The organism is Mucilaginibacter sp. Mucisp73 (assembly GCF_059491465.1).
Genome location: NZ_CP168507.1, coordinates 5420980 through 5536322, shown reverse-complemented (window position 1 = coordinate 5536322; position 115343 = coordinate 5420980). Strand labels below are relative to the sequence as shown.

Here is a 115343-nt window from a genome sequence, read left to right as displayed (position 1 = left end):
AAGTAAGCGCATTTTTGCCAGAAACATGCTTTACAGATCGGGAGAGATGGTTAGCGGTGACAGAGAGCAGATCTGCGTATTCCTGCACGGTGCGCTTATGGATGTAGTGGTTATCAATCAACTGAATAAATTTACGCAACAGTACTTGCTGCGCTGTAGCCCGGGGAATATCCTTTTTGTTTTCTAACGCAAAGTCTTCCAGGTAATAGAGCAGGCCAAGTAACTTTATCTTTGCTTCAATATGTTGTTCCCTGGCCGATCTTTCATAAGAAGTAAATACAGCTTCAAAATGTGGTGCGAGGTGGTCAAATACAGCGTGGTCAAACTTGAACAGGTTAGTATGCAGCGGGTCGAATAAAGAGAACTGCTGATGGAAGTCCGGTTTGAAGAATGAGAAACACTCCTGCGTAAAATAGATTATATACCCCTTCAAGGCATTGTTATGAGCAAAACTATATACGAGGTTGGGAGAATGAAAAACGAGATAGGAATCCGGGTTATGAACCGTCTGATCGCCATAGTTAACCTCAACCTTGCCGGAATTGGATAGCAGTGCGAAAAAGTAAAATGAACGTTTAAAAGGCGGGCGGTATACCTGCAGATCCTGATCGAGGGGTTTTAGCCTCAAACAGTAAAAGTCTGGATCGGTTGTTCGTGCGGGCCATGGAATAGAAGCCAGAAAATCGTTGATTTCTGTGTAATAAGAAAGGGCATTTTTTATTTTCGCCATAACATGCACTACAATAAGCGCTGCTCCTAAAGTAGGAAAAGAAAATGTTTTTCATTTACCGGTGTAACATAAAGCTCACCGACTGCAACCGCTAATATTAAATGATTTTCACGTCTATATGTGCTGTTGTCAAAGTGTTTTGAAATGGGCGAAGAGATTTAGAACATATCCGGATTTTTTGTCGAGGTTATAAAACACCAAAGCCCAGCTATTGCCGGGCCTTAATTGGTTAAGCGGAGAGGGAGGGAACAATAACTTGTCCAACGTCAGCTGTAAATCAATGCTTTGTATTTTTATTCAATTTGAGGTAACCTAATAGATCACCCAGAAAAAATCAAATCGCTTGTGCTTAGTAAATAAAGATAACTATTTTAAAATATAAAAAACTGCAAAACTAAAACAAAGGAATTCAAAGATGCGCTGGTCGCTAACGCGCATCGGAAATCGTGTCGGTTCGACTCCGGTTTAGGGTACAATTTTAGGCAAGTTGTCAACAAAGTTGACAACTTTTTTTATGAAACGTTCTATTGATATATAAATCGGATCAAGCAGAAAAATTGTGGGGGAATAAAAAAAGTGTTTGCTTTGTCGAAATAAAACTCAACAGGCATCCACTTGTCATCAGCATACGAAACCCTCGTCCGTTTAATCCTACCAGAAGGCCTTTTAGACTATTTTGAACTTACAGATGTCCATTCCTCCGAGAACGGTCAATTGAATATCTATCTTGAAGAAAAGAACTTGGTGCCATCAGGTTATGATAAATCACAATTAGAGTCGAAAGGCTTCTTGCCGGAGACGGCAATTCAGGATTTTCCTATTCGTGGCCATAAGTAGCCTTGTGTATAAAAAGACGCAGATGGGAAGTAAAGACGAGCGGGGATATCATCTCAAGAGATTGGGATTTGGTAAAAAAAGGGGCGCGAATGACAACGGAATTCGGCATTTTTTTAAAAGGAATATTTGGATAATCACCCGATCAGCAGCCATTTATTAGGCCGGTTATACCAGGTAGACGGCAAGCAGCTCGGGCAGCAATACAAAGACCACCTAAGTGATTTTCACAGCTGAGATCAAAAAGAGCATGCAGAGCACTGCATGCTGTTTGCAGATAACATAGGCCCTTATCTGAGTATAGATGAAACCGCGTTAAGCAACGGGAGCTCTATACCATCGTGGCTAACAAACAGGCCAAAGGGAATAAAAAAGCCATAGTGGCGATGATCAAAGGCACCGGACCTGAGCGGATCATAGCTGCGCTGGAGAAAATACCCTTAAGGTCAAGGAATAAGATAAAGGAAGTAACGATGGACATGGCGGCTAATATGATCAAAGCTATCCGCAGGTGTTTTAATTATGCTGTGCGTGTGGTAGATAGGTTCCATGTACGGAAGCTGGCTTATGATGCTGTACAGGAAGCAAGAATAAAGTATCGCTGGGAAGCTCTTGATGCGGAAAGTGAGCTGATTGAACAGGCCCGGAAAAACAAACAACCCGATCAGCCCGAAGTATTTAGTAATGGCGATACTTTAAAACAATTACTGGCCCGAAGCAGCTACTTATTGTTCAAACACCGGTCGAAATGGACACTATCTCAAAAAGAGCGGGCTGATCTGCTTTTTACCAGATATCCGGAATTACTTAAAGCTTATGATCTTGCCATCGGTTTAGGTAAGATATTTACAACCTGTAAAACCAAAGTGATAGCCTTTAAAAAACTGGCTATCTGGTATAATGATGTGGAAACGGCAAATATTGACGCTTTTAAAACTGTAGCCAGATCTGTTCATCAACATTGTGAATCTATTTTAAACTTCTTCGACAACAGAAGTACAAACGCATCTGCAGAATCTTCCAATGCGAGGGTGAAAGCTTTCAGGCAACTTTAAGAGGAGTCAGAGACACTTCCTTTTTTCTATTCAGACTTGCTAAAATCTATCCATGACTTTTATCCCCCCCAACTTTTCGGTCTGATCCTATAAATCAATATAACTTAAAAAAGCCTATCATTACAAGGGTGCTTTAAGATTAAGGAATAGAATCTCATCAATCGATAAATGTAAATTTGGGAAGTAATTAAGCAAAGATTCGCTTGAATCTGTATACATTCCATATCAATCTTTATGACCTCGCTTCAAGCGGAACCATATTTATCTGGTTGAATTTTTCGCTGCTTTTATGGTTTGGCAAAGGGATCCACAGGGTGGGTAACCGCTTCCCTGCTCTGGCCATGATAACCATTGTTTTGTGGATGGTTTGGGTGTGTAATGTTATTGAGTTGACGACATATTTTCCGCGATGGAATTGGTTACCGCTGCAATTTTCATTGGCTTTTGGACCTTTGATTTATTTCTATGTTTTAAAGATGGTACCACCAGATCGGATATTGGGACGGAAGTAACTGTTTCATTTTGGCCCCGTGAGACATATGATCAACTGTTATAGAAAGATAAACTTAAATAGATACATGGCATTCCGTGGCTTTCGTCGGGCAGTAGGCATGATAATATTTATTACTTAGCGCGGCCCAAGGATTAATGCTATCTCACTTGGTATTATTATTACATAGCTGGGGTTGGATGAGATCAATGGTCCGCGATGGGATTTCTATAAGAACATGTTCGCTAAAAAACTGCAGGTGTTGCCGTTTAGTTACTTGGGTATCTATAACTTTTTGATAAAATACTTATGACATTTCTGAATGTAAGTTTAAGGAATGAAATGACGCATATTGAAGCTCACAAAGAATGTGCTCAAAAAGGAAATTCATAAACTGTTTAAGCCGATCAAAGATCGGGAAGTGTTTTTGGATTCCTGGCATTTGGAGAATTACAATAACTTGTACCCACCCAAATGACGATGTCGGAATGCAGCACAAGGGAGTTCATCTTAAATAATAGGTTGATATTAAATATTAGCGTGGGTGACTTTTAAGTTTGAAGGCAGCAAAACGGAATTTTATAGAATTATCGCATTATTCGAAGACATTAAGGTTACTAAATTTTCTGGAGACGGTAACCTAACAATTCCTATCTAATGACAGTAACATTACCACTATAAGTTTTTTGCCCGTTCCCCGGATTTACAATATAATAATAAGTACCTGCTGGAACGTCCTTGCCGTTATACTGCCCATTCCAGGGCTGTGAATAACCGATGCTCCCGTATAGTTTTATGCCATAACGGTTAAAAATTGCAACAGTTGCTGTTGGGTAATCTTTAAGGTTAGGAATCTCCCAAAGATCATTGACACCATCGCCATTAGGAGTAAAGGTATTATAGATAACCGGGGGCAGCAGCACTTTAACGTTGATTTGAGCATATGCAGCGCATACACCGTTCGATACCTCAACCTGGTAAGTGGTGCTGCTTACCGGGGCAACTCTTGGGGTAGCTATTGTGTAGTCATCAATGCTGATGGCCGGGTTCCATTTATAACTGAGGTTTTGACCGCGGTATGTAGGTTTTAAGATAAGGTCATTCCCTTTAAGGATATAAACCTCGGATGGTAAAGCAGCATCGGGAGGTTCAAGCACATTTATTTGCCTGCTAATGGAATCCGCGCACCCGGACGCTGTGACAAAATGATAGGTTAAGGTATGTAATCCTACTCCTGCATGGTCAGGGAAAAAAACACCATTTGCTAAAGTTCCTGACCCGGTAAAGAGGGTATTTCCCCCAGTAAGCCCGGTAATTTCTTTAGCTCCGGTAATTTGTACCGGGCCGGCATCTGAACAAATATCATTTAATTGATCAAATTGAAGCTTAGGCATGGCAAACACGCTAATATTTTCCGAATATTCATCATAACATTTATCACCGGAATAGGCAACCAATTTAATTCGCTGTTGCATGGAAGGAACAGGGCCGTAAAACTGAGCGTAAATGTGGCTGTAAATTTGCCCTGCCTGGGGATGTATGATCTCAAGTTTATCGGTGAGGTCTTCTTCCGCATTGAAATACCAAACAAGTCGGGATATTGAACCGACATCTGTCACCGATGATAAATCTTTCAGAAATAGCTGTTGCCCGCTGCAAACAGATTGTGGGTTAAGTATTTTGAAACCGGCTTTCGGCGAGCTGTTTACGGTGAGTGTTTTGGTAATTGTTGAGTCGCACCCCCCGGATGATGTAACAGTTAGTGAAATTGTATAGGCTTTTGCTGCTGTAAACAGGTGTTTCGGGTTAGTAAGGATCGATCCATTGGGGTTTCCTGTAGTGGCATTATCGTCATTGAAATGCCAGCTATAGGTAAGCCCGGTTGTTTCTCCGTTTCCGGGTTTACTTTTATTAATGAAAGTGGCCGTCCCATCGGTAACACAAATGTCGGGTAAATCAAATTCAGGTATTGGTTTAGAGCTTATCCTGATGGTTTGTTCTGCTGTTTCGCTGACGCAGTTTTGCGTACTTTTTAATATTAGCCTAACCTTGTAGGTGCCTGCTGCTTTGTAACGGTGTGTGATTGTTGCCGATAAAGAACTGGTTGACTCGCCATCTCCAAAATCCCAACTGCGGCTCATTATCTCAAAGTTGGGAGTATTTTGGCTTTTATCGGTGAACAAGACTAGTTCGCCCTCGCAGTTATTGGGCACCTCCTCCAAAACTGGCATGAACCGGCTTTTTATAGTTAACTGCTTTTTTAAAACCGCGTTGCATCCGTTATTAGCGTTAACGGTAAGTGTTACAGTATAAGTGCCCGTTTTGCTAAAAGTATGTTGTGGCGCATCATCGGTTGCGGTGTTGGTTACGGGGTTTAGTTCATCGCCAAAATTCCATAAAAGTGAAAGGGGGGCATCAGGTTTGTTGCCGGTATTTTTAAAGTTAACGTCAAAATTGCAGTCATTAGGAAACATATCAAATGAGGCCGAGGGCAACCCGATTACTTTGAAACTACCATTTATCACCTGTTTTCCATTGCCGCAATCTATTGTAGAGGCAGGGTAGTCTGCAATGACCTGGTATTCGTGAACCCCTGTTGAAGAGTAAGCAGGCGTTTTCGGGAGTTTATAGGTATAGGCTTTACGGCCTTTAATATCAATCAGCGTCGCAGCAGGATTAATCTGTATAACAGGCGCTTCGGAATTATCCATTTTCCATGATATTTTAGGTGAAATATAAGGAAGCGTTAGTCTGAAAAAGAAGTCGTCATTTAAACAGGCAGAGTCAATCGGTAAATCTGTAGATGCTTTAATTCCGGAGAGCGAATGCTTGGATGCGAGATTCGTACCTGCTGAATATGCATATGATTCAACATCGCCAAAGCCATAGGCAATTGCATTGAAGCCAGCATCTGCTGCAAGATGGAAATTGGAAGTGTTGAACTTTTTCAGATCCAACTGCAGGTAACTATACTGTGGCAGTAGTGGCATTGCCGAAAAGCCTTCCTGCAGCTGCCCGTTAACATGGAAGCTTGTTGCGGCGGCCGATGGGATCAGAATATTCAAATATTGTTCACTAATGTTTTCGCGGGTTGATGAATAAACCGTAATATCTTCGATGCTGTAATTGATTGGGTTCAGAAACACCATGTCGGGGTCGCTAAAACCATAATTATTGCCGTTTATATTACTGCACGATTGGGATAGTGCAAACTGGGCAACCATCACCTGTTCTGAAGCGGATATGATAGCTGGTCCGGGAAGAGGATCGGGCGATGTGTAAAAAGTTCCGGGCGGAAGCATCGCTACGTGTTGTCCGTTAATCTTTACATCGGCAGGTTTATCGCCTGCGAGTATCCTGATATACTGGCCTGCTGTTCGTACAGGGTTTGGAAAATTAGAGCTTTTCATACTGAAAGGGATGTAACCATATTGTTTTCCCCAGTTTTCGACAGAGTAGCATTGCTGAAAAAGCGGATCGAGTGATTTTGCAGTACAAGCGGCGGGGGAGATATAGACCCCGGAACTACCGCTGAACATTGCGAAATGTTTACATTGAGAGGAGGTTTCATCAATACTCACACTTACACCGGTGAGGTCGTCGTTACTTAAGTATTCGTATGTGTCATTTACATTATTTAGTGTAATGCCACCTGGTACCAGTTCGGTGGCGCCCCGTTTAATGTGTAGGGTAGTTTGCGGTTCAGTAGCTATTATGGCAATGTAGTTTTGTCCTTCGGTGTCATGTTCCTTGTAATTCATGCTATAGTAGTGGTTGCCCAAACTTTCGGCAGGAAGTATCAGTGACGCTGCAGATCGCTGGCCTGCAAAAATGTGTGCATATACCACCACTTTGGGTTTTCCGGCATCTACGGTTATGTGTATTGCCCGGTTGGGTAGTACTTTGCCGCTTTCGGTATTATTAATGTAAGCAACATTGCGCGGTACCTGAACTTCTGTGACTTTATTAGCACTAACTGTAAATGAGCCCGAAAAACTACCGCAGGTAACTTTGCCTGATGACGCCTGGCCACTTGTGATAAAAATGCTGATTTGGGCCGGGAGAACATTAAATTGTTTATCAAAATCCGGTACGTGTGTTGGAAATGGCACCCAAAATTCGGTACCCTGATTGGATACCACCTGCGAAAAGGCTGAAGAATTGCAAAAGAATAATGCTATCAAACAACTTGCAAAAAAAAAGAATTTTAAGGTATAGGTTTGCACAAAAAAGCTCTGAATAGTTGGTGTTTGTTATCTACAGAAAAGCATTTGTTGATTTATTATTATTAATCATGCTTTCAAGTTATCAATAATTTAATACTGTTTTATTTGAAACTGGTTTTTAGTTTATAGAATTAGTGATTTTATCTCTGCGATAAAGATAAGTAGATAATAAATGAAAAATTAATGTTAATTTTTACATTTATCTTGATAATACAATTCCTATTACATATTTTCACGCTCATTAAAAAATTAAATATGGCATAATTTTACGCTCTGTTTTTTTCCGCATATTCGGATTCTATTCTCTTAAAGAATTAGCATTTTATAAGAAAATGTTATTCACATACTTGTCATGTGAATGGCTGATAGTCATTGTGCATCATTTAATAGCGTAACCGGTTTTGATTTTATAATTTCAGCCTAAATGGATATCCTTTTGTTAGGATATTATTGAAGCAAACCTAAATATATTTAATTATACCCTTATCACGGGGCTTATTTATGAAACATAAACCGCCTGTTTTATGGCTGCTGGCTCTTTTTATGAGTTTTCCGGCCGTTTTGTACGCTCAAAACAACATTGCCGTTTCCGATACCGGCAAAACCAAGCACATTGCCGATTCTGTTTTTAAATCAATGGGTTTTTTAAAAACGGCAAATGGAGGGTTGCAAAGTATCAAGGGCACTCCCTCTGCTTCACTATCCAGAGGCTCAGAAAAGGTAACTCAGTTAAAAAATAGTTTTAATAAAGGATTGGGGGTACGCGGCTCTAAATCCGTAATGTTTAATTTAGTTGCCGGAAGTGATAGCAGATTGAACCCATTTCCTGCTTTTGCAGGGTTGGGCAATAACTCAAAATTTCAAAACATATTTAGTTTACAAGGTAACGTCCTTGCGTTTGGCATCCCATTTAATCTTGACTTATCTACAGATCATTCACCCGTTGCCCAGCAATTTAATCATAGTTCGTTATTTAAGTTCAATTTTGATTCAAAGCAGTATAATAATCTTTTCAGGAGCGATCTTGAAAATTACTATAATTTGAGACGAAACACTTTTAACGGCCTTGATCTTACATCTTATACACACAGCTTACTTATCGAGCAATTAGCCGCCTCAAAAAAACTGGCCCCGCAAAATGCAAAAAACAGTGCGCTTACAAATTACATCAATGATCCGGATAAACTAAATGAGCTTTTAACACTTAATAAACAACAGATCACCGGGAAATTACGGTCAGAGTTGGGTACTCAAAGCCTGCCTGTTTCAAAGCCGGATGCACTTATACATGAAATGGATTTCAATACCGCTGCCGGTGTTGAAGCAAAACTGAAAGGAGCAGCATTATCAGACCTCAGTAAAAATCAGGATTTAAGCCGTTATTTAAACGATCCCGGAAATATAAACCAGCTGAAAAATCTAAATGAGCAACAGTTGGCATCAAAACTTAATGATCATCAAAAAGATGAAGGCCAACCGGTTAATTTTTTCCTTGATGGTACCGGCTACCAGGCCTGGTACGGAAAAGAACTTAGCTCTTTTTTAAACCAGATTTCAGATCAGCAATTACAGGCTAAACAGGATATCACAAAAAAAACAGCGCATGACCTGTTCATCTCACTCAGGCAAACAAATTCATCACAATTTTCATCCATTATAAATGATCAGCAAAAAGCACTTGCCGGGCTTAAAACTAATAATATCATGGCTGGTGCCGATTCAGCAAAGGCAATCTCTAATGTCAAAATAGATACAGCACTTTCGGCCGGGATTGATAGTGTTGCCTCATCAATTACTTCGGTTACTGCGGCCCTTCAAAAGCGTGGATATGATGTGCGCAAAATGCTTCAGATGCAGCGATTGCTTAATGACAACAATTTTGATGCTTCGTCGTCTGAGTTTATCAATGGTGTTTTGACAAAGCGGCCGGGTAATGGCTTTCAATCATTGTTTTCAAATATCGGAGCGTTAAAAGCAGGTTCATATGGCAATGTCATGCCGGCATCAACACAAAACCAGGAACTTTTTGTAAGCGGTACGCACCTTACTGTAAATGCCGACAGAGTGCCTTTAACCTTTGGCTACGGAAGTGTGAGTGATATCAATTCGGCAAAAGATGCGGGTTTCCAAAGCTCTGTTTACAATCAGCCACGTAACATTACTTATATCGGTGCGCAATTAAGTAAAACCTTCAAAGTTTCGGCCATAAGTTCATTTAATCACCAGGTCCGGACCGATCTGTATACCATCCCAACCATATCAACTAATAATGTTGCATTTACTTTGTCAAAGGCGTTAAGTGTAGGGGCGGCCGGCAATTTTGGATTGGATATTTCAAAATCCACAACGTTATACAACAGCCGGTTCCAGGTGGGGAACGAAGCCGTTTTAGAGAAGCTTGGCGGCCTCAATTATAATGACATGTTTGCTACGCTTTCGGTAGGTGTTAATCATCATCTTGATATCAAGGAGCTTGATGCTTCTGATAATGTATACTTCAACTATGCCGGCATGGGCTATCAAAACCCGGGTAATAACGGCTTTGGCGGCGGGCGTATGAAATACGGAGGAAGCATCCGGAAATCATTTATGCAACATAAGCTTACGGTTAGCCTGCGATCTGATCTTACTGCTATGCCTATCAGCTATACTTCTAATGACCGGTGGAAAACTTACCAGGTACAATTGGATACACGTTATACCATCAGCAGAAAATTCAATGTAAGCTTTAAGTATACAGATAATGGTACTGATAAGCGCATTGATAATATTTCATCTCCTGTTTATATCATGCGAAAACTTCAGCTTGATGGCAATGCGAGTTATAAAATAGGGAAATATTTTTCAGCAAGTCATTTTACGATAGGCCAGCAGGACTTTTCAAATCCATCAAGCGTTGTCCGCGGCGATGGTAGCTTAATGATGATCAATTATACCCAGAGTGTTGTAATGAAAAGCACTTCGCTAACTGCTTCTGTTTTTTATAACAAAGAAATGTCCACATACCGGCTTATTGGCGATATGCTTAACTCGGATGTTACATACCAGTACATGTTGTTTGGAAAACTTAGCCTTGCATCGGCTATTACTTATCTTAATAATGATAAGCTGGCCAACCAGGTCGGTGTGCGGCAGGGAATCCAACTTTTTAGCCTGTCAAATTTTGAAGTAGACTCTTATGTCGATGTCAGGAAAAATCTGATCAAGCCCGTTTACCCGGATCTATACGCATCTTACCGGGCCGAACTGAGTTTAAAATACCATCTAAAGAACTAAGCCCATGCGATCAATTTATATAACCGTTATACTATTATTTTTTGTTTTACCTGGTTTTGCCCAGATAAATTTTGAGTTTTTCCCGGAGCTTTACGGGCGCAATATCGATGGGCTTTTTAAATGCCGGCTCATAAACCTATCGAAATCCGGGGTTTCGGCAACGCTCAACATTTCGGTAACCGAACGTAAGGGGGGCACAGTGTGTGTAATTCAAACTCCCGAATTTACCATTATGCCAGGGGCCAACCCTATACCTGTTAATGCGGCGCGTAGTGCTGCCATTAAGTTTGCTGCCGGAAAGCTTAGCCAATTTACCGGCTTCAATAAGTCTTTACCAGAGGGCGACTATGATTATTGTTTTTCCCTTAGTTTTACGCATAGCGATAACCCGCCGGCCGAACAGTGTTTTTCATATACGCTTGCTCCCTTTGCCGACCTTAACCTTATCGACCCGTACAATAAAGATCACATTTGCGATAAACGGCCGCTTTTATCGTGGCAGCCACTTATTCCGGCGGTGCCCGGATCTTATTACCAGCTTGTGTTAACTGAAATTAAAACCGGGCAAAGCGCGCTTGAAGCATTAAACTACAACTTACCGGTTATTAACCAGCGAAACATAGTTTCGCCTATACTGCCTTACCCGGCCATAGCTCCCGAACTAAAAAATCAAAAAAGATATGCCTGGCAGGTAACCGCATATAAGGATCAAACCATACTGAACAGGTCGGAGGTTTGGGAATTCATGATAGAATGCCAGGACAGTATAAAAAAGGTGATTGATAATATAGGCTACCGCGATATTAATGATTTGCAGCGTGGCAACTTTTATCTGGCTGCAGGGTACCTGCGGTTTTCATTATTAAATGCTAATGAGGAGCAGCGTTTGAAATACGAAATAACACCAATAAATGATGTTGATAAGAAAATAAAGGGTCTGCCGCGGATAACCTTGGTTAACGGGCTCAACAAGATCACTATCGATTTGAGCGATAATGGAAAATTTGTTAACGGACACTATTATATCATGAAAATATGGCTGACAGACGGCAGCAGCAGGAGCTTAAGGTTTTTATATCAGGAGGCCGGAAATGAATAAGCAATTATTAGTATTTGGGGCGCTGGTGGCCATTATGTTTGGCTGTAGTAAAAAGCCTGCTCATTATGAATGCAAAGATGAGGATATCACTATAAAAGCCATGAAAATGGATAACACGGCTGATACAGGCGAAACGGTTTTTACAGCCCGTGTAATACCGGGTAAAATGGCCTCCCGGATTAGTGATAGTTTAAAAACGAAAATGATTTATAACATGGATAGCTGTTTTTACCTGCAGGCAGGCGGTAAAAAGAACTATCCTACAATTATACAACCAATAGCCAATGGCCTTTCGGGTATTTTTGAGTATATGGTAAGTTTTGATAATGGTGCGACGACTGCACCTGATATTGAGATTATATACCAGGATAAACACCTGAATCATCGCAAATACATTTTAACCCCGGTTAAAGATTAAATAAAATACTAACTCCCTGGTTGTTATCATATGACATACTTGTTTAATAAAAGAAAAAGGAAAATTGCTGTTGCACTGTTGTTTATCTGGTGCTTTAACGCTTTTGCGCCCAGTTTATCTTATGCCCTTACATCGGGCCCGGTACAGCCGGAAGTGCAGGGTTTTCAGCAAGCCGGTATTGCAGATATGGTTGACCTTCAAAACGGCGACCTTAAATATAATATACCCTTGCTTGATATTGACGGCTACCCGGTCAACCTAAGCTATCAGTCGGGAACGGGAATAGATGACGAAGCAAGCTGGGTTGGCCTTGGCTGGAGCTTAAACCAGGGCGCCATCAACAGGCAGGTAAGGGGACTACCTGATGATTTTTCAGGTGATGAACTTATTACAGATCATTCGGTGAAGCCAAAGGTAACTGTTGGGGGGCGCTTAACAGGAAAATTTGAGTTTCGGGGAGGTGCACATGCTGTAGGAGGGGCAAGTTTTGGAATATTCAGCGATAACTATACTGGCATAGGCGCCGAAATGGGAGTAAACGCAGGGATCTCTTTTTCAATGGCCAATGATAACTATCTTACAGCAGGCTTAGGGGTTGGTGTGTTATCCAATACACAGTCAGGTGCCGATATTTCGGTTTCGCCTTATGTGTCGATGTCCATAAAGGCCAAAACCGACCTTAACCTCACAGTTAATTCGGGCCTTTCGGGATCTTTTGGATATAATTCACGTTCGGGGCTTAAGGCTTTAACACTTGGTCAAAGCTTTGGGGCAAGCAGATCCGAGAGTACCCTGGTAACGCGCGATGCTAAACCTGCTCAAAGTTCCGGTGCAAACGACTCTCAGGGGGCTGCGGCAACAGGTGATATAGTAACAAAAACGGCATCGTCAAGCTATAGCGTTTTGGGTTCAACCATAACCTATAATACTGAGCCGTTTATGCCTTCGATTCAAATTCCATACGTTTCTGAGTACTCTTCATTTAGTTTTGATGTTGGTCTTGCCGCAGGCCCTGGGTTTACCAGTGTGGGCGGTACAGGTTATCAGAATAAAAGATATGTTAAAACCCCTCATATGGTTAAGAGCGGCTATGGCTTTTTATATGCCGAAAACGGTAAAAATAATAAAGATGCCGTGATGGATTTTATCAGGGAAAAGGATAACCCCGTAATCCCTGAGTTGCCTAACCTTGCATTGCCTGTTGCTACACCCGATATCTGGTCGTACACAAGCCAGGCGGGGAGCGGTCAGTTCAGGTTATATCGTGGTGGTACAGGTGCTTTTTTTGATAACCAGGCCGAAGATGAGTCACATATGGATTCTAAAGGTGGTGACCTTGGTGTAGGTGCCTGGATGCACGGCGGTATAACCGAGTTCAGGCAAACCACACATAACATAACCCGTAAGTGGACTAATAATAATAATTATCTGCCTTTTGGTGACTTTCAGTCGCCCGACTATGTAACCCCAACCAACCAGCATGTTTATTTCAGGCAGGTTGGTGAAAAAGGCTCGGAGGATTGGCAGGTAAATAATCTGCTTGCGGGTAACCAGCCTTTATCAGTAGGTATTAGCGGTGCAACGGCTAACGCCAATTTCAGGGTCAAAGGCAATAATTTTGGTACGCCTGCATTAAATATCGGGGCTCCTATACGAAAAATTATACCAAGGCTTAATCGTACCGCTATATCTTACCTTACAGCTGATGAGGCGGTTAATGCTGCGCTTGATAAAAAAATAATAACATACCCTTTTCAGGATGTTTCGGGCTACACGGTTACGTCAGAACCGGTTAAGGATGCAGATCTGGCCCTGAGCCCGAAAAGAAATGAGGGTAACGCGAAGCCGCACCACATCTCTGAAATAACCGTTACGGATGATGGTGGAAAAAGAACTGTGTACGGTATTCCTGTTTACAATACTACCCAGGATGAATACACATTTGCTATAGGTAAAACTTCAAGAAACGCGAAAGGTTTGATTGATGTAACTTCAGATATGCCATCACCAACCTCAAATCAATATGGTGTAGATCATTATTACCATAAAGAAAGTAAAGGGCCATATGCTACCAGCTTCCTGATGAGTGCTATTCTTTCGCCGGATTATGTTGACAGAACAGGTGATGGTGTAACTGATGACGACCTGGGAACTGCTATTAAATTTAATTACTCAAAGCTGGCTAAACCTTATAAATGGCGTACACCTTATGAAGGTGCCACTCCAAACAAGTGTCTCAATGCCGACCCTGATGATGATAAAGCCAGTATTGTTTACGGCAAAAAGGAAGTTTATTACACGCAATCCATCGAATCAAAAACAAAGATAGCGTATTTTATAACCGAGAACCGTACAGATGCACTTGGTGTAAGTGACCCGATTAGTGGCGGCCAGGATACCGGAAACCCACTCAAAAGGCTTCGCGAGATCAGGCTGTATTCAAAAGCCGATATGACCCGGCCGATAAAAGTGGTCAAGTTTCAATACACCTATGATCTTTGTCAGCAAACGCCAAACAGCGCCGGCAATGCAGGCAAGCTCACGCTTGCGAAAGTATGGTTTGAGTATGGAAATTCGGATAAGGGAAAATACCATGCTTACAGCTTTGATTATAAAAAGAATACTGCTAAATACACAACCAACCCGGTATATGGTTACATGACAACAGACCGTTGGGGGAATTATAAACCGGCCGCGGAAAATGGAAACGGGCTCGACAATGAGCAATACCCTTATACCAACCAGGATGCCGCTTATACCAACGAAAATGTAGCACTCTGGCACCTCAATAAAATAACATTACCCACAGGGGGGATCATTAAGATCGCTTACGAAGCCAAGGATTACGCTTATGTGCAAAACAAAAAGGCGATGGTGATGACAAAGATGCTGTCGCTGATAAAAAGTGCTACTGATACGGCCGACAATCTTAACCTTCCGCTTAACGAGGCGCGTGGACTTAAGATCAATATAGGTAATAATCTTAATGATGTACCACCACCGGGTGTCGATCAAACATCATGGTTTAAAAATACATTCCTCAACGGATCAAAGTATCTGTACACCAAAACGTATGTGCAGCTCTCTACGCCAAACTACGATCCGTCAAATAACAAGACGCCATATTATGATATGGTGCCCACTTATTGTGAAATAAGTAATGTATTTATAAAGCAGGGAGTAGCTTATATCATGTTTGTTCCCATAACGGAAAGCGGGGTTACCACTAATCCAATTAGTATTTCGGCATGGCAGCGCTTAAAAAATGAGTACCCTATGTATGCCTATCCTGGGTTCAAGAACAAGATAGATGGCGCAAATAACAGTTTTATGGCCGCTGTTTCGGCTATAGTTAGCGCTGCCAAAAACTTAAGTGAGCTTTCAGAAAATTTTTACGAGAAAGCTAACCGGAAACCATATGCCACTAACGTTGACGAAGGTAAAAGCTTTGTGCGGATAGTTAAAACCAATGGTTTTAAACTGGGTGGCGGGGCGCGTGTGAAACAAATAGCTATGGATGATGAATGGAATGCCTTATCGGGCCCAGGCTCTCATGCTGAAACAGCCAATTACGGGCAGGCTTATGACTATACCACCGTTGAAAACGGAAAAACAATCAGCAGCGGGGTAGCTACTTATGAGCCTGCTGTAGGGAATGATGAAAATCCGCTGAAACAGCCTGTACCGTATATTGAACATATTAAGGGTGCTATTAATAACTATTTTGACCTCGAAGAGCCCTTTGGCGAGTCGTTGTATCCGTCACCTGCTATTGGCTATGGTAAGGTAACTGTCAGGGATTTGGACAGGAGCGGCGCACCCACCCAAAAAACAGGTTATGTAGTCAACGAATTTTATACCGCCAAAGATTTCCCGGTAAAGGTTACCGTATTGCCGATAAGCAGCCCCAATACGGCACCTAATGTAAGTTATTATTCCCTCACACGCTCAACCAGCGATCAGCAGCTTTGTCTATCGCAAGGATATAGCATTGAGCTAAATGATATGCATGGTAAGCCTAAGGCCAATCATGTATTTAATGAAGCCGGTGCCGAATTATCGTCGACAACCTATTATTATGCTTCGCAGGATAACGGCGGTGTAATGTCGTTAAATAATACCTTGCCGGTTATAAATAGCTACAGTACAGCTATAACCCAGCGAACACTGGGGCGCGATATCGACTTTTTTACCGATATGCGTGAACAGGAGAGCACTAACAGTGGGCAGGCAGTAAACTTAGGTGTAGATGTATTCCCGATACCACCATGGTTGCCGTGGTTTGCCCTGCCGCATAAACCGGTTGATGATAACAACGATCATAAACTGTTCAGATCGGTATGCGCGGTTAAAGTAATTCAAACCTATGGCATCATTACCAAAGTGGTAAAAATGCAAAACGGATCCACAGTTACTACCGAGAACCTGGCTTATGATGAGTTAACCGGCGAGGCTCTGGTTACCCGCACCCAAAACGAGTTTAATAAAAACATATACTCGGTTAATATCCCGGCATACTGGGCCTACAGCGGGATGGGAGGTGCTTACAGAAACCTGGGGATGGTCATGAGCGGCTTCGGTACAAATGCAAACGGCGAAATAGGGGCGCTTGCCTCAAATACCAAAGCGGGTGATGAGCTCATTGATGTAAGCTCGGGCAGCAAATATTGGGTTATCGAAAACACGGCGGCTTCGGGCAGTGGCACAAGCAAAAAACTAATTGACCGTGCCGGGAATATACAGGCTAATTACGCGGCCGCCGGTTTGGTGAAAATAGTGCGCTCGGGCTACCGCAATATGCTTGGGGCCAGTGCAACAAGCATTGTATCGCTCGTTAACCCTATAGGAACCGATAATAACCTGAAATTACTTAACAATGCCGATTTAAGCAGTTTGCGGGTAATTAATGCCTCGGCAAGTACTTATGATGAGAATTGGGCGGTGGTGAATAATCAATGTATAACAAAAACCTATACCCCTTCTACGTCAACATTTGATCCTTCAGATCTAATAGAAAATACGAGTAGGGACTTTTCACTTTCATCTACTTCTCCTTTTGACCAAGGGGGGCTTTTTTATATTGATAGCGGTGATACTCTGCATACTTATACTTATCAAACAGTTAAAAGTTCTTATTGGGGGTTAGCAAATGGAACCCCGGGAAGACGGAAAATCATAGGTTTTTGGCCGACAATGGCCCAGACGAGACCAAGTACGGCTCCTAATTATTGGGGATTTGATGTATTGGTTAATTTCCCTGAGACAAAAGACTATTGGTTTGCTGTTTCTGGTTATGATCAGTTTGGGTTTACTATCGATTGTAATTACGTAGCAGGATGGCTTTGGGGGGATTACGATTCACAAGTTATACATTTGACAAAAGTTCCTATCACAACTGGCCAACATGTTGTTCATTTTATGTTCAGACTCGGTTCTTTTGACGTAAAAAAAAGTGCGGGGTTAGAAATCTACAATAATACAGGGGATGAATTGATTAATGCAGATGCAGCTGGGACGGGTTTGAATCTTCTTTTTTCAACAAAAAATTTCGTTGGAAATAATAATGTATATAGCTACATTTATAATCCCGCTTATGATCCTGCTTCGGACCCTGCTTATGCTCCAGACAGTAAAATTTTTCATTTTACAAAACCTGGCGGAAACCCTCCTTATTATCAATTTTCCAGTTGTACCGGACCGGTTCCGGTAACTGTTTCTGTCGTAATCAACCCTTACATCTCTGGCTATCTCGGCAACTGGCGCCCATATCAAACCCAGGTATTCCAGCAAAATCGTAATTACTCATTCGGTACCAACTTAACCAAAGTGGGTATCGATGTTAAAAGTGCGGGTTATTTTGGTGCCTTCAATAGTTATTGGTGCTTTAATAGCAGCACGGGAACATGGCAGCCAACCACCAATTTAAGCAAATGGGTAACAGCCAATACGGTAACGCTATATGATAAGTACGGCCAGCAATTGGAAAACAAGGACGCTTTAGGCCGGTACAGCGCTGCAAAATTTGATTTTAATGGTGAGCTGCCATCCGCGGTAGCATCAAACTCTCGGAACAGGGAAATTTACAATGCAACGTTAGAGGATAACCGTTTTACACCAGGTGGTACCACAAGCTCACCTGATACCTGCAACCGTAGGGAGTTTGTAACCTCAAGTGGCAGTAAACTCTCAACCACAGCTGTAAGCACTATTGCCCATACCGGTAACTTTAGCGCCCAGCTGTCATTGAGCGGTATTACCCTTTCAACTATAGTGCACGATGTTGAGCAAAAATCTACCCCTTATTATTTGCTTGATAACCTTAAACAATTTACAGCGGTAGCAACTACCGGGGTGTATCCCAATGGTTTTGAGCCCTATCCTGGCAAAAGATACATTTTTGATATGTGGGTTAATGACGGGTTACCGAATGATAAATCAGTTAATGCTTCGCTTACTTTGAACAATGTTGATGTGCCGCTTAACTGTAAAGCTGTTGTAGAAGGCTGGAAACTACTGGAAGGGGTGTTAGACCTAACTACTTATGCTGCGGGATCGGCTCTTAATATATCAGTTAAAGCCAAATCAACAGGTACTAATGTTTACGTTGATGACATCCGCATTCACCCTTTCGATGCCCATATGAAAACATACGCTTATGATGATAAAACTATGCGCCTGATGGCTGAGCTCGATGAAAACGCTTTTGCAACCTTTTATGAATATGATGATGAGGGCTTGCTCATCAGGGTTAAAAAAGAAACAGAGCGGGGGATTAAAACTTTGAAGGAAAGCCGCTCAGGATACAGGAAAAACTAAATTATAAGGAAAAGGAACATAAACTGAAATGAAAGCAACGGTTATTTTATCCATATTGTGCATTTTGTTGTATATGAAGCCGGTGGCAGCTGCCACCGGGCTGCATCCTGTTTTTGCGGATACCGCCGGTAAAGGGCCTGATGTTGATGCTGCCCTCGTGAATAAATTTAAGCAGGTGTGTAAGGGCTTCGGAAGCATTAAAAATGATTATACGCTGGCCGGGGTTATCAATATTAAAGATCCTGCCGTTAAACCGGAGAGCGTAAAGTTTACCTTCTGCAAACAGCGCGACGAGTTTTATTATTTGCTGGGCAAAACCATCACCCTAAACGGCAAAGGGAGTTATGTTGTTATTGATAACCAGGCGCACAGCATCCTGCTATCGGCACAAAAGGAAATTGAGTACGGTGCGGATAACCTGAAACAGTTAACAGCAATGGCCGATAATATCCGTTCGGAAAATTACCAGGTGACAAGTAAAATAAAGGGGCTGGAGCAAACCATCTCACTGGTTAATGAGCATCATATCAGTTGCAAGCAATACACGGTAACTTTTAACAGGGTAACCTTAAAGGTAAGCCATTTGTATATGCGGCTTTCTGACTTCAGCGCCCCTCTGAAAAAAGAAAAGGACAAAGTTGTGGATGTTGCCATAACACAGTGGACACAGACAGCCGACCTGCAAAAATATTTAACGCTTAACCAGGTAGTAGTGAATAAAAACGGTACCTGGAAAGGCCTCAATCAATACAAAAATTATAGAATAACCATACTGTAAAGCTTATTTACAAATGCCTAAACTTATCAAAAAACTCCTGTTCCTGGTATTATGCAACGCATTTGTGCTACTTGCGCACAAGAGCTTTGCGCAAATGGAGCCCTATCAAAATACAATGTCAGGGCCGTTTACAATCAACCAAAGAGATACCCTTACTGATCCTAAATTTGCTGCCGGCACGGCCTGGAATAATACCATCAATAAATCGGTTAAAAGCTCGGTATCGCTTAACGTGCTTGATAACGTGCTGATCAAAGATCCTTTTAAATATACCGTTTTGGTTAAAATTGATTATTATACAGATCCTTCGGTAAGTACACCTACAACTGTTAATACATCCTTAACTGTTGATTACACCCCCGGGCAAGGCGCTCCCTATAAGGGGATGGACGTGTATAATATACCGGGCGGCGCTTATAAAATAATCGTTACCGTTACCGGTGTAAACCTCAATGGTTTCCTTGTCCCTCCGGCCAATTCGGTACAACTGGCAAGCCGGATACTGGTTGACCGTACCTCGGTATTTCAACCTTCGGCAGCACTTGCCACAACTTTTGCCAATGCCACCGGCAAATATTTAACAGCTACATGGAACGCCCAGGCAGGTGCCCAGGAGTATGATGTTGAATGGACAACTATAAATTCGGGAAACCCCAATTATACTGTTATTACAGCTAATGCCACACACACCTCAAATCCCGATTATCCTACTTTGAGCACCGCACTGGCTAATGCATTTGTAAATAATGCCAGCAGGATAACTACCGATTCAAACTCATATACCATATCATTAAACAGTACTGATTCCTATCTTTTATTCAGGATCAGGCAGGTTCAGTATGATGTAACTACAGGGGTACGTAAAGCCGGGGTTTGGGATTATACCGACTATACAACATCTGCGGCCCCTAAGTATGCTATTTTTCCGCTTACTTGGACCGATAACACCATGAACTGGCAATACTCGGCTGCTTTTGCCGAAGACGGGCGAAAAAAGGAGGTGATCAGTTATTTTGACGGCTCATTAAGGAGCAGGCAAACGGTTACTATAAATAATAGTGATAATGTTGCACTGGCACAGGAAAACGTTTTCGACGATTTTGGTCGGCCGGTAGTGAGCATATTGCCGGGAACATTTAAGGAGAACGGTAATGCGTATTTACATTATATTCCCAATTTTAATTTGGTATCGGCAGACACGTCGTATAAGTATGCAAATATTGCAGGCAACCCGGCACAGGCTTGTGAATTTAACCCGAGGCCGATGAGTACTTCATCCGGTGCTTCCAGGTATTACTCGGCCCAGAATGATTATTTAAATACCATTCCATCTAACAAGTTTTTACCCGATGCGGAAGGTTATCCTTTTTCTGTAACTCAATATACCAATGACAACACCGGGCGCATCAAATCGCAGGGAGGTGTAGGGCTTGCTTTTCAGCCCGGTAAAAATGGCGGAGCGCAACTTAGCAAAACAACCCGGTATTATTACGGCAAGCCCGAACAATGGGAACTCGACCGCATGTTTGGGAACGATGCGGGCTATGCCGAGCATTACCTTAAAAACATGGTGGTTGACCCTAACGGGCAGGTAAGCGTTAGTTATTTAAATGCCAGTGGCAAAACGGTGGCCACAGCCCTGGCTGGTCCTAATCCTGCTTCGCTCGATCCGCTAACGTCTTATGGCGGGTCAGCAACTACGCAAAATATCCACGTCCTTAAACCCGAACAGTTTACCTATAACAGTTCGGCTATGGCACTATCGGCCAGTACTACCTACCTGGCAACTATGCCTGGCGCGGACACCCTGAAATATGATATCGAAAAGCTGATAGATTATTATCCGGGTGGTTCGTTCCAGATCTGTAGTAACTGTTATTACCTCATGACGGTTAAAGTTACCGACGATTGCAGTAACGTTGTGGCTACAACAAGTACGCCTGTGCAAATAGGTTCGCTTGTTTCAAATTGCAGCGATGTTATAAAATATAGCGGCAGTATCCCGGTAAACATAGCCCTGCCCGGCGAATACAACATCAGCATAACTTTTGCATTTGATAATAATGTTATACAAAGCTATACCGATAACTTCATTTCAGAAGGGCTTAAAAATGGTTATATCGAGCAGCAATTTAACTACATCAAAACCCACTACCTGGATAACCTTGATGTAAGCGGCTGTTATAGTGATTGCCATACCTGCAGTACGCTGTTAGGCAGCCAGGCTGATTTTGTGCAGATGCTTAAGGATAAGATGCTGGCGCTGGATATTGATGTGCAGAGTGTGGCCGGATCATTATTTAACGATTGGGCTGTTGCTCAATACACCACCTTAAAAGCTAAGTGTACCAGTATGCAGGCCAGTTGCCCATACGATCCTTGCGCAACAACCGAAAAAATGATGCTTGCGGATGTATCTCCGGGAGGCCAGTACGCACTTTTTAATAATATTGGTACTGCACTTGAGCCCGAAATAAATGTGATTACCCAGGTTGGTGCAGGGCAAACCCAGCCTAACTGGCGCATAGCTTTCCCTGTATTGGCGGCCAGCAATTCAGAATACCAGGCCAACGCTATTATTTTACCCGATAATACTTATATCTACCCTAATTCGGCATCCTTTACACCACAGCTTTTGGTGCAATACTGGAAACCTGAATGGGCGCAAAGGTTCCTGAGCTATCACCCCGAAAAATGTAAACTTGATTTCTGCGCCGCGTATTCAAATTACGAAAGCTGGGATATGTTTTTGCAGGAGCAGGTTAATACCGCAGCCAATGTGGCATCCATCCCAACAGGTGGGGCCGCGTTAACATATAACTCAACAAATGCATACGACTGGTTGTTAAATGTTGACCCGTTTTTTAAAAGCGGCGCTCCCGGCAGCGAGTTCTTAGGCCAGGCACAAACGGATATTCAGCAATTTTCGAACACTGTAGCGCAGATCCCGCTCAGAACTGAAACTCCTGTTCCTGCAGATCATCCGGTAAAAAGCCTCTCTGCTTTTGTTGATTATATGCTTTATTGCTATGATCCGAATGATAAGAATACTGATAAATGGGCAAGCTGCAACATTGATCCAAATTCAACCTGCCGTGTGCGTGACAGGGAATGGACATCTTACCGGGATTATTACATGCAGCTAAAAGCTAAATATTACGATATCCTGCGTACCCGTATGTGCGGTAGTGGTGCGTGCGCTATAGGTAAGCCAACAACTATTCAATTGCCAAGTGGTTGCGCAACCCCAGGTGAGTTCAGCATCGGCGAATCAAATACAACAGCACCAATTAATGGTAATAAAACCTTAGTTATTTCGCATGGTATGGGTTCGTTAAGTCAATCAACTACGGTAGTATTGCATTATCCTTCGGCGGTGGACAATACTTCGTTCCCGCATACGGTAACGTTTAACAGTGGCGATTCGCAGCAAACCATTACTGTTCCGGAAGATATGCCGGCAAGTGGTGTAACAGTCACTTCGGTTTATTGTGGTGCACCGCCACAAACAGGCACAGGTAATGATCCAACCTATATAGTAAAAGTAGTTGACCAGGTTAATCCCGACGCCAACAACGACTGTAATAACACAACCTTTGAAGGTTATCGTACAACGGTAACCCTTGTAAATAGCAGCGGAACCCCGGTTAACGCGGTAAATGATATAAAATTAACCCTTGGTTACTATCAAACCGCTTGCACTACCGGTACCCAGACTTATTTAACCCGTGATTTTTATATTACAGCAGGCACAAGTTCGACAACATATCCCTATGTTCATAACGTAAGCAGTTATGATGTGGTTTGCCACTATGGCTATTGCACTATGGCTTTAAGCTGCGCGGTAAGCCTTACCGGGGCCAGTACCTTGCAAGGGGTATCAACCTGCTCGGGCTATACGGTTTCAAATCCGCAACCCCCTGTTGATCCATGTCCGGCAGCTTATGCAGGTAAAACATCGCGGTTTCCGGATATGGCCAGTACAGCCCATATGCTTGATGGGATATCGGATCCGTCACAAATAACACAGCCTACCGAGGATGCCATCAAAGCACAGGCAAAAGATATTTGTACCGCAAATGCTGTTAACTGGATAAAAGCTTTAACACCGGGCATTGAAGCGGCCGGAAAACAATCAAGTGTCCCTGCATTAACCCAGGCCTTGATTAATGTTTGCGCAGCAGGCGCAGATAGAGACCATCCGATGGGTGCGAGTTCTGTTATTCCAAATAGTGGCGCGGGGCCGTATGCTGATTTTGGCGCAGCTATAAAGAGTATATTGTTATCGGGAGGGCAATATACCTCAACTATTAACCCTTTCCTGATAGAATCGCCAGGGCCTTATGAGGTGAAGCAACAGGCAGTGCCGCTAACTGTAGGGGTATCAAATAGTACCATATGTAGCAAACTGGCTACGTTAACCGCCGAAGCCGGTGGCACCGACCTGTATAGCTATCTCGTTACCAAGTACGGTGATGCCATGACGCTGACAGCGGCTGAAGTTACCGACCTGAAAAACTCATGCAATAATGGCTGTAATTATATTTTAGCCCATGATATTACCCTGCCTGTTTTTCTCGATCCGCGGAATGCCGGTTCTGTAACAGCCGCCGATTATCAGGCTAAACGGGGCGTATTGCTTGGTCTTTTCAATAACCTGACGACTGCCGATGAGAATTACGGTACCATCCTAAGTAATTACATGAATCAGCAGCTGGGTTTTTCACTCACGTATGATGACTATGTTGCGTTTGAAGCCCTTATAGCACAGGGTGGATCGCCTGTTTTGTACAATAAAATGCCGTACAAAACAATTCCGGTTGATCCGTACGACTGTATTAAAAATGCCGTAGCAAAAATGGTAATCACTGCTAAAGCCGATTATGATGATTATATTGATGATCTCAGGCAATCATTCCAGGCCAGTTATATCAATACCTGTAAGCTTGCCCAGGCCAATGCCAATTTGAAAACTACCGAGCAGCTTTATCATTACACACTTTATTATTATGACCAGGCCGACAACCTGGTGCGCACCATCCCGCCCGAAGGTGTAAGCCTGATCGATCCGAAATATTTTTATGCTGTTGATAAAGCCCGCGATAATGATCTCCTGCCGGTTCAATATGACGGGCCTACCGTGAATGCGGATAAAACTACCGCGCTTACAACGCTTTCAGCCACACTTTCGGCCGCGCATGGTGCTGTTGAAATGTGGATGTATAATAACGGCAAGCCCGATATCAACTTACATTTTGTAGAAGTTACCCCCGATAAAAAGTATCTTTTTCAACTGGGAGTAACAGCCAGCAAGTTAAACGTTGATATTTATCCATTAAGCCAGACAGAGGCTACCGGTATTAACTTTTTAGCGCCATCCGGGCATTATAGGGCCGATATAAGCAGCCTGCCTGCGCTTACGCAGTTTACGCATGTTGTATTGCAGGGGCCTTCATTAGGTACCGCAACCGATACCCCGCCACAAATTTATGTAAACGGTGTAAAGGTCACTACATTGGTCACTGCAAGTCCGCCGGCAGCAACAGGTTTTTCGGTTACAGCTACAGCAACAAGCGTTACGTTCCCTGATGATATCGCAACGCTTAAGCATATGAGGCTGTATACGCAGAACCTGTTATCAGCCGCAGACATAGCTACCAACGCCGCCAACCCTTTTTTCAATACGGTTGATAATACATATATGGCCTGGTACAGGTTCAATATGCCGGCAGCGGGTGGCCCTACCACTGTTGATCCAACCTCCACTATCGAAACTTCAACCCCGGATATATTTGCAAGCCATACATTGCCAACCACATATGCCTATAACAGTACCAACCAGGTAACAACCCAAAACTCGCCCGATGGCGGTACCAATAGTTTTTGGTACGATATGTTGAGCCGCCTGGTGATATCACAAAATGATAAGCAGAAAAATGCCTCGCCCGCTGCTGTAAGCTATACCAAATATGATACTTTGGGGCGTATTGTAGAGGTTGGCCAGAAAGAAGGGAATGGCATTACGCTTGGGTCGGTAGGGTATCTTGCCGATGCTACGTTAACCAGTTTTAACAATACAACGAATGGCACCAACAAACAGATTACCCATACCTGGTATGATGCGCCGGTACCAACAGTAAGCGGTAATACCGATGGTATTGCCACTCTTACCAGGCAAAGCAACCTGCGCAAACGTGTAGCCGCAAGTACATTTAGAGAAACACAAACCGACCCGGTACTAAGGGCAACCTACTATGATTATGACCTTGACGGTAATGTAAAAACGTTATGGCAGCAAATTGACGGACTATACCAAAATAGCACCAATACAGGTTTGAAGCGGATTGATTATGAGTACGACCTCATTAGCGGCAAAACAAACTTTGTCCGTTACCAGGACGGCCAGCCAGATGCGTTTTATTACCGGTACCGCTATGATGCCGAAAACCGTTTAACATCAGCCTGGACAGGTACTGAGGCTTTGGTTGACCCAACCATAGGCAGCGCACTACTGCCTGCTACGGCTAAACAGGATGCCGTTTATTATTACTACCAGCACGGCCCATTACGCAGGGTTGAACTTGGGGGCGAACTTAACCGCGTGCAGGGTCTTGATTATGCGTACACATTGCAAGGTTGGCTAAAAGGTGTTAACAGCACATCGGCGGCGGCGGGTGACGATATCAATGGCGATGGTACAGGACCGACCAGGCTGGTGCCACGTGATGCTTTTGGTTATCATTTGGATTATTACGGCAGTGCCACCCAGCTTGATTATAAGCCGGTAAGCACCGCTGTGCATCCTTTTACAACAACTATGCAAACCAACGGCTTGCTTACTTCGCTGTATAACGGTAACATAGCCTCGGGCAGCATGAGTATACCGCAACTCTCTGCCGACTGGCTGGAACATATTTATAAGTATGACCAGCTTAACCGCATCAAATCTGCCGGAACTTATCACGTTGCCGGAGCCGGGCAGCAGCCTACATTTAATTCAGATTATAATGAGTTGTTTACTTACGATGGCAATGGCAACATCCTTACCGCCAACCGTACAGGATCGGGCACAGGTTCGGCTACAGATAACCTGATATACACCTATAACAAGGATGCCAACGGTAAACTGACTAATAACCGTTTGAATTACCTGAACGGCCATGCCGGGGTGGGCAATATGGGCACCGACCAAACACTTAACAATTACACGTACGACCAGATAGGCAATTTAACCGCCGATAACCAGGCAGCGACAAGTAATATCAACTGGTCGGTTTATGGGAAGATCCTTGGCTTTACACAGGGTACTGTTGGTAATGTAACCTATAAATATGACGCCGCTGGCAACCGCGTAAGCAAAACCATAGGTGGTTTGTCAACCTACTATGTGCGCGATGCGCAGGGCAATACTATGGCAGTATATGATAATAAGGACAATGCTATCAACTGGCGCGAGCAACACTTGTACGGTTCATCACGCCTGGGCATTTGGACGCCCGATGTCGCGGCTATTAATAGTGCTACTACCAATACCGCATGGTATACTACCGGTAAAAAGGAATACGAGCTCGATAACCATTTGGGCAACGTAATGGCATCTGTTACCGATAAGCGCTTACAACATCAAAACGGCACATCCGTTGATTACTTTTTAGCCGATGTGGCAACGGCCCAGGATTATTACGCCTTTGGAAGCCAGATGCCCGACCGGACCTATACTAATTCTCCTAACAGTTACTATCGCTATGGCTTTAATGGTAAAGAAAATGATAATGACATAGGCAAGGGAACAGGAAACCAGCAGGATTATGGGATGAGGATCTATGATCCAAGGATAGCGAAGTTTTTGAGTGTGGATCCAATAAATAGTCATTATCCACAACTTACGCCTTATCAATTCGCATCAAATAGCCCGATTTCGGGTACAGACCAAGACGGTTTGGAATATTACTACTCCATGAATGGAAATAGAGGGGTTAAGCTTGGACAAATAGGTTCAAATACTGAAGTTAGATTAATTGATAAATCCATACCTTTTGCAAAAGCACAGGAGATGTTTACAACTGTTCATTCCGGAGCTAATGATGCTAATACACTAAATAATGTAAGTAAAGCAGTGGGAATATCTTTTGAAGCCCTAAATACAAAAGCCATGATGATGACGGTAAGATTCACTGAATATGGCGACGATGGTATATTGCCATACAATGGACTACACGGCTTCTATACCGCAAGTCAGGAGAAGAAGGGTTTTAGAGGCGTTCACACTTTTAGTGACTATACTAAATTTCCTTATAAATGGACAAATCCTGCAACGGGCATTACCGGTAATAGTGTCGCTGTTGGGGCATATCAAATTCAAGGTGCAACATATGATTATTTGAAATCGCCCGGTCAACAAGATATATTTCCTAAAACTCAAGACTTAATGTTTTTGAAATTAGTAAATGGAAAGAATGCCTTGTCTCTACTTCAGGGGGGCGATATCAATGGATTTGCGTTAAAACTCAAAGGAGTTTGGACTTCTTTGCCTGGAGGAAAGCAGGAAGGTTCAATATTGAAACATAATCCAGGCTTATATCAAGGCACGTTTGAAAAATTTATTGGTCAAGAGTTAAATAACACGAGTAAAATAGGCTCAACTAATGCCGAAATAGATGCCGCTTTAAAATCACTGAATAGACCTAAATAGATGGAAAAAAAATCAGACATACATGTGGTTAGTACTATCCTTTTTTTAATATTAGGTTACATTAGTAATATACATAACGTATATGCATTTTCAGCAAAAAGTGCTAATGGAACGTTATGTGACACAACTCTCAAAAAAAATGGGGAAGTTTTTACCTATAGTACTATTGTTAAAAATAGTAAGAATAGAAGCTATTCGTTGGAAATTAAAACAATCTACATTTATGATAAGGATTACTTAGAAAATTTGTTTGTTGCGGATTCAAATATGATTGTTATTCGTCAGGAATTAATTTTTAAGCATCATAACACTATTGTAGCAACTAAGAATCATAGTGTTAGGAAAAATATAGTGATTAAAAATGGCAAAAAAACAAAATTGCTAGAGAATGTAATTGTTGAGGTAGGTATTGAGTATGGAAAAAAGGGAGCATTTTATGCTATTGAAGGTAGCGGATTGTGTAATTCTTGCTCTGTATATTCGGCTTTTTTTTCTATGACAGGTCATGAATTATATAAAGAGTACTCTTCTCGTGACAATACTAATATCCTTCGAAAAGGTAATTTTAATAATATTATGAATACTTACGGGGTAAGGAAAAGTAAATGGCTGCATCGATTCACTACGACGTGGGTATTCCCCCCAAAACGATCCGGTGAGAACATAAATTAATTTCTTATCTGATGTACAGTACAGGTGTGTGTCAATTATTGAATTGTGCCAAGAAGTAGATGTTTAAGACCTTACCTAAACTAAAAAATAAAAAGCTTGCAACAGCAGGAAGCAAAGGCCATTTTGATTTTACAACATCATATCACCATCATTTAAACCTAAACATCCATGAAAAAACTATTACTTTTTATAATTCTGTCTTTAGCCTTTTCCCCGTTGTTACAAGCTCAGTGGTCAACAGATGCATCCGGCAATATGGCGAATACCAACTCCGGAAATGTTGGCGTAAATTTATTAAGCGCCACCTCAAAATTTGTAATTACCCAAAATACTTATTTAGGTACTACAGCACAGAACAATTTGCTGGCCAGCAGTTTTAAAGCATTCATAAAATGAAAAGTAACAACCTTATCACCATTTTAATCTTGTTGCTGTTTTGCTGCAACAAGCTTTCTGCACAAATCAAAGCTTCAGATTTCAGGGCTAAGGCAGATGTTACAACGCTAAAGTATCCTACAGGCGTAAACATTGCCGATATTGACGGCGATGGAAAAAAAGATGTTATTGTTGCCAACGAGGGCACTGCATTTGTTTCAGTTTATCGCAACACAGTAGCGGCAAACGGTGATGTTTCACCAGGTACATTTGCTTCTCCTATCCATGTTTCAACCGGAGGGAGCGCCATAGAAACAGTGATAGTTGCTGACATGAACCAGGATGGTCTGCCCGATATTTTGGCCTGTAGTTATAATAATAACCTTTTATGCCTTCTTCGCAATACTACAACATCCGGTAATATTTCCTTTATACGTAGCAATATAACCATGGGCTATTATATGCATAATATAGCCATTGGCGATGTTAATGGCGATAGCAAGCCCGACATTGCCGCAGTAAACTCTGATGCCGGAACGGTTACCTTATACCGTAATACATCTACTTCAACAACGGTGAGTTTTGCTACAGGATACAATATACCGGTTGGCGGCAAACCCACATCAGTAACCCTTACCGATCTTGATAACGATAATAAGATAGATATGGCAGTAGTGCTTCATGACAGGGCGCTCGTTTCTGTTTATCGTAACATTTCTGCGGCAGGTGCCGCAACAATTGATTCTACAACCTTTGCTACCCGCCAGGATCTTGCAACCGAAGCAGGCGCATATGCCATGGCTGCTGCCGATATTAATAATGACGGTAAGACCGACCTGGCAATTACCAATATCAATGATCAAAATACGGTTTCGGTTTTTCGCAATACCTCGGTAAGCGGTACAGTAAGTTTTTTTGTACCTCAAACTAATTTTGCAACGGGCATACACCCTTTATCGATAAGACTTGCCGATATTAATGGAGATGGTAAGCCCGATATCATAACCGGCAATTGGGCAAGTGCCGGCACCATTTCGGTATTGCAAAATAATACAGCCTCTGCAGGCACTACCTTATTGTTTTATCCACAGGTTAGCTTAACAGCAGGAGGTACACCGCAAGGGGTGGCTGTGGCTGATATGAACGCCGATGCCAAACCTGATATCGTATCAGCAAATAGTTACAGTGGTACTTTTTCTGTTTTGGAATATAAACCATAGCCTCCCAAAAAACTGTATAATAACAGGTAGTTAACCTTATGGTATGATCATAATTATTCCAAAGCCATTTCACTATAATTCATAAACTTTATGAAACTAATTATCTTAACCTCGTTTTTTATTTTTTTAGGTGTTACACAGTTATATGCACAGTTTGATGCCAATGGGGGATATACAACAACGATGACCCGGGTTGGAATTGGAACATTAACACCACAAAAAACATTGCAGGTTATCGGTACAGGCATTCGTATTAATGCAACTGGTAATACAACTTCTTTTTTTGATATGCAGGACATTGGTAATAACCAGGTTGTCATTACGAAAACAGCCGCCGCCGGCCTGTCAACAATTGACATAACACCAAATTCGGCCGATGGGCTTAGTAATGCTACCGTAAGGCTTTTCAGGAGTACGCTCAGTACAGGAATAGTTGCATTTCAAATTCATTCGGGAGATGGATCAAGCAATATCAATACTCTATTGGGTGGAAATACCGGTACCAGTTATATTAATTCATTGGCCGGAAATTTGGCTATTGGCACAAAAGATCCCAGGGGCTATAAACTTGCTGTGAACGGGAAGGTGATAGCCACATCATTAACTGTCTTGGATTATGTCAACTGGCCCGACTATGTTTTTAGTAAGGAATATCTCCTTCCTTCGCTTGCAACTGTTCAAAATTATATTTATAAAAATCATCGTTTGCCTGAAATGCCTTCGGCAATGGATGTAGAAAAAAATGGGATAAACGTGGGTGAAATCATCAGGCTTCAAACAAAGAAAATAGAAGAACTAACACTGTATCTTATTGATAAGGAAAAGCAACTAACCGAGCAGGCAGCAGCGCTTCAACAACAGGATGAGCGGTTAAAGAAATTGGAAAAAATGATGATTGCAAAATGATAACCTGGATTATATTAATTTTTAGATAGAACATAGAGTGCATTTTTTACAAAGTGCAGGTACATTCCGATATTATGAAAATCAACAAACTCCGAAAAATATTAGAATTTTAAATAATGAATAAATTAACATTAACCGGTATTTTTATTATCGGAACCTTGAACACTGTATTTGCCCAGCAATGGACTACAAACGGCGACCATATCAGTAACACCAATGCTGGTAGTGTTGTTATTGGCGGCACGGCACCGGCTATCATAAATAGTTCGGCCGCACTTTTTCCGGGGGCAACGCCCAAATTTAATATAGTAACCGGACAAGGGGGCGCTTCTTTTACCGAACCGGTAACCCTGTACCATCCTGGCGTAACCTTGGACGCCGTTCAGCGCCAGATGGGTTTTTTGATGAAGCTTTCCAGTGAATCTACAGGCGTAGAAACGAGCAAAATGGGGGGGATGATCCTTGAAAGCAGTAACGCTTACGCCAACAATCCGTCATTTAGTTTGGTGACTGCCAACACCCGCAGGCTCACCATAGATTATTTCGGTAACATCGGCATAGGTACCACAACTCCAACGTCTTCTCTTGAGGTTAACGGAACCGGGCGTTTTACCGGTAGTAATCCGAATGCGGCAACCGGGGCGGGAATTGAAGTGTTTTATAATACCACCAACGGCGGGTATTTTCAGGCTTATGATCGCGCCGCGGCTGCTTTTCTTCCGGTCAACATCCAGGGTAGTAGTATCAATTTTAGTAATATAGGTGTCTCAAATACCAATCCTTCTTTAATAATAAAAGGAGGTAACGTAGGTATAGGTACGCCAGCTCCTGTTTCTACATTTCAAGCAGGGAATTCCTTTCAAAAATTCAGCGCTGGGAGTGCCGGAGGCGCTAACCTTGCCTATGGTACCTCATATCTGGGATTCAATGCCGCACGCAGCGGGAGCGGTTCAACTGCGAGTTGGACAATTGACGGAGACAACGTCCATAACGGCGGAGGAGTAATTTATGGGGATGTTTCCGGCAATATTTACTTTGCCCCTTTACCTTCTGCCGGTACCTCACAAAGAACGCTCACTGACCTTGATATCAAAAATAGTATTACGTTTAAAATTGCTAATAACGGAGGTGTCTATGCCAAATCAATGTCTGTTCAAATAGCAGTAGCGCCCGATTATGTATTTAAAAAAGATTATAAACTGCCCAGGTTGAATGATGTGAAACGGTATATCACCCAAAATCAGCACCTGCCCGAAATACCTTCTGCCCGGCAAATGGAGAAAGATGGGATGAATGTTGGCGAAATGAACAAGTTGTTGCTGAAGAAAGTAGAAGAGTTGACACTGTATATGATAGAAAAAGACAAACAAATTAATGAGCTGCAAAAAAGGGTATCTTCACTGGAAAAGCGTCGGAAAAAATGAATATGAAAAAGGTAATATTTATTACACCCCAAGCTTTATCTGTCGGTAAAAGAATTAACCTTGATATTTGTTCTGCTTATCAGCGTCCCCGGTTGTTTATTTGCTCAATCCAGCCAAAATTCTACGACCCTATATGAGTAGAATGTAGCCAATACCGGTAGCCTGCCTGGCGAAGGGATTGTGGCTACTATTAATTCGGGAACAATAGGAACTTATACCGGAACCGCCATAGCAAAGGCAAATATTGACTGTAACGGTAAATGGGGATATACCCTGCCTATTGTTGCCAATTTTAAACTATTCGTAAATTTCATAATTTCGGTGTACTCCCTGCAGCAGGATGTGATAATACCGGGCGTTATACTGGAGCTCAAATCCCTATCGGCTAACGAAGGCGGCTATGATTGCTAACTGCCCTGTTTCAAACAGACAACTGCGGGTCTTTTTACGGTATATGAACGGTACAAATCCAGCATTGACTATGAGGAGCCCCGCGATTAGCACTGCAGACGGAACAATGCTGATAGCACAACCTATTTATAATACTATTGGACAGGAAGGCTCGCAATAAATGTACCGACAGTACAAAAATGATGCCTTATGCCTTGCTCGTTGGAGGTAATGTGTAGCAGAAGGGGCATTAAACTTAATAATACGTGGCCCGATTATGTGTTCAAAGAAGGTTATTCACTCCCCGATTTAAATACAGTAAAAACATATATCGATCAAAATCAGCATCTGCCGGAAATACCTTCAGCAGAAGAGATAATAAAAGATAGACAGATCCTTGGTGCGATGAACAGGCTTTTACTTAAAAAATAGCAGAGTTGACGTTTTATTAATAGAAAAAGATAAAAAATAACTGGACTAACCAGCCGGTTGCTTGATCAGCAACAATAGATAAATGCAATCAAAATATAAATCAACGGAAAATGAATATTTTGATATCAGGCGTGATGAGTGTAAAAGGAGGCGAAACCATGCTCGATAACGATTACAAGTTGTTGTCACTAACCAAAATTGAAGAATAATATCAAAGAAAACCATCATCTACCAGACATAGCTCCAGCCAAACAAACGCAGGCTGAAGGATTAAATGTAAGTGAAAACCAGACCGAATCATAGCAGATGCAGCCAATCCTGAAATTAGACCCCGTTGCTTTCGTCAAAGATGCTATATAGATCACATGTCATAAGCCCCGATCGCTAACGGGTAGGAACTTTATTGATATCAAAAGTCGTAGTCATAATCGTCCTCGATTACGCTCAGTCCGTGTATGTTAATATACTTAAAATTTCAAAAAGAAAAAATAACCGAAACTTTTTTCTATCATAAATATGATTTTAAACGATTAACAAATTTAAAGCTAAGGCCTTTGCAAAACAAGATGTCCATATTGTAAACATGCTGTTAAACGGGCCAATGCTAATGATTTAGTTGAAAAATAGTTTCTGACATTTAAAATGATAACTGACGGATTATCAATATCAATTGGTTTTTGACGAAAGTATTTCCAATTTTAACTTAAGTAATTCATTTGCAATCATTTAAGTCTTTAAAGCGTCTTTTTTGAGATAAAAAAGACGCTACGAATGACGCAATGCGATTGTGAAGATTTTTTGATTTTTAAAAGGGCTAAAAAAGCAAAAACCCCCTAATTAGCGAAATTAGAGGGTTTTTCAACTATAAAAGATTCAAGGTTCGAATCCCTCTCTCTTTTAAGTTTTTACTTGTAAATGATTGGCTTTCAGTCAATTATAAACTATTTTTACTTTCAGCGGAGAGGGAGGGATTCGAACCCTCGATACCCTTTTGGAGTATACACACTTTCCAGGCGTGCTCTTTCGACCACTCAGACACCTCTCCGTGTAAATGCGGATTGCAAAGGTAAAATATTTGCCCTTACTATCAATAAAAAAGCGAAGCCCGTTTTAACCGGCTTCGCTTTCACAAAAACTTAACTCTACTTATAAAAATTGCACTCGCACAAGTTTGACAGTTATGGCGTGCTTTGGTTTAATTTGAGTAAAAAATATTAGGCTGCAATGCAGATACATAATTTTAGCTTATGTTTGCTCCGCACTGTCACATGGCGGTGGTTAACATAAAATACTGTTTTGGTTGCAATGCTGAGCATCAACGACATTAAAAAACCTATTGCTGCTGATATTGATGCGTTTGAGGAGAAATTCAGGAACTCAATGAAAAGTTCCGTTCCGCTGCTTGACCGCATCACACATTACATTGTAAAGCGTAAAGGCAAGCAGATCCGCCCAATGTTCGTGTTCTTTTCGGCCAGCATTTGCGGGGGCATCAATGAGGCAACGCACCGCGGGGCGGCATTGGTTGAGCTGTTGCATACGGCATCACTTGTGCATGACGATGTGGTTGATAACTCCTACCAACGCCGCGGCTTTTTCTCTATCAATGCTTTATGGAAAAATAAGATAGCTGTTTTGGTGGGTGATTACCTGCTTTCAAAAGGCTTGCTGCTTTCTATCGATAACAACGACTTCCAATTATTGCGCATCGTATCTGACGCGGTTAAGCAAATGAGTGAGGGGGAATTGATGCAAATTGAAAAGGTACGCCGTATGGATATTGGCGAGCCTGTTTATTACGAGGTGATCAGGCAGAAAACCGCTTCGCTTATTGCATCCTGCTGTGCCTGCGGTGCTGCGTCGGCAGGGGCCAGTGACGAGGTGATTGAAAAAATGCGCCTCTTCGGCGAGAAAATAGGCATCGCGTTCCAGATCAAGGATGATATGTTTGATTTCGGAACTGATGATGTGGGTAAGCCGTTAGGTATCGATATCAAAGAAAAAAAAGTTACCCTGCCGCTTATTTACGCCCTGGCCAATTGCAGCAGTTCAGAAAAAAAGAGGGTGATCAACCTGGTGAAGAACCATAATGAAGACCCTAAAAAGATTGCTGAGATCATCAAATTTGTGAAAGATACCGGGGGCTTACAATACGCCGAAACCCAGATGAAAAAGTACCAGGAGGAGGCTTTCGAAATCCTGAACACTTTTCCCGACAGTGATTCGCACCGCGGGCTGGAGCAACTGGTTAGGTTTACTACCGAACGGGACAAATAATCAATTTTATTGCTGCGTATAAATAACTGGTTTTTTAAAGATGCACTCCCTATCTTTATCACAACCGGTTTTTACACTTATGACAGCTACAATCCCTACATTGTTTGAATGGGCGGGTGGTACACCTGCTTTTGAACTGCTTTTCAACAAGTTTTATGATAAGGTTTTGGCTGATGAGCTGCTGGAACCCGTATTTAAGCATATGTCGCCCCAGCACCGGATTCATGTGGCGCATTTTGTAAGTGAAGTTTTTGGCGGCCCAAAAACCTATAGCGAAACTGAAGGCAGCCATTATGCCATGATTAATAAACATTTGCAAAAGCATTTAACCGAAACGCACCGCAAGCGCTGGATTGAACTGTTGCTGCAAACTGCTGATGAACTGTCACTGCCCGATGATCCGGAATTTCGCTCAGCTTTTATGGCTTACCTTGAGTGGGGTACGCGGATAGCAGTGCTGAACTCCCAAACAGATAATACTACAGAAAGCCCGGATACGCCTATGCCAAAATGGGACTGGGGTGTGCCGGGAGGGCCGTATATCCCCTGAAGTAACAACATAGATATGTAAAATGACCGTTGTACCCGGTTGGCTTATCATATTTAGCATCCATCCGGCGTTTATGTTCGGGTAAACTTATTAACTTCGTAAATGCAGTCAATACAATCCCTCTTCCCTAAAATAGGTTTCTTTTCTATTCTTGATGTATTGCTGGTGGCTTTGATCATTTACCAGTTGTATAATCTTATCAGGGGAACCATTGCAGCTAATATCTTTATTGGGTTTGCAGTGATCTTTGCCCTCAATTTTGTGGTGAAGGCTTTGGATATGAAGCTGCTTACCATTATTCTGGGCAAATTTGTTGATGTGGGGATCATTGCCATTATCGTGGTGTTTCAGCAGGAGGTTAGGCGATTTTTATTATTGGTAGGTAAAAATGCTTCACTCCAACGCAATAAAGCCTGGTGGCAATATTTCTTCGGAAAATCGGAAGTTGAGAAAAATAATTACGCCAGGATCAAGCCAATAATTGATGCCTGCAAAAGCCTGAAGCAAACCCGCACGGGGGCGCTCATTGTTTTCGCCAAGTATTATGACGAACAGTTTTATCAAAACAGTTGCGAGGTGGTGGAGGCCAAAATTTCAAAGCGATTGTTGGAAAGTATTTTTCAGAAAACCAGTCCGCTGCATGATGGTGCGGTGGTGATTTCGGAGAATAAGATTAAATCGGCAAGTTGTATTTTGCCGCTTACCGAAAAAACTGATCTGCCGGCGCAGTTCGGCCTGCGCCACAGGGCAGGTATTGGTGTTACAGAGGCAAATGAGGCCACGGCGATCATTGTATCTGAAGAAACCGGTGAGATCTCGTATGCCAAACAAGGCCGGATTAAAATGAATATCAGCTTCGCAGAGCTGGAAAAAGTTTTAAATAAGGATTTTTAATCGGATAAAAATAAGACAGGATGCGCCTTTAACTGGTGCAAGTATTGTGTGGTTGCAAGAGCGGGGCGTACTTGTGCCCTCTAAGCTAAGAAGGATTGCTATATTGTGAATCAAAATAATCAGCGTTAAATTAACAATGCCACTGCAACCCTCCATCTATAAAATAACAGAAATCTCCCGGGTCCTGCTTTCGATAGCAGGGCGTTACCTGATATTTGCCGGGGCATTATACTTGTTTTTTTACGTGTGGAGAAGACGCACATATTGGTATTCAAAAATTCAGCAACGCTATCCCGAAAGCAAGTATATCCTTCGCGAAATCGTTTATTCATTTTTTACTATACTGATATTTGGTGCGGTGATCCTGTTGGTGATCTACGCCGGTAAGCAGCATTTAACAAGGATCTATCCAAACATCAGCGATAAAGGATATCCTTATTATTTTTTGAGTATAGGGCTGATGATCCTGATGCACGACACCTACTTTTACTGGACACACAGGGTTATGCACTGGAAGCCTTTGTTTAAGCTGATGCATAAAACGCATCATTTGTCAACCAATCCGACACCATTTGCCGCTTATGCTTTCCATCCGCTGGAGGCCGTAGTGGAGATTGGGATTGTACCGCTCATCGCCTTTACTATTCCATATCACGGTACAGCACTCACTATATTTTCTTTGTATTCGTTGCTATTAAACGTGACCGGTCATCTGGGCTATGAGCTTTTTCCCCAGGGGTTTACTACGCATAAACTGTTTAAATGGCACAATACTTCAACGCATCATAATATACACCACCGATTAGTTAAATGCAATTATGGTTTATATTTCAATATATGGGACAGGCTGATGGGCACTAATCACCCCGATTATGAAAAGAGCTTTGAACAGGTGGTTGAAAAGCGCGAAAAAGTGAAGTGTAAAGGAGACCAGGGACTATTGTCAGACGAACTGGCTACGGAGTAACTTTTTCCTTTTTTACCCCGGTGGTATCCGGATTAACAACATCTATTCTTTTAATGAGCATATGGTATTTTATCCCGGGTTCGTCAGTTTTAACAACGGGCATATTGTCGTTTGGGTAAGTTTTAACAATCGGCATCCGGCTGTAAACGGGCTCATCTGCAATAAGTTCGTGGGTGTTCAGTAGTGTATTGTTATGATTAAAAAAAACCTTTGGGGGAAGCGTTGGGATAAGTTTAGACAGATTAGTATCAGCTTTTAATGGTTTCAAATTAAAAAGTTTATCGACAGCGTCATTGTTTTTAGGTGTCTTATTGAGGTTTTGTGCTTTAAGCTGGCCTGCACAGGCTATGATAGCAGCAAGGATTAAGGTTTTTTTCATGGCGATACTATTTTATACTAATATACCTATCAATTAATAATATTTAAATGTTAAATAATGTTATTAAATGTTAAATGCTTTTGAATTGAACCCAAATACCAAAGCCATAAACTGATAGATTTTATTACTTTTGTGGAAAATTTAAAAACCGATGAGCGAACTCATTAAAAAACAAGTGAACGATGCAAAGGCCTTGATGGAAAAGGCCATTGACCATGCAGATAGCGAATTAAATAAAATACGTGCAGGTAAGGCAAGCCCTTCATTACTTGACGATATCAGGGTTGATTACTATGGCACCCCAACACCATTAAGCCAGATAGGTAGTGTTAACACCCCTGATGCCCGTACCATTGTTGTTCAGCCCTGGGAAAAATCATTGTTAAACCCTATTGAAAAAGCTATTAAAGAAGCTAATTTAGGTGTTAACCCTCAAAACGACGGTATCATCATCCGTATCAATGTACCTCCGCTTACCGAAGAGCGCCGTCGTGATTTGGTTAAAAAAGCTAAAGCCGAGGCTGAGACCGGTAAGGTGGCTGTTCGTAACATCCGTAAAGATGCCAACGAAAAGATCAAAAAATTAAAATCAGAAGGTGTTTCTGAAGACGAAATAAAGACAGGCGAAGCTGAAGTTCAAAAACTTACTGATGCTTACATTGCTAAAGTTGATCAGCTTTCAGAAGCTAAAGAAAAAGATATCATGACGGTTTAATATTAACCTTGTGTCAAATTAAAAGGGAATGAGCTACTTAGCCATTCCCTTTTTTTATGTTTGCTGTCGAAACATGAATGTATTAATCTCTTACTTAAAAAAACACCGCTGGATAGTTGTATTTGCACTTTTCCTGGCGGCAATGAATATAGGCTTCTCACTGCTCGACCCATGGATAACCGGGCGTATTGTTGACCGTGTTATTGAACAACGCAGTAAGCTACAATATGACGCATACCTTAACCAGGTGCTGATGCTGGTTGGCGCTGCTATTGGTGTTGCCATGGTATCGCGTATAGCTAAAAACTTCCAGGATTATTTTACCAATATCATTACTCAAAAAGTTGGGGCCGAAATGTATGCCGATGGTTTAAAGCACTCGCTTGAGTTGCCCTACCAGGTATTTGAAGACCAGCGGAGCGGCGAAACTTTAGGCATATTGCAAAAGGTACGTTTAGACTGCGAAAAGTTTATTACCTCCTTTATCGGGATTCTTTTTGTTTCGCTCATCGGGATGGTATTTGTTATCGTTTACTCAGTGAGCGTGAGCTATAAGGTTACCCTGGTATATTTCGCCGCGATACCCATCATCACTTTTGTGAGTATGGCCATGAGCCGGAGAATTAAAAAAATCCAAAAGACAATCGTAGCCGAAACAACGGCGCTTGCAGGTTCAACAACCGAGTCGTTAAGGAATATAGAGCTTGTAAAAAGCTTGGGCCTGGCAAAACAGGAAATAGCAAGATTGAATAATACTACCTACAAAATTCTCGACCTGGAACTGAAAAAAGTAAAGTATGTACGCAGCATGAGCTTTGTACAGGGGACTACCGTAAACTTTGTACGAAGCGTAATGGTTGTAGTACTGTTAATGCTTATCTTCAAAGAGACTATCTCTCCGGGCCAATATTTCAGTTTTTTATTTTACTCATTCTTTTTATTTAACCCATTGCAGGAGTTAGGCAATGTAATCCTTTCCTGGCGTGAGGCTGAGGTTTCCCTTGGTAACTTTAACCGGATATTGAGTATTCCTATTGATAAAAAGCCCGAAAAACCTGTATTGCTTGAAAAAGTGAATACCTTAACATTTAATGACGTTAGCTTTAAACACTTAACCGCAAATCGTAACGCGCTTAACCATATCAGCTTTGAAACCAATTCGGGCGAAACGATCGCTTTTGTTGGTCCTTCCGGTTCGGGTAAAACTACGCTCGTTAAATTATTGGTTGGTTTATATCAGCCCTTGCAAGGTGATATTTTATACAACGGCACATTAAGTAAAGAAATCGACCTTGATCAGCTACGCGAAAAAATAGGCTTCGTAACCCAGGATACACAACTGTTTTCGGGTACCATCCGTGAAAACCTGCAGTTTGTACGCCCGGATGCTACCGATGAGGAATGTATGAATGTGCTGCAGCGTGCCGCATGCCAAACCCTGCTGGCCCGGGCTGATAAAGGTTTAAGCACTGTAATTGGCGAAGGTGGTGTAAAAGTATCTGGCGGTGAAAAACAACGCCTGTCAATAGCCCGTGCTTTATTACGCCGGCCGGATATCCTGGTATTTGACGAAGCTACGTCATCCCTTGATTCTATCACTGAGGAGGAGATCACCGAAACTATCCGTAACGTATCTGAAAAAGAGAACCATATTACTATCCTCATCGCTCACCGCTTATCAACCATTATGCATGCTGATAGTATTTACGTATTGGAGAAAGGCCGTATTATTGAATCAGGTAAGCATGCCGATCTCATTTCCCAGAAAGGGTTATATTATGCTATGTGGAGGCAACAGATAGGGGAAAAGGATACGGTAGACGCACTGGATTAAAAGCACAAAAAGCAGATTGATATTAGGAAATCCAGACTTACGAAGTTTTTGAAACTTCGTAAGTCTTCCACGTTTTTGCTATTTGCCCGTAACAGCTTCTATATACTAATGTCATTTTTCCTTCAATATTTATTGAGTTTAAAACTGCATTAGCAATCCCAAGTACCCAAGTTTAAATATTCTTATTCTCGATCATTCTGAAAAACTCATCACGATAGGTGTCGCCTACAGGGATGATCTTGTCGCCTATCTGGATGCGGCTCCGTTCAATACTATCTATTTTGTTGAGGGCTACGATGTATGATTTGTGTACCCGTACAAAATGTTTCTCGGGCAGCGCATCTTCCATCTTTTTCATGCCCTGCAGGGTAATAATGCGCTCGGCAGAAGTGAAGATGCTGATATAATCCTTCAAGCCCTCAATAAACATAATATCATGCAGATAAACCTTCTGGATCTTATGCTCGGTTTTTACAAAAATAAAATCGGTCGAAAAATCATCCTGCTGCACGGGTTCGGCCTGCATCACTACCTGTGGTTTGGCTGCAACCGGCTGGATAATGCTTTGTGCTTTTTGTACCGATTTAAAAAAGCGATCAAATGCGATAGGCTTTAACAGGTAATCAACTACATCAAGCTCATAGCCTTCAAGCGCGTACTGCGGGTAGGCTGTAGTTAAAATAACCTTGGCTTTGCCGTTAGCGATCTTCAAAAATTGAATGCCGGTAAGCTCGGGCATCTGCACGTCTAAAAATACCAGGTCAACTTCTGCAGCCTGTACCATGGTAAGCGCCTCGATGGGGTTGGTTGTAGCTTTAACCAATTGCAAAAAAGGCATCTTGGAAATATAATCTTCCAAAATATGCAGCGCCAAAGGCTCATCGTCAACTACCAAACATCTGATCATAGCGTAAAAATAATGTAATAATGGTTATTCTAAATTTTTTAATGTGCTGTTTTGTTATAACGGCGTCAATTCAACAGATTTATACCAGATTTCGGCGCCTTCCGATTGTAACAGGATGCGACCGTGCGATAATGAGGCTACTCCCCAGTTTACTAAATGCCCGTTAACATAATGTTCAATCTGGTTGCCATTGCAAATGATTTCGATGGTGTTCCACTCGCCGCGCGGATTTTCAAAATTGGCGGTGCGGTAAACACGCTGCTGGTCCCACTCAATGGCCGATTTATTGGGCGTAACCACATTAGTATGTTGTACGCACCAAATATCGCCGCAATCACCTTCCTGGATCTGGCATTCTATCGATCTTGGCCATACGATATCTTTATCCCCCTCTCCAAAATGATATAAAACACCTGCATCGCGTACGCCCTTTTCGCGTGGGTGATATTGCTTGCTCCCCCATTTGAATACTACTTTCAGGTAATAATTATCGTACGATTTTTTGGTGGCCATATAACCAAAATACTTGCCCATTACATGCACCATGCCATTTTCAATGGCAAAGTTGTTATGTACATCATTATCCTTGCCTAAAGTATCCAGGTAGGTATACCAACCCTTTTTATCCTTGCCGTTTAACAATTTTTGAACCCCAGTCTCCCTGATCCAGATATTGCGGAATGATACCGGAAACTCATGTTCTTGCAGCAACAAGGGTAAGGCGAAGGCGTGTTTTTGATATTTGGGCTGACCAACATGCGCCACTGTTCCTTTTATAGCTACATGGTTTTGTATCAGTATGCCATTGTGTAATACGGTAATGTAAGCCGGTGATTTAACCGAGCTATCGATATTAAAGCGTGGAGCGGTATAAATGATATCATACTTTTGCCACTGGCCTGGTTTAAGCGAGGCATTTACCTGCGGCAGGTATTGTTTATAAACAGAACCGGCCTGTCCGTTTGAGTAAGTGCGGTTTTTATAACTATCCAGGATCTGCAGTTCGTAGCGGCTTTGCATAATTACACCGCTGTTGCCACGCTCCTGTCCTTCGCCTTTAACAACAGCTGGTGTGCGCCATTCTATATGCAGCTGGCAATCGGCAAAGTTTTGTTTGGTGATGATAGAGCCGCTGCCCGGCTTAACGGTTACAATACCATCCTTTACTATCCAGCCCGGTTTGTTACCTTTCTGATCTGTCCATTTGTCCAAATTTTTGCCATCAAACAAAATAATAGCATCAGATGGCGGCTTGTTGCCGGCGCCCGGTAAAACTACTTCAGGCTCAGGGTCCCAAACTTCGGTTGCTTTAGGATCGGTTTGTGCAGATGCGGTAATGGCCGATGCTGCAAGAAACAGGGCTGGGAGCAATTTTTTCAAACAGGTCATGGTTATAATGGGTTATAACTATAAATCTATTGATAATTCGCAGGTGTAAGTATATTCTTCATCCCTTATTTTTAAAGAGTACCTGTTGGGGTAAAGCAGGTTGAGCCGGCGCTGCACATTTATCAAGCCAATTCCACCTACAGCATCACGGTTATTGTTATGTTTTTTATTTTGGATGTAGAAATGCAGTTTACCATCCGCCACGTTAATAAGTAGCTTTATAGGTGAGTTGATATCATTTGCAACGCCATGCTTAAAAGCGTTTTCGATAAAAGCGATCAGTAGCAAAGGTTCTATTTTTTGATCGGTGATATTGCCATCTACCTTAAAATCAATAAAGGCCTTACTGCCAAAGCGGATCTTTTGCAGGTCGATATAGTTTTGAAGGTATTGAAGTTCTTTGCTCAGATCAACCTTGTTATCGTTACATTCATACAGCATATAACGCATAATTTCCGAAAGCTTTAAAATAGCCTCGGGGGTAGTTTCTGAGCGTTGATAGGCCAGTGAATAAATACTGTTTAAGGAGTTAAATAAAAAATGCGGGTTGATCTGCGATTTCAGAAAAGCCAGCTCGGCAATAAGGCGCTGATTTTCCAGGTCGCGCTGGATGCGTTCATTCAGGAACCAGTCTGTACTGAATTTTAGTGCAGTGCTCAAAAATACAAATATGAGGCTGGTAAAAATACTGCTGTAGAAATAAGTAGCAAAACTGGTGACATGACCTTTTTGATGCACCAGTACAATATCTTTAAATAAAAGCCCCACGCCGTATTTGGCTACGCCGTAAACTATGATGCTTGTAAGCACAAAGGTGGCGTATTGCCAGTAGCGTTTTTTGTTTAGAAATTTAGGTATAAAAACCAGGTAGTTAAGGTAAAATAAGCTGATATTAATAGTAGGATAAAGCAAAAAAATCACCAGCAACTCCTTGGTACTAAGCATGGCATCATTAAGCCGGGCCAAAAAAACAAAAAAGGATATAATGGCCGCCCAGAAAAACAGGTGCCAAAAAATTATCCAGGCGGTTTTTATTCCAGTTCTGGATTTAGGTAATGGTAATGAAGCCTCCATTCGCTGTTTTTAAATCCCTTTTATGTTTAGGGGTGTGGCATCTAATTTAATATTTTGATAATGATATCGGCCTGTTATTTATATATAGCGGCCCATTTTTTCGATGAACTGGCTTTTATTATCGATGAACCGGTTAAAAGATGCAGAAAAGCGTTCATCTATAAACAAAGTGTGTTGGTCTAAATGATTTTAGCAGGTTATTTTTTTAATATTCCTTTGTTGTATAAAATCACCACTCACAATGAAAACGCTTATCAAAAATTCAAATCCTTTTATCATGTTATTGATCCCGGTAATGTTTGCCCTTATTTTGGGTGTAAGCTACCAGTTCGAGCAAAAAAAGGAAACAGCAATAATTGGCCGCACAGCAGTACATGCTACCTCATTGTTTCACAAAGGTTTTGTAATGGTTAAAACTGTTTGCTCAATAGCAAAAAACAATAACATATGGTAATTACTACCGAAGGCCTTTCCTTCACCTTTGGTAAGCAGCAGGTAGTTAATTCACTGGCGCTGCAAGTTCCGGAAGGAAGTATATATGGTTTTCTCGGTCCCAACGGCGCCGGGAAAACCACTACCATCAAACTCCTGCTTAACCTGTTAAAACCCGATGCAGGTAACATCCACATTTTTGAGCAGGATATCAAAACAAACCGCATCAGCATACTTTCGCAAATAGGTTCGCTTATCGAGCAGCCGGCTTTATACCAACACTTAACCGGGAGGGAAAATTTATTGAACAGGGCCTTATTATTGCAGGTGCCTGCCCAGCGCGTTGAAGATATGCTTGACCTGGTACAGCTAACCGCCGCCGCCAATAAAAAGGCCGGGCAATATTCATTAGGGATGAAGCAGCGCCTCGGTATTGCGCTGGCCCTGCTGGCCGATGCTAAATTGTTGATTTTGGATGAGCCCACCAACGGCCTCGACCCAAACGGTATCATCGAGATCCGCGAGCTTTTGAAAAAGCTTGTTGCCCAACATGGCAAAACTGTTTTTATATCAAGCCATTTGCTTGGCGAGATTGAACGGATGGCCACGCATGTGGGAATTATAAATAATGGCGTAATGCTTTTTCAGGGCAGTATTGCCGACCTGCAGTCTATTAGTAAACCGCTGGTGCGCGTTGATGCCGAAAATACCGTTGACGCCGCCAACCTGTTAACCCGCCACCATATTAATGTTACCGAAGTAACCGACGAGCATTTACTGGTACCCTACATCTCCAAACAGCAAATGGGCGAGATCAACGCACTGCTCAATAAAAACGGGCAAACGGTTTACAGCATCAGTAAACAACAAAAGGACCTGGAAAAACTATTTTTAGATATCACCCAAAGCGCCTAAGCCATGAAAGGATTTATACTGTCATTCCGTTCGGAGTTTTACAAAAGCCGTAAAACGCTTGGTTTCTGGGCCTCTGTAATGCTTCCTTTATTTATAGGGGTTTTGCTGTTCGTGGGATTTTATACCAAAAGTGAAAAGTTGGTGTCAATGCCGCCGATGATGCTTTGGCTACAGTTTGCTGGTGCTATTTTGGGTATCATGGGCTCATTGGTGCTGCCAATGTATATCATATTTATAGCATACTCCGTAAACAGTATCGAACACCGGGCCGATACCTGGAAAACCTTGTTTAATCTGCCAATCCCCCGCTGGTCGGTTTATGCGGCTAAATTTTTTTATGCGGTTTTCCTTGTATTTCTTTGTCTTGCATTGTTTGTGCTGTTTACCATTGGTTTCGGCAATTTGTTAAGCATAGTGAAGCCAGAGTTACGGTTCGATAATTTCCACATGGAGAAAGAACTGGCACAGATCTATTTTAAATTGTTTTTATCATCATTAGGGATCCTCTCCATTCAGTTTTTACTCAGTTTATTTTGGGCCGATTTTTTAAAGCCGATGGGGATTGGTTTTATATGTACTATAGCCGGCGTTGTAGCTGCTTCAAAAGGCTGGGAATATAGCTACCTGTTTCCATATGCACACCCCATGGCCGCCATCAGCAGCATGCTGAAAAATAATCATGGTGATCCTGCTAACCAGTTACAGATAGATGTTTTCACTAAAGATGTATTTGTAAGTATGGCTATAGCAGTTGTAGTATTTGTGGCAGGATATTTTATTGTGCAGCGTAAGAGCGTGAAGTAGATGTTAGTGATTAGAGGCTGGAGGTTAGTTAATCCTCGATATTAATAATTTTTACGGCTTTAAAATCGGAGTGTAAAGGGTTGAGCAGGTAGTTAAAATCGCCGGTAACAGTGGCGGATGGTACCTGGAGTGCTAAATATTTGTTGGCTTTTACAAAGCCGTCACCAATTTGCTGTGTTGCTTTGATCAGGGGGTACTATTCCACTTTTCGGGCAACTGATCAGTGTGAGGCTTAAAAATCTCTGCATTATCAGGCAGCTCAATCGTCGCCATAAAATAATCAGCAGGCATAAATCCAAGCGGTGTATGCAGCAACTTCAAGTACTGCCAATGCGCGTGACGAAGAGGTATAAACTACAGCAGTTCCTTTACTGTTCCAGCGCCCGCTGTTTTAGTTCAGCCCCCCTGCTGCTCAAGTCATGAATGTAAGCCTGCTTACTTAAGCAATAAACGATCATGCAAGTATGCCATGTTCAATACGGCCCAATTCATCGCGGATCATATTGATCCCAAAGGCTGTATCCAAAAGTTCTTTAGGCTTTACTCCGCCCAGGGGGATGCTTTTATAATCCATCCAGGCGTAAAAATTATTTTCATCGCCAAAAACCTCAATACCCCTTTTACAGAGTAATTCAATCATGATTATCTTTTCAGAATATATGGGATCAAAGGTTTTGTTTTCCTTTTTATAACGTTGAATAGTTCGCTCGGAAAGATGAAGGTACGAAGCCCAGTCATCAATATTAAAATGGATATGATTTGATAATTCGGTAAGATAAGGAAATGATATGCCCTCCCTTACCATGAAGGTTAAATTAACCTCATCATCATCAAGAAATTTATAGGGTTTTGGAGTACTCATGGCCTTTATTGTAAATTGACCATAGATTTACGACAATTGTCGTCGAAAAGCAAATCTTATTTTTTAGCAAAAATAGCCCTTACTGCCGCCTTCAGTTTATCAACCCACATTCCATACATTTTACCGGATGGATGCAAACCATCATCAGCCAATAAGGTAAGATCATTGGCGGCCAGTTTGGAGATCCCTGTTATTTCAACATAATTAACCTTTGCATTAGCACTTATTTTACGGTTAATATCATTGAACTGATCTATCTCAGGGCCGATAACGGCATCCTGCCCTTGAGCAAAAGGTGTAACACCATAGTCGGGGATAGACAGCACAAACACATGCTCGCTGATACCCTCAGCAAATTTAATGGCCGTATTTAAAACCTGCTCAAACTTAACGCGGTAATTTTCCTGGCTTAAGCCATCATATTGATCATTTACACCTATCAGCAGTGTGACTACATCATAAGTATTGCTTTTGATGCTGCTTTGATCAATAGCTTCAATGAGTTGATCGGTTGTCCAGCCGGTGCGGGCTATGATAGTCGGCGTATTTACTTTGAGGCCTTGTAACTGGTTAGCCAGTTGATTAGGAAATGCCTGTTCAGGGGGCACAGACTGGCCTATGGTATATGAATCGCCGAGGGCAAGGTATGTTAGGGTATCCTGTATCACGGTAACTGGTTTTGACGGGGGATTATAACTAACCGGCGCCGGCGTGTTTTTGCCTGCACAGGCCGATAATGTAATTGCTGTGAGTAAACTTAAAATTATTCCCTTCATTTATAATATCTCCATACCAAAAAGTACGGAAATATGGTGTTTAAGGATTTTTTTTACTTCATTAATATCAACCTCATACCCAAGTTCCTGCTGCATGGAGGTAACAGCCTTATCGTCAATACCGCAGGGCACTATGTTTTTAAAATAGCTCAGATCGGTATTTACATTAAGCGCGAGGCCGTGCATAGTAACCCAGCGACTGCAGCGTACGCCCATGGCACATATTTTACGGGCTTTGTCATTATCGGCATCAAACCATACGCCGGTATAACCCTCATAGCGACCGGCGTGCAGGCCAAAATCGGCGAGGGTAAGGATCACTGCTTCTTCCAGCGTACGCAGGTACAGGTGTATATCAGTAAAAAAATTATCAAGGTCCAGTATCGGGTATGATACAATTTGCCCCGGCCCATGATAGGTAATATCACCGCCCCTGTTTATCGGGTAATAAACAGCCTGCTTTTCTTTCAAGCCTGCCTCATCTAACAATAGATGCTCGGGCTTGCCGCTTTTACCCAGGGTATACACGTGCGGGTGCTCGCAAAATACCAGATAGTTAAAAGTTTCGTCGGCTTCGATAGTATCGTAGGCCACAGCAGTTCCGGCATTTTTTGCAGCTGCTTCATAAGCCGTTTCGCGATTACGGTTGTCTATTTTAGTTTTAACAGTTTCGCTAAAAAGGGTTTCCTGTTTATCCCAGGCCTGCTGATAATCAACCAGGCCCCAATCCTGAAAAAATACTTTCTTGTTTTTCATCATTCGCCCTTTACGTACCCTATCATATAATCTTCATATTGCAGATAGCCTACGGTATAATCAATGGTGGTATCTTTTTTATTCAATTGCGCATTCACCACACCATGGTGCTCAAACTGGAAAGGTTCCAAAAAAATGTTATCGGCAAACGAAACCTCTTTTTGCCCGTTGCACTTATAAACAGCTTCTTTGGCGCACCAGCATACATATAATTGCTCAATTTTTTGCGGGCCATTTATAAATTTCAACTCTTCCTTACGCATAAACTTGTTGGCAATGCGCTCAACTTTTTGCTTAATCTGCTCAATATCAATCCCAACCTTATATGTTTTGCTGATCATCACAGCGGCATAATCAAACGAATGGCTTAAGGAGATGTGGTAAGGGAGGTTTACCAGGTAAGGCTTGCCATGCTCATCAACTTTACAATCAATATACTCATCGGTACGGAGCATTTTACGCAACAGCACGCGGGTGCCCAACCAGTGCAGGTGACGCTTGCCATTGCTCAGGCTTTCTACAAAATCCTTTTCCTGCTGGTCAAGCTGTAACTGGCTGTACAGGTCCGTAGCCTCCTCCTCGATACGCCAGAGTGCAAACTCGGTGTCATCATCAATACGCTGCCTGTATGCTATCGCCATAAAAGTAAAATTGCAAAATAGGTTGCAAACATATGTCAAAAAAAATTAAATAATATCAGCGCAGCTACATATTCGTAATCGGCTGAACCATATCAGGTTTAGGAATTGTTTCTGCGCTATCTGAACGCATTTCGCCGGCCAATATTGTTTATAAAAGCCGGTGCCGATTAGGCTAATTTTCATAATTTAGCGCCAGCAATAACCTGCCTGTATGATACTATCTGATAAGCGCATCCTCGAAGAAATTGAACAAGGCCACATTATTATTGAACCATTTAACCGCGAATACCTGGGCACTAACTCGTACGATGTTCATTTGGGTAAATATTTAGCCACTTATCGTAACAGAGTGCTTGATGCTAAAGTCCATAATGAGATAGATGGTTTTGAAATTCCGAAAGATGGCTTTGTGCTTCAGCCCAATACCCTTTACCTGGGCGTAACGATGGAGTACACCGAAACACACCGGCATGTTCCGTTTTTAGAGGGCAAATCAAGCACCGGGCGTTTAGGGATCGATATCCATGCAACAGCCGGCAAAGGTGATGTTGGCTTCTGCAATACCTGGACACTTGAAATTTCATGTGCCCAACCGGTGCGCATTTACGCCGGCATGCCCATTGGCCAACTTATTTATTTTGTAGTTGAGGGCGAGATTGAAACACTGTACAACAGTAAGGCCAACGCCAAATACAACAACCCTACTACACGCCCTGTTGAAAGCATGATGTGGAAGAATAAGTGGTAGGTTTAAGCCACAAGTCTTAAGTCGGTAGTCTTAAGTACCAAGTAGAAAATATAAGTCAAACTTTCGAAGACTTCGAACTTCAGACTTAATACGACTTGGTACTTTTTTTGCGTATCTTGGTAGTTCAAGATTTATCTTTCTATGAACCTAAAACGCCTATCGGTTGGAATCCTGATCACCTTTATTGCCGGTGCTACCTTAGCTTTTGTAAAACCTGATGATGAGTTGGTAACAAAAATCATTGCACAGCTTGAAAAATGGCGCACCGATCATCCGCAGGAAAAAGTTTACCTGCACTTTGACAAACCCTATTATGCCATTGGCGAGGATATCTGGTTTAAAGCCTATGTTACTATAGGCAGTGAGCATAAGCTTTCGGCTTATAGCCAAACCCTGAATATCGACCTTATTGATGATAACGATTCGGTAAAACGCAGCCTTAAACTGCCGTTAACAGCCGGCCTGGCCGCGGGCGATTTTGCTTTGGCCGATAGCATGACTGAAGGAAATTACCGCATTCGCGCTTATACCAACTGGATGCGAAACGAAGGAGAGGCCTATTTCTTCAATAAAACCATCACTGTGGTAAACGGCATCAGCAACAAGGTTTTCACCAAAACAGCCTATAGCTACAGTACCTTAAATGGTAAACAAAAGGTAACTGCCGTAATTACCTATACCGACCTTAATGGTGTAGCCTATGTTAATAAGCCCGTAAATTACGAGGTTGAAATAAATGGAAAATCCATCACAAGGGGTAAAGGCATAACCGACGATAAAGGCAACCTAACAGCCGGTTTTACTACTAATCAGGCCGTTGCAATAACATCCGGCCATATTAATACCGAAGTGAAGCTTGATGAAAAACATACTGTTGCGAAAGCCGTGCCCATAAAGACGCTATCAAGCAAGGTCGATGTTCAGTTTTTCCCGGAGAGCGGAAGTTTAATTAATGGTGTTTTTGAAAAGGTAGCTTTTAAAGCCGTTGGAGCCGATGGAGTAGGGGTTGATATTAAAGGCTTTATTGCCGACGATCAAAACAACCAGGTTGCGCCATTGGGCGATAGTCATTTTGGCATGGGTACTATAACTTTTGAGCCTGAAAGTGGTAAAACCTATAAAGCGCACATTACTTATGCCGATGGCTCTGAAGGTGTTTTTGATTTGCCCAAAGCAGTTGATAATGGCTATGTATTAAGCGTTAACAGCATGCGCGACGACAAGGTATTTGTATCCATCATCCCTGGTAAAAACACCGGTAACGGTACAGCCTCATTATCGGGTTTAACGCTGATAGCGCAATCTGGCGGTGAGCTTTGTTATGCAGGCAAAAGTAAGGATGGGGCAACCTCTTTTTCGGCTGCCATCCCTAAAAATAAATTTCCATCGGGTATTGTACAGTTCACCCTGTTTTCGGCAATCGGCGAACCTCTGAATGAGCGCCTCATCTTTGTTCAAAACCCAGATCAGCTTAAGCTTGCCGTTACTTCCGAAAAACAGAGTTATAAACCCCGCGAAAAAGTTACTATTAATCTCAACGCTAAAAACAGTGAGAATAAACCCGTTGTGGGTAGTTTTTCAGCATCGGTTATTGATGAATCAAAAGTTAACACTGATGAAGCAAATGAAAGTTCTATATTTTCAACACTGCTGCTCACCTCCGATCTGAAAGGGTATATTGAAAAACCGAACTATTACTTTACTAATGTAAGTAACGAAACCAAGGACAACCTTGATGCACTGATGCTTACCCAGGGCTACCATCGCTTTGAATGGAAACAACTGCTTGCTGATAAATTTACCCCAATAGTCTTCAAGCCCGAAAAATCATTGGAGGTAACAGGCCATCTTAAAACTTTTGGGGGCAAACCGGTACCAAACGGCAAAGTCACCCTTTTTTCAACATCGGGAGGTACTTTTATTATGGATACCGTGGCTGATGCCGAAGGTAAGTTTACTTTTAAAGATCTTGTTTTTAGAGACAGTATCAAATTTGTGATCCAGGCACGTACTGCTAAAGACCGCAAAAATCTCGATATCACGCTTGACAACGTAACCCCGCAACCCGTTGGGCCTAATAAAAACGCACCCGATATCCAGGTCAACATCAACGATGGCGCATCGGCCTACCTTTTAAACAGTAAGAAGCTTTATGACGAACAGGTAAAATACGGTATTGGCAACCACACTATCGTATTAAAGGAAGTAGTGATCCGCGAGAAACGGGAAAACCCTTTTAAAAATTCGGCCAACCTTAACGGGCCGGGCAATGCCGACCAAACACTTACCAGTAAAGACCTGATGTATGGCGGAGGCCAGCTTTCTCAAATCTTACAAGGCCGGCTAACAGGTGTAATATTCCGCGGTGGTATCCCCTATTCAACCCGCAGTCCGGGTAACCCGATGCAAATTGTACTTGATGGAACCTATGTGGGAAGCGATTTCCTGGATAACTTAAATGTAAACGATATTGCCACTATTGAATCTTTACGTAGCATTGGCAATACCGCGATTTACGGATCAAGGGGAGCGGGCGGCCTTTTGGTCATCACAACCAAGCGCGGCGGCGAAAGCGTTTACAATAGATATGCACCGGGTATAGTTACTTACGCGCCTAAAGGATTTTATAAAGCACGCGAATTTTATTCGCCTAAGTATGATGATCCTAAAACCAATGCCCAAATGCAGGACCTTCGCAGCACCATTTACTGGGCACCAGGCTTATTAACTGATAAGGATGGCAATACATCCATGAGCTTTTTTAACGCCGATGCTAAAGGTACATATCGTGTAATAATTGAAGGTATTGATGCCGACGGTAATTTAGGCAGGCAGGTTTATAGGTATAAGGTGGAGTAATATTAAGCCCGCAGTCGGCAAGTCCGAAAGATTTAAGCAATGCTAATGTTTATCTCTTTCGGACTTTATTTTTGGCGAGCAAACTTATTTACTGCTCAAATAATACTTCTCCCAAAAGTCAACAGATTTTGACATTTCGCCTGCACCGCCCGCCGCACCACGGCCTGCGCCGCCTCCCATGCCACCGCGACCGCCTCTTCCACCACGGCCGCCACCCATGCCGCCTCCGCCCATTCCACCTCGTCCGCCGCGACCACCGCCGCCGCCAAAGCTGCCACCGTCTTGCTCGCCCCCACCTGTGCCTGCCGGTCGCTGGAAACCGTTGATCTTAAAATTAAAAGCCCACTCATTTTTAAAAGCATCGTTACCGGCGTGGAAAAAGCTTAAGGGTATGGCCGCTTCATAAACCAAATCGCCATTGGCATCGTAATTTATGGCTGTTTTAATGCCGTAGGTGTTTGATGTGGTGATCATATCGCCATCAATATCCTTAAACCCAACAACCTTAATATATCGCAGCTTAGTTATCCGTTCGCGCATCAGCTCGTCACGGTCGGCCTGGGTAATTTCGCCGTTATCATCTTTTGGCCTGGCAAACTCCGGCTTTTCATCCGGGGCTGCCAACGGAAAAGTAAGCATAAAACTATCTTTCTTTTTCCCTTTAGGATCAATGCTCAGTGTAATCCCTGCATTTAGCACTTTCATCTTATCAAGCCTGTCGCTGATGCGGATAGCTGTATACAGGTAATCCTTATCATTGGCCAGCACGTAGTTCAGCTTCTTCTCTTCATTATAGTAACGCAGGCTGTCGCCCCAGTCTTTCAGGCTGCCATCAATGTTAATATTAGCGGGCGGGCCCTGTAAGCTGTTTTTAGTACTTTGGGCCGCTGAATGGTGAGCTGTTAAAAGTTGTGCAGTTAATGCTAAAACAAAAGCCGGGGATGCTTTTTTCATGTGAAGTTTTTTAGGGGTTTTATGTAACATGATTTTTAAGACCATGGAACACGATTTTAACTTTTTTATTATTGTTTTTGAGTAAATTTGTAGTTACGTATGCCAACTGAAGTACAGGAAGAAACATTTACCCTCGAAGAGTTACTTGCAGGACTTAAAGAGATGCATCGTTTAATACTCTGGAACGATGATTTTAACACTTTTGACCACGTAATCCACTGCATGATGAAATACCTGGATTACTCTGAACCTCAAGCCGAAAAGATAGCATGGAAAGTACATAACGAAGGCAAATGCGCCGTACTGGAAGGCTCCTTTACCGAAATGGAGATCTACCGGAAGATCCTTCAGCAGGAGGGCTTGACAGTTTCAGTAGAATAACACGCTAAAAAATAACCGACATGCTAAAAAGATCATTTTTATTTTTTTTAATAGTCGGTTGGGCAAGCCTGACCGCCTGCGGACAGGGAAAAAACCTGAAACTGGTAATTATCCGTCATGCCGAAAAGCCGGATGTTGGGGATAACCTTTCATGCGCCGGGTTTAACCGTTCGCTCAAACTGCCCGAAGTTTTAAAAGCCAAATTCGGCTTGCCCGATCATATTTATGTGCCGGCAATGCACCAGGGTAAATCAACCGCGAGGGTGCGCATGTTCCAAACCATCTCGCCGTTTGCTGTAAAATATAATCTCTCTATCAATAGTAATTTTGAAGAAGAGGATGATAACGGCGTTGCTAAAGAGCTTATCTCAAAAAAAGGCACCATCCTTATTGTATGGGAACATAATCAAATTAAACCTTTACTGAAAGCTTTAGGTATGAAAGTTAAAGACCTGGAATGGCCCGATAGTGATTTCGACAGCATCTGGATAGTGACTTTCAAAAAAGGCAAACCGTCGTTAACGATGGATAAAGAAGGGATTACACCGGCTTCGGGGTGTAGTTTTTAAATTAATCCACCTCATCGTTTACGCCGCCGCTCGGCTCCAGCCGAGTGGCAACTATTAAGCGGCCTCCCGACCGCCGGATAACGCAGGCCGGAGGCCTTGGAATAATAACCACTCGGCTTGAGCCGAGCGGCGGCAAAGTATAACATAAAACACAAAACGCCCCGGATTTTCCGGGGCGTTTTGTGTTTTATGTTAACTGATAATTATTCGCTAACCAGGTAATTCCAGTTACGCGTATCCGGAACATTACCATATTTAATGGCATCCAGTGTATCAAATACTTTGTTCGAAAACTCACGTGTTTTCGGATCGCTCAGGAAATACTCCTGGCCTTCGTAGCTGATTGAAGCTACAGGAGCTATAGTTGCGGCAGTACCGGCACCAAAGGCATCGGTAAGTTTGCCATTTTTAGCACCTTCCACAATCTCGGCTACAGAAACTTTGCGTTCCTCAACAGTGATACCCCACTCTTTGGCTAAAGCTATAACGGTATCGCGGGTTACACCATCTAATATCGTGTCTTTTGCTTCGGCCGTGATCAGTTTACCATCTAACAGGAACATTGCGTTAGCAGCGCCCATTTCTTCAATAAACTTATGCTCTTTGGCATCAGTCCAAATTAGTTGATCAAAACCTTCTTCGGTTGCTTTACGGGCCGGCAGCATGGAGCTTCCGTAGTTACCGGCAGCTTTGGCATAACCCATACCGCCTTCGGCAGCGCGGGTATAGTGTGTTTCAATTTTAACACGCAATGGTTTTGAAAAGTACGGGCCAACGGGGCCAATCAATACCATGTATTTATAAGTTGAAGATGGTGTTACCCCCAGGTAAGGATCGGTAGCGAACATGAACGGGCGGATATACAAAGCATGGTTTGGCTTTGAAGGTACCCAATCGCGGTCAAGGTCAACCAGAGTAGCTATACTTTGCAAAAAGATTTCTTCGGGCAGGGTTGGCATGCAAAGGCGTTCGGCCGATTTGTTGAAACGGATAGCATTTTTGTCCGGGCGGAAAACGGTGATTTTTCCATCCGCGTGTTTATAGGCTTTCAGTCCTTCAAAAAACGCTTGTCCGTAATGAAGTGCTGAAATTGCAGGGCTTAGACCAATTTCGCCGTAGGGAATGACCGAGAGATTTTTCCATTCACCGTCCGCGTAATCGGCCACAAACATGTGGTCAGAAAAAGTTTTTCCAAAAGGTAAGTTGTCAAAGTCCGTTTGCTGCAAACGGGAAGCAGTTGTCCTGCTGATCTTGATGTCCAATGTCTCGGTCATGGCATTAAAAATTAATAAATTATAGAAAATGGCAAGTTAGGCATTTTTATGGCCTACACCAAAAAATTGCATGGTTAAATGGTGATTATCACATATAAAACATCATTTTGACAATATGATTGCCAGGCTTAATTACTACTCAGCACATCATCAACCCAGGCCTTACCCCAGTTCTCTTTTTCCTCTTCGCTCCATACCCAGGGATAAAAGATCCGCTTTTGAAAACGCGGCGGCAGGTACTTTTGCCAGTTAGTGCCGCCTGTTGCCTTAATATCCTCCGGCTCACGGTTCAGGTAACGCACCGCAGATTTATAATGTGAAAGCGGCCAGTTTACGTTGACATTGATATCCAGCTGGCGCAATTCGTTACGCAATTCAGGAGTCAGTTCTGATGATGATTCAAACTTTTTGGCCAGCGTATTAAAGTTGTGCTTAACAGCGGCCTTGCCCAGTTCAATAAATGTTTTTGAATATTTTTTTTCGAACTGTTTCAGCGTCAAAGTCTTTTTACCGGTGGAAAGTTCGGTAGCGCCAAACTTCCAGTACAGGTATTCAAATTGCGCTTCAATAGTTGCATGCTGCAGTTCCTCACGTTTATCTTTAGCAACCAGGTTTATAAAATCCGTAGCGTAGATCTCGATCATCCGGTACTGGCCCGACTGAAAACCGCTTGCCGGCAGCAACGACATCCTGAATTTCAGAAACTGCTCTTTCTCCATGCCATCAACCATGATCTCAAACGAGTGGGTTAAGGCACCAAAATATCTGTTGATCCTTTTTAACCGCGCTGTAAAAAAATCGGCCGTGAGCGGATTGGCCTCGGCAATTTGTTTGCACTCATGCAGGGCAAGCTTAAAATACAATTCAGTTATCTGGTGATAAATGATAAAGATCTCCTCGTCGGGAAACGGGGTTTTAGGGTTTTGTAAACTAAGCAGGGTATCCAGGTGGATATAATCCCAATAGGTTAAAAAATCTGCATAAAGCAGGCCATCAAGGTATGAGTTCATATCCTGGCCCATAGCTTCGTACTTTTCCTGCAGGCGGTTTAACCGGTCTTCAATTTCGGGAGAGAAATGCATATTTCAAAGGTAATAAAATAGTATACTGCTAAAACATATCCGTATTAGGTTGTTATTAAGGTACAAGCCTTATAAATATTATTATGAAGATCAGGAAGATACTCATCGGTATTGATGAAAGCGAATTTTCACGTTATGCAGCGGCCTACGCTTTTGATATAGCCCATACCTATAGTGCCGAGGTTGGTTTGGTACACATCGTTGAACCCATCATTGTTCCCACTGATACCCAGGACGGTTTATTAGGAGGGATGCCATTTGATCCTAATATAAATCTGCCCGGCACAGAATTAGAAACATTGCAAACCGAGCGCTCTGCCGCATTGTTGGATCAGACGGCAAAAGAATGGGGCGAGGGACTGGAAATAGCTCACTTCACCCAATACGGATCTACAGCTGAAGGTATTATTGAATGCAGTAAGGAGTTTAATGCCGACCTGATAGTTTTAGGCACTCACCGCCGTACCGGTATCGATAAATTCTTTTTAGGCAACGTTGCCGAGCAGGTGGTCAACAAATCATTGATCCCTGTATTGGTTGTGCCTTATATTGAAGAGAAAAATTAATATAAAAGCCTGAACTTAATCGTATGCTCAATCGCTTTTAACTCGTTCAATACTTCAGTATCATAGCCTGTATTAACATCGGTAATTACATAACCTATTTGCGGGTTGGTAACCAGGAATTCACCCACAATGTTAATATTATGGCGGGCAAATACATCGTTAATTTTAGCCAGTATCCCCGGTACGTTTTTATGGATGTGAATTAAACGGTGGGCATTGTTAACGCGCGGTGGCTGCAGATCGGGAAAGTTACAGCTGGTATGCGTTTTACCCTCGTTCATGAATGCCATTACCCTTTTCGGAAGAAAATCATTACTGTGGGGGTTATGCCTTGGGTCGTCAAATATAATGATCCCGTTTTCGGCAGCAGCATCGGCCAGCTTGCGGTTACATTTGCCAAAAATGCCAATCACTTTTAGCCGCCCTGCATTTTGAACTTGTTCGGCGCTTGGCTGATGTTCTTCGTCGCAAAACAATACACCGGCTTCTTCAAGATATTTTTCTTCAACATCATCGCGGTGGCGCATGTTGTAACCCTCTTTTTTAAGCTGGTCTAAGGCATCCTCATCCACGTTGCCCACAACCAAACATTTAATACGGTTTTTAGGGTAGGAGATGGCACGCGGCAGTTTATTCAGATAGAGGAACTCGTCAAAGCTTGGGGTAATATGGTCGGCCTTTTCAGCTACTGATTTACGTTCGATGTTTTCGGTAAAAGCGAAGAATTTTTTGATCATACCCGATTCCTTTAACTGAAAATCAGAATAACCATCACCGATGCCATAGATATCGCCCGGTAACTGAAGCTCTTTCAGCAGCTTTACCTTGCCACCTTCCTGCGAAAGCGGGTTTTCGCGGTCGTAACCTATAATATTGCCTTCCTCGTCAAACACAAAAGTGTTGGCGTAGATATTTTCTTTTTTAATGTGATATTCAGTTACTACCGGCGTAATGAACTCTTTGAACCCACCGGATACGATCAACACCTCGTCCTGGTGATTTTTAAAGAAGATAGTATTTCGCGAAAAAGAAGTAGAAACCTTCTTTTTAAGATGGCTGATCAGTTGCTTTAAATGATCGCGATTGGCGTTGAGCAATTTTACCCTGCGCTCTAAACTTTCGGTAAACGACAGCTTACCTTCCATCGAGGCATTGGTCAAATCTTCTATCTGTTTGTAGATATCTTCGCGGTCGGGGCGATTTTTTAGAGAGATCCGGGCCAGTTCATCAAGGGCCTCAACCTGTGTAAAGGTGCTATCGAAATCAATAATAAAGTACTGTTCCATCTTGGCTGCAAAGGTGCGAAAAAATTTGCTGAGGAAGTATAGAGAGTTTGTAGTTTAAATAAAATAACCTTTTTTTGGTAATATGGTTTCTTTAAGATATATTTGACATTATTAACAATTCAGTTAATACTCAAAACCTCTCAAATGAAATCTCCTAAATCATTTATATTTAAACAACCATAGCAATGGAAGTAATAATTGAAGATCACTTTCTGGGTGAAGTGGCCAATTACAATAAAGTGACCGGAAAATCGCCTTTTCCGGACGAAGTGATCAAAGCTTTTAGAAAACGATTGTATCAGATCAAACAGGCAAAAAGCACTGCTGATTTGAGAATGATTAAAAGCTTACACTTTGAAAAGTTAAAAGGAAAGAAATATGAGGGAAAGTATTCAATACGATTGAATATATCTTACCGTTTAATATTTCGGATTGAAAACAACGAGATCAGCAGGTTAGAGATTATTTGCATTGAAGAGATCAACAATCACTACTCATAAAACTCGGGCCAGGAGCCCTTTATACTTACTATGAATAATCAGGTATTAGATCATAATGGTAAGGAAATTGAAATAGAAGCATTTCATCCGGGCGAATTTTTGCAGGAAGAAATTGAAGAAAGGGCTATCCTCAAAAAGGATGTAGCTAAAGCCCTCCATATTTTACCGCACCATTTAAGCGAAATATTTGCAGGAAAAAGGAATATTTCTGCAAAGCTGGCCGTAAGGCTTGAAAAGTTTTTAGGGATCAGTTCCCATTACTGGTTAGGATTGCAAATGGAATATGATTTATTTATTGCCAGAGCAGAAGAGTTATCGGTTTAACCTCTTATTATTTTAACGCCTCACAAATTTCCCCTATCGTCTTACTGATGGGCTTAAACTCAAACCCAATAGCCTTTTTAATTTTTGAGTTTTCAAACTCGCGGGTTAATGAAGCTGTTTGTGCCGATGTTTTATCTATAGCCGGAACACCACCGGTTATAGCCGAAACAAAAGCGGACCCGCGCCAGGCCAGCTCCATCATCCAGGGTTTAGCAAAAATAGCGGGCGGCTTGATGCCGAAACCTTTTGCTATCTCGGTAACCATACCTTTGTAGTCCCGGTTTTCGGCGCTGATGATATAACGCTCGGCCGTAATATTGCTGTTCATTAAACCTACCATGCATTTGGCAACATCTTCTACATCAACAAAACCTATAGTGCCCGAAGTATAAAATTTAAGCCCCTTACGTACCGTGTTGAATAAGGCGCCGCTGCCCTGGGTACCGGCGCTCGCGCCAATTATAAGCGATGGGTTAACGATAACAGCGTCCAAACCTTCGGCTATTCCGCGCCAAACCTCCATTTCACTCTCTAATTTTGATATAGCATAGCCATCATTTTCTGTCGATTGCTCCAGGTGATGGTTCTCTGTAATTAACTCCCCTGGTTTTGCGGCGCCAATGGCAGCAATTGAGCTTACATGTACCATTCTTATACCGCGCTCGTTGCAAAGGTTAACCAAATTGGCAGTCCCCATAACATTGGTGCTGATCATCGGCTTTTTATCTGCCTGCTTTAATGATACCCAGGCGGCGCAATGGTAAATTTGTGTAATACCTTCGAGCGCATCGGTCAATGCAAAAATATCCATCATATCGGCGTCAACCCAGTCGATGTTTTCCTGATATGGCAACAGTAACCTTGGGATAACTGAACTTACCCTTTTGGTGCAGCGGATTCGCTGGCCGGTGGTAGTTACTAAAAGTTTTGCCAATTCGGCCCCAAGAAAACCAGTTGCGCCTGTTATTAAGATCATGATGCAAATGTGATTATTTTTTAGCTCAAAGCAGAAAGCCTAAGGCCTAAAGCTTTCTTTTTTAAACTTAAGCAACATGGTAAGAAAAGCTTTCTGCTTTTAGCCTTAAGCTTTAGGCTAAAAAATCTGCACATTTGCACATCTGAAATCTGCACATTAAATAATTATGTCATTAGCTGATTTTTTTACGCCGATTGATCTTAAAAAGATAGCTCCTAAAAAAGGCTATTATACCAGCCAGCTTGGCGATAAAATTGTGCATTACTCTGTCGATTTCCCTGATCTGGAGGAGAAAACGGATATTGCCATTATCGGTGTTATGGATGATCGTAACGCGGTTGGCAACTCCGGTTGCTCGCTTGCGCCCGATTATATTCGCGAAAAACTTTACCAGCTAAATGAAGGCGGTTACTCTGTAAAAATCGCTGATCTCGGAAACATTCGTGCCGGCGAAAAGGTAACAGACACCTACTTTGCCGTTAAAACTGTAGTGAGCGAACTGATCAAAAAAGACATCATCCCCGTTATTTTAGGCGGGGGACAGGATCTTACTTACGCCCAGTACCTGGGTTATGAGGAGCTTGAACAGAAAGTTGACCTGGTGGTAATCGATTCGCATTTTGATTTGGATGAAGATAATCACGGCGAAAGCATTGAAACTACTTCTGCTTCCTATCTCAACAAAATATTCCTGCATGATCCCAATTACCTGTTCAACTTCAGCAACCTTGGCTACCAAACCTATTTTGTAAGCCAGGACAGCCTGAGGGTAATGGACAAGCTCTATTTTGATGTACACCGCTTGGGCGAACTAAGCGGCAATATTGCTGTTACCGAACCTGCCATCCGCAATGCCAGCATGGTAAGTTTCGATATCGGCGCAATTCGCGCTGCCGATGCCATGGGGAATGCCAATGCCACACCAAATGGTTTTTATGGCGAGGAAGCCTGCCAGCTCTGTCGTTACGCGGGCTTTAATGATAAACTTACCTCGATAGGTTTTTATGAATTTAACCCGGCTTATGACAGTAACGGGCAAACCGCCTGGCAACTGGCGCAAATGATCTGGTATTTTATTGACGGTTTTTATAACCGTAAGCGCGATTTTCCGCTTAACCCTAAATCACAATACCTTATTTATAAAACCAGCTTAACCCACGACGACCAGGAAGTAATATTTGTAAAAAGTAAAAAATCCGACCGCTGGTGGATGCAGGTGCCTTACCCTTCGGCAGGCTCGCCTAATGAGCGTTTTCATTTGGTACCCTGCAGCTATGCCGACTATAAAACTGCAACCTCGGGCGAATTGCCGGACCTTTGGTGGCGCACATATCAAAAATTAAACTGATATTCACAATTTTAACACTTGCTTAAACGTTAGCAGCGTAGAGTTTTATATATTTTAATGAAGAAATTATTTTTTTACATAGCCGCCATGCTGCCGGTACCGGCGCTTGCACAGGCTACAGACACCTTTGTTATTAATGGTAAATTAGGCAATGTCACCACACCCGCCAAAGTATATTTATCGTACCAACTGGGTGCTAATAATGTTACCGATTCGGCCAATGTGGTTAACGGTGCATTTTCATTTACCGGCACGATATTTAACCCCGTTAATGCCACATTAGCCGTTAACTACAAGGGTTTACCCCTCGAAAAATTTATCGACGGCAACTATAAATATGCCGATAACGGCAGCCTGATTTCAAAGACGGCCGACGACATAGATTTTTTCCTGGAAAAAGGTACTATCACCATCACCAGTAAAGATTCGATAGATAAAGCGGAGATCACAGGTTCGCAACTTAATACAGATAATGTAAAACTTCAGGCTCAGTTAAAAGCCATCAATCAAAAAGGAGAAAAACTGATGGCTGAGGCCAAGGCAGCTACGCCGGAGCAGCAAAAATCGGCAGCTTTTAGGAGTGCCATGCAGACAAGATATAAAGCCCTGCAAACAGAGCAAAAAACAACCTTGAAAAGCTTTATTGCAGCCAACCCTGATAGTTATTTAAGTTTACTTGCACTAACCTCGGTGAGCGGACCGGCCCCAGACCTTAGCGAAGTTGAGCCATTATACAATTCGTTATCTCAAAAAATCAAAGATACCGAAGCCGGTAAAATGATGAAGGTGCAGCTCGACGCCCTAAAAGTTACGGCTATTGGCTCCGAAGCTCCTGATTTTATACAAAACGACGTTAACGGAACTCCTGTAAAGCTATCGTCGTTCAGGGGCAAGTATGTGTTACTTGATTTTTGGGCATCATGGTGCGGTCCCTGCCGCCAGGAAAACCCGAACGTGGTACGTAACTATGCAAGGTTCAAAAACAAAAACTTTACGGTAGTTGGGGTTTCGTTGGATAAGCCCGACGGCAAATCGGCATGGCTTGCTGCCATTAAAAGCGACGGATTGGAATGGACGCAATTATCCGATCTTAAATTCTGGAACAACCAGGCAGCGGCGTTATATTCAGTAACATCTATCCCTCAAAACTTCCTGATCGATCCGCAGGGTAAGATCATTGCAAAAAACCTGCGCGGCGAAGATCTTGATGCCAAACTGGAACAGTTATTTGGAAAATATAATTAATTGATACTAAGGCCCTGCCCGGGCAATATTAATTTATATGTCATATTCACCGTTGAATTAGCCGGATATTTAATACCCGGCTAATTTTATTATATTGCGATATGAACTTGACCTCAATTAAAAAAATAGCTTTAACAGCAATTGCAAGCGTCCCTGCTTTAGCTTTTGCCCAGGATACCCAATATACTGTGCAAGGTAAAATTGGCGCCTATAACGCACCGGCGAAAGTCTATGTGCAATATCGTAAAGATGGAAAAACGGTTGTCGATTCGGCGGTATTGAACGGAGGAGCCTTTAAATTTACCGGTAAAACAAGCACAACAACACCTGTAAGCGGTTATATTTTGTTTAACCCCAAAGGTACCGGTCTGCATAGCTCAGAAGATTATCGTTCCATTTACCTTGAACCAGGTACCATCAACGTAAGCGCAACTGATAAAATTGCTGATGCCAAAATAGAAGGTACCAAAACCAATAACGATAACGAAAAATATAACCTGGCCGAAAAACCGATTAATGATGCCTATGAGGCGCTTTCGGCAAAACGTAAAACCGCCACGCCGGAGCAAATGGCCGAACTAAATGCCGAAGAAAAAAAGATCGACGACCAGGATGCGCAGGTAAATAAAAAGTTTATCCAGGAAAACCCCGATTCATATGTAAGCCTTAACGCGCTTGAATCATATGCCTACAGTGCCGATTACGTGGATATTGCCCCATTGTTCAACAACTTCAGTCCTGCTATTAAAGCAACCGAAGCAGGCAAGAAATTTGCCGAACGCCTGCCAAAATTAAAAGCCGTAGCTTTAGGTGCAATCGCCCCTGAATTTGCTGAAGCTGATACTGCCGGTAAAATGGTTAGCCTTTCATCATTTCGTGGTAAATATGTGTTGATAGATTTCTGGGCTTCATGGTGCGGCCCTTGCCGTCGTGAAAACCCTAATGTGGTAAAGGCTTACAACGCTTATAAAGGCAAAAACTTTACCATACTTGGCGTCTCGCTCGACAGGCCGAATGCGAAAGATAAATGGCTGGCAGCTATCCACAAAGATGGCCTTACCTGGAACCATGTATCCGATCTTAAATTTTGGGACAGTAAAGCAGCCGATCTGTATGCGGTACGTGGAATCCCTCAAAACTTTTTGTTAGATCCTAACGGAAAGATCATTGGCAAAAATCTAAGAGGCGAAGACCTGGAGAATAAGCTCGCGGAGATTTTTGGAAAGATTTAATAATATCATTTTAGGTCAATAACCGTAAAAGCCTTAGCAAATTAATTTGTTAAGGCTTTTATGTTTGTTTCTCACCCCTGAGATTTAGGGAGCAAAAGGAAAAGGGCGGTATTGACCCAAGCCCAAACTTACGAAGTTTTCAAAACTTCGTAAGTTTCAGCGCCGCCCATTCATAACATCAAGATATTTACAAATCTGTAATATGCTTTTACAAGTATAAACAGCTATTTTTGAGGGCCACCCCTGATTGTCAATCTATGCTAAAACGCTTTACTCTTATATCTTTTATACTTGCTGTTGTTATTACAGCCAATGCTCAAAATAAAATCCGCCTCAAAAAAGACACCACCGAACTTAAACCGGTAATAATCAAAGGTTACCTGAGTGACCAGCCTGTGATAAGCGTACCGGCATCGGTAAGTGTGCTTAATGCAGCCCAGCTCAGGATCCAGCCGGATAACTCATTTGTTAATGCGCTAAATACGGTTCCGGGGGTACGTACCGAGGAGCGTTCGCCAGGCAGCTATCGTTTATCCATCAGGGGGAGTTTATTACGTTCGCCTTTTGGCGTGAGGGACGTAAAGATCTATTTTGATGATATCCCCCTTACAGATGCCGGGGGTAACAGTTATTTAAATGCTATTGATATTGCTTCGATACAAAAGGTTGAAATATTAAAGGGCCCCGATGGCAGCTTATTTGGGGCAAATTCAGGCGGGGTAGTCATTCTTAGCCCGCTTAACCGGTATAACGATAGTACCTATATTTCGGCGGGGGTAAATGGCGGTTCATACGGGTTGTTTCATGAAAAAGCAGCAGTACAATTAAAAACCGCCAATTACCTGCTCAACATTAACCAAAGTTTTCAAACCTATCATGGCTACCGGCAAAACAGCGATACCCATCGCAACTACCTGCAACTGGCCGATAGCTGGAACTACAGCGGTAAAAACACATTAAAAGCACTGGGCATTTATTCCGATTTGGTCTATCAAACACCGGGAGGCTTAAACCTGGCCCAGTACATTGCTAATCCGCGATTAGCCCGCCAGCCTACGGCAACTTTGCCGGGGGCTATTCAGCAACGCATAGGTATTACTACCAAAATGTATTTAGGCGGCTTAACCAACGAATATCATTTTAACGACCACATCCGCAACGTGCTGGCCGTGTTTGGGAACCACGTTGATTTTGCCAATCCGTTCATTACTAATTATGAGCAACGCAGTGAAAATACCTATGGTTTCCGTACTTATTTTGAACTAACCGGCGATAAGAAACCCAATTTAGACTGGAAAGTTGATCTCGGTTTTGAATGGCAGCAAACCAACTCGCACATTGCCAACTATGGCAATAAGAAGGGGGTAAAAGATACTACCCAAACCGTTGATGATATCCACACCAACCAGCATTTTGTATTTGCCCGTTATGCTGCCGATGTGTATAAACGCCTGCATATTGAAGCCGCGGTAAGCTTAAACGATTATGGATATGATTTTAAAAACCTGTATCCGCTTAATCAAAACAATTTCACTAACCGCAACTTTAGCGTGCAATTGATGCCGAGGCTGGCTTTATCATACCAGTTCATTAACGCATTGGCGTGGCGGGCAAGTATAAGTCGCGGTTATTCAAGTCCTACAACTGCCGAGGTACGGCCAACTGATAATATTGTAAACACAAGCCTGCAGGCCCAATACGGCTGGAATTATGAAACAGGTTTCCGCCTGCGCAATAGGGATGAAACTTTTATGCTGGATGCATCGGTTTATTATTATCGTTTAAACAATGCCGTAGTACGTCGCCTTAATGCCAATGAAACCGAACATTACATCAATGCGGGTGGTACTAACCAGCTTGGTACCGAAGCTTCGCTGTACTATTGGATTATCCGGCCGGGTAAATATGGTTTTATCCGTGGATTACAATTCAATGAATCTTTCACCTATAGCCACTTCAGGTTTAGGGATTATATGGTTACCAATGCCAATTATTCGGGTAACAGGCTAACGGGCGTACCTAAAAACGTATTTGTGAGCAGCCTGCAGATCAGGTTCCCTGAAAGTATTGCATTATTTGTTCAGCATACCTTTACTTCAAAAATTCCGCTGAACGATGCAAGCACCGTATATGCGCCAAAATATAACCTGTTGCAGTCCCGCGTTAGCTATCAGCCAACCATTAGCCGTAAAATCCGTTTTGAAATATTTGCTGCCGCGGATAATTTACTGAATCAGAAATATAGCCTTGGTAATGATTTGAATGCTGTAGGTAACCGATATTATAATGCAGCTCCGCTGAGGAATTACTCGGTTGGGATGAATTTTATGTATTAGATGGTTAATAGTTGATGGTTCATAGATCATAGTAATCGCCGACTACGCTCGCCTTAATCAATAAAAACCCGGAAGGTAAAACCATGTCATTGCGAGGGACGAAGCAATCGCACGGAAGCAGAGCGGCTCTGTAATGTATGCGATTGCTTCGTCGTTCCTCCTCGCAATGACATGATTTTAATATGAACACGGCCTTTTTAAAGCTTGCAAACTGCAAACTGAATTACGGATTCAAATTGTTATTACCTCCTTCAGCTATATTACCACCCCTGCCTTTTGGATCAAAAGCGCGGAATTTGATAACGCCACCATTGTAATTAACCGGGCCAGTGTAAACCTTACTACCTGCGTCGGGATCTTTACCATTGGTTGTATACCGGATAGTTAAGCCCGGAAACTCTACGTTACTAAAATATTTACCATCCTGCAGGCTGATCCCTGGCTTAGGCACACGGTAATCATAGCCGCCGTTATAATAAGAGAGGCGGGGCAACTCCCGTTTACCTAACACATTCAGGAAATTTGACCAGGCGGCCTGGTACGCTTCTTTACTTTTTGCGGGATCTTTTTCGGTGGCCCATGCCGGGTCTTGCGCCCAGGCACGTTCAGCCAGGCCAAGCAGCTTCGGGAAAATCATGTAATCCATTCTTTCGGGGCCTTTCACTGTTTCGGCCCATAAGGCACCTTGCAAGCCTACTATATTGCTTTTACCATAATCGGTAAGGCGTTGCTTGCCGATGAAGATATTCCTGTTTATCGGGTTGCCTTGTTTATCAACGTCGGCATTTTTAAAGTAATCGTAGGGGATAAACGAAAAGAATTTATCTATACCCAAAAATGCGCCCCAGTAATAGCCCGGCTCGTCAAATGATTTGTAATTGGCCATATCAAAATACAGGTTGGTAACACACGTTAGTACCACTTTGTAACCGCTATTAGCCAAACGGTAAGCCAAATCTTCCTGCCCTCCGCCTAATACGTTGTTCCAAACATCAACCTGTAAGTGTTCTTTTGTAAAATCCGGATTAGGTACGTAAGCAGGCTGACCGTCGAGGGTTGTTTTACGCAACGCCATTTCTTCCCAACCCGAAAGGCGGATACCTTTTGCTTTTAAGATCTCATTAACACGACCGTAGAAATAATACCAAAGATCATTGGTGCTTTGTATTTCGGGATGTGCAGCTTTAAGCGCCGCATAAGCCGGTGATTTTTCCCATACATTGGCAGGCACTTCATCACCACCGAAGTGGATGGTGGGCAGTGGCGCTTCGGCTTCTTTATAAGTGCTGATGAGGTCATTTACAACAGTCTCCACAAAGTTATAGGTTGAAGGGAGCGATACATCAATCACATTATCGTTCCAGTATTGTACCGAGCGATACTCAGATTTATCATTAAGATCATATAGCAAATATTTTTCAGCTTCGGCCTTTTTTCCTTCGGCCATTAGTCGGTCATAACGGGCATTCATCGCTTTAATAGCTCCACGGGCATGACCGGGAGTTTCGATCTCGGGTACTACTGTGATATGACGACCGTTGGCATATTTCAGGATCTCGATATAATCTGCTTTCGTATAATAGCCGGTGCCAAAAGGATTGTTAACCTCCGGGCCCGAACCATGCGATGGTGGCAGATGATGTTTGCTATCCAGTGTATGGCCACGTTTTGAGGCAACCGAAGTAAGCTCAGGTAACGCAGGGATCTCTATTCTCCAGCCTTCATCATCTGTTAAATGCAGGTGCAATACATTAAGCTTGTACAGGCTCATCGCTTCGAGCAGTTTCAATACCTGCTGTTTTGACTGGAAGTTACGGGCTATATCAAGCATCACAGCCCGATAAGAAAAACGTGGCGCGTCTGCAACCTCTACACAGGGGATCTGCACCGATGGCGGAGTTTTTGCCAGGGCAGCAGCTGGGATCAGGCTTTTGAATGACTGGATGCCATAAAACATGCCGGTAGTTGTTGACGCGCGGATGGTAACGGCCGCCTGCTTTACGCTTATTTCATAGGCCTCATTGCCCAAACCTGGTTTGTATTGTAAGGAGATAGCGTTTTCAGAGTATCTGTTAGCACCTTTTTTACCAAGCAACGCTAAAATGTAATTATCCAACAATGCGGCTTCCTTACTAAAACGGGAATCTAATGCAGTGATATGTATATTAGAAGCAAAAGTAAATGTGCCATTGCCCAGCACATAGCTTACCGGCGTAGGAAAAACTTTTACTAACTGATCGGCAGGAATATCGGCAACTGTTTTATTCCTATCGAAAACAATCTCGGGTGTTATCAACCCCTGGTAAGTTGGTTTGTACGGCGTAATGTCATACGAGCCGAAAGAATAGCCTTTTTCAGGGGCGTTATCCCAAACAAGGTATGGCCCTTCAGGCGCATCGGTAATATTTACCACAGGGTCATCGCACACAAATTCAATGCGGGCGGTTTCACCGGGTTTCAGATCTTTGAAGCCGGATGTAGGGGTTATGCTATATAAATCTCCGTTAACCTGTTCAATTAGAGCGTTATTGCTGACGGCTGTTTTGGTAAAACCACGCCCCGAATTAAAGTAGATCTTCCATCCCCCCGCAGGCAAAACCTCATGACTTTTATTGGTTATCACCAGTGCGGTGAGCGCTTCATTTTTATTTTGATAGTTATTATCCATTACCTGCCAGGTGAGGTGCAGGTTGGTTATGTTCGGTTTTTTATCGTCATTAATTTTAAAACCGCTGCATACAAAAACCGCGGCGATAACCACCAGCGTAAAAATTTTGTTCATAATTGATCCTGTGCCTGGGAGATAGCAGACAGGTAAATATATTACTTTTTAAATTATTTTAATAAGTGTTTTTTGTAGAGACGCATCAAATGCGTCTTTTCACGGAAGACCTATCTATCGCGGGTTTAGCGGTAGCGTACCCCGTGACAGGCATGATTGAAGCTTCCAGCTTCACTTATTTTACTTAAGCTGGAAGCTTCAGTAATGGTTCACCACAGGTTACGCTATCGCTAAACCTGCGGCAGTATTTTACAACGAAAACTTAATCCATCCTTCACCTTCATAACCAAATATGAACTGTTTGGGGCGGATGATTTCGGCCAGGATCTCGATGGAATCAACGATGCGGGGCCCGGGACGATTGAAATATTGGTTGCCATCGGCAATATAAAACCTGTCGTTTTTTACGGCTTTGAGTGATGCAAAACCCGGGCGGTCCAAAAGGAGGTTGATCTCACGCATGGTGCGTTCAATACTGAAGCCGCAAGGCATCACCACAATAATTTCCGGGTCCTGCTGCAGGATCTCATCCCACTCAATATAGGGCGAGTGCTTCCCTTCCTGTGCTAAAACGGGCGTTCCCCCTGCTATGTTTACCAGGCCTGGTACCCAGTTGCCGGATATCATTATTGGCTCCAGCCATTCAATACAGGCAACGGTGGGTTTGCTATCTATAAACTTAAGTTTATGCTTAATAATGTCAACCCGTTCCTGCAGGTTTTCAAGCAGTTCGGCACCGGCCGCGGATACGTTCAGCGCATTAGCAACGGTAACAATGTCGTTAAAAATATCATCGAGCCTGTTAGGCTGCAGCGATATAATTTGTGCCTGTTTATCCAGGTAGTTTTCAAGCGCTTCTTCAACATCTTTTAACGATACGGCGCAAACCTCGCACTGGGCTTGTGTTATCAATACATCAGGCGAAAGTGCTTTAATTTGTTCGCGTTTTACGGTATAAACCGATAGTGCATCGGCCAGGATCTCTTTCACTTTTATATCAATATCGGCGCTGCTTAAACCATCCGGAAAATTAGCTTCAGTACATATGGGTAATTCTTTAACAGATGCCGGAAAATCGCATTCGTGCGAACGCCCCACCAGGTTTTTCTCTAATCCTAAAGCACAAATTATTTCGGTAGCGGCCGGTAGTAACGAAACTATTTTTTTTGTTGGCATGTTAACAAGTTAAAGTTTGCAAATGTAAGGAAGATTCTGAACCGGGATTAAACGGATTTGTCAGATTATTGGATTCCAATGCAGACTCCGGGTAATCCCCCAATCCTATAAATCGCGGTTCAGACAATAATTTGCCAACTCAAATTAACAACCTATCTTTGCTACGATGATATTTCTAACATTTTTCATCGGGATCATAGCCAACTTTATAGGCTATATTCCCCCCGGCAACATAAACCTAACTTTAGTACAGATCACTATAAACCGTGGCATTAAGGAAGCTGTACGCTTTATAACCGCTTTTTCGGCTGTTGAATTTTTCTTTACTTATTTCATCATGCATGCTGCCCGCTGGCTTTCTGGGCAATTGCAACTTAATACAGTTATCGACTGGATAATGGTAGTGCTGTTCGGCGTTATGGGATACATCACCTGGATCCATCGTAACAAGCCGCCTAAAGCCAATTACTCCGAACATGCCAGTATCAAATATGGTATTTTATTAGGCTTTTTAAACCCCATGCAGGTGCCCTTCTGGATGGTAACCGGCACATACCTTATTACGCATGAATGGATCCTTGACGGCAGGGTAGCCCTTGTTATTTTTAGCCTGGGCTCGGCAGCAGGTGCTTTTTTATGCCTGTTTATCTATGCCAAATTCGCTAAATACATACAGGAAAGATTTGCGTTAAGCACCAGGCTTATCAATACCAGTATAGCTATATTATTTTTCGCTTTCGCGATGTATCATATTGTGAAACAGGTTTACTTGTCATTTTTCAAGCATTAAAACCTTGATTTTCTTGATTTAGGGATTGCCTGATGCGGTGCGTAAGCTGCCAATCCATATTGAATTCAAGGTAATCCTTAAATCAAGCAAATCATGGTTCAATTCATGACTTTCAGCACATCTACCTTATCCTGGGCCAACTGAACTTTCAACTCATCAAGCGATGAAAACTTAACATCCCCCCGTATGTAGTGGTGAAACTCCATCCGGATAGTCTGATTATAGATCTCTTCGCCAAAGTCAAAGATATTTACCTCGATGTTGCGTGTAAGGCCATTAACCGTTGGGCGGCTACCGATGTAGGCCATCCCTTTATATTTCTGATCAGCTATAATTACTGTTACCGCAAAAATACCATCGCATGGAATAAGCTTATATTTTTCTTCAACCACGATATTGGCTGTCGGATAACCAAGCTGACGGCCGATCTGATCGCCGCGGACAACCTTTCCGGTAATAAAGAAAGGATAGCCTAAAAAGGCGTTAGCCAAATGAATATCGCCGCTTAACAGGGTGTTACGGATGCGGGTTGAGCTGATGGCCACCTCGTTGATGTCCTGTTCGGGAATTTCTACCACATCAAAACCATACACAGGGCTAAGGCGCTGCAGGTCTTCAAAGCCGCCCTGCCTGTCTTTACCGAAGCGATGGTCATAGCCTATTACTATTTTTTTTGTACCAATTTTATTAACCAGCACATCACGGATATAGCTTTCGGCGGATTGATTGGAGAAATCTCTTGAAAAAGGGGTTATAATGAGATGGTCAACCCCGATGCGTTCCAGTAGTTCGGCCTTTTCGGCAATGGTGGTTATCAGTTTCAGGCTTTCATCTTCCGGGTGCAGGATCATGCGCGGGTGCGGAAAAAAAGTAAGGATCACCGTTTCGCCTCCTGTGCTTTCGGCCAGCTCCTTAATGCCTGATATAATTTTACGGTGCCCTAAGTGTACCCCATCAAATGTACCGATGGTGACTACTGCATTGTTTACCGCTGTAAATTCGTCGATATTATTGTAAACCCTCATTTATGAGTAAAATACAAAGTTAATTTTTAGTTGATGGGATTAAAAACCGGAGTGTTTGAGCTTTGTAAATTTCCTTTACCGCGCTGTATGTACATCTGATACTTTTAATTCCCTTACAGTATTTACCAGTTCCATCACTTCCCAGGCATCCTCAATTCTGAAGTTACCGCTCCGTGTGCGTCTTAGTTTTGAAAGGTAAGCCCCGTTGCCTAAAGCTGCGCCAAAATCATTCACCAACGAACGGATGTAAGTGCCCTTACTGCACACCACCCTGAAATCCACCTCGGGCAGCTCAATACGGGTTAGTTCAAACTCAGTTATAGTGACGTTACGGAGCTTCAGTTCCACATCCTCGCCCCGGCGTGCCTTTTCATATAAACGCTCGCCATCAACTTTTATGGCCGAGTGCGCCGGCGGATATTGCTGGATATCGCCAATGAACTGTCTGCAGTTGTTACGCAGCATTTCTTCGGTGAGTTGGCTGATGTCGAAACTTTTGTCTGGCTCCGTTTCCATATCGTACGAGGGTGTAGTAGCACCCAATACCATGGTCCCGGTATATTCCTTTTCTTCGGCCTGGAAAGTATCAATCTGCTTGGTCATTTTACCGGTGCAAATGATCAACAGGCCTGTAGCCAGCGGATCAAGCGTGCCTGCATGGCCAACCTTTAGTTTAAGCGGCTTAAATGAATTGCGGAGCTTGCCAACCACATCAAAGCTTGTCCATTGGTACGGTTTATTAACCAGAAGTAGCTGACCCTCAGCAAATTCCTCTATTTTAGTGTACGTGTTCTTCAAATCTTTTATTTACACCGGATCAATTTATCCGATTTTTCGCAAAGGTACGATTTTCGGCCCTATTGCCTGACAAGCTATAAATTACTACGCCGGATCAATCTCTTTTGATATGAGAATGATCCGGCGCGGCAAAATTAATATGATATACTTAAATGCTTAAATCGTTTGTAATTGGTGCCCGCTCAAAATTAATCCTATAATAACAGCTCCAACCACGATACGGTACCAGCCGAAAATCTGGAAGCCACGGCGCTCAAGAAAAGTAATAAATGTTTTAATAGCCAGCATGGCAACAATAAAAGCAATGATATTACCTATGGCCAGCAGTTTAATTTCTTCGCCGGTAAATATGTGGCCTTCTTTATGGAAGTCGTATAGTTTTTTTGCAGTCGCGGCAAACATAGTAGGTACCGCCAGGAAGAATGAAAACTCGGCAGCTGCAGTACGGCTCAGTTTCTGTGCCATACCACCAACAATGGTAGCGGCCGAACGTGATGTTCCCGGGATCATAGCCAAACACTGAAAAAAGCCTATTTTAAGTGCCGTTAAATTGCTGATATCCTTTTCTTCTTTAATCACCGGCTTGTTGAACCATTTATCAACAAACAATAAAATAATGCCGCCAACAAACAGGGTAATACCAACCGTAAGCGCGCTCTCCAATAAAGCATCTATCTTTTTGCTAAACAATACGCCAAATACTGCGGCAGGTATAAAAGCGATAAACAGTTTTAAATAAAAATTAACCGATTGCAGGAACCTTCTCCAGTACAGGAACACTACCGATAAGATGGCACCCAGTTGTATGGCAATAGTAAAAAGCTTTACAAAAGGATCGGCTGCTATGCCCATTACTGATGAAGCAATGATCATGTGCCCGGTTGATGATACAGGCAAAAATTCAGTTATCCCTTCAATAATTGCAAGGATAATAACATGGATTAAATTCATTGGGGTTTTAAGGGGTTGAGGTAGAGGTATATGTTATTACAGTAGATATCTTTCACTAAAACATATCTACTGTAAAATTCAGCATGGTTACTGTATTAATTAGCCGAAGGCTTTTTAAGGATAGCGAAGAAACCCAAAGCAAAACCGCCCAAAACTACTATTGGGGCGATAACTATTTTGGTAGTGCTGTAAATGTCAGTTGTGCCCGACATCAGTACAAAACCGAAGGCAACAACCGCCACGCTGATGATTAGCACACGGTAATTGCTTTTATCAAATATAAATTGTACCGGTTGTGCAGGCGCAGTAGCTTTTGCAGCACCGGTAGCTGCCGGCGATGTTGCAGCAGTTGTTTTTACAGGGCCGGCTGGTTTAAATTTTTGTGCCATATATCTTTTTAATAAGTGAATTATTGATTTAGTGAATTAGTGATGGAAAGTTCAGATCAAGCATTTCAGCTTTAACCTTTGGCCTTTAACCTCTATCTGTACAGATCGTATATTTTTAAACGTAAAAACTTGTTAACTGCTAAAAAGGTACTGAAGCCTGATATAAAAATACCCAGCCCAACTACAACTAAAAACACGATGCCAAACTCGGTGTAGTTTTGTAAAAACACCAGGTCGGGTACGTTGTCATAAGCAACATATAAAGTACCTATCAGCAGGATAATAGCAATTAACCCGCCTAATAAACCATGCCAGATCCCGTACAGTAAAAAAGGCTTGCGGATAAACCCTTTTGTAGCCCCAACCAGTTGCATCGATTTGATCAGGAAACGCTGCGAATAAATGGCCAGCCTGATGGTATTGTTAATCAACGCTACCGAAAGCACCACAAAAATACCGGCAAAGGTAAGGATGATCAAACTGATGGTCGTTACATTCTGGTTCATTTGGTCAACCAGCGATTGCTGATATTTAACCTCCTTTACTAATGGGTTCTTAAGCAATTCGGCTTTAAACTTTTCAATATCCTTGTTATTGGCATACTCCGCTTTCAGGTAAACATCAACTGACTGCGATAGCGGATTGTAACCTAAAAACTTTACAAAATCTTCGCCAAGATCTTTTTGCAGGTTGCGGGCGGCAAGCTCTTTACTTACGTATTGGGTTTGTTTTACCATTACGTTGCCATCCAACTGTTTTTGAAGTTGCAATACATCGCTTTCGTGGGCGGCATCATCAACAAAAATATTAAGCACGATGTTTTCTTTAACATAGCTCGAAATATTTTTAGCGTATACCAGTATTAAACCCAGCAGCCCTACCATTAACAGCACCATGGCAATACCAAATACAGTTGAAATGTAGATGGTTTTTGTCTTTTTAGAGGATGCGCTTGCTTCAAATTCTTCCATTTACTCTTGTTAGATGTGAGATATTAGACATGAGATTTGAGATGACTATCCCCCTCAAGTTAATATCATATTTCTGCGAAAATAAGAAACCCTCCCTAAAGGTAAAAGTTTATTGCTTATAAATATGTTTAATAACGCTTTAGCTTAACAGATTTAACATTTATTAACAACAGAACCGGGATTTGGGGGGATTTTTAGGATTACACAGATTTCGACAAATTCCGATCAAACAAACATCCGAAAAAAACAGAAAAATCCCCCCAAATCCCGGTTCAGACAAATTAAACATCAATTCTGATCTAAACTTGGAGTTAAACAAAGCACGGTTGCTGTTGTTATTCAATCATGACAAAGCCAGCAAACGAAAAAGATAAACCTTCACCATCAGATACCCCGACCCACAGGCCAAATGACAACGGGCATAAAAGCAAGGTGCGTAAAGAAGATAAACAATATCGTGCCGATAACCCGCATGGAGGCGATATTGTCAAAAAGCACGAGAAAGAAGAACAGCCGGTTCATTCGGTGAAGAGTGTACCGAAGAAGTGAGTTCTCTCAAAGCGTCATTGCGAGGGTACGAAGCAATCCCAAACTTTACAGATCGACTTGCATAGCCGCTCTAATTCTCGGGGATTGCTTCGTACCCTCGCAATGACGCCTTTTTTATTAAGAATAAGCCTTTCTAATTCAAGACTTAACAATCCCTGCCGAATTAAACTGCAAATCATACAATTTGCGGTAATGCCCGTTCTCAATTTTAAGCAATTCCTGGTGGCTGCCCATTTCCATGATCTCGCCGTGATCAAGTACAATGATCCTGTCGGCATTTTGAATGGTGGAAAGCCTGTGGGCTATCACTATGGCCGTACGGCCTTCCATTAATTTATTGATGGCATTCTGGATCAGGATCTCGGTTTCTGTATCAACAGATGACGTAGCTTCGTCCAAGACCAGGATTGCGGGATTATAAACCAGTGCCCTGATAAACGAGATTAGTTGCGATTGCCCGGCCGAAAGTGTTGAGCCGCGTTCCATCACATTATAATCGTAGCCGCCGGGCAGGCGTTCGATAAAATCATGCGCGCCAACATCTTTGGCCGCAGCTATGATCTGCTCGCGGGTGATATTGGGATTATTGAGGCTGACATTATTGGCAATGGTATCGCTGAACAAAAACACATCCTGTATCACAGTTGCTATCTGCGAACGCAGGTAGTTTACATCATAATCATGGATATCATGTCCATCAACCTTTACACAACCTTTGCCAATTTCATAAAAACGGTTCAGGATATTAATGGTTGATGATTTGCCTGCGCCGGTTGCCCCTACCAAAGCCAGGGTTTCGCCGGGCTTGATATGGAAGCTGATGTTTTTCAGTACCCAGTTTTCATCATTATAGGCAAACCATACTTTATCAAAGCTGATATCGCCCTGCAGCCTGCCTGTTGTAAGTGTGCCTTTATTTTCGGCCACCTCGTCGGTATCCAATACTTTAAAAATCCTGTCGGCACCTACCATACCCATTTGCAGGGTGTTAAATTTATCGGCCAGCTGGCGGATAGGCCTGAACAACATATTCAGCAATACAATAAAGCTGGTGATCAATCCAGGAGTAATTCCCTTGCCTGATGCGGAAATAGTTAGCATTTGACTATCTGACAGCATTCGTTTACATCCGTACCAAACCAGTAAGCCCATACATATGGCAAACAGGATTTCTACCACCGGAAAAAATATCGAGTAATACCAGTTTGAGCGGATATTGGCATCGCGGTACTTTTCATTCACGGCTTTAAATTTGCGCATCTCCTGGTCTTCACGGGCAAAGATCTGGATCACGCTGATCCCCGAAATATGTTCGGCCAAGAAAGTATTGAGCCGTGCCACCTGCGTACGCACCTCCTGGAATGAGGACTTAATAGCCTCCTTAAACACATAGGTTGAAGCAAACAGGAAGGGCATCGGAATGAGCGTAATCAGGGCCAGTTTCCAGTCCTGCCAAAGCATGTAGCCAATCACGGCGATTACCAGCAGCATATCGCCCATGATAGAGATCAACCCTTCCGAAAAAATATCGGCAATAGTTTCCAGGTCGGACACCGTACGGGTAATAAGCATACCGATAGGCGTACGGTCGAAGTATTTTAATCTTAAACTGGTAATGTGGTTAAAAATATCGATCCTCAAATCGCGGATCACATATTGGCCCAGCGCATTGGTTAAATAAGTTTGGTAGTACTGCGCAATAGTTTGAATAATCAATTGAGCTATCATGAGCTCAACCATAAAAACCAGGCCGTTATAATCGTCGTTCAAAATGTTGACATCCAGCGTACGCTGGATCAGGATTGGCTGCAGCAAAGCATTGGCAGCTATAAAAATAGTCAGGAAAGTAGCTATAACAAAGGTTTTGTTATACGGCTTAACGTAATGCATTACCCGGGCGAGCAGCTTCCAGTCAAGGGCCTTTCCGGTTACGCCCCCCCCGCCCCCTGAAGGGGGTGCTGCCTGTTTAGTTGCTTCCCCATTTGTTGCTGCGGAAGCTTCCTTCTTATTATCTTGTTTATCTTTAGCCACTATCTCAAAGTTAAAGTATAATTATATATCACCAAATCCATCTACTATTCTTCACCATAGTTCCCCCTTCAGGGGGTTAGGGGGAAAGGATATTTCACCTCCGTCAAATACAAGCCGCAGGCGGGTACGCTGGTGCCGGCATTTGAGCGGTTCTTGCTTTCAATAATTTCGCGAATGCTCTCAGGGGATATTTCTTCCCGGCCAATCATCATCAATGTACCCACAATGGCGCGTACCATGTTACGCAAAAACCTGTCGGCAGTGATATGGAAAACGATGCCATTGTCGGTCTTTACCCATTCGGCACGGGTAATTTTGCAGTTATTGGTTTTAACCTGGGTGTTTGATTTGCTGAAACAGCTAAAATCAATATACTCCATCATAATAGCCGCGGCTTGGTTCATCAGATCGATATTGGGCACATCGCGCAGCTGCCATGAATATCCCTGCAAAAAAGGGTCTTTATTAAAATGAATATGGTATTGATATGAGCGCGATGTGGCATCAAAACGGGCATGCGCATCGGCATGTACCGGGACAATATTTTTTATGGCGATATCAGGTGGAAGCAGGGCGTTTAACCCCCTGGTTACTTGTTCATGGTTGATAGTTGATGGTTCATGGCCGTCAGCTTTGCCATGATCTATGAACGATGAACTATTACCCTCAATATCGAAATGCGCAAAGAACTCCTTGGCGTGCACACCTGTATCTGTGCGGCCGCAGCCGGTTGTTTCTATGGGCTGCCGTAAAATTGTGCTTAGTGCCTTGTTCAGCAATTCCTGTACACTTACGGCATTTTGCTGTATTTGCCAGCCGTGATAGGCGGTGCCGTTGTAGGCCAGTTCAATAAAATAACGCTGGTTGTTGCTCACGACGGCAAAGTTAATAATCTGCCGCCTATGCCGGGTTCATAATTTGGTCATAGTATTATGCGGGTTCGGTTATATAGGCCTTATAGATAGCCTCAAACGCCAGTTTATTTTTAACAGCCAGATTAAAAGGCTTATTGATAAAGGAATTGCTATAGCCAATGGTTTTTGCCAGGTTACGCAAAACATCAAAATAGGTTATTTCAATCCCTTCGATGATCTGCACATAAAATACAATGAACACATCACGCTCCATGGCAGTTTTCCCGGTTTTAATTGCCGATATATAAGCTTCAAGCGTCATGGCTTTTATGCCAAGTACCGTCGTTTTTGATGGCGTTTCATTAATGGCGCTGTAAATAGAATCGAGATGGGTAAGCTGCTTTTGGGTAGCTTCATAACATTCCTGTACGGCCTCCTTTAAATAAGCTAGGGATGCAAGCTCTTTTATCTCTTCAAAAAAATCAATCAGATGTTTTTTACCAAAATAAATACTGTTCAGGTGCTCAAGGAAAATCCTTTTTAAATGGACGTTCTCAAATTTAACATCTTCGGGATTTTGTTCACTAATGCGGGACATTTGACAATTGTTTAAATACAAATAAATATACATTAAATAATTATCATTCAAAGCAAGCGATATCGCTATTAAATTAGTGCTTCTCCAATAAGCAAAACATTTATATTTGCCTTTATAATTTTTAATATCATGCTGCAACGCATCCAAAGCATTTACCTTTTGTTCGCCAGCCTTGTGCTGTTCGCCCTTTTCTTTTTTCCGCTTGCCCACAACGTCTATGTTAATGATAAACCATCCAGCATTATGGTTACCGGTATTTACCAGGATGTGAACGGCGTACAGCAACATACCCAAACATTTGTGGCACTCACCGCTATAACAGCTATTGTTGCCCTCATTCCCCTGGTTATCATTTTTCTATATAAAAACCGAAAACAGCAAATAGCCTTCTGCTACAGTGCTATACTGGTACTTATTGGCTACAGTTTCTGGATGGCACAAACTGTTAAAGGCGCAGCAGGCAGCATTACCCTTGACACACGCACGATGGGTATTGGCCTGTTCCTTACTTCATTAAGCATCATACTGGTCATCTTCGCACAAAAAAGCATAAAAAAAGATGAGAAGCTGGTAAAATCGGCCGACAGGTTGAGGTAAACCCGGGTTAGCGTTAAGTCCACAGTACTAAGTCGGAAGCTATAAGTCTGTTTTTCCTTTTTTATAACTGGAGCTTATGGCTACAGTTATAAGTTCTTTTTTTGCAATCCTGGTGTAAAAACCAGGTAATAGATTTATGATTTCATGTTCATTACAATGTTCATCGTCTATAAATCGGGCTTTAAAAACCGGAGAAAAAGATAATTCTTGTTATGAAATTATTAATTAACTGGTTTTTTTTCAGTCAATTAGTAGCGAATTCTCAATAATACTACTAAATTTCATTTTATCTCAACCTACCTATTGGAATTTTAAAACATTAACGCTATCTTTGCGCCCGATTTGACGATGTTGTCAAATTCGTTATTTTAATTCATGAACAACCCATTTATTGAACTGGGAATCCGTCATGATATTGTTAATGCCATCTCTGAGTTAGGATTTGAGAATCCTACACCAATCCAGGAGCAGTCAATCCCGGTATTGTTAACAGGCAGCAACGATTTTGTCGGATTAGCCCAAACCGGGACCGGAAAAACTGCTGCCTTTGGCCTACCATTGTTGGAACTGCTTGATTTCGAAGAAAATCATCCACAGGCACTTGTGTTATGCCCAACACGCGAACTTTGTTTACAAATCGCGAACGACATTAAGAACTACTCCAAAAAAATGAGCAACGTACACGTTGTTGCTGTTTATGGCGGAGCAAGCATTATGGATCAGTTACGCCAGATCAAACGCGGCGTACAGATCGTAGTTGCTACACCAGGGCGTATGCTTGATATCATTAACCGTAAGGCTATTGATTTTTCGGCTGTGAAGTATGTAGTATTGGATGAGGCTGATGAAATGCTCAATATGGGCTTTCAGGAAGACATTGATAGTATCTTATCTACCACACCCGAAGAGAAAAAAACCTGGCTATTCTCGGCCACCATGCCTGCTGAAGTTAGGCGGATCGCGAAAAAATACATGACCGATCCTTTCGAGCTTACCATGGGCGCAAAAAACACCGGCAATGCCAACATCGAGCATGAGTACTATATAGTACGTGCACGTGACAAGTATGCCGCGTTTAAACGTATTGTTGACTTTAATCCTGATATTTTTGGTATCGTATTTTGCCGTACCAAAATTGAAACCCAGGAAATTGCTGAATCGCTGATCAAAGACGGCTACAATGCCGATTCATTGCACGGTGACCTTTCACAGCAACAACGCGATAAAGTGATGAAACGCTACCGTGAGCGCAGTCTGCAATTATTAATTGCTACTGACGTTGCCGCACGTGGTATCGACGTTAACGACGTAACTCACGTTATTAACTATTCATTACCCGACGAGATTGAAAACTACACTCACCGTAGCGGCCGTACAGCCCGTGCAGGTAAAACCGGTGTATCAATCTCTATCGTTAACGCCAAAGAATTAGGCAAAATTCGCCAGATTGAGCGTGTTATTGGTAAAAAATTCGTGAAAGCTGAGATCCCTACAGGTTTTGATGTTTGCGAAAAACAATTATTCTCTATCGTTCACAAAGTACATAACGTAACTGTTAACGAAGAGCAGATTGAGCAATACCTGCCGCGCATTTATGACGAGTTTAAAGATTTCACCAAAGAAGATTTCATTAAACGCTTTGCTTCAATTGAGTTTAACCGTTTCCTTGATTATTACAAAAACGCTCCTGACCTGAATGCCAGCATTGAAGAAGGCCGTAACAGGTTTGAAGATCGCGGCGAACGCGGCAATGGTGTACGTGGCAACTTTACCCGTTTATTTATAAACTTAGGTTCGGTTGATGAATTTAACCGCGGCGATTTGTTAGGTTACATCTGTAACACTACCAAAATAAGCGGCCGTACCGTTGGTAAGATCGACGTTAAGGGTGTTTATTCATTCTTTGAAGTGCAGAATGAAGATGTTGATAAAGTGATGGCCAGCTTTAAAGAAGCCGAATACAAAGGTCGTCCGGTAAGGATCGAGATTTCAGGCGAAGGCACCAGCGAACGTCGTGAAGGCGGATACCGCGGTGGTGACCGCAGAGAAGGCGGATACCGTGGCGGAGATCGCCGTGAAGGTGGCTACCGTGGTGGTGACCGTCGTGAAGGCGGATATCGTGGCAACGAACGCCGCGAACACAGTGGTGGCTTCCGTGATTTTTCAGGCAAGCCCCGTGAAGATCGTCCTGAGCGCAGAAGGAGATTTTAATCATCCATCATAAAAAAACCACCATGTGCAAAGCATGTGGTGGTTTTCATGAGCTTCCTTTAGTAAGAAGCATTAGTTTTAGTTTAGTTTTGTTAACAAAGCCTTTTTACCGCTGCATACGGGAACAAAGGCTTTTGTTTTATATATAAGCCCGCCTTTTCTGGTCATAAGCAAACTTCAACCCATCCATTAAACTTATGAGCTTTCGGTTTTAGGCATTCAGCTTTCAGCCTACATTAACGGCTAAATTCAACGATATCCGAATCAGGATAACAAAGCGTTAGCTTACTGTCGGTAAGTTCCTTAATAAAAAACTTGGTATAAGGCCTGCTCCCCTGGTATGAGGTGTAAATCGTATCATTTTTTACAAAATAATCCTCTTTGCTGGCCTGTCCGTCGTCCATAATAAAATCTTTATCCGTTATCGAAAGCTTGGTAGCACCATCTTTTGATTTCCAGTTACCTTCCAGCTTTTTATTGGCGGCCGGCGGCTGAGAACAAGCGTATATCAATAACATGCCTGCAACTGCAGCAAATATGGGAGCAAACTTTTTCATGACGGATCAGGATTTTTTAGAACGGCTTACGCCTTTGTTGAATTTAATTATTGTGTAGGTTTATCAATCAGTTCAGATTTTTTCAGATAAACCCGGTGACCTTTTTTATTCACATAAAAATAATGCGAATATTTATCAATGTAAATGGTTTCGCCATTAGGGCCAGCCTTGCCGGCATATTTCTTATCAGCTACCGTAGCTGCGCCTTTAGCCGCAATTTCGGATGTTTTATGGCCTATTTTTTTTGTGGTTTTGCTGATCTTCCCACCGAGGGTTGAATCCTTATGCGTTTGGGCAAAGCCTGGGCTAACCATAAATGTACCGGCAGCAAACAGGGCTATTTTAAACAGATTTTTCATATTGACAGTAATTAAGTTTCTTTAATAAAATCAACTCAATTTCTCGGCCAAATTTCTCATTTCTACTACAGGTGAGCGTTTTTGATATAAAATTGCATAAACAGCTTCGCAAATAGGGATGCTCACGCCGTATTGCTTATTAACCTCGTGTAGGCAATTTACTGCATAGTACCCCTCGGCAATCATGTTCATTTCCAGTTGGGCCGATGTTACTGTATATCCCTTGCCTATCATGTTGCCGAAGGTGCGGTTACGACTAAATTGCGAGTAGGCCGTAACAAGCAAATCGCCCAGGTAAGCCGACTCTTTAATATCCCTGTCGATAGGATGTACAGCGGCGACAAAACGCTCTAATTCGCGAATGGCGTTTGATATCAGCACCGCCTGGAAATTATCTCCATAGCCCACACCATGGCAAATACCACTGGCAATGGCGTATACATTCTTCAAAACAGCCCCGTATTCTGTACCATAGATATCATCAGAAATGTTTGTTTTGATATACCGGGTATTGATCATTCCCGCAAACTGTGAGGCAAGTTTTGTATCTCCGGAAGCTATAGTTAAATATGATAATTTTTCGAGCGCCACTTCCTCGGCGTGGCACGGCCCGCTGATTACCATAAAATCATCAAACGATATATCGTATTTTTGATGAAGAAACTCGGCAATTATCAGGTTTTCATCGGGCACGATACCTTTTATAGCCGATACTATCTTTTTCCCTTTCAGATCGGCAGCAGTTATATCTTTTAGCGCATCTTTCAAAAAAGCAGCCGGTACATTAAGCAACACAATGTCCGCAGCCGCTATGAGTGGTTTCAGATCGGTAGATATATTTTGTTCGGGAAGTTTGATCTCCACCGAACTCAGGTAATGCGGGTTACGCGCAAACTTTTGCAGATGTTCCACAGCTTCGGCGTTACGCATCCACCAAAAAATTTCTTTTGGGGTGGTGTTGTCGATAAGCATTTTGATATTGGCCGTAGCCCAGCTCCCCCCGCCAACAACTGTGATCTTGTTTAATTTTTTATCCATCAATAAATAATAGAAATATCGCTGCCTGGTTTTAATCGGCTAAGCAAATTAATGAAATATTATGCAGATTGGCGAATGAGAGAAAAAGTGAGCCTAACTACTTTTCTGAGCCTTTTGCAAGATAATAACCTGGCTCCGGGCCGATGCTTCCGTTTTTCTTTTCTAAGAAGCTGTTTAAGAAAGGAGAATATTAATTGCCGTTGGTTTTAACCAACGGATTAAGAGCCGAAAACTCCTGGCTTTAGCCTAATTATGCAAGCGGATTTGGGCTGAAGCCCTCTTGTTGTGAATGCTTTATTCCGTTGGTTAAAACCAACGGCAATGAAGTTTTATTTACCTGTACGACATTCGTCAAATTTAAACAGTTTCTTAGGTAAGGCATTTAATAGCTTGTATGCTCCAGGGTTCCTTTTTGTCCAGATGGTATGTTAAAGAATCACAGATGGGCGCAAATTGTTTGGCCTCAATTCAAAAACACCTCATCCAAAAACACCCAGCCCGGTTTGCCTTTGGCCGGATGCCATGCCGGCACGCTTTTAAGCGATTGGGCAACCAGTTTGATGCAGGATATCTTTTGTTCGGATTTTAACTTACATTCCAATGGAATCAAAGCAAACGGATCAGACTTTTTTGGTACCCCTGTTTTAAGTGTGCTCAACAGCTTGAGATGGTTTTGATCAGAGCCTCCCCAAACCTCAACCCCGGCGGGTAAAAAGATCTGGGAACCTGTATTACGCATTACATTGAGACTAACCGAATGCAGATCAATCGGTTTATTAAACCACATGATCACCGCCAGATCCTTTTGCGATGCAACCCATTTTCCGTTGCCAAAATTGTCGCCGCCTAATTCTTTATCGATAATTGTTTTAGCGCCATCGCCTTTGTATTTGTCGTCGGGATATTTGATAAAGCTGATACTATCGGGCGTGTAGGCACATTTATAAACATTGAATTGTACGGTATCGCTGCCAATCCATCCGGCTTTAAACGCCCTTGTCCTGATCACCGTACTTTGTGTAAATACGATGCCTGGTTTGTAAGATGCAGCCTTGATGCTATCGGGCGCCGAACCATCAATAGTGTACCGGATATCCGCACCTTTTATAGGGTTGCTAAGTTGCAAAACATAATTCTGCTTAAATATAACTGCCGTATTTTTTAACTGCGGACTGGTGAGCTTAAGCGCCTTACCATCATCCTTAAAGCCGGTTAACAGGCTAAGTTTGGGGTTTTGTTTTTGAAGCAATTGCAGGTCGGCCGGGTTCAGGCCGCTGTCCCATATCGCCAGTTCATTAAGGCTTTTTATAGCGACGAGCTGTTTTACGTCGGCTATATTAAGTTTAACACCTGTTAATGAAATACTTTTGAGATATTTTAAACCTGCTAATTCCTTTAAACCCTTGCCCGTAACATCGCTGAAGTTCAGGTTTATCTTGCGAAGGTTTTCAAATTTGGCGATGGCTTTCAGGTCAGCATCCTTTACGGGCATCTTGTTCAGATCGAGCGATACCACCTGTTTTTTTATAGAACTTAACTCTTCCAGCACTTTTACATTATAGGTGCTTTTATTGTAAATATTAACCGCGAGCGCCGGCGACTCGCTGGCCAGCGGGTAAACCACCCGGTAGTTGTTGTTCAGCTTTTGAATTTCTTTTTCATTGGCTGCCGAAAAGTCATAAACCTCTTCTTCGCTTTCGGCGGGCTTTAAACGGGTGGCGGCTATCAGCCGTAACGAATCGTTAGCTGGCAGTTCGATCACTTTTTTGCCGAAGCGTGCTTTGCTTTTTACCCACAGGTAAAGGAGCATTTTTTCATCATCAGTAAGTTGTGTCTTGCCGGTTGGCGGCATGTGTTTTTTTTCGGTTTCGGGCAGGTGCACACGTTGCAGCAGCAGGCTCATGGCCGGGTCGCCGGCTATGAATAGTTTGCCGGTTTTGCCGCCTTTCATTATCGCTGCCGAATCGGTAAGCATTAGGCCACCTTTCTTTTTATCGATATTATGGCAGCTTTGGCATTTAACCTCAAATATAGGGCGGATCACATCGTTATAAACCAGGGCCTGGTCTATCGGTACCACGTTTTTGCTCTTATCCATTACCGGGCCCAAAACAAAATCATTGCCATGGGTAAGGTTGCCGCCAAGGTGTCCGGCAACAATTAAACAGAAAACGGTTATTATAGCTCCGGCTTTGGCCAGCCTTACCGTATACTTTGAGGTGTGACGGATGAGATATACGCCGTACCCGGCAAAAGCAACGCTTACCCCAAACCATTTATGCCATTGCAAAGTATCGCCCTCATAACCCGGTTCCCTTGAAAGGAACAAGCCCATGATCACCGTTATTGACGACAGTAAAGCACCCAGCAGCAGCAGGTAGCTTGTGAAAGTTTGATACAGTTTTTCGTTAATAAACTCGGCCCGGTAACGGAAAAACTCCATCACCATGGCCAGCATCAGTATCACGATGGGAAAATGCAGGATCAGCGGGTGCATGCGGCCAACCGGTTGCAGCCAGCGGGGCACAACCAGGCTATCGCCGGCTATAAGCAGCACTACAATAAAAATATTAAGGGCAAATAATGTCCCTTCCGCAAAACCTTTGTGGCTGCTTTTCATATACGCCGGGCTATATGTGTATTAATTAAACCCTTGTGAATTTATAAGGATATACCTTGCCTGATGCCCATTGGGCTACGTACAAATTCTCGTCGTTATCCACACACACATCATGTGGGTTCAGGAAAATCTTTTCGGCCTGGGCCATTGGTTGCAGTACGCCGTCGGTATACACTGGCTCGGTACCGCCAAGGTTGGATACTACTTTGTTGTTTTTATCTAATATGGTAGTAAAGCCGGTATTCTCCTTGCTCAGGTCGGGTGAGCGAAGTACGGCAGCATACAAATGATCGCCCTTAATTACCGGGCGGCAAACGCAGGCTCCCGGAAGCTTGATCACTTCCTGTAGTTTTCCATCCATACTAAAGCGTTTAAAGCAATTACGGGTACGATCGGTAACCAGCAATGTGGGTGTATCATATCGTCTGTCAATCACGATACCGTGCGCATTATCCAGGTGTTCGTCGCCCTCACCTTTACCACCGAAGAAGCCTTTCAGTTTGCCATCTTTATCATAATGGGTAACGTATTGCGCACCGTAGCCATCGGCAATAAAAATGTCGCCATTGCTGTCGATAGTAGTTTCGGTAGGCACAAATTCTTCGGCTTTTTTGTAAACGCCGGTTTCGAGCGGCACATTAATGGTCATTAAAATACGGCCATCAAGCGTGGTTTTATAAACCTGGTGTTTTACGGTATCGGTTATGAACAGTACTTCGGTGCCGTTTTCATTAAACAGGGTGAGGCCATGTGCGCCGGGGAAATCATGCCCCCAGGTACTTAGCAGCTTGCCCGATTTATTATAAATGAGTACATTGTTCTTAGTCTCGTTAGTGAGCAGTAAAATGCGGCCTTTTGAATCCTGTACCATCTCATGGCAATCATTCACCGGGTTCTTCTGCGAATCGGCCTTGCTCCAGTTTTTATCCATGCGATAGCGCATATTACCATGACCGTAAATTGGGCCGTCGTCTTTCGCTAACAAATCTTTGGCTATAAAAAAGCCTGCTGATAAAACTGAAGTGTGCTTGATAAATTCTCTTCTTTCCATACCGTTGATTTTTATGATTGCGTTGATTTCGCTGATATTTTATTGATTTACTTTAATTGCTGCTGCGGGACCGTGCCCCGTGGTTCGCATCATTTCAGCTTTCAGCCGAAATTGTGTAAGCTGAAAGCTTACTTTATGGTTCACCACGGGATACGCTGCGCTAATCCCGCGGCAGTTAATTTGTTTTTAAAGCCCTCTCCCTTGGGGAGGGTTTGGGTGGGGTTTATGCTATGATCCCCTTCACCACATTCCCCGCCACGTCCGTTAATCTGTACCTGCGGCCCTGGCTTTTATAAGTTAGTTTTTTATGGTCTATACCCAATTGATTTAATATAGTGGCATGAAAATCATGTACGTGCACCGGATCTTTTACGATGTTGTAGCCAAACTCATCTGTTTCGCCGTAAACGATGCCCGGTTTAATACCACCGCCGGCCATCCAGATACTGAAACAGCGGGGGTGATGGTCGCGACCGTAATTGTTTTTTTCCAGTTTACCCTGGCTGTAATTGGTTCGCCCGAACTCACCGCCCCAGATTACCAGTGTTTCATCCAACAGGCCACGTTGTTTCAAATCAGTAACCAGTGCTGCGGATGCCTGGTCTACATCTTTAGCTTGCCCGGCCATTTCCTGTGGCAGGTTGCTGTGCTGGTCCCAGCCCTGGTGGTAAAGCTGTACAAAGCGAACACCGTTTTCTGAAAGCTTGCGGGCCAGCAAACAGTTAGCTGCATAAGTGCCGGGAATAAGGCACTCCGGCCCGTACATCTTCACAATATCGTCCGACTCCTTGCTTACGTCCATAATTTCGGGTACGGCGGTTTGCATGCGGTAAGCCATTTCGTACTGCTGCACCTTGGTGTTTATTTCCGGATCACCGAACTCCTTATAGTTCATGTCATTGAGCTCGGCCAGTTTATCCAGCATTTTGCGGCGTTCGTGGCGGTTCAGTCCTTCCGGATCATTCAGGTGCAGGATTGGGTCTTCGCCGCTGCTGAACTGTACGCCCTGGTGAATGGAATCTAAGAAGCCATTACTCCACAATTTGGAGTAAACACCCTGCCCGTTTCCCTTGCCTTTAGATAGCAATACGGTGAAAGCCGGCAGGTTTTTGTTTTCGCTGCCGAGGCCGTAGCTTACCCACGAGCCCATGCTGGGCCGGTTGCCCTGCTGTGCCCCGGTTTGGAAAAAGGTAAGTGCCGGATCATGATTGATGGCATCGGTGTTAAGCGATTTAATAATGCAGATGTCATCGGCAATTTTGCCTATGTGCGGGAACATATCGCTGATCCAGGCGCGCGACTCGCCATATTGCTTAAAATCATAAAATGAACCTACCAGCGGGAACGAAGCCTGCTTGGCCGTCATACCTGTCAGGATCTGGTTGCCGCGTACGGATGCCGGCAGTTCCTGCCCCATCATTTCACGCAGCTTGGGCTTGTAATCAAACGACTCCAGTTGTGAGGGAGCCCCATCCTGGAACAGGTAGATTACCCGTTTGGCCTTTGGCGCAAAGTTGGGGATGCCGGGGATAAAATCAGCCTCGGCTTCATCTCCCTTGCCGCTAAACAGATCAGGAATGAGCAATGAACCCAATGCCACGCTGCCAATACCCAAACTGAGCCTGGATAGAAACCTGCGCCGGTTGATGTTAAGCCTGTTTTCTAAAAAATCTTTTTCCATGTGCTCAGGTTTTTGTTATGGCTTCTTCCAGATTATACATGGTATCAACCACTTTCATCATAGCTGCCAGTGTTATTTTATCCAAATTGGCCGGTACCGGGTATTCGCCCACGGTTAGCAATTTTTCGGCATCGGCCTTTTTCATGGTTTTTAGTTCATCTGTATAGTACGAAGTTAAAATAGCCAGTTCTTTTTCCTGCGGATGGCGGCAGAGGATCAACCGGAAAGCTTTGGTGATCTTTGCTGTCTGCGTGCTTTTATCCTGCAAAAGCTTTGCAGCTAAAACCCTCGCGCTTTCCAATACGGTTGGGTCATTGAGCATTACCAGTGCCTGCAATGGGGTATTGGTACGCAGGCGTTTTACTTCGCACTGGTCGCGGTTGCTGGCATCAAAAATACCTAAGGATGCTGGCGGAACGGTACGTTTAATTAGGGTATACATTCCCCTGCGGTACAGGTTTGGCCCATGCACCTGTTTGTAATTCGCCAAAATCCCCCTGCCCGATGTGGCATTTTCCCAAAGGCCGGGCGGCTGGTAAGGGTTAACACTCGGGCCGCCGATGGTTGGATTAAGCAGCCCGCTGCTGGCCAGCACCAAATCGCGCACAAATTCGGCCGGTAAACGGCCTCTTGGGCCCCGGGCTAATAAAGTATTATCCGGATCTTCCTTCAGTTTTTCGGGTGTGGCTGCTGCCGATTGCCTGTAAGTGGCCGACATTACCATCTGCTTTACCAGCCGTTTAATATTCCAGCCATGATCGCGGAAATCAACCGCGAGCCAGTCAAGCAATTCCGGGTGCGATGGCAGGTCGCCCTGCATACCGAAGTCGCCGGAGCTTTTTACGATGCCCTTGCCGAAAAACTCCTGCCACATTTGGTTTACAAATACACGTGCGGTAAGCGGGTTGTTTTTATTGAACAGCCATTCGGCCAGACCTAAGCGGTTTTTTGGGTAGTTATTGGTAAATGGCAAAATGGATTTGGGCGTACCGGCCTGCACCTCATCGCCGTGGGCATCGTAGTTGCCTCGCTTAAGAATATAAGTTGGCCGCACCTTGTCACTATCCGTCATGATGGATACGATGAGCTTATCGGTATCGCGCTTATTCACAAAAGTCAGGATCTTTTTAACATCCTCATTGCTGATCTTCATCATGGGGTTTTTAGCATAGGTTTCGGGCCCGCCCACGGTTGACTGCAGTCCCACTTCCTTCACATTGTTAAAAAAGGCATAAACCTGGTAGTATTCTTTTTGCGAAAAAGGGTCGTATTTATGATCATGACAATGAGCGCATTCCAATGTGACGCCCAATAGTGCTTTGCCGAAGGTATTGGTTCGGTCAGTTACATAACTAACCCGGTATTCCTCATCAATTACGCCTCCTTCTTCGGTTATTTTATGGTTGCGGTTAAAGCCTGTAGCCAGCAACTGCTCCTTAGTGGCGTTGGGGAGCTGATCGCCCGCCAGCTGCCAGGTAATAAACTTATCATAAGGCAGGTTTTCGTTATAGGCATGGATCACCCAGTCGCGCCATGGCCATTGGGTGCGGTAATTATCATCCTGATAACCGTGCGAGTCGGCATAGCGGGCAACATCCAGCCAGTGCAGCGCCATTTTTTCGCCGTATTGCGGAGTTGCCATCAGCTTGTCCACCATTTTTTCGTAAGCATTGGCGCTTTTATCGGCCAGGAACTTATCCATTAAAGCAAGAGATGGCGGCAGACCGGTCAAATCGAGTGAAATGCGTTTCAGCAGGCGTTCTTTATCCGCTTCGGGATTCGGTTCCAGGCGGGCCTGCTCCATTTTTTGCAGTACGAAATTATCGATAGCATTTTTAGGCCATGCCGCGTTTTTTACCTGCGGAACCGGGTAATTTCGCGGAGCGACAAAAGCCCAATGTTTTTCATATTTGGCGCCCTGTTTTATCCATTTGTGAATGAGTTCAACTTCATAGGGTGATAACCTCTTTAAATTGGATGACGCCGGCGGCATCTGCTCGGTGGTGTCTTTGGTAGAGATTCGGCGATAAACCTCCGATTGCATAGGATCTCCGGGGACAAGCGCGTGCGAAGATGGGTTATCTTTTAATGCCTTATAGGCGCTCTCCGGAAGATCAAGCCTAAGGTCGGCTTCACGATGAGAAGCATCAGGGCCGTGGCATTTATAGCACTTGTCTGAAAGTATTGGGCGGATATTAAAGTTGTAGCTGATGGTATCGGGCACCTGTTCTTCGGCTATCCCGCCCGATGAATGGCAGGAATAAAGCGTGTACAGCATGCAGATGGCTATTGTAAGCCACACATAATACAACTTCCGGTACATGGGTTTAAAATTGGTTAAACAGAAATTAAAGTTATATAATTTATAGCACAATTTGCAAATACATATTTATGTACTCAAATTGATTTAGCGGGGGCAATATAGCATGAAAAATGATATGTTCATACATTTTGTACAAATGTTTTAACATACGCGCAAAGGAGGGCATTTTTAAAAGAATAAAAACGGAATAGCGGATGAGCAATAAATTGAATTTGACCGGCTAATATCTGTTTTTTTAACGTAAACGAGCAATGTTCTGATTGCTCATCTTTTCCAACTTTTTAATATCCCGGTAAACGATATATAAAGGAATGATCCCAAAAATACCGAAGCCGCAGTCAATGAACCGCCAGTAAACGGGGATACCGCGGATTGGGCCGGCAATAAAGGCCAGCGGGAACACCATTACACAGGCAATCATGCCAAACTCAATTATCCAAATGTTTTTAACCGGATCTTTCAGCGGACCAACAAATGCCATAGCAATAACAAGGTGACCGAAAGCCAGCCAGTCGGTACCATAAGCCAGGTAAGGATAGTTTTGATTGGTTGTTTTTACGGCGAGATAAACATTGGTTAGCCAGTCATGCATAAATCCCGGAAGTACAGCGGCATGATTAGCAAGCCAGGCAAGTTCAGTTTCGATAGGGAAGGCGGTTACACCACTTAGTACCAGACCGATGATAAATACAATTACCCAGGTTTTTATTTTTTTGCGAAGTTCAGGTTCGGTTTTCATAACAAGAGCAAGGTAGGGAATTTGATTGTATATTCCCCCTTTAGGGGGTTAGGGGGCGCAATACTTTTTTATAAAATTATCGGCTTTATCGCTGCCTATGTTGCGGATAAAATTCCAGTCATGACAGGCGCCTTCTTTGTCGCCTTGTTTAAATTTTTCGCCGGCCTGGCTTAGTACATCGTTTATAAAATCATCATCATAGCCAAGTTGTTTTTTGAGGTTGATAATGATAGCCTCTTTGGTGGTATCGGCCTTGCCTTTGTATTTGTTGCTGTAGTAATTGGTAACCGCGTTTTCCAGTTCCTGCTGAGCTTTATAGCTGGCAATGGCGCTTTGCATATCGCGGATGCTGGCAGGCCCGCAACGTGCGGGATCAGGGTCAAAACGGATAGGTTGAACGATATTGGTTTTAAGATTATACCCCGCCGGAACCACCCACTGGCCCGATGTAAGTTTAATAACCCTTAAAGCTTCGTCGTCGAGGTCGATACCGGGGCCATCCTGTACTTTAGCATCATGTACCACACCATCTTTATCAACCATAAACGAAACATTGATGGTTCCCGAAATACAATTTTGCCGCGAATATTCAGGATAAATGATCTTTGTCTTCAGAAAATCATTAAACGCCTGCTGTCCGCCTTTAAACGCAGGCTGTTGGGCAAGCAATGTACTCGCTGTAAAAATGATGAACGCGATATAGAGACAAAGTGCTTTAAGCATAGTATAAATATCGACAATAAATTGCGGATTATGTTTAGATAGCCTTAGAAAGAATTGTGGTTGATAACTAAACGGATAGTCATATTTGTTTTCAGTATCCCATTTGCAAGGCGGCTTACCAATCGACTTGTTGTCATTTCCTGACGACCTGTTTTATCTGTATAACTAAACCGAAATCGAAGATCCGAATTCCCAAATCAAAGCACCTGGTTAAACTCCAACCGTTCGCCATCCGGCCCGGTGATGTTGAAATATTTGCAGCCATTTTTCCAGAATTGTAAAAACACGGGCTCTGGTTCGATCACGTTGAAGCCAGCTTCTTTAATAGTTTTAAAGGCGAGGTTGATATCATCAACATCAAAGGCTACGTGATCAATGTGCCCGTTTGATCTTGAACGGATCTCGGCCAGCGAAGCTTCAGGCAATTGGTAAAGCTCCATGATCATATTGCCGCGCTGCATCATAACGCAGGTGCCGGTACCGCTGTTATCGGTAAAAGGGGCTTGCATTACATTGTGAAAGCCCAGTCTGGCGTAAAATTGTTGTGATGCTTCAATATTGGTTACCGGCACGCCGATATGTTGTATTCCGTTTATTGCTAAATTTATATGATTGCTCATGCTGATAATCAGTTGTTTATTATGGATTTAATGTATGTTTAAACACTCGGTAACAGATATGGTTGGCAACGCCGGCAAAATAAATATGCAGTAATTATCATCCATCCATCATTTTACACAAGCTTAACACATTTGATGTAAATTGCAGTTAAACTTGCACCAATTAAAACATATTAATGAAGATCGGAATTGTTTGTTACCCAACCTTTGGCGGAAGCGGGGTTGTTGCCACTGAACTTGGTAAAGCCCTTGCAGACCGTGGTCACCAGGTTCATTTTGTGACCTATAACCAGCCGGCGCGGTTGGATCTCTTTTCCGAAAACCTGTTTTATCACGAAGTTTCGGTTTCTAACTATCCGCTGTTCGATTTTCCGCCGTACGAGCTGGCCCTGGCAAGCAGGCTGGTTGATGTGGTGCGTCATGAACAATTGGATGTACTGCATGTGCATTATGCTATACCCCATGCTTCGGCCGCGTTTATGGCCAAGCAAATATTAATGACCTATGGCATTTACATCCCGGTGGTAACTACGCTGCACGGTACAGATATTACGTTGGTTGGTAAAGACCGCACCTTTAAACCGGTTGTTACTTTTTCCATCAACCAAAGTGATGGTGTAACAGCCGTATCGCAAAACCTTAAAGAGGATACCTATAAGTTTTTTGATATTAAGAAGGATATCCTCGTGATCCCTAACTTTATTGACCTTAGCAGGTTTAGCCTTAAACCTAAAGATCATTTTAAGAAAGCGATTGCACCATCGGGCGAAAAGATCCTGGTACATACCTCTAACTTCCGTAAGGTAAAACGTACCGAAGATGTAGTGAAGATTTTTGCTAAAGTGATTAAAAAGATCCCGTCGAAACTGCTGATGGTAGGCGACGGCCCCGAACGTTCCATGTGCGAACAGCTTTGCCGCGATTTGGGCGTTACTGATAATGTACGCTTTTTAGGTAAACAGGATGCTGTTGAAGAGATCCTTTCTGTATCCGATTTGTTCCTGATGCCATCGCAATCAGAAAGTTTTGGTTTAGCGGCGCTTGAAGCCATGGCTTGTAAAGTGCCGGTGATCAGCAGTAATGCCGGTGGTTTGCCCGAATTAAATATTGATGGCGTAACAGGCTTTTTGAAAGAGCCAGGAGATGTGGACGGTATGGCAGAAAAAGCAATATTTATTTTGGAGGATGAAGAACGATTGGCTAAATTTAAAGAAAATGCACTGGCACACGCCAAAGAGTTTGAATTATCTACCATTTTGCCCAAATATGAAAACTTTTACCTTGAGGTAATTGAGCAAAATAAAGCTAAGCTGTTTAACCAACAGTTGTAATAAACCTGATACAATTCAAAAAATATTCTTTAAAAGTTAAATTTTATCGGTTTCGTTAATTAATTTAGTTTTTCACTCCTAAAAGTTAAAACTTATGGCAAAGCACACACTAAAAAGCGGACAACTCCTTAAGTACATCGGAAAGAAATGGAAAAACCTGCACATTGGTCATCCATTAAAATTTATGGGGTACGATGAGAATAGTTTCGCCGACATCTGGGTGGAATACCAGGGTAAATTAATGCTTCTGGCACTTAAGGATGTGGAAACACTAAGCGTTGCTTAAGTAGATAACTTGAGCCGGTCTGTTCAAACGACAAGGGAAAATAGCCTTACTCATGCATACGTGCTAAGTAAGGCTATTTTATTTTTATCAAAAAGAAACCTATATTAGCGTCACAAAAGGAAATGGTGTCTTCCTACTTAACCGCCCTAAAAAGCTGATGGCGCCTACAGACAATTAACTCACGGGCTTTTATCCTGTGCTAATTTTTTGTGGGTACATAAATATCAGCAACATGCAAAATCAAAATCAACTTTTTTCTTCGCAACATTTCGCAATTCTTAAAAACGCCCTCCGGTGGACGGTCATTATCATCCCCATAGCCGTTGTTATTGGCAGCGCGGTTGCCTTATTCTTGTGGTTGTTGAGTTGGGCTATCCATTTTAGGTTTGCACATAACTGGCTGTTGTTTTTGCTGCCATTGGCAGGTATCGCTATATTTTTCATTTATAAATTTTTTGGCGGTCCGGCCGAAAAGGGGAATAATTTAATTATTGATGAAATCCACAACCCCGGTGGCGGGGTCCCCAAGCGTATGGCCCCATTGGTGCTGATCACCACCATTATCACTCATTTGTTTGGCGGCTCGGCCGGGCGCGAGGGAACGGCGGTGCAAATGGGCGGCAGCTTAGCCCAAATGATAGGCAAATGGCTTAAGCTGAATGAAGCTGATACCCAAACAGTGCTTACCGCAGGTATAGCGGCTGGTTTCGGTGCGGTATTTGGTACGCCGTTAACAGGTGCTGTTTTTGCCATGGAGGTGCTGACGATAGGCCGGGTGCAATATAATGCGCTGCTGCCCTGCCTTATTGCGGGCATTGCCGGCGATATTACGGTGGCCGCCTGGGGTGTTCATCATACGCCTTATCATATTGATATTATTCCCGTTATCCCGCATTGGTTTTCAGGCTATGTTTCAACCGACCTGTTAATGATCATCAAAACGATAGTAGCTTCTATCGCTTTCGGGCTGGTCAGTTACCTTTTTGCCAAAATGGTACATGGCATCAAAAGTTTTTTTACCCAATACATTAAAACACCCTGGTTGATCCCGTTTATTGGCGGACTGATCATTATCGCGCTTACTTTTGTTAATGGCAAACCTGATTACCTAAGTTTAGGGGTAGATGCCGAACATGTTGGTGCTGTTACAATCCCTTCGGCTTTTCATGCCGGCGGCGCTGATACCTGGAGCTGGCTCTGGAAAACCATTTACACTACTGTAACCTTAGGTACCGGTTTTAAAGGCGGCGAGGTAACACCGCTGTTTTATATTGGCGCTACTTTGGGCAATACGCTATCCGGCTTACTTGATGCACCGGTTAGCTTATTTGCCGCTTTAGGTTTCATAGCGGTTTTTGCAGGCGCAACTAATACCCCCCTGGCCTGTACTTTTATGGGTATAGAGCTTTTTGGTGGCGAACACGCCCTGTTGTTTGCCGTGGCCTGTTTCACAGCCTATCTTTTCAGCGGGCATACGGGTATATATGGCTCCCAAAGAATTGGAGTTACTAAGTTAACCGGTGGACCGGCCGATGACAAAACGCTTTCGGAAGCAATGAAAAGGCGCGGATATTTATATCATAAGCTGGCAAAATATAGTTTCCTTAAAGCGAAGGAATAAGCATTATTTAGTGGCGGTAACCACAATGTAAGGAGATAATAGCTTTGATTCAACCGGGATGATTTTGGTGAAAACCTTGCCTGCTACCCACACCAGTTTGGTGATGGCTTTAGCTATGGCAGGCTTGTTAGCCTTATCTTCCAGCCAAACCGAAAATTTGCCGTAATAATATGCCTCAACATTTTTTAAGCCAAGTTCCTTGCAATAGCTGGCCAGTAATGGAGGGTTCATACTATTGATGTTGTGTTTTTCGTAGTTATTAAGGTCGTAGTTGCGTTGTACCCATCCGTTAACACCGGTAAAGTTAGGCAGGGTAATAAACAGTGTGCCTCCCGGTTTAAGGAAAGAGAGGTGTTTTTCAATAATGCCTTTGGTATCATTAAAATGCTCTATCAATCCGCAGGAAAGTACCAGGTTATATTCGGTTTCGGGTTGGTATTTGAACAGGTCGCCTTCAATAACTGTAATATCCCGATCATTAAGCTGATTGGCATCCAGTACTTCCTTTAAAACTTTTGGGTGCACATAAAAATCGAACAGTGTAGTTTTTAACCCGAAATACTTCTTTAAAAAAATGGCAAAATAACCCGGAAAACCCCCAAGCTCAATAGCCGACGCCGGTTTGTTGGTATCGATAATGCTTTTTAGCAGCTTATGAAAAGTATAATTAGCCGGCACATTAAAAGCCAGGTCTTTTTTTGATTCCCAGTAACCGGCCCAAAATGCCTTGTCGGTGAGTTCGTTGCTCATGGGTGCAAAGGTATAAAAAGTAGGCAGTGTTCAGCTGGCAGTTTTCATTGTGCAGTAAGCAGTATTTAATAAACGGGAATGTTTAACAACTTACAGTTGCCAACAGATGACTGCCCGCTGCCTCCCGGGTACTGCAAACTACCTACTGTAAACTCTCAAAACTATACCCTTCCTTACTCCAAACCTCCAAAGCCCGCGGCAGTACATATTCCAATCGATCAAAAGCTTTGATGCTGTCATGAAATACTACCATCGATCCTGCTTCGGTATATTTAAGCACTCCTTTTAGGCAATCTTCAGGTTTAAGGGCCGCATCAAAATCGCCGCTGAGCACATCCCACATAAAAATATTCAACTCAGGCTTTATGGTTCTCAGCGCCCGGATCTGCGCCCTTTTTATCCGCCCGTACGGAGGACGAAACAACGATGTATCCAGCAATTTATCGGCCTGTAAAAAATTATCAAGATAGGTTTGGGTATCGGTTTCCCACCCTTTGAGATGATTGAAAGTATGATTGCCTATGGCATGGCCGCCGGCTTTTACCTGTTCAAAAATATCGGGGTGCTTGCGTACATTGTCGCCAATGCAAAAAAAGGTGGCTTTGGCATTGTATTGTTTTAAAATATTTAATACAGCCGGTGTAACAATTGGTATAGGGCCGTCGTCAAAAGTGAGATAAATGCAACGGTCAGTTGATTTTATCTCCCAGGTAAGTTGGGGATAAAGCTTTTTCAGCAGCCACGGGGTTTTAACCAGGTACATACAGATGAGGTAGTTTGTATTTTATCCCTATTAACAACATTTAACAAAAATAAACACTGCAATGTAATGAACAGTTGCTTACCATTGTATAGAAAAACCTTATGAAACTAAAATTATTACTATCAGTTAAAGCAACGCTCATTTGCACAATAACATTTTCGGTTTGCGGCTTTAATGCCGGCGCGCAGGAAGTAATAGGCTTGCAAAAGGCGGTAGACCTAGCCCTTGAACGTAACCTTACCATTAAACAGGCCGAATTTACAGCTGCCATCACTAACGAAGATCTTAAACAGTCGAAATATAATCAACTGCCAAATTTAGCCGTAAGCCCACAGGGCTCATTCAACTTTGGCCGTAATATCGACCCTTCAACCAACCAGTTCAGCAACCAGCGCATCCTGGCGGTTAACGGTAACTTTACCTCGCAGGTAACACTGTTTCAGGGCGGGCAATTACGTAATACAGTAATTCAGAACAAGATTTTGCTTGATGCCGACAAAACCAACGTTGCCAAAGTAAAAAACGACCTGATATTGAACGTGGTTACTACTTACCTGCTGGTGCTAACCAACCAGGATCTGGTAACAGCCGCCCAGCAGCAGATTGATGTATCTAAAATAGCTTTAGACCGCGCCCAGAAAAACTTTGACGTTGGTAACCAAACCCTTGCCGATCTGTCGCAGGCCAAAGCACAGCTCTCAACCAACGACCTTAACTATACTAATGCCGAAAATCAGTTAGAACAATCGTTACTGACCTTAAAGCAATACATGGAGATGGACCCTGGTACCGACATTAAAGTTGAAAGGCCGGATATCAGTAAGTTAAATAATGTAAAAACGGTGTACGATGCCCAGGAAGTTGTAAAAACCGCTCTTGCAGTAAACCCAGATGTGTTATTGGCCGAGCAACGTCAAAAAGCTGCGGCGCAGGGTGTTAAAATAGCAAGAGGCAACTACTATCCGTCGGTAGTATTATTTGGTGCTGCCGGTTCATACTTTTCTGATGCCAAGAACACGCCATTTGGTGTTACTCCAACAGGCAGATTTGACACTATTGGTTTTGTGCAAAATTCGCAACAGGCGGTTGTAGTGCCTAATTATAAAGTTGGCTATAAAAGCAACCCATTCTTCAGGCAACTGAGCGATAATTTTAACCAATCGGTAGGGGTGAGCTTACAGATCCCCATTTTTAACAGGTTTCTGTCACGCACAGCGGTTAGGAAAGCAAAACTGCAAAATCAAAATGCCGAGGTTACAGCACAACTGGCCCGCAACAATTTGAGCAAGATTATCTACCAGGCGGTATGGGATTTACAGGCGGCCGATAAGCGTTATGCATCGGCAACGCAAACTTATAACGCAAATAAAGATGCGTTTAATATTATCCAGCAACGCTATACAGTAGGTTTGGTTAACTCGCTTGATTATAATACATCGCTAACCAATCTTAACAAATCACAGTTTGATATGATTGAGGCGCAATACCAGGTGATTTTCAGAAGCAAAGTCATCGACTATTATTTAGGTAACCCTATAACACTTTAATAAAATCTTAACCGTAAAATATCCAAATTCACCGTCATGGGAAAAACTACTAAATATATTCTGATAGGTCTTGGCGCACTGATTGTCCTGCTGATCATTGCTAAGGTTACGGGCCTGATAGGCAAGCCCGCGCTAACCCAGGTAGCTACCGAAAAGGCCGAAACACGCGAAATAAATGAAACCGTATCGGCCAGCGGAAAGATCAAACCACATGTTGAGGTCAAGATAAGCCCCGAAGTATCGGGCGAGGTGGTTGAACTGCCAATAAAAGAGGGTGATGTGGTTAAAAAAGGCCAATTGCTTTGTAAGATCAGGCCCGACATTTTAAAGTCAGGTTATGACCGGGCTATCGCATCGTACAATACCCAAAAAGCAAGCGTAGGTAATTCAAGCCAGATGCTTAAACAAGCCGAAGCTACTTATGCTAACCAGGCCGGTATTTACAAGCGCAGTAAAGAGCTTTATGATAAAAAAGTGTTAACGGTTTCGGAATTTGAAAATGCCAAAGCTGCTTATGAAGGCGCTAAAGCATCGCTTGAAGCTGCCAAACAAAATGTGGTAGGCTCGCAATATGGCCTGGCACAATCACAGGCATCAGTTAAGGAAGCACAGGATAACCTCGCGAAAACAACTATTTACTCGCCGGTTGATGGTGTGGTTTCAAAACTATCTGTTGAAAAAGGTGAGCGTGTTTTGGGGACCCAGCAATTTGCCGGTACCGAAATCATGACTATATCTGATCTGAGCAAAATGGACGTGAATGTTGACGTGAATGAAAATGACATCAACCGCATTTCCCTTGGCGATTCATCAAAAATTGAAGTGGACGCGTTTTTAGGCAAGAAATTTACCGGTGTGGTAACTGAAATAGGTAGTTCGGCAAACGTGGTAGGTACATCTGCCGACCAGGTAACAAACTTTACTGTAAAGGTGAGGATCAATGCAGATTCATATGCCGCCCTGTTAAAGAAAACAGCCGATAATCCATCACCTTTCCGTCCGGGGTTAACAGCTACTGTTGATATCAGCACTAATTCGGCCAAAGCGCTGTCGGTACCAATTCAATCGGTAACCACCCGCGAGGAAAAGAAAGAAAATAACGGTCCGCCGAAAGCTGATGAGGATAAGAGTAAACCACAAATCAGCCCGGTAGCCAAAGAATATGTATTTGTACTAAACGCAGGTAAGCTTAAACAGGTACAGGTAACTACGGGTATCCAGAACGATAGTTACATCCAGATCTTATCCGGCCTTAAAGGTGGCGAAGAAGTTGTATCAGCTCCATATTCGGCTATTTCAAAAACGCTTAGCGATGGGCAAGCTGTTCAGAAAGTAGATAAGTCAAAATTATTTAACGCTGATAATACTAAGTAATTGATATGCAGATTTGCAGGTTTCAAATGTGCAGATGAATTAGATTTTCAGACGCCCGGTTTCGCCGGGCTTTTTTGTGGAATGGAATTTCCGATGATTTAAACACTCGTAAAAAGCACGAATTTAAGATGAACAGCTGTCATGGCCCTGCCCCCGAAGCGTGCAACCCTTCTACAACTATTATATAGTAACTCACCGGCAATTTAAAAAAGCATATAACTCACATGCTTCAACACCTGGCGTAGTTTTTCGAGGGCGATGCTCATCTGGCGCTCTACTGTTTTAGGGGAGATATTAAGCTGCACGGCAATTTCGCGATATTTCATATCGCTGAAACGGCTCAATACAAAAATCTCGCGGCATTTTTCGGGAAGGGTAGCTATGGCAGCTTCTATCTGCAGGGCGAGTTCTTTTTCCTCCAGTCCGTTTTCGAGCGTGTTACGCAGTTCATCAAACAGGTTGTTTTTTTCGAGGTAATTAACGTAAAGGTTTTCTATTTTCTGGCGCTTAAGGTAGTTAAGGCTCCGGTTTTGCACCATTTTAAAAAGATAAGAACTTACCGATGAGCAAAAACTGACCTCATGCCCGCGCTCCCACAGATGGGTGAACACATCGGCAGTAATTTCTTCGGCAACGGTTAAATCGTTTACAAAACGATTGGAGAACAAAGTTAAGCGGGTATAATATAGCCTGAACAGGGTTTCAAACGTTTTCGCGTCACCCTGTGTAAATGAGGTTATAGGTAGTTTGTTTTCCTGGATCATTAATCCCGCCTTTAATTAATCCGAATACTTTTTAAAAAACTTTAACAAGTTACAGAGTTTTTCATTCTGTATCAAATTTAATATGGAAATAATGGAAAGCTAAACACAAACATTCTGTAAAAAAACAGTTACGCGTAATATGAAGGGGGCGTTCAGGTTACTCGCCGAATAAAATTGAAAAATATTTCTTCTCGTTTTGAGGGTATCTGTTTTTTCGATTGTCTTAACGATAATATTACAAATGGATAACGAAGAAGTAAAACTACTGTTGGTAAAATACATAACCGGCGAAGCTACCTTGCAGGAGCTTGAGCAGGTTAAACAATGGATAAGTGCGCACCCCGAAAACGAGCAGTATTTTGTACAACTATATGAAACCTGGCATAACATGCTTTACCTGCAGCCAGCGGTTGTAAATAAAGATAATGCCTATAATAAACTTTCGACCGGTATAGAACCAGCGGAGCCGTCGCGCTATGCAAGGTTGATCAGTTGGGGCAAAGTGGCAGCGGCTATTGCTTTACTGGCAGCGGTTACCGTTACCTTATATAACAGGTATTCAAAAAATGCAGAAAGTGTAAGGCAAATAGCTGTTACCCCCGGCTCGATAAAAAAAGTTGTTTTAAGCGATGGCACGCAGGTTTGGCTTAATGCGGGCAGCAAGCTTAATTATACGGCCGATTTTGGTAAAACAACCCGTACCGTTTACCTGGAAGGCGAAGCGTTTTTTGATATTGCCCCCGGTAAAAAAGAGGCCCCTTTTATTGTAAATACAAAAAACTATACCATAAGGGATATCGGTACAAAGTTTAATCTTAAGGCCTATGCCTCCGACCCGTTTTTTGAAACCACTGTAGTAAAAGGCGAGGTATCTGTAGAGGGAAATGTAGATAACAACGCGCATGAAATGAGCCGCATTTATGTAAAGCCACGGCAGGTGCTCCGGATCTATTATCACCCCAAAAAAGAGAATTACAGCTACGTAACCCCCGAGCCCAAAAGCCTGAACGAGATCCAGGTATCAGAGATTGATTCGGCAAAGCTTGACCGCTATGATGGCTGGAAAGAGAACTTACTTGTGTTTGATGGTACAACCCTTAGCGACATTGCTAAAGTGCTTGAGCGAAGATATAACGTCACTATTAACATGACCGATGCCGAATTGAGCGGCATTCGTTATTCGGGTAGTTTCAAAAACATTCAGAGCATTGAAAAAGTGCTGGCAATTATAAAAGCTAATACCGCTATCAATTACTCCGTAAACGGCAATACAGTAAACATTACACGAAACAACAATAATGATTAACGACTAAAAAACAAAAAGGAAACTATGATCAAAAACTAACATTCTCTTTTACATAAAAAAACCCGGATGTGCTACCAACACGCCCGGGCCTAAAGCAATCAAAGCTAATACCCTACGCTTGGGGAAGCATCGTATTAACTGATTAACAAACAAATTTATGATTAATTTTTACAGAAAGTCCGCTCTGGCCGCCGGCCCGTGGCAAAAAACGATCAAAATTATGAAGCTGGTAACCGTTCTGCTCTTAACGGGCATTATGCAAATACACGCTGCCGCTTATTCACAAAACGTTTACAACTTTAATGTGAACAATATTTCTGTTAAGCAAATGTTTAAGCAGATTGAAAAAAGCAGTAAATACACTGTTTTTTACAGGCTTGACCAGGTTGATGTTGACAGGAAAATAAATGTGGATGTGCAGGACGCGCCTATTGAAACCGTAATGCAGAAGGTGCTGCAAAAACAGCCTTTAACCTTCCAGGTGGTTGATGATATCATTATTATAAAACCTGCCGATGCAAAACCTGTTGTCACGGTAACTGTAACAGGTGTGGTTAAAGACATTAACGGGCAGCCTTTACCGGGTGTAAGTGTAAAACTCAGAGGTAGTAATTTAGGTACGGTTACCAATGTTGATGGTAAATACAGCCTTACCCTGCCCGGTGGTAACGGCACACTTGAATTTGGCTTTTTAGGCTTTACCACACAGGCTATTCCGGTAAACGGACAAACAACCATTAATGTAACCCTGCTTGAAGAATCAAAAGCATTAAATGAGGTTGTTGTGGTTGGTTATACCACGCAGAAAAAGAAAGACCTTACCGGCGCCGTTGCGGTAGTTAATGTTAAAGACCTCAACAAACAGGCATCGTCATCAGTAAACTCGCAATTGCAAGGCCAGGCATCGGGCGTTACCGTTACCGGGTCAGGACAACCCGGCGAAGAGCCGCAGGTACACATCAGGGGTTTTAATACTTTCGGAAATAATACTCCCCTATACGTAGTTGACGGTGTGGAAACATATGATGTAAGCACGCTGAACCCTAATGATGTTGAAACCTTCCAGGTATTAAAAGACGCAAGTTCGGCATCAATATATGGTGCAAGGGCGGCAAACGGCGTTATCATCATCACTACCAAACGGGGAAAGGGCAAAGTAAATATTCAATATGATGCCTACTACGGCACGCAAAGACCAAAAGGCGGCAATGTCTGGAATACGATTACACCACAACAAATGGCCGATCTGAAACTTACCGCTAAGAAAAATTCGGGCGATAACAGCATTAAAGATGCCTTGTACAACCCAACCGGTACAGGCTCGGCTTTTACACTGCCTGATTACATTACCCCGGCCGGAGCTAAAGAAGGTGACCAATCTGTTGATCCATCAAAATACTATGTAAATCCTTTTTATACATCAGCTGCAGACCTGGGTAATTTTTACAGGATAACAAGGGCCAACAAAGCCGGTACCGACTGGTATCATGAGTTGTTTAAATCGGCCCCGATGAATAGCCACAATATATCGTTGAGCGGCAGTACTGATAACGCCAGCTATTTATTCTCGTTAAATTATTTTAACCAGCAAGGTACACTGATTGATACTTATCTTAAACGATACACGCTGCGCTCAAATACCACCTATAATGTAACTAAACACATCAGAGTGGGCGAAAACCTGGCTTATTCTATAACCAGGCAGCCGCAGGTAAATGACGGAACATCACATTCGCAGGTCAGCACTAATGACCCGGATGGCGTTATTGCACATGCCCTGCGCGAACAGCCCATTATTCCTGTTTACGACATTAAAGGTAACTACGCAGGCAGTTACGGTACGGGCCTTGGCGATGCCAATAACCCGGTTGCTATACAGCAGCGTACAAAAAACAACCAGTCAACAAGTTATCGTTTGCTTGGTAACGTATTTGCCGAAGCCGACATTATTCCCGGCCTTACTTTACGTACCAGTTTTGGCGGCGATATCATCAACAGCAACAACCATTCGTTTTCGTTCCCTACGTATGAAAACGTTGAAAACTCTTCAACCAATACTTACAGCGAAGGATCAGACAATAGCTACACTTATAACTGGACCAACACCCTTAGCTATCAAAAAGTATTTGGCAAACACAATGTTAACATAGTGGTAGGTACCGAGGCCGTTGAAGATCACGACCGTTATGTTGGCGGCAGCATCCAGGGTTTTTACACTTTTGATCCTGATTATGTAAACCTGTCTACCGGTACCACCAATAAAAACACTTACAGCGGCAAATCTAACAACTCATTATTTTCGGAGTTTGCCCGTTTAGATTACACCTACAATGATCGCTATCTGTTTAACGCCACTATCCGTCGTGATGGCTCATCAAAATTCCCGGTTGACCAACGTTATGGCTACTTTCCGGCATTCAGCGCGGGCTGGCGTATCTCGCAGGAAAACTTTATGAAAAATATTACCTGGCTTACCGACCTGAAGCTAAGAGGCGGCTGGGGTATTATGGGTAACCAGATCAACATGGGCAGTAAAGACGCTTACGTTACATTCAGCAATGATATTGGCCAATCATATTATCCTATCGATGGCTCTCTTAACCTAACTCCGGGTTTTTACCAGGATCAAACAGCCAACCCTCACGCACTTTGGGAAAAAGATATTAACTCCAACTTTGGCTTTGATGCAACCTTATTTGGCGGCAAAATAGCCGTAACTGCCGATTACTACCGCAAAGACATTAAGGACCTGTTGTTTAACGCTACCCAGTTAGGTACCGCGGGCAACGGTGCTTTCCCGGCGCAAAACGTTGGTAAAATGAAAACCGATGGTCTTGACCTTTCTGTTACCGGCAACTTCAGGGCCAGCAGCGATCTGAGCTTTAATGCTACCGGTACTTTAACCACTTATAATAATAAAGTATTAAAAGTATCTGATGACAGGGACTATTTCCCCGGCTCGGCAACAAGCCGGTTTGATAACCCAATTACCCGCAGCCAGGTAGGTCATTCTTTAGGCGAGTTTTATGGCTACCAGATCGTAGGCTTCTGGAATTCGCAGGCCGAAATTGACGCAGCCGACAAAGCTGTACAAACCCGCACCGGCGATCCGAATGCTTACTATCAATCAGATGTAAAGGTCGGTCGTTTCAGGTATAAAGACGTAAACGGCGATGGTGTCATCACCGATGCCGACCGTACTTTTATCGGTAATCCAAACCCGAAAGTTACTGCCGGCTTAAACCTGGGTGTAAACTATAAAAACTTTGATGCCAGCGTTTTCCTTTACGGCTCATTCGGCAATAAACTATGGAACAGCGTTAAATACTGGCGGGATTTCTATGCTTCATTTGGTACAGCAAAAAGCTATACCGCACTTAATGATTCATGGACACCAACTCATCAAAATGCAAAGGCACCTATCCAGGAACTTGACGCATCAACCAGCAGCGGCGCTACACCAAACTCATACTTTGTTGAAAACGGCACTTATGTACGTATGCGTAACGCGCAGGTTGGCTACACCTTTAACATTGCAGGGCTTAAAAAGGCGGGGATCCAAAAGTTAAGGATCTATGTATCGGCAACCAACCTGTTTACTTTAACAGGCTACAGCGGTGTCGATCCTGAACTGAGCGGCAACACCAAAGATTTTGGTATTGACGAGGGTAGCTACGCCAGCCCGCGCACCTTCATATTCGGAGTTAATTTTTCATTATAACAGCAATATTTAAACGGATTACAATGAAAGCTAAAAAACTTATTTCCATAGCGCTTTTAAGCACACTATCGCTTGGCGCGTGTAAAAAATCATATCTCGATAAGCCGATTAACGGCGCCCTCGAGCCTCAATTTCTCGAAACAGAATCAGGAGCTAATGAACTGCTTGTAGGTGCATATGCGGTGTTGGATGGTCAGCAGGGCGGCGATGCTGCTGTAGGCGGCGGCGGTGCATGGGAAGCATCACCGGATAACTGGGTATATGGCGGTGTAGTAGGTGGTGATGCGTCAAAAGGCAGTATTGCCGGCGATCAGCAACCGATAGAACCGATGATGAAATACAACGCAGATGCCAGCAATGGTTTTTTCGACAGCAAATGGCGGGCCGATTACGAGGGTGTATCACGCACAAACAACACCATCAAAATAACCAATAAGGTTACTTCCATATCAGCCTCAAATAAAACCAATATACTGGCACAGGCCCGTTTCTTAAGAGCGCATTATTACTTCGACCTGAAAAAGATGTTCAATAATGTGCCCTATCTTGATGAAACAACAACCGACATTAATCAACCTAACAACACAGATATCTGGCCAAAGATTGAAGCAGACTTCAAATACGCTTACGACAATCTGCCTAATACCCAAACCGAAGTTGGCCGCGCCAATAAATGGGCTGCCGGTGCATACTTAGGTAAAACATACCTATACGAGCATAAATATACCGAAGCAAAGGCTGTATTTGATGCGGTTATTGCGCAGGGTGTAACTTCCGATGGTAAAAAGTATGCACTTAACGCCAAATTCAACGACAATTTCAGAACGGCTACCAACAACAGCGCCGAATCCGTTTTCGCTGTTCAGGCTGCTGCCAATACCGATCCTAACGGCCCGTCGCAGGCAAATAACGGCGATATGCTTAACTTTCCGTACGGCAATAGCAGTCCGTTTAGCTGCTGCGGTTTTTACCAGCCATCAATTGATCTGGTTAATCATTTCCGCACCAATTCGGCTACCGGTTTACCATATCTTGACGATTATAACAGTCACGCTATAAAAACAGATATGGGCCTGGCATCGGCCGATGATTATACTCCTGACGCCGGTACAATTGACCCGCGTCTTGACTGGACTGCCGGTCGCCGCGGAATCCCTTATCTTGACTGGGGCTTACATCCGGGAGCCGACTGGATCCGAGATCAGCAGTACGGTGGCCCTTATTCGCCTATCAAAAACGTTTACGGCCAGGCCGAGCAGGATGTAAACGGCGATAACACCTCATGGGCGCCGGGCTCAGGCATCAATTATAACATTATTCGTTACGCCGATGTACTGTTAATGGCCGCTGAGGTTGAAGCACAGGTTGGTAGCCTTGATAAAGCCGAAAGCTATGTAAACATGGTGCGTAACCGCGCAGCTAATCCTGAAGGTTTTGTACATAAATACAAAGATAACGATGACCCTACAGCAGGTTTCACCACTCAGGCAGCAGCTAACTATAAAGTGAGCCCTTATCCCGGCGGTGCATTTGCCAGCAAGGATTTTGCGCTTAAAGCCATCTATTTTGAACGTAAAATTGAGCTTGCCATGGAAGGTCACCGCTTTTTTGACCTGGTACGCTGGGGCATTGCCGATACCGAGCTTAATGCTTACATAGCATATCAAAGCACGTTGACCAATGATGTAAAGGGCGGTAAATTCATTAAAGGTAAAAGCGAATATTTCCCGATACCGCTGGTAGAGATTGACTTAAGCGCCAAAGGTGGTACACCGCAATTGAAACAAAATCCGGGTTATCATTAATTAAAGCTAAAAGCAAAACGCGCAAAGCCGAAAGCTATTAAACTGGCAGCGTTCGGTTTTGTAACGACTTATAACTTACCGGGACAATATGCATTCCCGGTAAGTTTATTATCTTGCCTTAACATCCCTGCTTCTGAAAAGCTGATTATAAACATTTTTAAACCCATTTATGGACAAATCATCATCGCGGTTTTTATCGCTGGATGTGTTTCGTGGCATGACTTTATGCTTCATGATCATTGTAAATACGCCGGGCAGCGGAGCAGCCCCTTTTTCGCCACTTGAACATGCCGCATGGCATGGCTTCACCCCAACCGATCTTGTGTTCCCATCCTTTTTATTTGCCGTAGGCAATGCCATGAGCTTTTCCATGAAACGCTACCAGGAAATGGGCAACTCGGCTGTGCTAAGCAAAATTTTCAGGCGTACCCTGCTCATATTTTTAATAGGTTACCTCATGTACTGGTTCCCTTTCTTTTCAACAGGCGGCGGACAGTTTCATCTAAAACCAATTACCCATACCCGCATTATGGGGGTTTTGCAGCGCATTGCCCTGTGCTATTGTTTTGCCTCGCTCATGATTCATTTTCTGTCAAAACGTTCGGTTTTCGTTTTATCGGGGTTATTTCTGGCGATCTACTGGATCATCCTGCTGGTGTATGGTAATCCTGCCGATCCGCTGAGCATGACCGGCAATGCAGGCATCTACCTTGATAAATTTTTGTTCGGGCCTGATCATTTATATCACGGCGAGGGTATTCCGTTCGATCCGGAAGGCGTATTGAGCACCCTGCCTGCCATTGTAAATGTGGTGGTTGGTTACTATGCAGGTAAATTCATCCAGCAAAAAGGTAAGGGATATGATACCACCACCAAGCTGCTGTTAACCGGCTGCCTGTTCATCTTTTTGGCCCTGTGCTGGAATATGGTATTCCCGATCAATAAAAAACTGTGGACAAGCTCATTTGTACTGGTAACTACCGGGCTTGACCTGGTGATCTTGTCGGCATTGATTTATGCCCTGGAAATCAATAATTGGAATAAAGGCAACTGGGCCCGTTTTTTCACCACTATGGGGAAAAATCCGCTGCCTATTTATGTACTATCCGAAATACTGCTGATCCCGGTAAGTATGATCATGATAAGCGGAACCAACGCTGTCGATTGGATCAACACCGCTTTTTACCAGGCTATAGCGCCCGGCCCGATTGGATCATTGCTATTCGCCATCAGCTTTATGATGATTTGCTGGCTGGTTGCTTACATCCTCGATAAGCGGAATATTTATATCAGAGTGTGACGATATAAATAAAAAAACGTCATTGCGAGGAACGAAGCAATCCCCGATTTGCAAGTCCGCCTTGTATAGCTCGCGATTGCTTCGTACCTCGCAATGACGCCCTTGTGATACCTGCGACTTGGCAAATAGCATTTATAAATACACTTCTTAATATTATTTAAAAAGTTTAATTTGCGTACATCCAATTAAATAACAATTCTTTATGAAGAAATTATCCTTATTGCTTTGCGGCTGTATGGCACACCTGCTTTCTGCGGCCCAAACAACCAAACCGGCACTCGCGCTTATTCCGCAACCGGTAAAAGTTACCCAAACTACCGGCCAGTTTGTATTGCCCAAAACGGTTGTTGTAGAAGCCGGTTCTTCGGCTGATGTGGCAAATGTAACTGCCTATCTTAAAAGAAAACTTTCTACAGCTACAGGTGTATTTATCACCGTAAAAAGTGTAGCGCCAACAGCGCCCATCAGGCTGATTCTAAATAAAACAGCCGATACCGTACTCAAAACCGAAGGCTATAAACTATCCGTAACTCCTAAAAAAGTAGTGATCCGTGCTAATGATGCCGCGGGACTATTTTATGGCGTACAGACGTTTTTCCAGCTGTTGCCTAAAGAAATTGAAGGACTGGAAGTAGCCAAAGGCGTAAAATGGACTGCACCCGCGGTTGAAATTACCGACTATCCAAGGTTTGGCTGGAGAGGCCTGATGTTTGATGTATCCCGTCACTTTTTTACCAAAGCAGAGGTTAAGCAATACATCGATGCTATGGTTAAATACAAATTTAACCTGCTGCACTTGCACCTTACCGATGATGAAGGCTGGCGCGTGGAGATCAAAAGCCTGCCAAGGTTAACCGAAGTAGGATCGCACAACGTAAAAAAAGTAGGGCAGTTTGGTACGTTTACTCCACCTACACCTGATGAGCCACGTACCTACGGCGGTTTTTATACCCAGGAGGATATCAAAGAGTTGGTACAATACGCCAAAGACAGGTTTGTGAACATCCTGCCCGAAATTGATGTTCCTGGTCATAGCCTCGCTGCGGTAGTTGCCTATCCCGAGCTTTCATGTACACCGGGAGCTGATAAGTATGTGGTAAACTCCGGTGAGCCTTTTATGGATTGGAGCGGGCCGCATAACCGCGCTATTGTTGATAACACGCTTTGCCCGGCCAATGAAGCGGTTTATACCTTTATGGATAAGGTGGTTACTGAAGTCGCCCAACTGTTCCCTTTCGGCTATATCCATTTGGGAGGCGACGAGTGTGCAAAAAATTTCTGGGAGCAAAGCGATGCCATAAAAGCGTTAATGGCTAAAGAAAACCTGAAAACGATGAGCGAAGTACAGGCTTACTTCGAAAAGCGACTTGAAAAAATCGTAGAGTCGAAAGGTAAAAAATTCATGGGTTGGGACGAGATCATTGAGGGCGGTCTGGGCCCTAACGCCGCGGTTATGAGCTGGCGCGGTATCCAGGGTGGCATCACTGCCGCTAAAGCAGGTCATGAGGTGGTCATGAGCCCGACAACATTTGCCTATTTAGATTACATGCAAAGCGACCGTGTAAACGAAACCAAGATTTATGCCACGCTTCGCTTAAACAAAACCTATTCATGGGAGCCTGTACCAGATAGCGTTGATGCGCGCCTTATTAAAGGCGGCCAGGCCAACTTATGGACCGAGCAGGTGTACAATATCCGCCAGGCCGAATATATGACCTGGCCACGCGGTATGGCTATTGCCGAAGATGTATGGTCGCCAAAAGGTCCTAAAAACTGGGATGGATTTTTCAGCAGGGTAGAGAAACATTTCCCCCGCTTTGATGAAGCCGAAACCAAAATAGCCCCAAGTGCTTACGATCCGTCATTTGATGCGGTGTTGAATCCTGACAGCACGTTAAAAATCACACTGACAAACGAGGTAAACGGGCTGGACACTTATTACAGCTTTGACAACTCGTTCCCCGACAGGTTTTATCCTAAGTACACAGCGCCGATAGATGCCCCTAAAGATGCTACTACATTAAGGGTGATCACTTATCGCGGTAAAAAGCCAATCGGCCGTATGGTTACCATGCCGTTGGCTGAACTGAAAAGCAGGATTAAGAAATAAGAATAATTCATAAATAGAAAAGCCCTCCGGATTGAATTTCGGAGGGCTTTCGTGTTTTATACAACCACTATGTCGTTGCGAGCGTAGCGTGGCAATCTCGTAGTTATACAGGGCGGCGATGCACTATGGCGATGCAAAGCTACGAGATTGCCACGTCGCCCAATTGCGCAGCCCCCGCTGCTCCTCGCAATGACATAAAGTGCTTTTTTTATTTCAACTCCGGAAATTTAGCAGCCTCAAAAATACTTTTTTCGGTAGCAGCTTTTTCAACATCCTGCCATTTGCGTGGCGCATCTATTGATAGGATTGTGCCCTTGTCTTTGCCTATCTGCACGTCATCTTCAATACGTACGCCAATATTCCACCATTTTTTATCGCAGGGGCTTCCGGCAGGGATATAGATCCCCGGCTCAACGGTGATCACCCAGTTTTCTTCCAAATTGCCGCGACCGCCTTTATCATGCACATCAAGCCCTAAATGGTGCGAACAGCCATGCGGGTAATATTTACGCACTTCTGAAGCATCCTTGATGATACCGAGTTTAATCAGTCCGGCCGATAATACTTCTACCGATTTTTGCTCAAGACTGGCATAGGGAACGCCTGCTTTGCATAGTTTAAAAATCTCTTCCTGTGCGTCGTATACCAATTGATAAATAGCCTTTTGCTCCTCGGTAAATTTGCCGTTAGCCGGTACAGTGCGGGTAACATCGGCAGAATATCCGTGGTACTCCGCACCAACATCCATCAGCAGCAACTGGTTATTGATTTTTGTGGCCGAGTTTTCTTCATAATGCAGGATACAGCCATTAGCACCTGCACCTACAATTGGTGGATAGCCCTCCTCTTCTGCTCCGTATCTTTTATGCACGTAGGTCATGATGCCTTCAACCTCGCGCTCGCTCATATTGGGTTTTACCGATTTCATTACTTCCAAATGAGCAAGGCTTGAGATCTCAACAGCCTTTTTCAATACGGCTATTTCCTCCGGTGTTTTTACGCCGCGCAGCTTTGAAGTAAATTCACTATATCCGGTGTTGCCGCCGTAAGTTGTGCCAATTTTTGCCTTAACATCGGCAAGCGTTGCAGAATCGGGTTTGGCCGCCAATTGTTGTATAAGTGGATTGTTTTTGTGATCCTCATCAGCAAACTTATCTTTAAAATAAGTCATAAAACGGGCTAAGTTTTGAGGAGTAACCATTCTTGCTATCAAATTAAGATCACTCATAACCTGCCTGTTGGTTTCCGTTATACCAGCCTTATTTTTAAAAGCTGCGATCAATTTTTTTAGCTCGCCGGTCGATCCATCGCCGGTAACATCTTCGGGCAGTGCATCATAATACACATTGGCAAACTTTTTAAAATCAACGGGGAATTTCGCGAAATCCTCGCTGTTGTAAGCCCGCTTAAAACCAAGCTGCGATTTAGCGCCCTCAACGCCTAAACGCCTGCCTGTCCACTGCTCACGACCGGCATCCCGATGGCGTACAAACAGCACCTCGTTATAGCTGCTGTCGCCCACAGCCTGCATTTCTTTAAATACCAAC

The 115343-nt window shown here is 43.0% G+C and carries 86 protein-coding genes, 1 tRNA gene, 2 pseudogenes and 1 riboswitch (2 of these 90 only partly in view); of the genes and pseudogenes, 48 read left to right on the top strand and 41 right to left on the bottom strand.

The features are described 5' to 3' along the window. On the bottom strand, positions 1-730 hold the 5' portion of the coding sequence (locus ACEN82_RS22830) for a helix-turn-helix domain-containing protein (RefSeq protein WP_090530848.1). It extends 173 nt beyond the left edge of the window; only the first 730 of its 903 coding nucleotides appear in the window; it begins with the start codon at positions 728-730; its stop codon lies off the left edge, out of view. Positions 731-1345: 615 nt separating this feature from the next. On the opposite strand from ACEN82_RS22830, the pseudogene ACEN82_RS22825 reads away from it, so the two are divergent. Further along, positions 1346-1701 (top strand): annotated as a pseudogene (locus ACEN82_RS22825) (ISAon1 family transposase N-terminal region protein). Between the two features lie 204 nt (positions 1702-1905). Then, positions 1906-2619: an ISAon1 family transposase gene (locus tag ACEN82_RS22820; RefSeq protein ID WP_413320096.1), complete on the top strand. Its 714-nt coding sequence runs from the start codon at positions 1906-1908 to the stop codon at positions 2617-2619. A 1140-nt stretch (positions 2620-3759) separates the two neighbouring features. Here ACEN82_RS22820 and ACEN82_RS22815 read toward each other — a convergent pair. Beyond that, positions 3760-7293 carry a PKD domain-containing protein gene (locus tag ACEN82_RS22815; RefSeq protein ID WP_413320098.1) on the bottom strand — a complete coding sequence of 1178 codons (3534 nt, stop codon included), beginning with the start codon at positions 7291-7293 and terminating at the stop codon, positions 3760-3762. Between the two features lie 543 nt (positions 7294-7836). Between ACEN82_RS22815 and ACEN82_RS22810 the strand changes: the two genes are divergently transcribed. The 12 genes from ACEN82_RS22810 (at position 7837) to ACEN82_RS22755 (ending at position 33422) form a co-directional block, all read left to right on the top strand. Continuing rightward, a complete protein-coding gene (locus ACEN82_RS22810; RefSeq protein WP_413320100.1) occupies positions 7837-10611 on the top strand; it encodes a hypothetical protein in 2775 nt (924 codons plus the stop codon). A 4-nt stretch (positions 10612-10615) separates the two neighbouring features. Next, a complete protein-coding gene (locus ACEN82_RS22805; protein ID WP_413320102.1) occupies positions 10616-11710 on the top strand; it encodes a DUF928 domain-containing protein in 1095 nt (364 codons plus the stop codon). Further along, complete coding sequence (locus ACEN82_RS22800) at positions 11703-12128, top strand: hypothetical protein (RefSeq protein ID WP_413320104.1); 426 nt, start codon at positions 11703-11705, stop codon at positions 12126-12128. Before ACEN82_RS22805 ends, ACEN82_RS22800 begins: the two co-directional genes overlap by 8 nt. Positions 12129-12158: 30 nt before the next feature. Next, entirely contained in the window at positions 12159-18944 is a 6786-nt protein-coding gene (locus ACEN82_RS22795; RefSeq protein WP_413320106.1) for a hypothetical protein, read from the top strand. A 28-nt stretch (positions 18945-18972) separates the two neighbouring features. Continuing rightward, positions 18973-19722, top strand: a complete 750-nt coding sequence (locus tag ACEN82_RS22790) for a hypothetical protein (RefSeq protein WP_413320108.1) — start codon at positions 18973-18975, stop codon at positions 19720-19722. A gap of 13 nt (positions 19723-19735) precedes the next feature. Beyond that, positions 19736-28414 (top strand): RHS repeat-associated core domain-containing protein, encoded by an 8679-nt coding sequence (locus tag ACEN82_RS22785; protein WP_413320110.1) that lies wholly within the window; start codon positions 19736-19738, stop codon positions 28412-28414. After that, positions 28415-29086, top strand: coding sequence for a hypothetical protein (locus tag ACEN82_RS22780; RefSeq protein WP_413320112.1), 672 nt, complete (start codon positions 28415-28417; stop codon positions 29084-29086). It begins immediately after the preceding gene. A gap of 168 nt (positions 29087-29254) precedes the next feature. Continuing rightward, positions 29255-29482, top strand: a complete 228-nt coding sequence (locus tag ACEN82_RS22775; protein ID WP_413320114.1) for a hypothetical protein — start codon at positions 29255-29257, stop codon at positions 29480-29482. Then, positions 29479-30681, top strand: coding sequence for an FG-GAP repeat domain-containing protein (locus ACEN82_RS22770; RefSeq protein ID WP_413320116.1), 1203 nt, complete (start codon positions 29479-29481; stop codon positions 30679-30681). The genes ACEN82_RS22775 and ACEN82_RS22770 overlap by 4 nt, the downstream gene beginning before the upstream one ends. 90 nt (positions 30682-30771) lie before the next feature. Next, positions 30772-31587, top strand: a complete 816-nt coding sequence (locus ACEN82_RS22765) for a hypothetical protein (RefSeq protein ID WP_413320118.1) — start codon at positions 30772-30774, stop codon at positions 31585-31587. Between the two features lie 116 nt (positions 31588-31703). Then, positions 31704-33011, top strand: a complete 1308-nt coding sequence (locus ACEN82_RS22760; protein WP_413320120.1) for a hypothetical protein — start codon at positions 31704-31706, stop codon at positions 33009-33011. Between the two features lie 180 nt (positions 33012-33191). Next, a complete protein-coding gene (locus ACEN82_RS22755; RefSeq protein WP_413320122.1) occupies positions 33192-33422 on the top strand; it encodes a hypothetical protein in 231 nt (76 codons plus the stop codon). Positions 33423-34790: 1368 nt separating this feature from the next. On the opposite strand, the gene ACEN82_RS22750 is transcribed toward ACEN82_RS22755, so the two are convergent. Further along, positions 34791-34878, bottom strand: a tRNA-Ser gene (locus ACEN82_RS22750). A gap of 260 nt (positions 34879-35138) precedes the next feature. On the opposite strand from ACEN82_RS22750, the gene ACEN82_RS22745 reads away from it, so the two are divergent. The 4 genes from ACEN82_RS22745 to ACEN82_RS22730 all read left to right on the top strand — a co-directional run bounded on the left by ACEN82_RS22745 (position 35139) and on the right by ACEN82_RS22730 (position 38521). Then, positions 35139-36110, top strand: a complete 972-nt coding sequence (locus tag ACEN82_RS22745; protein ID WP_090530846.1) for a polyprenyl synthetase family protein — start codon at positions 35139-35141, stop codon at positions 36108-36110. Between the two features lie 79 nt (positions 36111-36189). Next, positions 36190-36660 carry a group II truncated hemoglobin gene (locus ACEN82_RS22740; protein WP_413320124.1) on the top strand — a complete coding sequence of 157 codons (471 nt, stop codon included), beginning with the start codon at positions 36190-36192 and terminating at the stop codon, positions 36658-36660. A 102-nt stretch (positions 36661-36762) separates the two neighbouring features. After that, the gene (cdaA, locus tag ACEN82_RS22735; protein WP_090530839.1) at positions 36763-37554 is read left to right on the top strand and encodes a diadenylate cyclase CdaA; all 792 of its coding nucleotides are present in this window, start codon (positions 36763-36765) and stop codon (positions 37552-37554) included. A 136-nt stretch (positions 37555-37690) separates the two neighbouring features. After that, a complete protein-coding gene (locus ACEN82_RS22730) occupies positions 37691-38521 on the top strand; it encodes a sterol desaturase family protein (RefSeq protein ID WP_413320127.1) in 831 nt (276 codons plus the stop codon). On the opposite strand, the gene ACEN82_RS22725 is transcribed toward ACEN82_RS22730, so the two are convergent. Then, on the bottom strand, positions 38511-38900 hold the full coding sequence (locus ACEN82_RS22725) for a hypothetical protein (protein WP_413320129.1): 390 nt from the start codon (positions 38898-38900) through the stop codon (positions 38511-38513). The two genes, ACEN82_RS22730 and ACEN82_RS22725, sit on opposite strands and share 11 nt — an antisense overlap. Before the next feature lie 151 nt (positions 38901-39051). Here ACEN82_RS22725 and frr point away from each other — a divergent pair, with 151 nt between their 5' ends. Further along, positions 39052-39615, top strand: a complete 564-nt coding sequence (gene frr / locus ACEN82_RS22720; protein ID WP_090530830.1) for a ribosome recycling factor — start codon at positions 39052-39054, stop codon at positions 39613-39615. A gap of 73 nt (positions 39616-39688) precedes the next feature. Next, the gene (locus ACEN82_RS22715) at positions 39689-41449 is read left to right on the top strand and encodes an ABC transporter ATP-binding protein (protein WP_413320131.1); all 1761 of its coding nucleotides are present in this window, start codon (positions 39689-39691) and stop codon (positions 41447-41449) included. 172 nt (positions 41450-41621) lie between these two features. Here ACEN82_RS22715 and ACEN82_RS22710 read toward each other — a convergent pair whose 3' ends face one another. The 3 genes from ACEN82_RS22710 to ACEN82_RS22700 are packed head-to-tail and all read right to left on the bottom strand — an operon-like array spanning position 41622 to position 44819. Beyond that, positions 41622-42356, bottom strand: a complete 735-nt coding sequence (locus ACEN82_RS22710) for a LytR/AlgR family response regulator transcription factor (RefSeq protein WP_413320133.1) — start codon at positions 42354-42356, stop codon at positions 41622-41624. Between the two features lie 54 nt (positions 42357-42410). Then, entirely contained in the window at positions 42411-43745 is a 1335-nt protein-coding gene (locus tag ACEN82_RS22705; protein WP_413320135.1) for a 3-keto-disaccharide hydrolase, read from the bottom strand. An 18-nt stretch (positions 43746-43763) separates the two neighbouring features. Further along, positions 43764-44819: a sensor histidine kinase gene (locus ACEN82_RS22700; RefSeq protein ID WP_090530821.1), complete on the bottom strand. Its 1056-nt coding sequence runs from the start codon at positions 44817-44819 to the stop codon at positions 43764-43766. Positions 44820-45060: 241 nt separating this feature from the next. On the opposite strand from ACEN82_RS22700, the gene ACEN82_RS22695 reads away from it, so the two are divergent. The 3 genes from ACEN82_RS22695 to ACEN82_RS22685 are packed head-to-tail and all read left to right on the top strand — an operon-like array spanning position 45061 to position 46970. Then, positions 45061-45273, top strand: a complete 213-nt coding sequence (locus ACEN82_RS22695; protein ID WP_090530816.1) for a hypothetical protein — start codon at positions 45061-45063, stop codon at positions 45271-45273. Then, positions 45267-46166 carry an ABC transporter ATP-binding protein gene (locus ACEN82_RS22690; RefSeq protein ID WP_413320138.1) on the top strand — a complete coding sequence of 300 codons (900 nt, stop codon included), beginning with the start codon at positions 45267-45269 and terminating at the stop codon, positions 46164-46166. Before ACEN82_RS22695 ends, ACEN82_RS22690 begins: the two co-directional genes overlap by 7 nt. A gap of 3 nt (positions 46167-46169) precedes the next feature. After that, positions 46170-46970 carry an ABC transporter permease gene (locus tag ACEN82_RS22685; RefSeq protein ID WP_090530810.1) on the top strand — a complete coding sequence of 267 codons (801 nt, stop codon included), beginning with the start codon at positions 46170-46172 and terminating at the stop codon, positions 46968-46970. A 28-nt stretch (positions 46971-46998) separates the two neighbouring features. Here the strand turns inward: ACEN82_RS22685 and ACEN82_RS22680 are convergent. The 5 genes and pseudogenes from ACEN82_RS22680 to ACEN82_RS22660 form a co-directional block, all read right to left on the bottom strand. After that, positions 46999-47301 (bottom strand): annotated as a pseudogene (locus ACEN82_RS22680) (RES family NAD+ phosphorylase). 123 nt (positions 47302-47424) lie between these two features. Then, a complete protein-coding gene (locus ACEN82_RS22675) occupies positions 47425-47832 on the bottom strand; it encodes an Xre family toxin-antitoxin system antitoxin (RefSeq protein ID WP_413320140.1) in 408 nt (135 codons plus the stop codon). 56 nt (positions 47833-47888) lie between these two features. Then, a complete protein-coding gene (locus ACEN82_RS22670) occupies positions 47889-48608 on the bottom strand; it encodes an SGNH/GDSL hydrolase family protein (protein WP_413320142.1) in 720 nt (239 codons plus the stop codon). Continuing rightward, on the bottom strand, positions 48609-49367 hold the full coding sequence (gene lipB, locus ACEN82_RS22665; RefSeq protein WP_413320144.1) for a lipoyl(octanoyl) transferase LipB: 759 nt from the start codon (positions 49365-49367) through the stop codon (positions 48609-48611). It lies immediately after the preceding gene. Then, positions 49364-50005, bottom strand: coding sequence for a 4'-phosphopantetheinyl transferase family protein (locus ACEN82_RS22660; RefSeq protein WP_090530799.1), 642 nt, complete (start codon positions 50003-50005; stop codon positions 49364-49366). Before ACEN82_RS22660 ends, lipB begins: the two co-directional genes overlap by 4 nt. A gap of 211 nt (positions 50006-50216) precedes the next feature. On the opposite strand from ACEN82_RS22660, the gene dcd reads away from it, so the two are divergent. Both dcd and ACEN82_RS22650 read left to right on the top strand, forming a co-directional pair. Beyond that, positions 50217-50753, top strand: a complete 537-nt coding sequence (gene dcd / locus ACEN82_RS22655) for a dCTP deaminase (RefSeq protein ID WP_274990403.1) — start codon at positions 50217-50219, stop codon at positions 50751-50753. Positions 50754-50894: 141 nt separating this feature from the next. Next, positions 50895-53612: a TonB-dependent receptor gene (locus tag ACEN82_RS22650; protein WP_413320146.1), complete on the top strand. Its 2718-nt coding sequence runs from the start codon at positions 50895-50897 to the stop codon at positions 53610-53612. 84 nt (positions 53613-53696) lie between these two features. Here the strand turns inward: ACEN82_RS22650 and ACEN82_RS22645 are convergent, their stop codons facing one another. Then, positions 53697-54566: a DOMON domain-containing protein gene (locus tag ACEN82_RS22645; RefSeq protein WP_413320148.1), complete on the bottom strand. Its 870-nt coding sequence runs from the start codon at positions 54564-54566 to the stop codon at positions 53697-53699. Positions 54567-54665: 99 nt separating this feature from the next. Between ACEN82_RS22645 and ACEN82_RS22640 the strand changes: the two genes are divergently transcribed. Both ACEN82_RS22640 and ACEN82_RS22635 read left to right on the top strand, forming a co-directional pair. Then, complete coding sequence (locus ACEN82_RS22640) at positions 54666-54947, top strand: ATP-dependent Clp protease adaptor ClpS (protein ID WP_090530789.1); 282 nt, start codon at positions 54666-54668, stop codon at positions 54945-54947. 20 nt (positions 54948-54967) lie between these two features. Beyond that, entirely contained in the window at positions 54968-55516 is a 549-nt protein-coding gene (locus tag ACEN82_RS22635; RefSeq protein WP_413320150.1) for a histidine phosphatase family protein, read from the top strand. A 203-nt stretch (positions 55517-55719) separates the two neighbouring features. Here the strand turns inward: ACEN82_RS22635 and ACEN82_RS22630 are convergent, their stop codons facing one another. Both ACEN82_RS22630 and ACEN82_RS22625 read right to left on the bottom strand, forming a co-directional pair. After that, the gene (locus tag ACEN82_RS22630; protein ID WP_413320152.1) at positions 55720-56790 is read right to left on the bottom strand and encodes a branched-chain amino acid aminotransferase; all 1071 of its coding nucleotides are present in this window, start codon (positions 56788-56790) and stop codon (positions 55720-55722) included. A 128-nt stretch (positions 56791-56918) separates the two neighbouring features. Further along, the gene (locus ACEN82_RS22625; RefSeq protein WP_413320154.1) at positions 56919-57872 is read right to left on the bottom strand and encodes a tryptophan 2,3-dioxygenase family protein; all 954 of its coding nucleotides are present in this window, start codon (positions 57870-57872) and stop codon (positions 56919-56921) included. Between the two features lie 83 nt (positions 57873-57955). On the opposite strand from ACEN82_RS22625, the gene ACEN82_RS22620 reads away from it, so the two are divergent. Further along, complete coding sequence (locus ACEN82_RS22620; protein ID WP_413320156.1) at positions 57956-58438, top strand: universal stress protein; 483 nt, start codon at positions 57956-57958, stop codon at positions 58436-58438. On the opposite strand, the gene ACEN82_RS22615 is transcribed toward ACEN82_RS22620, so the two are convergent. Beyond that, positions 58435-59724 (bottom strand): HAD-IB family phosphatase, encoded by a 1290-nt coding sequence (locus ACEN82_RS22615; RefSeq protein ID WP_373615262.1) that lies wholly within the window; start codon positions 59722-59724, stop codon positions 58435-58437. The two genes, ACEN82_RS22620 and ACEN82_RS22615, sit on opposite strands and share 4 nt — an antisense overlap. 185 nt (positions 59725-59909) lie before the next feature. On the opposite strand from ACEN82_RS22615, the gene ACEN82_RS22610 reads away from it, so the two are divergent. Beyond that, complete coding sequence (locus ACEN82_RS22610) at positions 59910-60224, top strand: type II toxin-antitoxin system RelE/ParE family toxin (protein WP_413320158.1); 315 nt, start codon at positions 59910-59912, stop codon at positions 60222-60224. A 30-nt stretch (positions 60225-60254) separates the two neighbouring features. Continuing rightward, positions 60255-60548, top strand: coding sequence for a HigA family addiction module antitoxin (locus ACEN82_RS22605; protein ID WP_188834316.1), 294 nt, complete (start codon positions 60255-60257; stop codon positions 60546-60548). A gap of 7 nt (positions 60549-60555) precedes the next feature. Here ACEN82_RS22605 and ACEN82_RS22600 read toward each other — a convergent pair whose 3' ends face one another. Next, positions 60556-61524, bottom strand: coding sequence for an NAD-dependent epimerase/dehydratase family protein (locus ACEN82_RS22600; protein WP_413320160.1), 969 nt, complete (start codon positions 61522-61524; stop codon positions 60556-60558). Between the two features lie 166 nt (positions 61525-61690). Between ACEN82_RS22600 and ACEN82_RS22595 the strand changes: the two genes are divergently transcribed. From ACEN82_RS22595 to ACEN82_RS22580, 4 genes are all read left to right on the top strand, one after another. After that, a complete protein-coding gene (locus ACEN82_RS22595; protein WP_413320162.1) occupies positions 61691-62872 on the top strand; it encodes a formimidoylglutamase in 1182 nt (393 codons plus the stop codon). Between the two features lie 57 nt (positions 62873-62929). Further along, the gene (locus ACEN82_RS22590) at positions 62930-64117 is read left to right on the top strand and encodes a redoxin domain-containing protein (RefSeq protein WP_413320164.1); all 1188 of its coding nucleotides are present in this window, start codon (positions 62930-62932) and stop codon (positions 64115-64117) included. Positions 64118-64218: 101 nt separating this feature from the next. Beyond that, positions 64219-65349: a redoxin domain-containing protein gene (locus ACEN82_RS22585; RefSeq protein ID WP_413320166.1), complete on the top strand. Its 1131-nt coding sequence runs from the start codon at positions 64219-64221 to the stop codon at positions 65347-65349. Between the two features lie 257 nt (positions 65350-65606). Beyond that, on the top strand, positions 65607-67685 hold the full coding sequence (locus ACEN82_RS22580; RefSeq protein WP_413320168.1) for a TonB-dependent receptor: 2079 nt from the start codon (positions 65607-65609) through the stop codon (positions 67683-67685). A gap of 223 nt (positions 67686-67908) precedes the next feature. Here the strand turns inward: ACEN82_RS22580 and ACEN82_RS22575 are convergent, their stop codons facing one another. Both ACEN82_RS22575 and ACEN82_RS22570 read right to left on the bottom strand, forming a co-directional pair. Continuing rightward, on the bottom strand, positions 67909-70467 hold the full coding sequence (locus ACEN82_RS22575) for a family 20 glycosylhydrolase (protein WP_413320170.1): 2559 nt from the start codon (positions 70465-70467) through the stop codon (positions 67909-67911). A 249-nt stretch (positions 70468-70716) separates the two neighbouring features. After that, the gene (locus ACEN82_RS22570) at positions 70717-71643 is read right to left on the bottom strand and encodes a cobalamin-binding protein (protein ID WP_413320172.1); all 927 of its coding nucleotides are present in this window, start codon (positions 71641-71643) and stop codon (positions 70717-70719) included. Positions 71644-71809: 166 nt separating this feature from the next. Between ACEN82_RS22570 and ACEN82_RS22565 the strand changes: the two genes are divergently transcribed. Beyond that, positions 71810-72433 (top strand): LysE family transporter, encoded by a 624-nt coding sequence (locus ACEN82_RS22565; protein ID WP_413320174.1) that lies wholly within the window; start codon positions 71810-71812, stop codon positions 72431-72433. A 98-nt stretch (positions 72434-72531) separates the two neighbouring features. On the opposite strand, the gene ACEN82_RS22560 is transcribed toward ACEN82_RS22565, so the two are convergent. The 5 genes from ACEN82_RS22560 to ACEN82_RS22540 all read right to left on the bottom strand — a co-directional run bounded on the left by ACEN82_RS22560 (position 72532) and on the right by ACEN82_RS22540 (position 76567). After that, entirely contained in the window at positions 72532-73458 is a 927-nt protein-coding gene (locus tag ACEN82_RS22560; RefSeq protein WP_413320176.1) for a bifunctional riboflavin kinase/FAD synthetase, read from the bottom strand. A 75-nt stretch (positions 73459-73533) separates the two neighbouring features. Then, the gene (gene truB / locus ACEN82_RS22555; RefSeq protein WP_413320197.1) at positions 73534-74265 is read right to left on the bottom strand and encodes a tRNA pseudouridine(55) synthase TruB; all 732 of its coding nucleotides are present in this window, start codon (positions 74263-74265) and stop codon (positions 73534-73536) included. A gap of 147 nt (positions 74266-74412) precedes the next feature. Then, the gene (locus ACEN82_RS22550; RefSeq protein ID WP_413320178.1) at positions 74413-75207 is read right to left on the bottom strand and encodes an undecaprenyl-diphosphate phosphatase; all 795 of its coding nucleotides are present in this window, start codon (positions 75205-75207) and stop codon (positions 74413-74415) included. A gap of 95 nt (positions 75208-75302) precedes the next feature. Next, positions 75303-75596, bottom strand: a complete 294-nt coding sequence (locus ACEN82_RS22545; protein WP_413320180.1) for a DUF3098 domain-containing protein — start codon at positions 75594-75596, stop codon at positions 75303-75305. Positions 75597-75688: 92 nt separating this feature from the next. Further along, a complete protein-coding gene (locus tag ACEN82_RS22540; RefSeq protein WP_090530733.1) occupies positions 75689-76567 on the bottom strand; it encodes a cell division protein FtsX in 879 nt (292 codons plus the stop codon). Positions 76568-76912: 345 nt separating this feature from the next. Here ACEN82_RS22540 and ACEN82_RS22535 point away from each other — a divergent pair, with 345 nt between their 5' ends. Next, a complete protein-coding gene (locus ACEN82_RS22535; protein ID WP_413320182.1) occupies positions 76913-77116 on the top strand; it encodes a hypothetical protein in 204 nt (67 codons plus the stop codon). A gap of 138 nt (positions 77117-77254) precedes the next feature. Here the strand turns inward: ACEN82_RS22535 and ACEN82_RS22530 are convergent, their stop codons facing one another. The 3 genes from ACEN82_RS22530 to ACEN82_RS22520 form a co-directional block, all read right to left on the bottom strand. Then, entirely contained in the window at positions 77255-79006 is a 1752-nt protein-coding gene (locus tag ACEN82_RS22530) for an ABC transporter ATP-binding protein (protein WP_413320199.1), read from the bottom strand. Between the two features lie 209 nt (positions 79007-79215). Beyond that, positions 79216-80022, bottom strand: coding sequence for a tRNA pseudouridine(38-40) synthase TruA (gene truA / locus ACEN82_RS22525; RefSeq protein ID WP_413320184.1), 807 nt, complete (start codon positions 80020-80022; stop codon positions 79216-79218). Positions 80023-80077: 55 nt separating this feature from the next. Continuing rightward, the gene (locus tag ACEN82_RS22520; protein ID WP_413320186.1) at positions 80078-80599 is read right to left on the bottom strand and encodes a DUF892 family protein; all 522 of its coding nucleotides are present in this window, start codon (positions 80597-80599) and stop codon (positions 80078-80080) included. 129 nt (positions 80600-80728) lie between these two features. On the opposite strand from ACEN82_RS22520, the gene ACEN82_RS22515 reads away from it, so the two are divergent. Then, complete coding sequence (locus ACEN82_RS22515) at positions 80729-81196, top strand: DUF4293 domain-containing protein (RefSeq protein WP_413320188.1); 468 nt, start codon at positions 80729-80731, stop codon at positions 81194-81196. A 375-nt stretch (positions 81197-81571) separates the two neighbouring features. Continuing rightward, positions 81572-83407, top strand: coding sequence for a DEAD/DEAH box helicase (locus tag ACEN82_RS22510; protein ID WP_413320190.1), 1836 nt, complete (start codon positions 81572-81574; stop codon positions 83405-83407). Between the two features lie 236 nt (positions 83408-83643). Here the strand turns inward: ACEN82_RS22510 and ACEN82_RS22505 are convergent, their stop codons facing one another. The 10 genes from ACEN82_RS22505 to ACEN82_RS22460 form a co-directional block, all read right to left on the bottom strand. Further along, the gene (locus ACEN82_RS22505) at positions 83644-83964 is read right to left on the bottom strand and encodes a hypothetical protein (RefSeq protein WP_090530718.1); all 321 of its coding nucleotides are present in this window, start codon (positions 83962-83964) and stop codon (positions 83644-83646) included. A 47-nt stretch (positions 83965-84011) separates the two neighbouring features. Then, on the bottom strand, positions 84012-84323 hold the full coding sequence (locus ACEN82_RS22500) for a hypothetical protein (protein ID WP_188834325.1): 312 nt from the start codon (positions 84321-84323) through the stop codon (positions 84012-84014). A 30-nt stretch (positions 84324-84353) separates the two neighbouring features. After that, complete coding sequence (locus tag ACEN82_RS22495) at positions 84354-85361, bottom strand: NAD(P)H-dependent glycerol-3-phosphate dehydrogenase (protein ID WP_413320192.1); 1008 nt, start codon at positions 85359-85361, stop codon at positions 84354-84356. 463 nt (positions 85362-85824) lie between these two features. Continuing rightward, complete coding sequence (locus ACEN82_RS22490; protein ID WP_413320194.1) at positions 85825-87981, bottom strand: DUF2231 domain-containing protein; 2157 nt, start codon at positions 87979-87981, stop codon at positions 85825-85827. A gap of 25 nt (positions 87982-88006) precedes the next feature. Next, the gene (locus tag ACEN82_RS22485) at positions 88007-89032 is read right to left on the bottom strand and encodes an NHL repeat-containing protein (RefSeq protein WP_112651206.1); all 1026 of its coding nucleotides are present in this window, start codon (positions 89030-89032) and stop codon (positions 88007-88009) included. Positions 89033-89255: 223 nt separating this feature from the next. Further along, complete coding sequence (locus ACEN82_RS22480; RefSeq protein ID WP_413322631.1) at positions 89256-90713, bottom strand: DUF1501 domain-containing protein; 1458 nt, start codon at positions 90711-90713, stop codon at positions 89256-89258. Positions 90714-90717: 4 nt separating this feature from the next. Then, positions 90718-93036 carry a PSD1 and planctomycete cytochrome C domain-containing protein gene (locus tag ACEN82_RS22475; protein WP_413322630.1) on the bottom strand — a complete coding sequence of 773 codons (2319 nt, stop codon included), beginning with the start codon at positions 93034-93036 and terminating at the stop codon, positions 90718-90720. A 235-nt stretch (positions 93037-93271) separates the two neighbouring features. Further along, positions 93272-93775: a hypothetical protein gene (locus ACEN82_RS22470; protein WP_413322629.1), complete on the bottom strand. Its 504-nt coding sequence runs from the start codon at positions 93773-93775 to the stop codon at positions 93272-93274. 48 nt (positions 93776-93823) lie between these two features. Continuing rightward, the gene (locus ACEN82_RS22465; RefSeq protein WP_413322628.1) at positions 93824-94498 is read right to left on the bottom strand and encodes an energy transducer TonB; all 675 of its coding nucleotides are present in this window, start codon (positions 94496-94498) and stop codon (positions 93824-93826) included. Between the two features lie 197 nt (positions 94499-94695). Continuing rightward, the gene (locus tag ACEN82_RS22460) at positions 94696-95118 is read right to left on the bottom strand and encodes a VOC family protein (protein ID WP_090530694.1); all 423 of its coding nucleotides are present in this window, start codon (positions 95116-95118) and stop codon (positions 94696-94698) included. A 176-nt stretch (positions 95119-95294) separates the two neighbouring features. Between ACEN82_RS22460 and bshA the strand changes: the two genes are divergently transcribed. The 3 genes from bshA to ACEN82_RS22445 all read left to right on the top strand — a co-directional run bounded on the left by bshA (position 95295) and on the right by ACEN82_RS22445 (position 98356). Then, the gene (bshA, locus tag ACEN82_RS22455) at positions 95295-96449 is read left to right on the top strand and encodes an N-acetyl-alpha-D-glucosaminyl L-malate synthase BshA (protein ID WP_176625432.1); all 1155 of its coding nucleotides are present in this window, start codon (positions 95295-95297) and stop codon (positions 96447-96449) included. Between the two features lie 94 nt (positions 96450-96543). Continuing rightward, entirely contained in the window at positions 96544-96735 is a 192-nt protein-coding gene (locus ACEN82_RS22450) for a hypothetical protein (protein ID WP_090530691.1), read from the top strand. A 109-nt stretch (positions 96736-96844) separates the two neighbouring features. Further along, positions 96845-96909: riboswitch (Fluoride riboswitch) on the top strand. Positions 96910-96967: 58 nt separating this feature from the next. Next, on the top strand, positions 96968-98356 hold the full coding sequence (locus tag ACEN82_RS22445; RefSeq protein ID WP_413322627.1) for a voltage-gated chloride channel family protein: 1389 nt from the start codon (positions 96968-96970) through the stop codon (positions 98354-98356). A 3-nt stretch (positions 98357-98359) separates the two neighbouring features. Here ACEN82_RS22445 and ACEN82_RS22440 read toward each other — a convergent pair whose 3' ends face one another. Together ACEN82_RS22440 and ACEN82_RS22435 are read right to left on the bottom strand one after the other, a co-directional pair. Next, the gene (locus ACEN82_RS22440; protein ID WP_413322626.1) at positions 98360-99106 is read right to left on the bottom strand and encodes a class I SAM-dependent methyltransferase; all 747 of its coding nucleotides are present in this window, start codon (positions 99104-99106) and stop codon (positions 98360-98362) included. 142 nt (positions 99107-99248) lie between these two features. Then, positions 99249-99869: a polysaccharide deacetylase family protein gene (locus ACEN82_RS22435; RefSeq protein ID WP_413322625.1), complete on the bottom strand. Its 621-nt coding sequence runs from the start codon at positions 99867-99869 to the stop codon at positions 99249-99251. 101 nt (positions 99870-99970) lie between these two features. Here ACEN82_RS22435 and ACEN82_RS22430 point away from each other — a divergent pair, with 101 nt between their 5' ends. Both ACEN82_RS22430 and ACEN82_RS22425 read left to right on the top strand, forming a co-directional pair. Continuing rightward, positions 99971-101416 carry a TolC family protein gene (locus tag ACEN82_RS22430; RefSeq protein WP_413322624.1) on the top strand — a complete coding sequence of 482 codons (1446 nt, stop codon included), beginning with the start codon at positions 99971-99973 and terminating at the stop codon, positions 101414-101416. A 36-nt stretch (positions 101417-101452) separates the two neighbouring features. Then, positions 101453-102790, top strand: a complete 1338-nt coding sequence (locus tag ACEN82_RS22425; RefSeq protein WP_090530676.1) for an efflux RND transporter periplasmic adaptor subunit — start codon at positions 101453-101455, stop codon at positions 102788-102790. A gap of 203 nt (positions 102791-102993) precedes the next feature. On the opposite strand, the gene ACEN82_RS22420 is transcribed toward ACEN82_RS22425, so the two are convergent. Then, positions 102994-103554, bottom strand: a complete 561-nt coding sequence (locus ACEN82_RS22420) for an RNA polymerase sigma-70 factor (RefSeq protein ID WP_413322623.1) — start codon at positions 103552-103554, stop codon at positions 102994-102996. 241 nt (positions 103555-103795) lie between these two features. Here ACEN82_RS22420 and ACEN82_RS22415 point away from each other — a divergent pair, with 241 nt between their 5' ends. The 5 genes from ACEN82_RS22415 (at position 103796) to ACEN82_RS22395 (ending at position 113796) form a co-directional block, all read left to right on the top strand. Continuing rightward, a complete protein-coding gene (locus tag ACEN82_RS22415; protein WP_413322622.1) occupies positions 103796-104860 on the top strand; it encodes a FecR family protein in 1065 nt (354 codons plus the stop codon). Between the two features lie 220 nt (positions 104861-105080). Then, a complete protein-coding gene (locus ACEN82_RS22410) occupies positions 105081-108581 on the top strand; it encodes a TonB-dependent receptor (RefSeq protein WP_413322621.1) in 3501 nt (1166 codons plus the stop codon). Between the two features lie 23 nt (positions 108582-108604). Continuing rightward, entirely contained in the window at positions 108605-110386 is a 1782-nt protein-coding gene (locus tag ACEN82_RS22405) for a RagB/SusD family nutrient uptake outer membrane protein (RefSeq protein ID WP_413322620.1), read from the top strand. Between the two features lie 169 nt (positions 110387-110555). Next, positions 110556-111686 carry an acyltransferase family protein gene (locus tag ACEN82_RS22400; protein ID WP_413322619.1) on the top strand — a complete coding sequence of 377 codons (1131 nt, stop codon included), beginning with the start codon at positions 110556-110558 and terminating at the stop codon, positions 111684-111686. A 202-nt stretch (positions 111687-111888) separates the two neighbouring features. After that, positions 111889-113796, top strand: coding sequence for a beta-N-acetylhexosaminidase (locus tag ACEN82_RS22395; RefSeq protein WP_413322618.1), 1908 nt, complete (start codon positions 111889-111891; stop codon positions 113794-113796). Between the two features lie 208 nt (positions 113797-114004). Here the strand turns inward: ACEN82_RS22395 and ACEN82_RS22390 are convergent, their stop codons facing one another. After that, positions 114005-115343: the 3' portion of an aminopeptidase P family protein gene (locus tag ACEN82_RS22390; protein WP_413322617.1), read on the bottom strand. 278 nt of this gene lie beyond the right edge of the window; 1339 of the gene's 1617 nt are visible here — the last part of the coding sequence; the start codon falls outside the window, past its right edge — the gene reads right to left on this strand; it ends in the stop codon at positions 114005-114007.

Bases quoted from the DNA above. Each gene is read 5' to 3' on its own strand.
- ACEN82_RS22810 (WP_413320100.1), top strand. From the start codon at position 7,837: ATGAAACATAAACCGCCTGTTTTATGGCTGCTGGCTCTTTTTATGAGT.
- ACEN82_RS22805 (WP_413320102.1), top strand. From the start codon at position 10,616: ATGCGATCAATTTATATAACCGTTATACTATTATTTTTTGTTTTACCT.
- ACEN82_RS22800 (WP_413320104.1), top strand. From the start codon at position 11,703: ATGAATAAGCAATTATTAGTATTTGGGGCGCTGGTGGCCATTATGTTT.
- ACEN82_RS22795 (WP_413320106.1), top strand. From the start codon at position 12,159: ATGACATACTTGTTTAATAAAAGAAAAAGGAAAATTGCTGTTGCACTG.
- ACEN82_RS22790 (WP_413320108.1), top strand. From the start codon at position 18,973: ATGAAAGCAACGGTTATTTTATCCATATTGTGCATTTTGTTGTATATG.
- ACEN82_RS22785 (WP_413320110.1), top strand. From the start codon at position 19,736: ATGCCTAAACTTATCAAAAAACTCCTGTTCCTGGTATTATGCAACGCA.
- ACEN82_RS22780 (WP_413320112.1), top strand. From the start codon at position 28,415: ATGGAAAAAAAATCAGACATACATGTGGTTAGTACTATCCTTTTTTTA.
- ACEN82_RS22775 (WP_413320114.1), top strand. From the start codon at position 29,255: ATGAAAAAACTATTACTTTTTATAATTCTGTCTTTAGCCTTTTCCCCG.
- ACEN82_RS22770 (WP_413320116.1), top strand. From the start codon at position 29,479: ATGAAAAGTAACAACCTTATCACCATTTTAATCTTGTTGCTGTTTTGC.
- ACEN82_RS22765 (WP_413320118.1), top strand. From the start codon at position 30,772: ATGAAACTAATTATCTTAACCTCGTTTTTTATTTTTTTAGGTGTTACA.
- ACEN82_RS22760 (WP_413320120.1), top strand. From the start codon at position 31,704: ATGAATAAATTAACATTAACCGGTATTTTTATTATCGGAACCTTGAAC.
- ACEN82_RS22745 (WP_090530846.1), top strand. From the start codon at position 35,139: ATGCTGAGCATCAACGACATTAAAAAACCTATTGCTGCTGATATTGAT.
- ACEN82_RS22740 (WP_413320124.1), top strand. From the start codon at position 36,190: ATGACAGCTACAATCCCTACATTGTTTGAATGGGCGGGTGGTACACCT.
- cdaA (WP_090530839.1), top strand. From the start codon at position 36,763: ATGCAGTCAATACAATCCCTCTTCCCTAAAATAGGTTTCTTTTCTATT.
- ACEN82_RS22730 (WP_413320127.1), top strand. From the start codon at position 37,691: ATGCCACTGCAACCCTCCATCTATAAAATAACAGAAATCTCCCGGGTC.
- ACEN82_RS22725 (WP_413320129.1), bottom strand. From the start codon at position 38,900: ATGAAAAAAACCTTAATCCTTGCTGCTATCATAGCCTGTGCAGGCCAG.
- frr (WP_090530830.1), top strand. From the start codon at position 39,052: ATGAGCGAACTCATTAAAAAACAAGTGAACGATGCAAAGGCCTTGATG.
- ACEN82_RS22715 (WP_413320131.1), top strand. From the start codon at position 39,689: ATGAATGTATTAATCTCTTACTTAAAAAAACACCGCTGGATAGTTGTA.
- ACEN82_RS22710 (WP_413320133.1), bottom strand. From the start codon at position 42,356: ATGATCAGATGTTTGGTAGTTGACGATGAGCCTTTGGCGCTGCATATT.
- ACEN82_RS22705 (WP_413320135.1), bottom strand. From the start codon at position 43,745: ATGACCTGTTTGAAAAAATTGCTCCCAGCCCTGTTTCTTGCAGCATCG.
- ACEN82_RS22700 (WP_090530821.1), bottom strand. From the start codon at position 44,819: ATGGAGGCTTCATTACCATTACCTAAATCCAGAACTGGAATAAAAACC.
- ACEN82_RS22695 (WP_090530816.1), top strand. From the start codon at position 45,061: ATGAAAACGCTTATCAAAAATTCAAATCCTTTTATCATGTTATTGATC.
- ACEN82_RS22690 (WP_413320138.1), top strand. From the start codon at position 45,267: ATGGTAATTACTACCGAAGGCCTTTCCTTCACCTTTGGTAAGCAGCAG.
- ACEN82_RS22685 (WP_090530810.1), top strand. From the start codon at position 46,170: ATGAAAGGATTTATACTGTCATTCCGTTCGGAGTTTTACAAAAGCCGT.
- ACEN82_RS22675 (WP_413320140.1), bottom strand. From the start codon at position 47,832: ATGAGTACTCCAAAACCCTATAAATTTCTTGATGATGATGAGGTTAAT.
- ACEN82_RS22670 (WP_413320142.1), bottom strand. From the start codon at position 48,608: ATGAAGGGAATAATTTTAAGTTTACTCACAGCAATTACATTATCGGCC.
- lipB (WP_413320144.1), bottom strand. From the start codon at position 49,367: ATGATGAAAAACAAGAAAGTATTTTTTCAGGATTGGGGCCTGGTTGAT.
- ACEN82_RS22660 (WP_090530799.1), bottom strand. From the start codon at position 50,005: ATGGCGATAGCATACAGGCAGCGTATTGATGATGACACCGAGTTTGCA.
- dcd (WP_274990403.1), top strand. From the start codon at position 50,217: ATGATACTATCTGATAAGCGCATCCTCGAAGAAATTGAACAAGGCCAC.
- ACEN82_RS22650 (WP_413320146.1), top strand. From the start codon at position 50,895: ATGAACCTAAAACGCCTATCGGTTGGAATCCTGATCACCTTTATTGCC.
- ACEN82_RS22645 (WP_413320148.1), bottom strand. From the start codon at position 54,566: ATGAAAAAAGCATCCCCGGCTTTTGTTTTAGCATTAACTGCACAACTT.
- ACEN82_RS22640 (WP_090530789.1), top strand. From the start codon at position 54,666: ATGCCAACTGAAGTACAGGAAGAAACATTTACCCTCGAAGAGTTACTT.
- ACEN82_RS22635 (WP_413320150.1), top strand. From the start codon at position 54,968: ATGCTAAAAAGATCATTTTTATTTTTTTTAATAGTCGGTTGGGCAAGC.
- ACEN82_RS22630 (WP_413320152.1), bottom strand. From the start codon at position 56,790: ATGACCGAGACATTGGACATCAAGATCAGCAGGACAACTGCTTCCCGT.
- ACEN82_RS22625 (WP_413320154.1), bottom strand. From the start codon at position 57,872: ATGCATTTCTCTCCCGAAATTGAAGACCGGTTAAACCGCCTGCAGGAA.
- ACEN82_RS22620 (WP_413320156.1), top strand. From the start codon at position 57,956: ATGAAGATCAGGAAGATACTCATCGGTATTGATGAAAGCGAATTTTCA.
- ACEN82_RS22615 (WP_373615262.1), bottom strand. From the start codon at position 59,724: ATGGAACAGTACTTTATTATTGATTTCGATAGCACCTTTACACAGGTT.
- ACEN82_RS22610 (WP_413320158.1), top strand. From the start codon at position 59,910: ATGGAAGTAATAATTGAAGATCACTTTCTGGGTGAAGTGGCCAATTAC.
- ACEN82_RS22605 (WP_188834316.1), top strand. From the start codon at position 60,255: ATGAATAATCAGGTATTAGATCATAATGGTAAGGAAATTGAAATAGAA.
- ACEN82_RS22600 (WP_413320160.1), bottom strand. From the start codon at position 61,524: ATGATCTTAATAACAGGCGCAACTGGTTTTCTTGGGGCCGAATTGGCA.
- ACEN82_RS22595 (WP_413320162.1), top strand. From the start codon at position 61,691: ATGTCATTAGCTGATTTTTTTACGCCGATTGATCTTAAAAAGATAGCT.
- ACEN82_RS22590 (WP_413320164.1), top strand. From the start codon at position 62,930: ATGAAGAAATTATTTTTTTACATAGCCGCCATGCTGCCGGTACCGGCG.
- ACEN82_RS22585 (WP_413320166.1), top strand. From the start codon at position 64,219: ATGAACTTGACCTCAATTAAAAAAATAGCTTTAACAGCAATTGCAAGC.
- ACEN82_RS22580 (WP_413320168.1), top strand. From the start codon at position 65,607: ATGCTAAAACGCTTTACTCTTATATCTTTTATACTTGCTGTTGTTATT.
- ACEN82_RS22575 (WP_413320170.1), bottom strand. From the start codon at position 70,467: ATGAACAAAATTTTTACGCTGGTGGTTATCGCCGCGGTTTTTGTATGC.
- ACEN82_RS22570 (WP_413320172.1), bottom strand. From the start codon at position 71,643: ATGCCAACAAAAAAAATAGTTTCGTTACTACCGGCCGCTACCGAAATA.
- ACEN82_RS22565 (WP_413320174.1), top strand. From the start codon at position 71,810: ATGATATTTCTAACATTTTTCATCGGGATCATAGCCAACTTTATAGGC.
- ACEN82_RS22560 (WP_413320176.1), bottom strand. From the start codon at position 73,458: ATGAGGGTTTACAATAATATCGACGAATTTACAGCGGTAAACAATGCA.
- ACEN82_RS22550 (WP_413320178.1), bottom strand. From the start codon at position 75,207: ATGAATTTAATCCATGTTATTATCCTTGCAATTATTGAAGGGATAACT.
- ACEN82_RS22545 (WP_413320180.1), bottom strand. From the start codon at position 75,596: ATGGCACAAAAATTTAAACCAGCCGGCCCTGTAAAAACAACTGCTGCA.
- ACEN82_RS22540 (WP_090530733.1), bottom strand. From the start codon at position 76,567: ATGGAAGAATTTGAAGCAAGCGCATCCTCTAAAAAGACAAAAACCATC.
- ACEN82_RS22535 (WP_413320182.1), top strand. From the start codon at position 76,913: ATGACAAAGCCAGCAAACGAAAAAGATAAACCTTCACCATCAGATACC.
- ACEN82_RS22530 (WP_413320199.1), bottom strand. From the start codon at position 79,006: ATGCATTACGTTAAGCCGTATAACAAAACCTTTGTTATAGCTACTTTC.
- ACEN82_RS22520 (WP_413320186.1), bottom strand. From the start codon at position 80,599: ATGTCCCGCATTAGTGAACAAAATCCCGAAGATGTTAAATTTGAGAAC.
- ACEN82_RS22515 (WP_413320188.1), top strand. From the start codon at position 80,729: ATGCTGCAACGCATCCAAAGCATTTACCTTTTGTTCGCCAGCCTTGTG.
- ACEN82_RS22510 (WP_413320190.1), top strand. From the start codon at position 81,572: ATGAACAACCCATTTATTGAACTGGGAATCCGTCATGATATTGTTAAT.
- ACEN82_RS22505 (WP_090530718.1), bottom strand. From the start codon at position 83,964: ATGAAAAAGTTTGCTCCCATATTTGCTGCAGTTGCAGGCATGTTATTG.
- ACEN82_RS22500 (WP_188834325.1), bottom strand. From the start codon at position 84,323: ATGAAAAATCTGTTTAAAATAGCCCTGTTTGCTGCCGGTACATTTATG.
- ACEN82_RS22495 (WP_413320192.1), bottom strand. From the start codon at position 85,361: ATGGATAAAAAATTAAACAAGATCACAGTTGTTGGCGGGGGGAGCTGG.
- ACEN82_RS22490 (WP_413320194.1), bottom strand. From the start codon at position 87,981: ATGAAAAGCAGCCACAAAGGTTTTGCGGAAGGGACATTATTTGCCCTT.
- ACEN82_RS22485 (WP_112651206.1), bottom strand. From the start codon at position 89,032: ATGGAAAGAAGAGAATTTATCAAGCACACTTCAGTTTTATCAGCAGGC.
- ACEN82_RS22480 (WP_413322631.1), bottom strand. From the start codon at position 90,713: ATGGAAAAAGATTTTTTAGAAAACAGGCTTAACATCAACCGGCGCAGG.
- ACEN82_RS22475 (WP_413322630.1), bottom strand. From the start codon at position 93,036: ATGTACCGGAAGTTGTATTATGTGTGGCTTACAATAGCCATCTGCATG.
- ACEN82_RS22470 (WP_413322629.1), bottom strand. From the start codon at position 93,775: ATGAAAACCGAACCTGAACTTCGCAAAAAAATAAAAACCTGGGTAATT.
- ACEN82_RS22465 (WP_413322628.1), bottom strand. From the start codon at position 94,498: ATGCTTAAAGCACTTTGTCTCTATATCGCGTTCATCATTTTTACAGCG.
- ACEN82_RS22460 (WP_090530694.1), bottom strand. From the start codon at position 95,118: ATGAGCAATCATATAAATTTAGCAATAAACGGAATACAACATATCGGC.
- bshA (WP_176625432.1), top strand. From the start codon at position 95,295: ATGAAGATCGGAATTGTTTGTTACCCAACCTTTGGCGGAAGCGGGGTT.
- ACEN82_RS22450 (WP_090530691.1), top strand. From the start codon at position 96,544: ATGGCAAAGCACACACTAAAAAGCGGACAACTCCTTAAGTACATCGGA.
- ACEN82_RS22445 (WP_413322627.1), top strand. From the start codon at position 96,968: ATGCAAAATCAAAATCAACTTTTTTCTTCGCAACATTTCGCAATTCTT.
- ACEN82_RS22440 (WP_413322626.1), bottom strand. From the start codon at position 99,106: ATGAGCAACGAACTCACCGACAAGGCATTTTGGGCCGGTTACTGGGAA.
- ACEN82_RS22435 (WP_413322625.1), bottom strand. From the start codon at position 99,869: ATGTACCTGGTTAAAACCCCGTGGCTGCTGAAAAAGCTTTATCCCCAA.
- ACEN82_RS22430 (WP_413322624.1), top strand. From the start codon at position 99,971: ATGAAACTAAAATTATTACTATCAGTTAAAGCAACGCTCATTTGCACA.
- ACEN82_RS22425 (WP_090530676.1), top strand. From the start codon at position 101,453: ATGGGAAAAACTACTAAATATATTCTGATAGGTCTTGGCGCACTGATT.
- ACEN82_RS22420 (WP_413322623.1), bottom strand. From the start codon at position 103,554: ATGATCCAGGAAAACAAACTACCTATAACCTCATTTACACAGGGTGAC.
- ACEN82_RS22415 (WP_413322622.1), top strand. From the start codon at position 103,796: ATGGATAACGAAGAAGTAAAACTACTGTTGGTAAAATACATAACCGGC.
- ACEN82_RS22410 (WP_413322621.1), top strand. From the start codon at position 105,081: ATGAAGCTGGTAACCGTTCTGCTCTTAACGGGCATTATGCAAATACAC.
- ACEN82_RS22405 (WP_413322620.1), top strand. From the start codon at position 108,605: ATGAAAGCTAAAAAACTTATTTCCATAGCGCTTTTAAGCACACTATCG.
- ACEN82_RS22400 (WP_413322619.1), top strand. From the start codon at position 110,556: ATGGACAAATCATCATCGCGGTTTTTATCGCTGGATGTGTTTCGTGGC.
- ACEN82_RS22395 (WP_413322618.1), top strand. From the start codon at position 111,889: ATGAAGAAATTATCCTTATTGCTTTGCGGCTGTATGGCACACCTGCTT.